At 62.5% G+C, this 96,839-nt stretch carries 93 protein-coding genes and 1 pseudogene; 52 read left to right on the forward strand and 42 right to left on the reverse strand.

Annotated elements, in window-relative coordinates; translation table 11 throughout:
• From VFB05_RS15940 to VFB05_RS15960, 5 genes are all read left to right on the forward strand, one after another.
• Positions 1–512: hypothetical protein (locus tag VFB05_RS15940; protein ID WP_325013694.1), on the forward strand; the 512-nt coding region annotated here is incomplete at its 5' end.
• Entirely contained in the window at positions 509–1,138 is a 630-nt protein-coding gene (locus VFB05_RS15945) for a hypothetical protein (protein ID WP_325013695.1), read from the forward strand. The genes VFB05_RS15940 and VFB05_RS15945, both read left to right, overlap by 4 nt.
• A 97-nt stretch (positions 1,139–1,235) precedes the next feature.
• On the forward strand, positions 1,236–1,976 hold the full coding sequence (locus VFB05_RS15950) for a metallophosphoesterase family protein (protein WP_325013696.1): 741 nt from the start codon (positions 1,236–1,238) through the stop codon (positions 1,974–1,976).
• 7 nt (positions 1,977–1,983) lie between these two features.
• Positions 1,984–3,441, forward strand: coding sequence for a bifunctional serine/threonine-protein kinase/universal stress protein (locus VFB05_RS15955; RefSeq protein ID WP_325013697.1), 1,458 nt, complete (start codon positions 1,984–1,986; stop codon positions 3,439–3,441).
• Positions 3,442–3,544: 103 nt separating this feature from the next.
• Positions 3,545–3,871, forward strand: a complete 327-nt coding sequence (locus tag VFB05_RS15960; RefSeq protein ID WP_325013698.1) for a cytochrome c — start codon at positions 3,545–3,547, stop codon at positions 3,869–3,871.
• A 114-nt stretch (positions 3,872–3,985) separates the two neighbouring features.
• Here the strand turns inward: VFB05_RS15960 and rpe are convergent, their stop codons facing one another.
• Positions 3,986–4,687: a ribulose-phosphate 3-epimerase gene (gene rpe, locus VFB05_RS15965; protein WP_325013699.1), complete on the reverse strand. Its 702-nt coding sequence runs from the start codon at positions 4,685–4,687 to the stop codon at positions 3,986–3,988.
• Positions 4,688–4,954: 267 nt separating this feature from the next.
• Between rpe and VFB05_RS15970 the strand changes: the two genes are divergently transcribed.
• Complete coding sequence (locus tag VFB05_RS15970) at positions 4,955–5,326, forward strand: hypothetical protein (RefSeq protein WP_325013700.1); 372 nt, start codon at positions 4,955–4,957, stop codon at positions 5,324–5,326.
• 10 nt (positions 5,327–5,336) lie between these two features.
• Here VFB05_RS15970 and VFB05_RS15975 read toward each other — a convergent pair whose 3' ends face one another.
• The 8 genes from VFB05_RS15975 to VFB05_RS16010 form a co-directional block, all read right to left on the reverse strand.
• Positions 5,337–6,332, reverse strand: a complete 996-nt coding sequence (locus VFB05_RS15975; protein WP_325013701.1) for a P1 family peptidase — start codon at positions 6,330–6,332, stop codon at positions 5,337–5,339.
• A gap of 173 nt (positions 6,333–6,505) precedes the next feature.
• Positions 6,506–9,286 (reverse strand): PAS domain S-box protein, encoded by a 2,781-nt coding sequence (locus tag VFB05_RS15980; protein WP_325013702.1) that lies wholly within the window; start codon positions 9,284–9,286, stop codon positions 6,506–6,508.
• Positions 9,287–9,377: 91 nt separating this feature from the next.
• Entirely contained in the window at positions 9,378–9,818 is a 441-nt protein-coding gene (locus VFB05_RS15985) for a response regulator (protein ID WP_325013703.1), read from the reverse strand.
• A gap of 256 nt (positions 9,819–10,074) precedes the next feature.
• Complete coding sequence (locus VFB05_RS15990; protein WP_325013704.1) at positions 10,075–11,193, reverse strand: branched-chain amino acid ABC transporter substrate-binding protein; 1,119 nt, start codon at positions 11,191–11,193, stop codon at positions 10,075–10,077.
• Between the two features lie 245 nt (positions 11,194–11,438).
• Positions 11,439–12,170: an ABC transporter ATP-binding protein gene (locus VFB05_RS15995; protein ID WP_325013705.1), complete on the reverse strand. Its 732-nt coding sequence runs from the start codon at positions 12,168–12,170 to the stop codon at positions 11,439–11,441.
• A complete protein-coding gene (locus tag VFB05_RS16000; protein WP_325013706.1) occupies positions 12,167–12,997 on the reverse strand; it encodes an ABC transporter ATP-binding protein in 831 nt (276 codons plus the stop codon). Before VFB05_RS16000 ends, VFB05_RS15995 begins: the two co-directional genes overlap by 4 nt.
• Positions 12,994–14,319: a high-affinity branched-chain amino acid ABC transporter permease LivM gene (livM, locus tag VFB05_RS16005; protein WP_325013707.1), complete on the reverse strand. Its 1,326-nt coding sequence runs from the start codon at positions 14,317–14,319 to the stop codon at positions 12,994–12,996. Before livM ends, VFB05_RS16000 begins: the two co-directional genes overlap by 4 nt.
• An 11-nt stretch (positions 14,320–14,330) precedes the next feature.
• Complete coding sequence (locus VFB05_RS16010) at positions 14,331–15,245, reverse strand: ABC transporter permease subunit (RefSeq protein WP_325013708.1); 915 nt, start codon at positions 15,243–15,245, stop codon at positions 14,331–14,333.
• Positions 15,246–15,575: 330 nt separating this feature from the next.
• Between VFB05_RS16010 and VFB05_RS16015 the strand changes: the two genes are divergently transcribed.
• From VFB05_RS16015 to VFB05_RS16025, 3 genes are all read left to right on the forward strand, one after another.
• The gene (locus tag VFB05_RS16015; RefSeq protein ID WP_325013709.1) at positions 15,576–15,728 is read left to right on the forward strand and encodes a hypothetical protein; all 153 of its coding nucleotides are present in this window, start codon (positions 15,576–15,578) and stop codon (positions 15,726–15,728) included.
• Positions 15,729–15,966: 238 nt separating this feature from the next.
• Entirely contained in the window at positions 15,967–17,007 is a 1,041-nt protein-coding gene (locus tag VFB05_RS16020; RefSeq protein WP_325013710.1) for an SMP-30/gluconolactonase/LRE family protein, read from the forward strand.
• A 214-nt stretch (positions 17,008–17,221) separates the two neighbouring features.
• Positions 17,222–17,740: a hypothetical protein gene (locus VFB05_RS16025; protein ID WP_325013711.1), complete on the forward strand. Its 519-nt coding sequence runs from the start codon at positions 17,222–17,224 to the stop codon at positions 17,738–17,740.
• On the opposite strand, the gene VFB05_RS16030 is transcribed toward VFB05_RS16025, so the two are convergent.
• The 3 genes from VFB05_RS16030 to VFB05_RS16040 form a co-directional block, all read right to left on the reverse strand.
• Positions 17,702–18,094, reverse strand: a complete 393-nt coding sequence (locus VFB05_RS16030) for a carboxymuconolactone decarboxylase family protein (RefSeq protein ID WP_325013712.1) — start codon at positions 18,092–18,094, stop codon at positions 17,702–17,704. The two genes, VFB05_RS16025 and VFB05_RS16030, sit on opposite strands and share 39 nt — an antisense overlap.
• A 99-nt stretch (positions 18,095–18,193) precedes the next feature.
• A complete protein-coding gene (pcaD, locus tag VFB05_RS16035; RefSeq protein WP_325013713.1) occupies positions 18,194–18,976 on the reverse strand; it encodes a 3-oxoadipate enol-lactonase in 783 nt (260 codons plus the stop codon).
• A 32-nt stretch (positions 18,977–19,008) separates the two neighbouring features.
• On the reverse strand, positions 19,009–20,364 hold the full coding sequence (locus VFB05_RS16040; RefSeq protein WP_325013714.1) for a 3-carboxy-cis,cis-muconate cycloisomerase: 1,356 nt from the start codon (positions 20,362–20,364) through the stop codon (positions 19,009–19,011).
• 151 nt (positions 20,365–20,515) lie between these two features.
• Here VFB05_RS16040 and VFB05_RS16045 point away from each other — a divergent pair, with 151 nt between their 5' ends.
• The 10 genes from VFB05_RS16045 (at position 20,516) to VFB05_RS16090 (ending at position 28,449) form a co-directional block, all read left to right on the forward strand.
• Complete coding sequence (locus tag VFB05_RS16045) at positions 20,516–20,962, forward strand: carbon monoxide dehydrogenase subunit G (RefSeq protein ID WP_325013715.1); 447 nt, start codon at positions 20,516–20,518, stop codon at positions 20,960–20,962.
• A gap of 167 nt (positions 20,963–21,129) precedes the next feature.
• Positions 21,130–21,615 carry a (2Fe-2S)-binding protein gene (locus VFB05_RS16050; RefSeq protein WP_325013716.1) on the forward strand — a complete coding sequence of 162 codons (486 nt, stop codon included), beginning with the start codon at positions 21,130–21,132 and terminating at the stop codon, positions 21,613–21,615.
• Positions 21,616–21,656: 41 nt separating this feature from the next.
• Positions 21,657–22,463, forward strand: a complete 807-nt coding sequence (locus tag VFB05_RS16055) for a xanthine dehydrogenase family protein subunit M (RefSeq protein ID WP_325013717.1) — start codon at positions 21,657–21,659, stop codon at positions 22,461–22,463.
• Positions 22,464–22,491: 28 nt separating this feature from the next.
• Positions 22,492–23,400 carry a MoxR family ATPase gene (locus VFB05_RS16060; RefSeq protein ID WP_325013718.1) on the forward strand — a complete coding sequence of 303 codons (909 nt, stop codon included), beginning with the start codon at positions 22,492–22,494 and terminating at the stop codon, positions 23,398–23,400.
• A gap of 178 nt (positions 23,401–23,578) precedes the next feature.
• On the forward strand, positions 23,579–24,775 hold the full coding sequence (locus VFB05_RS16065) for a VWA domain-containing protein (protein WP_325013719.1): 1,197 nt from the start codon (positions 23,579–23,581) through the stop codon (positions 24,773–24,775).
• Between the two features lie 27 nt (positions 24,776–24,802).
• Positions 24,803–25,126, forward strand: a complete 324-nt coding sequence (locus tag VFB05_RS16070; protein WP_325013720.1) for an XdhC family protein — start codon at positions 24,803–24,805, stop codon at positions 25,124–25,126.
• A gap of 6 nt (positions 25,127–25,132) precedes the next feature.
• Complete coding sequence (locus VFB05_RS16075) at positions 25,133–25,834, forward strand: XdhC family protein (RefSeq protein WP_325013721.1); 702 nt, start codon at positions 25,133–25,135, stop codon at positions 25,832–25,834.
• Entirely contained in the window at positions 25,831–27,435 is a 1,605-nt protein-coding gene (locus VFB05_RS16080; RefSeq protein ID WP_325013722.1) for a molybdopterin-binding/glycosyltransferase family 2 protein, read from the forward strand. Before VFB05_RS16075 ends, VFB05_RS16080 begins: the two co-directional genes overlap by 4 nt.
• A 108-nt stretch (positions 27,436–27,543) precedes the next feature.
• A complete protein-coding gene (locus VFB05_RS16085) occupies positions 27,544–27,933 on the forward strand; it encodes a DUF4189 domain-containing protein (RefSeq protein WP_325013786.1) in 390 nt (129 codons plus the stop codon).
• Positions 27,934–28,035: 102 nt separating this feature from the next.
• The gene (locus VFB05_RS16090) at positions 28,036–28,449 is read left to right on the forward strand and encodes a DUF2000 family protein (protein WP_325013723.1); all 414 of its coding nucleotides are present in this window, start codon (positions 28,036–28,038) and stop codon (positions 28,447–28,449) included.
• Between the two features lie 45 nt (positions 28,450–28,494).
• On the opposite strand, the gene VFB05_RS16095 is transcribed toward VFB05_RS16090, so the two are convergent.
• Positions 28,495–30,750 (reverse strand): outer membrane protein, encoded by a 2,256-nt coding sequence (locus VFB05_RS16095; RefSeq protein ID WP_325013724.1) that lies wholly within the window; start codon positions 30,748–30,750, stop codon positions 28,495–28,497.
• A 126-nt stretch (positions 30,751–30,876) separates the two neighbouring features.
• On the opposite strand from VFB05_RS16095, the gene VFB05_RS16100 reads away from it, so the two are divergent.
• The 6 genes and pseudogenes from VFB05_RS16100 to VFB05_RS16120 all read left to right on the forward strand — a co-directional run bounded on the left by VFB05_RS16100 (position 30,877) and on the right by VFB05_RS16120 (position 35,239).
• Entirely contained in the window at positions 30,877–31,494 is a 618-nt protein-coding gene (locus VFB05_RS16100) for a GNAT family protein (protein WP_325013725.1), read from the forward strand.
• A 19-nt stretch (positions 31,495–31,513) separates the two neighbouring features.
• Positions 31,514–31,609, forward strand: a pseudogene (locus VFB05_RS32195) (DUF2000 domain-containing protein); the annotation flags it as partial.
• Positions 31,610–31,729: 120 nt separating this feature from the next.
• Positions 31,730–32,353, forward strand: coding sequence for a TetR/AcrR family transcriptional regulator (locus VFB05_RS16105; protein ID WP_325013726.1), 624 nt, complete (start codon positions 31,730–31,732; stop codon positions 32,351–32,353).
• Complete coding sequence (locus VFB05_RS16110; RefSeq protein ID WP_325013727.1) at positions 32,350–33,138, forward strand: efflux RND transporter periplasmic adaptor subunit; 789 nt, start codon at positions 32,350–32,352, stop codon at positions 33,136–33,138. Before VFB05_RS16105 ends, VFB05_RS16110 begins: the two co-directional genes overlap by 4 nt.
• Positions 33,139–33,143: 5 nt before the next feature.
• Positions 33,144–34,076, forward strand: a complete 933-nt coding sequence (locus VFB05_RS16115; protein ID WP_325013728.1) for an ABC transporter ATP-binding protein — start codon at positions 33,144–33,146, stop codon at positions 34,074–34,076.
• A 2-nt stretch (positions 34,077–34,078) separates the two neighbouring features.
• Positions 34,079–35,239: an ABC transporter permease gene (locus tag VFB05_RS16120; RefSeq protein ID WP_414643207.1), complete on the forward strand. Its 1,161-nt coding sequence runs from the start codon at positions 34,079–34,081 to the stop codon at positions 35,237–35,239.
• 18 nt (positions 35,240–35,257) lie between these two features.
• On the opposite strand, the gene VFB05_RS16125 is transcribed toward VFB05_RS16120, so the two are convergent.
• Both VFB05_RS16125 and VFB05_RS16130 read right to left on the reverse strand, forming a co-directional pair.
• Positions 35,258–35,722 carry a DUF488 domain-containing protein gene (locus VFB05_RS16125; RefSeq protein WP_325013730.1) on the reverse strand — a complete coding sequence of 155 codons (465 nt, stop codon included), beginning with the start codon at positions 35,720–35,722 and terminating at the stop codon, positions 35,258–35,260.
• A gap of 166 nt (positions 35,723–35,888) precedes the next feature.
• Positions 35,889–36,719, reverse strand: coding sequence for a DUF72 domain-containing protein (locus tag VFB05_RS16130; protein ID WP_325013731.1), 831 nt, complete (start codon positions 36,717–36,719; stop codon positions 35,889–35,891).
• 311 nt (positions 36,720–37,030) lie between these two features.
• Here VFB05_RS16130 and VFB05_RS16135 point away from each other — a divergent pair, with 311 nt between their 5' ends.
• The 7 genes from VFB05_RS16135 to VFB05_RS16165 all read left to right on the forward strand — a co-directional run bounded on the left by VFB05_RS16135 (position 37,031) and on the right by VFB05_RS16165 (position 45,921).
• Positions 37,031–38,164, forward strand: coding sequence for a glycosyltransferase family 2 protein (locus VFB05_RS16135; protein WP_325013732.1), 1,134 nt, complete (start codon positions 37,031–37,033; stop codon positions 38,162–38,164).
• Between the two features lie 178 nt (positions 38,165–38,342).
• Positions 38,343–39,839: a glycosyltransferase family 39 protein gene (locus VFB05_RS16140; RefSeq protein WP_325013733.1), complete on the forward strand. Its 1,497-nt coding sequence runs from the start codon at positions 38,343–38,345 to the stop codon at positions 39,837–39,839.
• A gap of 315 nt (positions 39,840–40,154) precedes the next feature.
• The gene (locus tag VFB05_RS16145; protein ID WP_325013734.1) at positions 40,155–41,303 is read left to right on the forward strand and encodes a DUF2778 domain-containing protein; all 1,149 of its coding nucleotides are present in this window, start codon (positions 40,155–40,157) and stop codon (positions 41,301–41,303) included.
• Between the two features lie 51 nt (positions 41,304–41,354).
• On the forward strand, positions 41,355–41,906 hold the full coding sequence (locus tag VFB05_RS16150) for a GNAT family N-acetyltransferase (protein WP_325013735.1): 552 nt from the start codon (positions 41,355–41,357) through the stop codon (positions 41,904–41,906).
• 265 nt (positions 41,907–42,171) lie between these two features.
• A complete protein-coding gene (locus VFB05_RS16155; protein WP_325013736.1) occupies positions 42,172–43,944 on the forward strand; it encodes a CHAD domain-containing protein in 1,773 nt (590 codons plus the stop codon).
• 167 nt (positions 43,945–44,111) lie between these two features.
• Positions 44,112–45,308, forward strand: coding sequence for a signal peptidase I (gene lepB / locus VFB05_RS16160; protein ID WP_325013737.1), 1,197 nt, complete (start codon positions 44,112–44,114; stop codon positions 45,306–45,308).
• Between the two features lie 172 nt (positions 45,309–45,480).
• Positions 45,481–45,921: a response regulator gene (locus tag VFB05_RS16165; protein ID WP_325013738.1), complete on the forward strand. Its 441-nt coding sequence runs from the start codon at positions 45,481–45,483 to the stop codon at positions 45,919–45,921.
• Here VFB05_RS16165 and VFB05_RS16170 read toward each other — a convergent pair.
• From VFB05_RS16170 to VFB05_RS16185, 4 genes are all read right to left on the reverse strand, one after another.
• On the reverse strand, positions 45,913–47,964 hold the full coding sequence (locus VFB05_RS16170; RefSeq protein ID WP_325013739.1) for a hydantoinase/oxoprolinase family protein: 2,052 nt from the start codon (positions 47,962–47,964) through the stop codon (positions 45,913–45,915). The genes VFB05_RS16165 and VFB05_RS16170 overlap by 9 nt on opposite strands.
• Positions 47,964–49,637 (reverse strand): hydantoinase B/oxoprolinase family protein, encoded by a 1,674-nt coding sequence (locus VFB05_RS16175; protein WP_325013740.1) that lies wholly within the window; start codon positions 49,635–49,637, stop codon positions 47,964–47,966. Before VFB05_RS16175 ends, VFB05_RS16170 begins: the two co-directional genes overlap by 1 nt.
• Positions 49,638–50,491: 854 nt before the next feature.
• The gene (locus tag VFB05_RS16180; RefSeq protein ID WP_325013741.1) at positions 50,492–51,184 is read right to left on the reverse strand and encodes a glutathione S-transferase family protein; all 693 of its coding nucleotides are present in this window, start codon (positions 51,182–51,184) and stop codon (positions 50,492–50,494) included.
• Positions 51,185–51,339: 155 nt separating this feature from the next.
• A complete protein-coding gene (locus tag VFB05_RS16185; RefSeq protein WP_325013742.1) occupies positions 51,340–51,630 on the reverse strand; it encodes a hypothetical protein in 291 nt (96 codons plus the stop codon).
• A gap of 261 nt (positions 51,631–51,891) precedes the next feature.
• Between VFB05_RS16185 and VFB05_RS16190 the strand changes: the two genes are divergently transcribed.
• A complete protein-coding gene (locus VFB05_RS16190) occupies positions 51,892–53,124 on the forward strand; it encodes an ABC transporter substrate-binding protein (RefSeq protein ID WP_325013743.1) in 1,233 nt (410 codons plus the stop codon).
• Between the two features lie 591 nt (positions 53,125–53,715).
• Positions 53,716–54,048 (forward strand): septal ring lytic transglycosylase RlpA family protein, encoded by a 333-nt coding sequence (locus VFB05_RS16195; protein WP_325013744.1) that lies wholly within the window; start codon positions 53,716–53,718, stop codon positions 54,046–54,048.
• Positions 54,049–54,174: 126 nt separating this feature from the next.
• On the opposite strand, the gene groL is transcribed toward VFB05_RS16195, so the two are convergent.
• Together groL and groES are read right to left on the reverse strand one after the other, a co-directional pair.
• A complete protein-coding gene (gene groL / locus VFB05_RS16200) occupies positions 54,175–55,815 on the reverse strand; it encodes a chaperonin GroEL (RefSeq protein ID WP_325013745.1) in 1,641 nt (546 codons plus the stop codon).
• 40 nt (positions 55,816–55,855) lie between these two features.
• The gene (groES, locus tag VFB05_RS16205; protein ID WP_325013746.1) at positions 55,856–56,173 is read right to left on the reverse strand and encodes a co-chaperone GroES; all 318 of its coding nucleotides are present in this window, start codon (positions 56,171–56,173) and stop codon (positions 55,856–55,858) included.
• A 386-nt stretch (positions 56,174–56,559) separates the two neighbouring features.
• On the opposite strand from groES, the gene VFB05_RS16210 reads away from it, so the two are divergent.
• The 3 genes from VFB05_RS16210 (at position 56,560) to VFB05_RS16220 (ending at position 58,855) form a co-directional block, all read left to right on the forward strand.
• Complete coding sequence (locus VFB05_RS16210; RefSeq protein ID WP_325013747.1) at positions 56,560–56,844, forward strand: usg protein; 285 nt, start codon at positions 56,560–56,562, stop codon at positions 56,842–56,844.
• A 234-nt stretch (positions 56,845–57,078) separates the two neighbouring features.
• Positions 57,079–57,630, forward strand: a complete 552-nt coding sequence (locus VFB05_RS16215; protein WP_325013748.1) for a cupin — start codon at positions 57,079–57,081, stop codon at positions 57,628–57,630.
• Between the two features lie 352 nt (positions 57,631–57,982).
• Positions 57,983–58,855 carry a DUF3829 domain-containing protein gene (locus VFB05_RS16220; protein WP_325013749.1) on the forward strand — a complete coding sequence of 291 codons (873 nt, stop codon included), beginning with the start codon at positions 57,983–57,985 and terminating at the stop codon, positions 58,853–58,855.
• 67 nt (positions 58,856–58,922) lie between these two features.
• Here VFB05_RS16220 and VFB05_RS16225 read toward each other — a convergent pair whose 3' ends face one another.
• The gene (locus tag VFB05_RS16225) at positions 58,923–59,729 is read right to left on the reverse strand and encodes an adenylate/guanylate cyclase domain-containing protein (RefSeq protein ID WP_325013750.1); all 807 of its coding nucleotides are present in this window, start codon (positions 59,727–59,729) and stop codon (positions 58,923–58,925) included.
• A gap of 87 nt (positions 59,730–59,816) precedes the next feature.
• Positions 59,817–61,082 carry a NupC/NupG family nucleoside CNT transporter gene (locus tag VFB05_RS16230; protein WP_325013751.1) on the reverse strand — a complete coding sequence of 422 codons (1,266 nt, stop codon included), beginning with the start codon at positions 61,080–61,082 and terminating at the stop codon, positions 59,817–59,819.
• Positions 61,083–61,266: 184 nt separating this feature from the next.
• Here VFB05_RS16230 and VFB05_RS16235 point away from each other — a divergent pair, with 184 nt between their 5' ends.
• The 3 genes from VFB05_RS16235 (at position 61,267) to VFB05_RS16245 (ending at position 63,627) form a co-directional block, all read left to right on the forward strand.
• Complete coding sequence (locus tag VFB05_RS16235; RefSeq protein ID WP_325013752.1) at positions 61,267–62,490, forward strand: MFS transporter; 1,224 nt, start codon at positions 61,267–61,269, stop codon at positions 62,488–62,490.
• Positions 62,491–62,667: 177 nt separating this feature from the next.
• Positions 62,668–63,186: a Spy/CpxP family protein refolding chaperone gene (locus VFB05_RS16240; RefSeq protein ID WP_325013753.1), complete on the forward strand. Its 519-nt coding sequence runs from the start codon at positions 62,668–62,670 to the stop codon at positions 63,184–63,186.
• Between the two features lie 24 nt (positions 63,187–63,210).
• The gene (locus VFB05_RS16245) at positions 63,211–63,627 is read left to right on the forward strand and encodes a hypothetical protein (RefSeq protein ID WP_325013754.1); all 417 of its coding nucleotides are present in this window, start codon (positions 63,211–63,213) and stop codon (positions 63,625–63,627) included.
• Between the two features lie 47 nt (positions 63,628–63,674).
• Here VFB05_RS16245 and VFB05_RS16250 read toward each other — a convergent pair whose 3' ends face one another.
• The 6 genes from VFB05_RS16250 to VFB05_RS16275 all read right to left on the reverse strand — a co-directional run bounded on the left by VFB05_RS16250 (position 63,675) and on the right by VFB05_RS16275 (position 70,573).
• The gene (locus VFB05_RS16250; RefSeq protein ID WP_325013755.1) at positions 63,675–65,474 is read right to left on the reverse strand and encodes a hypothetical protein; all 1,800 of its coding nucleotides are present in this window, start codon (positions 65,472–65,474) and stop codon (positions 63,675–63,677) included.
• 64 nt (positions 65,475–65,538) lie between these two features.
• The gene (locus tag VFB05_RS16255) at positions 65,539–66,294 is read right to left on the reverse strand and encodes an SDR family oxidoreductase (RefSeq protein ID WP_325013756.1); all 756 of its coding nucleotides are present in this window, start codon (positions 66,292–66,294) and stop codon (positions 65,539–65,541) included.
• A gap of 30 nt (positions 66,295–66,324) precedes the next feature.
• The gene (locus VFB05_RS16260) at positions 66,325–67,080 is read right to left on the reverse strand and encodes a peptidase (RefSeq protein WP_325013757.1); all 756 of its coding nucleotides are present in this window, start codon (positions 67,078–67,080) and stop codon (positions 66,325–66,327) included.
• 147 nt (positions 67,081–67,227) lie between these two features.
• On the reverse strand, positions 67,228–68,484 hold the full coding sequence (oxlT, locus tag VFB05_RS16265) for an oxalate/formate MFS antiporter (RefSeq protein WP_325013758.1): 1,257 nt from the start codon (positions 68,482–68,484) through the stop codon (positions 67,228–67,230).
• A 179-nt stretch (positions 68,485–68,663) separates the two neighbouring features.
• Positions 68,664–69,740 (reverse strand): peptidyl-alpha-hydroxyglycine alpha-amidating lyase family protein, encoded by a 1,077-nt coding sequence (locus VFB05_RS16270; protein ID WP_325013759.1) that lies wholly within the window; start codon positions 69,738–69,740, stop codon positions 68,664–68,666.
• Positions 69,741–69,871: 131 nt separating this feature from the next.
• Positions 69,872–70,573 carry a DJ-1/PfpI family protein gene (locus tag VFB05_RS16275; RefSeq protein WP_325013760.1) on the reverse strand — a complete coding sequence of 234 codons (702 nt, stop codon included), beginning with the start codon at positions 70,571–70,573 and terminating at the stop codon, positions 69,872–69,874.
• 59 nt (positions 70,574–70,632) lie between these two features.
• Between VFB05_RS16275 and VFB05_RS16280 the strand changes: the two genes are divergently transcribed.
• Entirely contained in the window at positions 70,633–71,625 is a 993-nt protein-coding gene (locus VFB05_RS16280; RefSeq protein ID WP_325013761.1) for a GlxA family transcriptional regulator, read from the forward strand.
• An 80-nt stretch (positions 71,626–71,705) separates the two neighbouring features.
• Here VFB05_RS16280 and VFB05_RS16285 read toward each other — a convergent pair whose 3' ends face one another.
• The 4 genes from VFB05_RS16285 to VFB05_RS16300 form a co-directional block, all read right to left on the reverse strand.
• Positions 71,706–72,254 (reverse strand): carboxymuconolactone decarboxylase family protein, encoded by a 549-nt coding sequence (locus VFB05_RS16285; protein WP_325013762.1) that lies wholly within the window; start codon positions 72,252–72,254, stop codon positions 71,706–71,708.
• A 130-nt stretch (positions 72,255–72,384) separates the two neighbouring features.
• Positions 72,385–73,224 carry a transglutaminase family protein gene (locus tag VFB05_RS16290; RefSeq protein ID WP_325013763.1) on the reverse strand — a complete coding sequence of 280 codons (840 nt, stop codon included), beginning with the start codon at positions 73,222–73,224 and terminating at the stop codon, positions 72,385–72,387.
• 114 nt (positions 73,225–73,338) lie between these two features.
• Positions 73,339–74,283, reverse strand: coding sequence for an alpha-E domain-containing protein (locus VFB05_RS16295; protein ID WP_325013764.1), 945 nt, complete (start codon positions 74,281–74,283; stop codon positions 73,339–73,341).
• Positions 74,284–74,445: 162 nt separating this feature from the next.
• Positions 74,446–75,864, reverse strand: a complete 1,419-nt coding sequence (locus VFB05_RS16300; protein WP_325013765.1) for a circularly permuted type 2 ATP-grasp protein — start codon at positions 75,862–75,864, stop codon at positions 74,446–74,448.
• 256 nt (positions 75,865–76,120) lie between these two features.
• Here VFB05_RS16300 and VFB05_RS16305 point away from each other — a divergent pair, with 256 nt between their 5' ends.
• The 3 genes from VFB05_RS16305 to VFB05_RS16315 all read left to right on the forward strand — a co-directional run bounded on the left by VFB05_RS16305 (position 76,121) and on the right by VFB05_RS16315 (position 78,163).
• On the forward strand, positions 76,121–76,858 hold the full coding sequence (locus VFB05_RS16305) for a competence/damage-inducible protein A (protein ID WP_325013766.1): 738 nt from the start codon (positions 76,121–76,123) through the stop codon (positions 76,856–76,858).
• A gap of 39 nt (positions 76,859–76,897) precedes the next feature.
• On the forward strand, positions 76,898–77,422 hold the full coding sequence (gene gpt / locus VFB05_RS16310) for a xanthine phosphoribosyltransferase (RefSeq protein ID WP_325013767.1): 525 nt from the start codon (positions 76,898–76,900) through the stop codon (positions 77,420–77,422).
• A 117-nt stretch (positions 77,423–77,539) separates the two neighbouring features.
• The gene (locus tag VFB05_RS16315) at positions 77,540–78,163 is read left to right on the forward strand and encodes a hypothetical protein (RefSeq protein ID WP_325013768.1); all 624 of its coding nucleotides are present in this window, start codon (positions 77,540–77,542) and stop codon (positions 78,161–78,163) included.
• A gap of 97 nt (positions 78,164–78,260) precedes the next feature.
• Here the strand turns inward: VFB05_RS16315 and VFB05_RS16320 are convergent, their stop codons facing one another.
• Complete coding sequence (locus VFB05_RS16320; RefSeq protein ID WP_325013769.1) at positions 78,261–79,283, reverse strand: methionine synthase; 1,023 nt, start codon at positions 79,281–79,283, stop codon at positions 78,261–78,263.
• Between the two features lie 142 nt (positions 79,284–79,425).
• Between VFB05_RS16320 and VFB05_RS16325 the strand changes: the two genes are divergently transcribed.
• From VFB05_RS16325 to VFB05_RS16335, 3 genes are all read left to right on the forward strand, one after another.
• Positions 79,426–80,130: a glutathione S-transferase N-terminal domain-containing protein gene (locus tag VFB05_RS16325; RefSeq protein ID WP_325013770.1), complete on the forward strand. Its 705-nt coding sequence runs from the start codon at positions 79,426–79,428 to the stop codon at positions 80,128–80,130.
• Between the two features lie 138 nt (positions 80,131–80,268).
• Positions 80,269–80,877: a 2-hydroxychromene-2-carboxylate isomerase gene (locus VFB05_RS16330; RefSeq protein ID WP_325013771.1), complete on the forward strand. Its 609-nt coding sequence runs from the start codon at positions 80,269–80,271 to the stop codon at positions 80,875–80,877.
• On the forward strand, positions 80,877–81,851 hold the full coding sequence (locus VFB05_RS16335; protein WP_325013772.1) for an NADPH:quinone oxidoreductase family protein: 975 nt from the start codon (positions 80,877–80,879) through the stop codon (positions 81,849–81,851). Before VFB05_RS16330 ends, VFB05_RS16335 begins: the two co-directional genes overlap by 1 nt.
• A gap of 155 nt (positions 81,852–82,006) precedes the next feature.
• On the opposite strand, the gene VFB05_RS16340 is transcribed toward VFB05_RS16335, so the two are convergent.
• The 8 genes from VFB05_RS16340 to VFB05_RS16375 form a co-directional block, all read right to left on the reverse strand.
• Positions 82,007–82,897 carry a crotonase/enoyl-CoA hydratase family protein gene (locus VFB05_RS16340; RefSeq protein ID WP_325013773.1) on the reverse strand — a complete coding sequence of 297 codons (891 nt, stop codon included), beginning with the start codon at positions 82,895–82,897 and terminating at the stop codon, positions 82,007–82,009.
• A 126-nt stretch (positions 82,898–83,023) separates the two neighbouring features.
• Positions 83,024–84,445 carry an amidase gene (locus VFB05_RS16345; protein WP_325013774.1) on the reverse strand — a complete coding sequence of 474 codons (1,422 nt, stop codon included), beginning with the start codon at positions 84,443–84,445 and terminating at the stop codon, positions 83,024–83,026.
• Between the two features lie 20 nt (positions 84,446–84,465).
• Positions 84,466–85,632 carry a M20 aminoacylase family protein gene (locus tag VFB05_RS16350; protein WP_325013775.1) on the reverse strand — a complete coding sequence of 389 codons (1,167 nt, stop codon included), beginning with the start codon at positions 85,630–85,632 and terminating at the stop codon, positions 84,466–84,468.
• 138 nt (positions 85,633–85,770) lie between these two features.
• Positions 85,771–86,490, reverse strand: coding sequence for a DNA-3-methyladenine glycosylase I (locus tag VFB05_RS16355; RefSeq protein WP_325013776.1), 720 nt, complete (start codon positions 86,488–86,490; stop codon positions 85,771–85,773).
• A 14-nt stretch (positions 86,491–86,504) separates the two neighbouring features.
• Positions 86,505–87,635: a M20/M25/M40 family metallo-hydrolase gene (locus VFB05_RS16360; RefSeq protein WP_325013777.1), complete on the reverse strand. Its 1,131-nt coding sequence runs from the start codon at positions 87,633–87,635 to the stop codon at positions 86,505–86,507.
• Positions 87,636–87,816: 181 nt separating this feature from the next.
• Positions 87,817–88,404, reverse strand: coding sequence for a hypothetical protein (locus VFB05_RS16365; protein ID WP_325013778.1), 588 nt, complete (start codon positions 88,402–88,404; stop codon positions 87,817–87,819).
• 15 nt (positions 88,405–88,419) lie between these two features.
• Positions 88,420–89,883: a multicopper oxidase domain-containing protein gene (locus tag VFB05_RS16370; protein ID WP_325013779.1), complete on the reverse strand. Its 1,464-nt coding sequence runs from the start codon at positions 89,881–89,883 to the stop codon at positions 88,420–88,422.
• 28 nt (positions 89,884–89,911) lie between these two features.
• Positions 89,912–90,595: a DoxX family protein gene (locus VFB05_RS16375; RefSeq protein WP_325013780.1), complete on the reverse strand. Its 684-nt coding sequence runs from the start codon at positions 90,593–90,595 to the stop codon at positions 89,912–89,914.
• On the opposite strand from VFB05_RS16375, the gene VFB05_RS16380 reads away from it, so the two are divergent.
• The 5 genes from VFB05_RS16380 to VFB05_RS16400 form a co-directional block, all read left to right on the forward strand.
• Entirely contained in the window at positions 90,488–90,790 is a 303-nt protein-coding gene (locus VFB05_RS16380; protein ID WP_325013781.1) for a PadR family transcriptional regulator, read from the forward strand. The two genes, VFB05_RS16375 and VFB05_RS16380, sit on opposite strands and share 108 nt — an antisense overlap.
• Before the next feature lie 131 nt (positions 90,791–90,921).
• On the forward strand, positions 90,922–92,391 hold the full coding sequence (locus VFB05_RS16385) for a multicopper oxidase family protein (protein ID WP_325013782.1): 1,470 nt from the start codon (positions 90,922–90,924) through the stop codon (positions 92,389–92,391).
• Between the two features lie 25 nt (positions 92,392–92,416).
• Positions 92,417–93,601: an MFS transporter gene (locus VFB05_RS16390; protein WP_325013783.1), complete on the forward strand. Its 1,185-nt coding sequence runs from the start codon at positions 92,417–92,419 to the stop codon at positions 93,599–93,601.
• Between the two features lie 430 nt (positions 93,602–94,031).
• Positions 94,032–95,861: an alkaline phosphatase family protein gene (locus VFB05_RS16395; protein ID WP_325013784.1), complete on the forward strand. Its 1,830-nt coding sequence runs from the start codon at positions 94,032–94,034 to the stop codon at positions 95,859–95,861.
• 208 nt (positions 95,862–96,069) lie between these two features.
• On the forward strand, positions 96,070–96,839 hold a 770-nt coding region (locus tag VFB05_RS16400), incomplete at its 3' end, for an alkaline phosphatase family protein (RefSeq protein WP_325013785.1).

The following is a 96,839-nucleotide window of genomic DNA, read 5'->3' on the forward strand; positions in this document are numbered from 1 at the left end:
TCATCATCACCATGGACTGGCCCGACAACCATCCCGACGACCTCGACCTGTTCGTACAGGACCCGATCGGCAACATCGCCTGGTATCGGCATCGCGAGGCCGGCTTTCTGACGCTCGACCGCGATGATCGTGGCGGCGCCAACGATTTCATCGTCGTCAATGGCAACAGGATCCCGTCGCCGATCCGGGAGGAGATCGTGACGGTCCGTGGCGTCGTCGCCGGCGAATACACCGTCAACGTCTCGCACTTCCAGGCCAAGACGGGCCAGCCGGTCCCGGTGAATGTGAAGGTGCAGAAGCTCAATCCGACCGCGCAGGTGATCTTCGACGACAAGCTGTTCGTCGATCACACCGGCGCGGAAAAGACCGCGGTGCGGTTCACGGTCGACGCCGAAGGCAAGGTGATCGACGTCGAGCAGCGGCAGAAATCGCTGCTCGAGACGTTCCGCCGAACCTGGGCGAACGGCTCGGATCGCGATCCCAAGACAGGTGTCAGGATGAGAACGCCGTGAGCAGCCTGCAGTCCGTCATTCTCATCCTCTCCGTCGCATACGCGCTTGTCGGCGCACTTTTGCTGGTGGTGCTGGTCTATGTGAGGCTGCCCTGGCCGCTCAAGGCAACGGCGGTGGTCGTGACCAGCTCGTTCTACATCGCAAGCTTCCTTGGCATGCGCGGGCTGCTCGGCTGGGCGAGCGTCGACCAGCTGCCACCGTATTTCAAGCTGCTGCAGGCGCGCATCGTCGAGCCGCATTCGCTTGAGGGCGATCCGGGCGCGATCTACCTCTGGGTCGAGGCATTGGACGAGGATAATCGGCCGAGCGGCGTCCCGCGCGCTTTTCGCATTCCGTATAACGACAGGTTGGCTGACAAGACCGACAAGGCGCAAAGCGAAGTCGCGGCGGGCCGCGCTCAGGGCGGCCGCGCCGCCGATTACGGCAGCGGCGAGGGTGGGCTACTCGATTCCGTGCGCGCCTACATCACGCCAAATACCATCATCGAAACCTCGGGCGGCGATCCCTCCACCGGAGGCGGGCTGACCGCGGTGCCGCAGGCGGGGGATGAGGTCACCTTCACGCCGTTGTTGCCGCCGCGGATGCCGCCCAAGGACGTCATGGAGCCGCAGGAAAGCCGGCGGTAACCGAAGCCACGCGCGCCCTCAATCCTGTTGTTTGAGTTTTCTCAAACGGCTAGCGATATATCCTGCGCTAGAACGCGATCAGGCCGGGAGACAGCGCGTGCAGCTGGCATTGTTTGCGGACATTCACGCCAACCGGCAGGCTTTTGCGGCCTGCCTTGAGGCGGCGCGCGCACGCGGCGCCGAGCGTTTCATCTTTCTCGGCGATTATGTCGGCTACGGCGCCGATCCGGAATGGACGGTCGAAACGGTGATGTCGCTTGCGGAGCAGGGGGCGCTCGCCGTGCGCGGCAACCACGACAACGCGATTCACACGTCCTCCGAGAGCATGAATGCCGAGGCCCAGGCCGCCATCGAATGGACGCGCGGGCGCCTCAGCGCGGGCGAGCGAAAATTCCTCGCAGAGCTGCCGGTGACGCTTGAAGAGGACGACCGCCTCTACGTGCACTCCGAAGCAAGTCAGCCCGCCAAATGGCATTACGTCCGCTCCAACGCGGATGCCGGGCGAAGCCTGATTGCGACCGACGCTCACATCTCCTTTTGCGGCCATATCCATCGGCCGGCGCTTTATTCGATGTCGGTGACTGGCAAGATGACGCATTTTACGCCCGTGTCCGGCGTCGCCGTCCAGTTGCTGCCGGGCCGGCGATGGCTAGCGGTCCTGGGCTCGGTCGGCCAGCCGCGCGACGGCGATCCGGCGGCTGCGTTTGCCATGCTCGATACGACCACGCGTGAACTCACTTATTGCCGCATTCCCTATGACGTCGATGCCGCGGCTAGGCGCATTCGCGAGAACGGCTTGCCGTCACTGCTCGCCGACCGCCTCTTCGTCGGGAGGTAGGTGGCGAATGGCGAAATTCGTGATTGAACCCGGCGCTGTCATCGACGGCTTCACGCTTGGCGAATGCGTGCATCGCGGCGGCATGGCGACGCTGTGGAGCGTCACCCGCGATGATATCGCGGACGCCATGCTGATGAAGATCCCGCGGGTTTCGGAAGGCGAGGATCCCGCCGCCATCGTCTCCTTCGAAATGGAGCAGATGATCCTGCCAAAGCTTACGGGCATCCATGTGCCGCAATGCTATGGGACGGGCGATTTCGCGCGGCAGGCCTATGTCGTGATCGAACGCATTCCCGGCAAAACGCTGTACGCGCGACTGGACGAACTGCCGCTGCCTTACGAGGAAGCGCGGCTGATTGCGCTGAAAATCGCCGATGCGCTTAGCGACCTGCATCGGCAAAACGTCATTCATCACGACATCAAGCCGTCCAGCATCATGTTTCGCGCCTCCGGCGAAGCGGTGCTGATCGATTTCGGCCTGTCGCATCACAACCAGTTGCCGGATTTGTTGCAGGAGGAATTCCGCGTTCCCTACGGCACGGCGCCCTATACAGCGCCGGAGCGTCTGCTCGGGGTGCGCGATGATCCGCGCAGCGATCTGTTTTCGCTCGGCGTGCTGCTCTATTTCTTCACGACCGGCGTGCGGCCGTTCGGCGAGAGCGAGACGATGGCCGGCATGCGGCGGCGGCTTTGGCGCGATCCCTATCCGCCGCGCCAGTTGCGCAAGGACTATCCGCCCTGGTTGCAGGAAATTGTGCTGCGGTGCCTGGAGATCGAGCCGGCGTGGCGATATCCCACTGCCTCGCAACTGGCGTTCGAACTGGCGCATCCCGACCAGGTCAAGCTGACGGCGCGCTCCGAGCGGCTCAAGCGCGACCCGCTCACGACGGTCTGGCGCCGCCGCTTCAACGGCAACCTGGTCCAGCCGCGGCGTCCGGCGGCGGTTGCGGCGCAACTCGCCGCAAGTCCGATCGTTGCGGTTGCGATCGACGTGACGGAAGGATCGGATGAGCTGAACGGCGCGCTTCGCACGGCCGCCGAGCGGATCCTGAAAACCTCGCCTCTAGCGCGGCTTGCCTGCCTCAATGTGCTGAAGCTCGGCCGCGTCACCATCGACCGAACGCTCGACGAAGAGGGCAACAACAAGCATGTCGGGCGGCTGGTCACGCTGAGGCATTGGGCCACACCGCTCAAGCTGGACGAGAGCCGGCTGACCGTGCATGTGCTGGAGGCGGTCGATGCCGCCGGCGCGATTCTGGAATTCGTCAACGCCAATCACGTCGATCACATCGTGATCGGGGCAGGGCAAAACTCGCTGGTGCGAACGCTGCTGGGCAGCACCTCCGCCAAGGTCGCCTCAGAGGCTCCCTGCAGCGTCACGGTAGTGCGGCTGCCACGGCAGGGCCCGTCATCGAGCCCACGCCAAGAGCCGCCCGGCGACGACCGGTCGATGCCGGCGATCTAGGGCTTGCGCCATTTTCGGTTTGCGACAGATCAAGGCCGCAACTCGGCAATTGGCCGAGACAGGACGAGGCAGGACCCGGTCTCGTTCGATGAGAGAAGCCCAAATGCTGGAAAGCGCGCGAAAACTATTGCCAATCTGTCTTTTGCTGGCGGCTTCGTTGCTGATGCCGCAACGTGCGCTTGCCGCCGATTCCGGCCGAGGCAGAGCCATTGCGGAACGCTGGTGCTCCGAATGCCATGTCGTCGGCCCGGAGCAGAAAAGCGCGCCCAACGATCAGGCCCCGCCATTCGCGTCCATTGCCCGAAGACCGGATTTCGACGAGGCCAGGTTGGCCCTTCTGGTACTCTCACCCCACCCGAACATGCCGAAGTTGGTGCTCAGCCGGTTGGAGGTTGCCGATCTCGCTGCTTATATTCTGACACTTAAATAACTATTCTGACGCTTAAATAGCGCCGGGTTACGCCTGCCATCGCCCCAACTCTGGCGCTCCCTTCAGCACCGCCGCGACGTGATGAACGTCGGAACCGGGACACCGGCAAAGGCTCTAGATCGCTTCGCCGCGCGCGGCCATCGCTGCGTTTCGGATCGCCGAGATATTGGCCTTGTAGGCTTCCATCGTGCCGCCCTTGAACACCGCCGAGCCCGCCACGAAGGCGTTGGCGCCGGCGGCGGCGAGTTCGCCGGAGACATTGGGCGCAACGCCGCCGTCAACTTCAATGTCGATCGGCCGCCCCGCCGTCATCGCCCGCAAATCCCTGATCTTGCCGAGTGCAGACGGAATGAACGCCTGTCCGCCGAAACCGGGATTGACCGACATCACCAGCACGAGATCGATCATGTCGATCACATATTCGATCGCCGAAATCGGCGTCGCCGGATTGATCGAGACGCCGGCCTTCTTGCCGAGCGCGCGGATCGCCTGCAACGAGCGATGCAAATGCGGGCCGGCCTCGGCATGCACCGTGATGTGGTCGCATCCGGCTTTCGCAAAGGCCTCAAGATAGGGATCGCACGGCGAAATCATCAAATGCGCATCGAAGATCTTTTTGCTGTGCGGGCGCATCGCCTTGATGACGTCGGGTCCGTAGGAAATGTTCGGAACGAAATGCCCGTCCATCACGTCGAGATGGATCCAGTCGGCGCCCGCGGCATCGACCGCACGCACCTCCTCGCCAAGCTTCGAGAAATCCGAGGCCAGGATCGACGGCGCAATCACGAGGGGGCGGGGCGAGAGGGAAGCGGACATCGGCGCTGTCTTCCGAAGAGCTAGTGTTCCGGTTCTGGCGAGTCGCAAAGAGCTAATGCGCTTGTCCGCCTAACACGCATAGACTTTTCCGGCAATGCAGGCGGCGGCGAGGCGGAAAAATCTGCCGCAAGCGGCACCAATTGCCGATTTAAAGCCGTGTTCCCTGATCGCGAAAGCCATCATTTCATTGACTTTTTCGCCATGGCACGGCGCTTGCTGAAAGATTCCCGACGGGGGAGAGCCAACCCAGCCGTTCGGAGTTTGACCATGTTGCCTGCCATCGGTGCTTCAGTCGCGGTTGACGCCCTCCAGTCGATCATATCGCCGCAATCGTCGTCGTCACAGGCGGCCGGCGCGGGCGGCTTTGACCTCACCGGCAGTTCGGATGCGGCGTCGGCCGGCCCTGGCACCGTTTCCGGATCCAGCAGCGCGCAGATTTCGTCGGACAATCTCAACGCGCTGATCGACGCCCAGAGTCTTGCTTCGGGCGATCTTGCCTCGGCCCTCGGCTCCGGCAATTCGGCGTCCGATCCGTCGCAAGGCCAATCCACATCGGGCGCGGCCTCGTCGGTCTACAACACGATCAATCAGCTCGCCCAGACCACGGCGATCCCCGTCGGTCTCTCCGTCAGCGCCTGACCTTAAGAAACTAGCCGAAGCGATCCTTCCACGCCGGCAACGCGCCGGGCAGTGGCAGTGCTGTTGCCGCATGGACGCCGCGGGCTATGGCGCGCGCGATCGTGTTGGCCGCGACCATGCCAAGCTCGGTCAGACCGATCAACGGATCGATCGGCTGCGCGCCGGTTGCCGCCGCGAACACGACGTCGCCGTCCATCGGGGCATGCACCGGGTAGATCGCGCGCGCAAAACCGGTCTGCGCGATCATGGCGAGCCGTTTGGCCTGGGCCTTGGAAAGGTCGGCATCGGTCACGACGACGGCGAGCGTGGTGTTCTCGATCGCCGTTGCCGCGGGCCCGCCCTTGATGCGCATCCTCAGCATGTCCGGCGTAAAGGAGGCCGGCAACCCGCGGCCGCCATATTCGCCGTCGATCTCGAAAGGCGCGGCCCAGAACCACGGTCCGTCGCCGACCACGACAGTGCCGAGCGCGTTGACCACCGCGAGCGCGGCGACATTCACGCCATCATTGGTTTGGGCTGAGGCCGAGCCGAGACCGCCCTTGAGATTGGCGGTCAAGGCGCCGAGTCCCGCGCCGACGCTTCCCAAGGCGAAGCTGCTACTTGCGGTCGCAGCCGCTTCGAAGCCGAGATCGCGATAAGGCGCAAAGCGGCCCCAGTTCTTGTCGCCGCCGTTGAGCAGATCGAAGCAGATCGCGCCGGGCACGATCGGAATGACCGCGCCCCGAACATTGAAGCCGCGGCCTTGTTCGGCAAGCCACGCCTGCACGCCGCCTCCTGCCTCCAGTCCAAATGCCGAACCGCCCGACAACGCGATCGCGTCGATCTTCTCCACGGTGTTGGCGACATCGAGCAGGGCCCCCTCGCGGGTGCCGGGGCCGCCGCCGCGAACATCCATCGCGGCGACCACCGGCTGGTCGAAGACGACGGCGGTGACGCCGGAGGCGATGCGCGCGTCGCCGGCATGGCCGACGCGCACGCCTTCGATGTTGGTGAGGAGGTTCTTCATCGCCAGCCTCTAGCGGTCCGATTCCAACATTCGCATCCCTTCGCTGCAGGCACTTTTGCGAATGTTGGAATCATAGGACCACTAGCAAGTATAAATTTCTAGTGGAGTTTTGGATTTGACATTCGCTTTGTAAGTTCGCGGCCAGGCAGGTAGCGAATGTCAAATCCGCTCCACTAACTATCCAGAGCAAGCCTGATCATGCGCGCCAGATCGGACTTCCGGTACGGTTTGGCGAGTAGGAGAACGCCGGTGTCGAGGCGCCCATGATGAACGATGGCGTTCTCGGTATAGCCCGACGTGAACAGCGTCTTCAATTCGGGGCGCCGCACCAGCGCCTCGTCGACCAGCTGACGGCCGTTCATCGAGCCCGGCATGATGACGTCGGTGAAGAGAAGATCGATATCTTTCTGCGCGTCGATGATATCCAGGGCTTCCGACGCCCGGCTCGCCTCAAGCGTCTTGTAGCCCAGGCTCTCGATCTGGGTGATGACATAGCGGCGCACGAGGTGGTCATCCTCGACCACCAGGATCCTCTCGTGGCCTCCGGCGACGCGCATCGACGCCAGCGACGACTCCACCGGCGTGTCCGAAACTCCGGTCGCGCGCGGCAGATAGATCTTCACCGTGGTTCCGTGGCCGACCTCGCTGTAGATCTTGATGTGGCCGTTCGACTGCTTGACGAAGCCGAACACCATGGAGAGGCCGAGGCCGGTGCCCTTTCCGACCTCCTTGGTGGTGAAGAAGGGATCGAACACGCGTTCGAGATTGGCGGGCGAAATCCCCATACCGGTGTCGCTGACAGCGACCATCACATAGTTGCCGGCGGTCACGTCCCGGTTCATCGCGGCGTAGCCCTCGTCGAGATGGATATTGCCTGTCTCGACCACGAGCTTGCCGCCGGATGGCATGGCGTCGCGCGCATTCAGCGAGAGATTGAGGACCGCCGTGGTGAGCTGGTTCGGATCGACCAGAGCCGGCCAGGCGTTGGTGGCCAATTGGGGGTTGATCTGGATATGCTCGCCAAGCGTCGGCCGCAACAGCTTGATGGTCTCCAGTACGAGTGTGTTGATGTCGATCTCGCGCGGTTGCAGCGGCTGTTTACGCGCGAAAGCGAGCAGATGTTTCGTCAGGCTGGCGCCGCGCTCGGCGGCATCGTCGATCATCTTGGCGATGGCCGATAGTTGCGGATCGTCCACGACCGCGTCCGCCAGAATGCCGATCGTGCCCGTGATCACGGTGAGAATATTGTTGAAGTCATGGGCAACGCCGCCAGTGAGCTGGCCGACGGCGTCCATCTTTTGCGCCTGTCGCATCTGTGCTTCGGAGGCCTGCTTTTCGGTCAGGTCGCGGCCGACGAAGAAATGCCGCCGCACCGGCTCCGACCAGGTTCCCATCCAGAACAGGCTGACCGCATGACCCTCCCGGTGCATGTAGCGGGTTTCGAAGTTGCGCATCAGGTGTCCGCGCCGCGCCGCGCGCATTTCCTGGCGCGTGCTTTCGAGGTCATCGGGATGGATGAACTCCGTCGCGCTATGGCCGATCATCTCGTCCGGCCTTATTCCCAGTATCGCGTACGAGCTCGGGCTGACCTGTACGAACGTCCCCTTGGTATCGGTGACCAGGATCAGGTCCTGTGACGTCTCGAAGATGCGTTGTCGCTCCTCGATTTCCTGGGTCAGCGCCGCTTGCGTTCGTTTGCTCTCGGTGACGTCGCGCGCAATCTTCGAGGCGCCGATGATCTCGCCCGAACTGGAATGCAGCGGAGAGATCGAAAGCGCGACGATAACCCTTTGGCCGTCCTTGGTCACGCGCTGCGTCTCGAAATGGGCGATGGCCTCGCCCTGACCTATCCGCCGGAGGATGTCGTTTAATTCATCGATCCTCTCATCTGGTACGATCAGATCGATATGGCGGCCGATGGCTTCAGCGGCGGTATAGCCGAACAACCGTTCGGCGGCTGGATTCCAGCCGGTGATGGTGCCGTCGAGCTTCTTGGTGATGATGGCGTCGTTGGAGGATTCGACCACCGAGCTGAATAGGCGTTCGCGTTCCCGGTAACGCTGCTTTTCGGAAAAGCTCTCGCGACGAAGAGTGTGAAGCAGACGGGACAGCCGCGCCTGCAAACTAATGTTCTGCAGGAGTAATACGCCGAGTACGAAAGAGGCGGCGAACAACCCGTAGAGGCGGCTGACATAAAATCCCAGGTCGTAACGCCCCGTGAGCAGTGCCGAGGACGCCATGGCGAAAAGCCAGGCGCACAGCACGACCTGGAGCCAGAGATCGAGGATCGAGTGCGGACGCCGGAGCCACAGGACCACCAGCGCGGCGAAGCCGATACACCACACGGTCCAGGCGATGCCGAAATGCGCTGGCGCGTAGCCGTTCTCACCCACGAGCGCCGGCAGGAGGTGGTGCTTTTCCGTGACGATGAAAACGACGGCCGCAATGACGGTTAGAACTCCGGCCAAACTCCAAAGGATGGATCCGCGGGTCGACCCTTTGACCTGAGGACCGCCATCGCGATCCTTGAGAACGGCGTAGCCCAGCGCGAACAGCGGAAATCCGCCATGCCAGGCCATATAGAGCCACGCTGAGGTTTGCGGGCCACCGCTGAGGAGTCCGTTGGCGGTCAGGAGGTTCGGAAAAGTCAGGGCGTGAAGAACCGCCGCCACCGCCGTGAAAATATATCCGCTTGCCAGCACGAGCAGCGCGCGTGACCGCAGAAGCGCAAATTGCGACAGCAGCAGTATGGCTGTGATGACATCGCAAATGACCAGTGCCGACTGGTAGCTTGCGACAAAGGCGGGAACCGCCGGCAGCGGCACCCGAGCAAAGGGAAGGGCGGCGGCAAAGAAAATGGCCGAAGCAGCAACGACTCCGAAGGCAATCTTGCGGTCGCGGGCGGAGGCGGGCAGTGTCGAGAGAAAGATATTGCGGTCGTCGCCTGCTTCCACCGTCGTCTCCAGACCGCTTCGGTCTCAAGTATCCGACTGCCTTGCGCCGAAAGGCCTGCGCCGACGCAAGACAGTACTCGCCATATTGTCCTTAATGCTGTTCGGAGGGAATGCCTGCCGGCATATTTCGCTGCAAGCCGGGCGGCGACTGCGAACTCGACAGGATTCTGTTGACGGCGGTGAGGAGTTCGGAGGAGCGGAACGGCTTGTGCAGGCTGGACACCGCTCCCAGCCGGGTCGCCATGTGCAAGAAATCCGGCGGCCGCTCCGACGAAAGACTAAGCTGCTGCCCCGATATCACGATGATCGGCATGTCCGGCCGCGATTGATGAACGAGCTTCATCGTTTCGAAGCCATCCATCCCCGGCATGAAGATATCGACGATGAGCAGGTCAAAGCTGCGCGCTTCGATGAGTTGCAGGCCGTTCCGACTGTTGTCGACGGCTTCAACCGCATGGCCTGCGCGTTCAAGCAGGATTTTGATCGTGGCAAGAACTGCCCGATCGTCGTCGATGACGAGGATGCTCGCCATAGGGTTCCTTAACGGATTTCGCCCGTTCAACCCGAGGTTACATACTTTTTGAATCAGGCCAAGACTGATACGCGACCGACGCGGAGGCCCAAGCGTGGATGGTTGATACGAGCTTACTCCGTTGCCGCCAAACTTCCAGACCGATCTGAGCGGCGATCGCCTGTTTCCGTGATGGAACTTTCGACAGGCCGCAATGGCTGAAAACGAAAACGCCCCGGCGAACCGGGGCGTTGACTGCAGGACATCACTTAGAAGGTTAAGAACCCTTGGCGTTGATCTCGGTGTAGTTGCCCTTGGCATCCCACTTGTAGACCACATAGTCGATCTGCTTGATGTCGCCCTTGGCGTCGAACTCCATCTTGCCGATCACCGTATCCCAGGACCCGGCCTTGATCGTGTCCATGACCTTCTTCGGATCGGTCGTGCCGGCCTTCTTGACCGCCTGCGACCAGACCTGGAACGCCGCATAGGTGTAGAGGGTGTAGCCTTCGGGGTCGATGTTTTCCGCCTTGAATTTTTCGACGATCGCTTTCGCGGTCGGCTTGTTGCGCGGGTCGGGACCGAAGGTGAACAGCGTGCCTTCGCCGGCCGGCCCGGTGATGGAGGCGAATTCCTTGTCGGCGAGCGCATCGCCCGCCATCAGGACCGTCTGCATGCCCTGATCACGCATCTGGCGCACGATCAGGCCGGATTCCTGATGGTAGCCGCCGACATAGACGAGATCGATGTTTTCGCGCTTCATGCGCGAGACGATGGCGGTGAAGTCCTTGTCGCCCTTGTTGTAAGACTCAAACATCTTTTCCTGGAAACCGGCCTTGTTGAGCGCCTTCTTGGTCTCGTCGGCGAGGCCTTTGCCATAGGTGGTCTTGTCGTTGAGGATGGCGACGTTCTTGCCCTTGTAATTTTTCACGATGTAGTCGGCTGCGACCAGGCCCTGCTGATCGTCGCGGCCGCAGACGCGGGCGACGTTCCAGAGCTTGCGCTCGGTGAACAGCGGATTGGTCGAGGCCGGCGTGATTTGCAGCACGTTGCCGTCGGCATAGGCTTCCGATGCCGGGATCGACGACGACGAGCAGTAATGACCGGCGACGAACGGGATTTTTTCGCTGGCGAGCTTTTCGGCGACCGAGCGAGCCTGCTTCGGATCGCAGGCGTCGTCGCCGACCTCGAGCGCAAGTTTCTTGCCTAGCACGCCACCGGCGGCGTTCAGGTCCTTGACCGCCATGTCGGCGCCGTTCTTCATCTGGCGGCCAAACGCGGATTCACCGCCCGTCATCGGGCCTGCCACGGCGACGGTGACGTCCTGTGCAAACGCTGCCGTCGAGAGCGCAAGCGATGCGCCGATCGCCAGGCCAAAGAGCTTTACTGATTTCATGATGGGTCCTCTTGGGTGGTTCGCCATGGGTACTCCGGCAGGCGGCCGGGTTCGAGAAATCGTAACGCATTCTCGGCTGATTTTAGGGCGAAGTCATCGGGAAATTTCGGGCAAACGGGAGCTCGAGGGTGGTCATTCCGGGGCGCGAGTGGAGCGAGCGAACTCCGGTACGCCCTTGCTTACCTGAGAATCTCGAGATTCCGGGTCTGGTGCTAGCGCACCATCCCGGAATGACAGTGGAACGGTTAGTGCCGGCCGCCTTCGAGATAGGCAGAGCGGATTTCCGGCCGCTGCAATAGTTCCGCGCCGGTCCCCTGCAGCGTGATCAGGCCGTTGACCATGACGTAACCGCGATGGGCGAGCTTGAGCGCATGGTTGGCGTTCTGTTCGACGATCAGGACGGTCAGGCCATCCTGTCGGTTCAGCGTGCGGATGGCGTCGAAAATCTGGCGGACGATCAGGGGCGCAAGGCCCAGCGACGGTTCGTCGAGCAAAAGCAGACGGGGCCGGCTCATCAGCGCACGCGCAATCGCCAGCATTTGCTGCTCGCCGCCCGACAGCGTGCCGCCGCGCTGGGTCAGACGCTCTCTCAGCCGTGGAAACAGCGCCAACACGCGATCGAGGCTCGCGGTCCGATCGGTCTCGCTGGAGGAGGTCGCGTCGGCACCCATTTGCAGGTTTTCTGCGACGCTCATCCGCGGAAAAATCCGCCGGCCCTCGGGCGATTGCGCGATGCGCAGCCGCGCGATCTCGTGGGTGGCAACGCCCGTGATGTCGCGGCCGTCGAAGAGGATCTTTCCGGCCTTGGCTTTCGGCCGGCCGAAAATGCTCATCATCAGCGTCGATTTGCCGGCGCCGTTGGCGCCGATCAGGGCGACGATTTCGCCCGGACTGATGTCGAGATCGACGCCTTTCAGCGCCTCGATCTTGCCATAGGCTGCGCGAAGGCCTTGGATCGCAAGCAGGGGCGAGGTCACGGGTTGCTCTCCATGACGGCGGCGGCTTCCTCCTCATCGGCGCCGAGATAGGCGGCGACGACCTTGGGATCGTCGCGCACTGCCTGCGGCGCGCCTTCGGCGATTTTGACGCCGTAATCCATCACCACGATATGGTCGGAGATTTCCATCACCACGCTCATGTCGTGCTCGATCAAAAGGATCGAGGTGCCCTCATCGCGGATCGAGAGCAGGAGCTCACTCAAGCCGGCGCTTTCGCGGCTGTTGAGCCCGGCCGCCGGTTCGTCGAGGCAGAGCAGCGCTGGCTCGGTGCACATGGCCCGCGCAATTTCCAGACGGCGCTGATCGCCGTAAGCAAGATTGCCGGCGGCATCGTCGGCCCGCTCCAAAAGGCCAATGCGGTCGAGCCAGCGTTTTGCCTGATCAATCGCCTGGCGTTCGGCTGCACGATAGGACGGCGCGCCGATCAATCCGAGGAAGGTCAGGCCCGAGGCCAGCATCAGCGCATTGTGCTGGGCGACCATCAGGTTCTCCAGCGCCGTCATGCCGGGAAACAGGCGAATGTTCTGGAAGGTGCGCGCCACCTTCGCCTGCTTGGAAATCCGGAAATCATTCAGCCGTTCGAGCTGGATGGTCCGGCCATCGTCATGGGTCAGGCGCAATTGGCCGGAGGTCGGTTTGTAAAACCCGGTGATGCAGTTGAAGACGGTGGTCTTGCCGGCGCCGTTCGGTCCGATCAGTGCCGTGATCTTGCGCCGGTCGGCGGCAAAGGAGAGGCCGTTGACGGCGACCACCCCGCCGAAGCGCATGGTCAGGCCGTCGACACGAAGGATGAAGTCGCTGCTCATCCTCGTCCTTCCCTGGCAAGTTCGGAGGAGATGGCCGTGTTTTGCTTCAGGAAGACCGTCGGCGCGCGGTGGCCAACCAGGCCGCGCGGTCGCCAGATCATCAAGAGCACCATCGCCATGCCGAACACCAGCATGCGGTATTGGTCGAACCCACGAAACAGTTCGAAGCCGCCGATCAGCGTGAGGGCTGCGAGCGCAACGCCAAGCTGCGAACCCATGCCGCCAAGCACGACGATGGCGAGCACCAGCGCCGATTCCTGGAAGGTGAAGGACTCCGGGCTGATGAAACCCTGCCTGGTGGCGAAGAACGCGCCGGCAAAGCCGCCGAACATGGCCCCGATCGCGAAGGCAGTGAGTTTCGTCGTCGTGATGTTGATGCCGAGCGCACGGCTGGCGACTTCATCCTCGCGGAGCGCCTCCCAGGCCCGGCCGATCGGCAGGCTGCGCAGGCGGATCGTGACCCAGTTGGTGAGAAGCGCGAGCGCCAGGATCACGTAGAACAAAAATACGATGCGGTGGGTTGGCGAGAAATCGATGCCGAGCCTTGCCGCAAAGCCATCGTCGTCGCGCGTGAACGGGATGCCGAAGAACGAGGGTCTGGGAATCCCGCTGACCCCGTTGGGGCCGCCGGTCAGGCTTTGCCAGTTGACGAGAACGAGGCGGATGATTTCGCCGAATGCCAGCGTTACGATGGCGAGATAATCGCCACGCAGCCGCAGCACCGGAAAACCGAGCATGACACCCCAGCATGCCGCCAGAATGCCGGCGAGCGGCAGGCAGACCCAGAACGACAGCCCGAAATTGGTTGCCAGGAGCGCGTATGAATAAGAGCCGACCGCGTAGAAGGCGACGTAGCCGAGATCGAGCAGACCCGCGAGGCCGACGACGACGTTTAGTCCCCAGCCAAGCATGACGTAGGTGAGCACCTGGATGCCGGTGTCGATGACATAGCGCTGGTCATAGAAAACGATGGGCACCAGAAGTGCAAAGATCAACAGCACCGGCGGCAGCGCCTTGCCTGCAATACCGAGCGCCCTTTGAACCGATGGAGGAATTGCGGTTGCAATCGGCGCCGGTCCCCACCATTGCCGCAGCAGTTCGATGACAATGCTGCCGACAAAGACGACCGCAACGATGGTGGCGAGATCGTCGAACCTCGTCCAGTAGATCAACTGCCCGGTTGGACCCGCTTCCGTGCGGATGCCGATCATCAACGAGAACAGTAGAAGTGCGACGAGGGCGCTGATGACGGCTTTCTTGAGAATGAAGATGATGGCTTCGCGGCGCGAGGCTTGCGTGAGTTCGGGTGCAGCTACCGTCACGCGGCTGTCCATTAGACTTTTTCGACTTCGGGACGGCCAAGCAGGCCGGTCGGCAGGAAGATCAACACCACGATCAGGATCGAGAACGCGGCGACGTCTTTATATTCGACCGAGAAATAGGCCGACCACATGGTTTCGATCAGGCCGATCAGAAGGCCGCCGAGCATCGCGCCCGGCAGCGAGCCGATCCCGCCAAGAACGGCCGCCGTGAACGCCTTGATGCCTGCCACGAAGCCCATGTAGAAATCGACGAGCCCGTAATAGAGCAGGTACATCATGCCTGCGACCGCGGCGAGCGCAGCACCAATGACGAAGGTCATGGAGATGGTGCGGTCGACGTCGACCCCAAGCAGCGCCGCCATCGTCTGGTCCTGTTCGCAGGCCCGCATGTCACGCCCAAGCCGCGTGCGCGAGACCAGCCAGGTGAAGAGGCCAAGCAGCACGATCGTGGTGAGGACGACGATGATCTGGGCGTTGGAGAGGCGGACCACAAAGCCATTGCTTTCGAGCAGGCTGTGGCCGCCGGTGATCACAGGCGGTATCGGCTTCACCCGCGCGCCCTGGCTGATCTGGGAGAAGTTCGTCAGCACGAACGACATGCCGATCGCCGACAGCATCGGCGCAAGACGGAAGGAATGCCGCAGCGGCCGATAAGCGATGCGCTCCACCGTCCAGCCGTACAGCGCGGTGATCGCCATCGAGACCAGGAGCACGATCAGCAGAATGAGGGGGATTGCGGTGAGCCCGAATGAGACCAGGATCAGGAAGGTGATCAGCGCGATGAAGCCGCCGATCATGAAGATGTCGCCATGGGCAAAATTGATCATGCCGACGATGCCATAGACCATGGTGTAGCCGATGGCGATCAGGCCGTAGATCGAGCCTAGGACGATGCCGTTGATCAATTGCTGGGCGAAATAATCCATACGCTGCCGATTGTTGGCGCATTCGCAGGCAAGATGGAATCCGGTTTGCCGCCTTCGAAAATGCCGTTTTCAACTCTCTGACACAGCGAAGGCCCCGACCGCCGGACGTCGCGTCGCTTCATTTACTAACAGCGGGAACTCATCGCGGCAACACCGCCTGAGGTGGCACTAAAGGCTTGTGCAGAGATCATTTTCGCGCATGTCGCCGGGACGGCGGAGGAACCGCGACTTTCGCGGAGGCCGCAAATGCCGGGCAAAAAACAAGTTCCGCGCAACCAAGTCGGGGTTCCCCTGTTATCCCGCTGCGACTGAAAAACAAGGGAGATCCCGATGGCTAATCCGAACCAGAATCCCGGCCAGCAGAATCAGACCCCCGGACAGAAACCGGGTCAGCAGCAAGGCGGCGGCCAGAAGCCCGGACAGCAACAGCAGGATCCGAGCCGGCAGGGCCAAAAACCGGGACAGCAGGGTAAAGGCGAATGATCGGGTAAGGTTGGTCGACAGTAGCGTTCTCAGGGAAGGCCTCGCCGAAAACGGCGGGGCCTTTTTCTTTTTGATCTCTTTTTGACGGTTGCCTTGCTGCGACGTTTGCGACGCAACAGCATCTGGACCCGCCGTGGAACCTCAAATAGGTTCCCCCCTCCCAAGCGGCAACGCGAGGGGGCTGGCTTTGGCTATCCCCTGAAGGCGGAACGACCGCGCGACCTCAGGAGGAAAGCCGATGTCTCTCACCCGCCGGGATGTACTTGCAACCGCAGGCGCTGCTGCCGCGACGCTCGCCGCTGCGAAGAGCGCGAGCGCCCAGTCTTTCGAATTCAAGCCGAACCAGCGCTATCCCGACCCATCGGTCGAAATCCTCGATCCGAGCTTTGGCAAGCACCGGCTATTCTCGAGCACCGTCGAGCAAGTGGCGACTGGCTTGCGCTGGGCCGAAGGGCCGGTGTGGTTCGGCGACGGCAACTATCTGCTGGTCAGCGACATCCCGAACAACCGCATCATGCGCTACGACCAGTCCAACGGAAACTGGGGCGTGTTTCGTCAGCCTTCGAATTTCGCCAACGGCAATGCGCGCGATCGCCAGGGCCGTCTGATCACGTGCGAACATCTGACGCGCCGCGTCACGCGCACCGAATATGACGGCAAGATCACGGTGCTCGCCGACAGCTTCAACGGCAAGCGGCTCAATTCTCCGAACGACATCGTCTGCAAATCGGACGGCTCGATCTGGTTCACCGATCCGCCGTTCGGCATCGGCGGCGATTGGGAAGGCGACAAGGCGACGCCGGAACTGCCGCACTCGGTCTACCGGATCTCGCCCGACGGCAAGCTAAATCTGGTCACAGCAGAGCTTGCCGGTCCGAACGGGCTCGCTTTCTCGCCGGACGAAAAGAAGATCTACATCATCGAGTCGCGGGCGCAGCCGAACCGCCTGGTGTGGTCTTTCGACGTTGGCGCTGACGGTTTCACGCTGTCGAACAAGACCAAGTTCATCGATGGCGGAGCGACCGCGCTTGACGGTATGAAGGTCGATACCGATGGCAATGTCTGGTGCGGCTGGGGCTCGACCGGCGCGCCCAACAGCAAGGGCGAAGAACTCGACGGCGTGAAGGTCTTTAACTCCGAGGGCAAGGCGATCGGCTTCATCCGCTTGCCCGAGCGTTGTCCCAATCTGGTGTTTGGCGGTCCCAAAAAGAACCGCCTGTTCATGGCGAGCTCGCACTCGATTTACGCCCTCTACGTCGAGGCGCACGGCGCGGTCTAGGACGCTCACTTCCCCGTCATTGCGAGCGCAGCGAAGCAATCCAGTTTACCTTTTCAGGCCCTGGATTGCTTCGTCGCTTTCGCTCCTCGCAATGACGGGGGGCTCGATGGCCAGCCGGATTAAGGTAAATAAAGGGTTTAAATTGCCGATCGCAGTTTAAGGGCGTTACTTCCCGAACAAATCGCACGTAGCGCGAACAACAAAGGGAAGCGTCATGTCAAACTGGCGTATCAGCTCAATCAGCGGCGTTCTGCTCGCCGGCTATTTCATTCCGACCTGGGCGACCGTCGCCTGGCACATCGTGACCTCGCCGGTGCGCGGTCTGTTCGAGCGGCCAAGCGTTTCGGTCGCGCTCTATGCCACGGATCACCTGCAACTGCCGACCCTGACCGCGGTGCGCTTCGCCTGGCTGTTGGCGCTGGGCCGCATCACGGTCGTCGCCTTCTTTGCGCTGTTTCTCGTGCTCAGCGTGCGCAGTCTCATTCGCAAGCAGGGCAGCGGCAACGAGGCGCTGGCGATCGCGCTCACCATCGGCAGCGTAATCAGCTTTGCGAGCATGTTGATGGCATCGCAAGTCGGCGAGATCGAAGCGCTTCGGCTGCATGCCTCCGAACTGCTCGTGATGATCGGCACCGGCATCGTGATGCTGTTCGATACCCCCGAGAAGGCGCAGGTCGTCGCGGTGCCGTCCGAGTCAGCTCTTGAGCAGGCCGAGCTCGGCTACAATAGCTGAGGCTTCCTTCACGGCGTGATTGGCGGCGGGCACGCCGCAATAGATCGCCTGTTGCAACAGGATTTCCTTGATGTCGTCAGGCGTGAAGCCGCCTTCGCTAAGGGCGGCGCGCACGTGCAGGCGAAACTCGTCCCACTGGCCGAGCGCGACCATGGTGCCGATCACGAGCACGCGCCGCGTGCGGTGATCGAAATGCGGCCGGGTCCAGATCTCGCCCCAGGCGTGGCGGGTGATGAGATCGATGAAATCGGCGTTAAACGAATTCTTCCCCTTGATCGACTTGTCGACCCAGGCGTCGCCCAGCACCTTGCGGCGCTGCGCCATGCCGTCATCCCTGCGTTTTTGGTCGTCCATGGAATTTCCCTTCTGTCATTGCGAGGAGCAAAGCGACGAAGCAATCCAGTATTCTTGCTTCTGGATTGCTTCGCTTCGCTCGCAATGACGTTGATGAAGTTATTTCTGCGTCAGGAAGCCGATCACCGCATCCGTGAACGCGTGCGGCTGTTCGACGTTGGAAATATGCGCGGCATCCAGGATCGTCATCGATGCTCCGGGAATGTGGCTGCGGATCAATTCGCCGGCGGCGATCGGCGTTGATGTGTCGTGACGGCCGGCGATGACAAGCGTCGGGCTCTTGATCTTTGGCAATAGCGCGCGCTGGTCCAGCGTCGAGAGCGCCTCGCAGCAGGCGATGTAACCTGCGGCAGGTGAAGCGATCATCATCGCCTTCAGATTTTGAGTGATCTGCGGCTCGCGCTCGCGAAAATCCGCCGACAGCCACGCCGCGATAACGGTGTCGGCAACCGCAGCGACGCCGCCTTCCTTCACCGCCTTGATGCGGTTGTGCCAGTTGGTCGGGTCGGGGTAGTAGCAGGACGTGTTGGAGAGGACGAGCTTGCCGAAGCGCTCCGGTGCATTCGCGCCCAGCCATTGTCCGACCATGCCGCCCATCGACAGCCCGCACCAATGCGTCTTCTCGATATTGAGATCGTCGAGGATCGCGAGCACGTCGCGGCCAAAGCGCTCCATGGAGTAGGGGCCGGCCGGCACACCCGATTTGCCGTGACCGCGCCGGTCATAGCGGATGACGCGAAATACCTGCGTGAGCGCCTTCATCTGCGGCTCCCACATCGCCATCGTCGTTCCCAGCGAATTCGACAGCATCAGGGTCGGGCCACCGTCACGGCCCTCGACCGATACGTTGAGCAGGCATCCGTCGGCGTCGATCATCGGCATGGAATTTTCTCCAGTGTTCTTATTGCGGCGTCTTATTCATCTACAAGGGAAGCAAGCAGGCGGTCGATCATGGTTTGGGACGTGCCCTGATAAGCCATCGGTTCGAACAATTTTGTCAGCTGATCGGCGCCAAGCCGCGTGGTAACGTTCGAATCGGCGGCGAGAACATCGCGCAAATGCTTCTTCTCCGCCACGGCCCTCTTGCTGGCCGCCTCCACCAGATGATGCGCGTCCTGCTTGCCGACCTTTTCGGCCAGCGCGAACGCAACGGCCTCCGCCATGATCAGGCCGCCGGTCGAATCGAGGTTGACGCGCATGCGTGCGGCGTCGACTTCCAGGCCCTCGGCGATATCGACAATGGCGGCGAGCGCGCCCGAGGTGACGAGCATGAGACTGGGCAACGTCGGCCACTCCGCGTGCCACGGGCCGGCAGAGCGTTCGTGATCGCCGACCTGGGCCGCAAAGATCGTCGCCGCCAGATTCGGCGCCATGGTCGCGGCTGCGACTGCGCTGGCGGCGGCAACCGGATTGCGCTTGTGCGGCATGGTGGAGGAGCCGCCGCGGCCTTCGCCTGATGGCTCAAAGGCTTCCGCGACATCGGTCTGCATCATCAGTTGAACGTCGCGGGCGATCTTGCCACAGGTCCCTGCGATGATCGCAAACGTGGAAGCGGCTTCCGCGATACGGTCGCGGTGGGAATGCCAGGGCGCTTCCGGCAGCGGCAGTTCAAGAATCCCGGAGAGTTGCTCGGCGACCTTCAATCCGTTGTTGCCGAGCGCTGCCAGCGTGCCCGCAGCGCCGCCGAACTGAAGTGCAAGCGTGTCGCGCGTGAGGCGCTTCAATCGCCCGCGCGAGCGATGCAGCGCCGCGGCATACTCGGCGAGTTTTAGACCGAACGGCATCGGCAGTGCGTGCTGCAGCCACGTACGCGCCACGACTGCGGTGTTGCGGTGCTGCTGCGCGAGCCGCGCAAAGCCTTTCACGGCGCGATCGATGTCAGGCAGCAAAGCATCGATGCCGGCGCGCAAGGTCAGCATGGTCGCGGTATCGATCACATCCTGGCTGGTGGCGCCCCAGTGGACATAGCGGGCGGCCTCCTTGTCTTTCTTGGCGACCTCCGTTGTCAGCGCCTTGACGAGGGGTATTGCCAGATTGCCGGATCGCGTCGCGGCTTCCGCCAGCGCCGCAACGTCGAGGGCGTCCGCCTTGCAGGCCTTCGTGATCGCCGCGGCACTCTTGGCGGGGACTATGCCGACGGCGCTTTCGGCGCGCGCCAGCGCTGCCTCGAAGTCGAGCATGAATTGCAGGAAGGCCCGGTCGTCGCACACCGCGCGCATGGCGGCGCTTGAGAGCATGGGCGCAAGCAGGGGTGAGAGCGAGGTAGCCATTGAGCGGGGACCTAATCACCCCGGCGCGTCTCTGCCAATCCAAAAAGCTGGCGCAACCCAGCCGTGCCCGTGAATCGACAACTCCTGCCTTCCTTTCGGGGCATTCGTGCATTAGGTCATGGTGGAAAGATTGCAAAGAACGGAGACGCACATGGCCATGACGATGCATGGGGAGGTCCAGCTTCCCGCCTCGCGCGAGGCGATCTGGGCCAAGCTGAACGACCCCGAGGTGCTCAAGGCCTGCATCCCCGGCTGCGAGGAGTTGGAAAAGACCGAGGACAACGGCTTTCGTGCGGCGGCGAAAATGAAGGTCGGCCCGGTATCGGCCCGCTTCAAGGGCCGCGTAGCGCTGAGCGATCTCGACCCGCCGAACGGCTACAAGATATCGGGCGAAGGCGAGGGCGGGGTGGCCGGCTTCGCCAAGGGCGGGGCGACGGTGGCGCTTTCGGACAAGGACGGCGGCACGCTCCTGACCTATGACGTCGAGGCCCAGATCGGCGGCAAGCTCGCCCAGCTCGGGCAGCGACTGATCAACGGTGCAGCCAAGAAACTGGCCGATGAATTTTTCGCGAATTTTGCGAAGGCGGTAGAAGGTTGATTCTTGACGACGGCCTGAATAAGGACAGTCCGTCCGCGTCCGTTTGTCTAATCAAGCCATGCGGTCATGAGGTTGCTCATTGCCGCTGCGACCCATATTATACCCTTGAAACACCAGAAATTGACTGCGCCGCCGGGCAGCGCCGGCGCGGATAAAGAGAGCCCGGAATGGCGAAGATATCCCTGATCGTGAACGGCAATCCCGTCAATGCGAACGTCGACCCCCGCACGCTTCTCGTGCAATTTCTGCGCGAGAATCTGCGGCTGACCGGCACCCATGTCGGCTGTGACACCTCGCAATGCGGCGCCTGCGTCGTCCATCTCGACGGCAAGGCGGTCAAGTCCTGCACCACGCTTGCCGTCATGGCGGATGGACACGAAATCCGGACCATCGAGGGCTTAGCTGCCGACGGCGGGCCGCTGCATCCGATGCAGGAAGCCTTCCGCGAGCATCACGGCCTGCAATGTGGCTTCTGCACGCCGGGTATGATCATGACCGCGATCGATATCGTCCATCGCATGGGTCACGAGCTCTCCGACCACACCATCCGCGAAGAGCTCGAAGGCAATCTGTGCCGGTGCACCGGCTACCAGAACATCGTGACGTCGATCGCCGCCGGCGCCAAGGCGATGGCCAGATCCGATCTCGCTTAAAACGCGCTTCACCTCGATCAGAGATATTTCGGACAATACCCATGTACGAATTCAAATATCATCGTCCGGCGACTGTGCGGCAGGCCGCCAATTTGCTGGTCAAGAATGAGGATGCCAAGGTGATCGCGGGCGGGCATACGCTCGTGCCGGTCATGAAGCAGCGCCTCGCCAGTCCGCCGCATCTGGTGGATCTCTCCCATATCGAAGGGCTCGACGGCGTCGAGATGAAGGGCCGCTCGCTCGTCATCGGCGCCACCGCCACCCACCACGCGGTTGCGACCTCGGCAGTCGTCGGCGAAGCCATCCCGGCGCTGGCTCAGCTTGCCGGCATGATCGGCGATCCGGCGGTGCGTCATCGCGGCACCATCGGCGGTTCGCTCGCCAACAATGATCCGACGGCCGACTATCCGGCGGCGGTGCTGGCGACGGGCGCGACCATCGTCACCAACAAGCGCCGCCTCAAGGCGGAAGAATATTTCCAGGGCATGTTTGCAACTGCGCTGGAGAGCGATGAGATCATCACCAAAGTGATGTTCCCACTGCCGAAGAAGGCGGCTTACGTGAAATTCCGCAACCAGGCCTCGCGCTATGCGTTGGTCGGTGTGTTCGTTGCCAAGCGTCCGTCGGATGTGCGCGTTGCCGTCACCGGCGCGGGCAGTGATGGTGTGTTCCGCGTCGCGTCTTTCGAGGAAGCGCTGAAGAAGCGTTTTTCGCCGAAGGCGCTCGACGGCCTGACAGTGCCGGCCGAAGGATTGAACAGCGACCTGCATGGCAGCGCCGAATATCGCGCGCATCTGATCGCGGTGATGGCGCGGCGTGCGGTCGAGGCCGCAACCGCCAAATCCTGACGATCCGGCTACTTAACAAGGTTTGCTCATGACTGCGTCGGCGCTGCCCAAATCCGTCGATGCCATGCTGGAGCTATTGGCTTCGCGCGGCTATCTTGCCGAGCGCTCGCTCGCAACCGTCACCTATCTCTCGCTGCGCATGGGCCGGCCGCTGTTTCTCGAAGGCGAAGCCGGAGTCGGCAAGACCGAGATCGCCAAGGTGTTGTCGGCAGGCCTTGGACGCAAGCTGATCCGCCTGCAATGCTACGAGGGCCTGGATGCGGCGTCCGCCGTCTACGAATGGAACAGCGCGGCGCAGATGATCGCGATCCGCCTGGCGGAAGCCGCCGGCGATACCGACCGCGACCAGCTGTCGAGCGATATTTTCGCCGACCGCTTCCTGATCAAGCGGCCGCTGCTGCAGGCGCTCGAACCCGATGTCGCCGGTGCGCCGGTGCTTCTGATCGACGAACTCGATCGCGCGGACGAGGCGTTCGAGGCGTACTTGCTGGAGATCCTGTCGGACTTCCAGATCACGATTCCCGAATTCGGCACAGTAAAAGCGCCGCAGCCGCCGATCGTGATCATTACCTCGAACCGCACCCGCGAAATCCACGACGCGCTGAAGCGGCGCTGTCTTTATCACTGGGTCGATTACCCCAGTGCCGAGCGGGAGCTTGCGATCGTCAAATCGCGCGTGCCCGGCATTTCCGCGAAATTGTCGCAGCAGGTCGTGCGCTTCGTGCAAGCCCTGCGCGATCAGGATTTCTACAAGTCACCGGGCGTTGCCGAGACGCTTGATTGGGCGACCGCGCTCACCGAGCTTGACGCACGCTCGCTGACGCCCGAGGTGGTCGGCGACAGCCTCGGCGCGCTGCTCAAATACCAGGACGACATCGAGCGGATGCAGGGCGAGACGTTGCAAAAGGTTTTGAAAGAAGCGACGAGCGAGAACTGACGAGGTCGCCAGTGCGGCGAATTTGAAGTTCCTAGCAGTTTCGCCGCGAATTCATTATGGGAACTTCAAATTCGAAGCCGCACTAGAAACAATAGGTTGCTAGAGCTCCTTTGATTCCGAAGTTCGCATCAGAGGTTGCCGCAATATCGTGCGAACTTCGGAATCGGAGCTCTACCCGATGGCCATCGATCACCTCAATCCGCCGACCGGCCAGATGGCCGACAACGTCATCGGCTTTGCGCGTGCGCTGCGCGTCGCCGGGATTCCTGTCGGCCCCGGAGCGGTCATCGATGCCATGAACGCTTTGCAGCTGATCGAGATCGGCAACCGCAGCGAGGTCTTTACCGCGCTTGAGGCGATTTTCGTCAAGCGTCACGAGCACGCGTTGATTTTCGCCCAGGCTTTTGACCTGTTCTTCCGCGCTGCGGATGAATGGAAGCATATGCTGGATTCGGTCCCGCTTCCCGATCACGCCAAGAAGAAGCCGCCTGCCGCCGCGCGTCGCGTGCAGGAGGCGTTTTCGCAAACCAGGATGACGGAGACGCCGCAGACGCAGGCCGACGAGCTTCGCCTGTCGGTCTCCGACAAGGAGATCCTGCAGAAGAAGGATTTTGCGCAGATGACGGCGGCCGAGATCGCCGAAGTCACGCGCGCCATCGCCAACATGAAATTGCCGCAGGCTGAACTGCGCACCCGCCGCTACCGGCCGGATGCGCGGGGATTGAAGCTCGACATGCGGCGGACGCTGCGCGGATCGCTGCGCACCGGCGGCGATATCATCGACATCCGCAGGCTCGGGCGGATCGACAAGCCGGCGCCGATCGTGGCGCTGCTCGATATCTCCGGTTCGATGAGCGAATATACCCGCCTGTTCCTGCATTTTCTGCATGCGATCACCGATGCGCGCAAGCGCGTCTCGGTGTTTTTGTTCGGCACGCGGCTAACCAATGTGACGCGGTCGTTGCGGGCGCGCGATCCGGACGAGGCGCTGGCGAGTTGTTCCGCGGCTGTCGAGGACTGGGCCGGAGGCACCCGCATTGCCTCCTCGCTCCACGCCTTCAACAAGCGCTGGGGACGGCGGGTATTGGGTCAGGGCGCGATCGTGCTGCTCATTTCCGACGGGCTGGAGCGCGAGGCGGACGCTCGCCTTGCCTTCGAGATGGACCGGTTGCACCGGTCCTGCCGCCGCCTGATCTGGCTCAACCCGCTGCTCAGGTACGGCGGCTTTGAGCCGAAAGCGCAGGGCATCAAAATGATGCTGCCCCACGTTGACGAATTCCGCCCGGTGCATAATTTGAAGTCTATCGAGGGGCTGATCGAGGCACTGTCATCGATGGCCCAACCGCATCACAGCCTGCTACGATCCGTAGCCTGAACCCAAGAAAATACCGGCGAGGTTTTCATGCTTGATCGCGACGAAGACATTCTCAAGGCCGCTGAAGACTGGCAGAAGGCGGGCCACGGCGTGGCGCTCGCCACCGTCGTCGAAACCTGGGGCTCGGCGCCGCGGCCGGCCGGCTCCAATCTCGTGATCAACGATGACGGCACGTTCCTCGGCTCCGTCTCCGGCGGCTGCGTCGAAGGCGCGGTGGTGGCCGAGGCGCTGGATGTGATCGAAAGCGGCAAACCCAAGATGCTTGAATTTGGCGTCGCCGACGAGACCGCCTGGAATGTCGGCCTGTCCTGCGGCGGCACCATCCGCGTGTTCGTCGAGAAGGTTGGATAAAATAACGTGAAGCTTTCAACCCTGAAAGAGCTGAACACCGAGCGCGCCGCGCGGCGGCCGGTGATTGTCGTGACCGATACCGCTGACGGCGGGCAGCGCCTCGTCAAGGCCGCCGACTTCGCCGCCGATCCCCTTAGCGCGGAGTTGTCGAAGCAGCTGCGCATGGGCAAAAGCGGCAACGTCGAGGTCGGTGGCAAGAAGCTGTTTCTCAATGTCTATGCGCCGACCGCGCGCATGGTGATCGTCGGCGCCGTCCATATCAGTCAGGCGCTGGTGCCGCTGGCGCGCTCGCTCGGCTATGATGTGACGGTGGTCGATCCGCGCACGGCTTTCGCAAGCCCGGAGCGCTTTCCCGATGTGCCGCTGGTTGCCGAGTGGCCTGACGTAGCGCTGCCGCCGCTCAACGTCGATCACTACACGGCGTTCGTCGCGCTCACGCATGATCCCAAGATCGACGATCCGGCGCTGTTGCACGCGTTTGCGCGCGACTGTTTCTATATCGGCGCGCTCGGCTCGCGAAAGACCCATGCCAAGCGCGGCGAGCGGTTGAAAGCGCAAGGTGCGACCGACGCCGACATCGCTCGTATTCATGCGCCGATCGGCCTCGCAATCGGCGCGGTCTCGCCTTCCGAAATCGCTGTCGCAATCATGGCCCAGATCACGGCGACGCTGCGGTTGCCGAAAGAACACAAAGAAGCTGCGGAATGAAGTTCGGCCCTGCCAGTCCGGCGGATGCGCTCGGTGGCGTCACCGTCCACACCCTGCGCCAGGGGTCGCTGGTGCTCAAGAAGGGCACCACGATTGGGCCTGCGGAAATCGCCGCGCTCGACAAGGCGGGCGTCAAGGAAGTCGTCGTCGTGCGTCTGGAGGAGGGCGACGTCTCCGAAGACGTCGCGGCCGCCAGCATCGCGCAGGCCGTGGCAGGCGATGGCATCCATGTCGAACGCGCCTTCACCGGCCGCGCCAATCTGTTCGCCGCCCAAGGCGGCGTGCTCGTGGTGGATGAGACCGCAGTCGACCGCATCAACGGCGTCGACGAGGCCATCACTTTCGCGACGCTTTCGGCGTTCAAGCCGGTTGTCGAAGGCGAGATGGTCGCAACCGTCAAGCTGATCCCGTTCGGGGTCGAGGCAAAGCTGCGCGATGCCGCGGTCGCGGCAGCCAAGGGCAGCGCCTTGCGGATCGCGCCTTACGTGATCAAGCGCGTCGGTGTGATCTCGACCTTGTTGCCGGGGCTCGCACCGAAGGTGATCGACAAGACGCTCAAGGTGACGGAAGAGCGGCTGGCGCCGGCCGGCGCGAAAATCATCGCCGAGCGGCGCGTGCCGCATGACGAGACTGTGCTGAAGGCGGCGATGAAGGAACTGCTCGATCTTGGCGCTCAACTCGTGATCGTTTTCGGTGCGTCCGCGATTGCCGATCGCCGCGACGTCATTCCGGCGGCGCTTTCCGGCATCGGTGGCGAGATCGAGCATTTCGGCATGCCGGTCGATCCCGGCAATCTGCTCCTGATCGGCAAGGCCGGCGACATTCCGGTGTTGGGCGCGCCCGGTTGTGCGCGCTCGCCGGTGGAAAACGGTTTTGACTGGGTGCTGATGCGCTTGCTCGCGGGCCTTAAGGTCACGCGCGCCGAGCTGACACGGATGGGCGTCGGCGGACTCCTGATGGAGATCGTGACCCGGCCGCAACCGCGCGCGAGCCTCGAGGCCGACGGCAATCGCCATGTCAGCGCCGTTGTGCTGGCTGCCGGGCGCTCGACCCGCATGGGCGGGCCGAACAAGCTCCTGGCCGAGCTCGACGGTCAAAAGCTGGTCCGCATCGTGACCGAGCAGGCGCTCGCCTCGAAAGCGAAAGACGTGATTGTCGTCACCGGCCATCAGGCCGAGCTGGTCGAGAAGGCGCTCGCCGGCCTCAATGTCAAATTCGTCCGCAATGCGGATTTCGCACGTGGCCTCGCAAGCTCGGTGAAGGCGGGCATATCGGCCGTGCCCAAGTCTGCCGACGGCGCGGTGATCTGCCTCGGCGACATGCCGATGATCTCGGCCGGTCTGATCGATCACCTGATCGAGGCGTTCGCGCCGGATCGCGGCAACTTGATCACGGTGCCCGTCAGCAGCGGCCGCCGCGGCAATCCCGTGCTGTGGTCGCGCCGCTTTTTCAATGAGTTGATGGCGCTCGATGGCGATATCGGCGCCCGCCACCTGATTGCCAAGCACAATGAGGCGGTGGCGGAGGTCCCGGTCGAGGGCGACGGCGCATTTCTCGATATCGACACGCCGCAGGCGCTGGAAGCCGCGCGGCACGGCTAACGTCGGCTTGGTCCGTGCCAATTTTTTCGCCCGCTAATCTTCATTCACCAAGTGGAAACGTCCTCTCCCTTAAGTTGCCGCCCGCTAAAGTTGGGGGAGGGGTTCTTGATCGTTTCGACCGCTGTCGCGCGGCGCCGCGCGCTATTCGTTCTTGCATTCACGCTTGTTGTCGGCGCCTCCCGCCTGATCACGGAAAGCCGCGCGGCTGGCGCATTTGCGATCGGCAAATGCGGCGCCTATGGCCAGGCCTACGATTATGCGGCTGAAAGTGCCGCCGTTGCCGCAGCCCTCAAGCAATGCAATGGCGAGTGCAAGACAGTCACGATGAAGCGCTCTTGCGCCGCGTTTTCCGTTGACATGGCCAATCCCTGCGGCGCGCACGGCTATGCGGTCAAGCCGCATATTTCGAGCTCGCTCAATGAAGCGACCCGCGAATGCTACAAGTTTGGCGGCAAGGAATGCGTGATCCGCGCCTGGGCCTGCGACGCCAAGGGATGATGCGCGCGGTGATGTGATCGCATCGCCGTGAAAATCTTGCTCTAATGCTCCAGAAATTCGGATCCCCCGCGGGGACTTCGAACTCACATCCCTGGAGCCATCATGCAATTCGATACCAAGATCGCGGTCGTGATCCGGACCGATCTCGAAGCGTGGCAGAAGCTCAATGTCGCTTCGTTTCTGGCGGGCGGCATTGCTGCCACGTTTCCGGAATGCGTCGGCGAACCCTATGCCGACGGCTCGGGCACGCCCTACCTCGCGCTGATCGGCCAGCCGATCCTGATCTACGGCGCGCCGGACCGGGCAGCGATGTCACGGGCGCTCGAACGGGCGCTAGCGCGCAACGTGCGGCCCGCGGTCTATACCGAGGACATGTTCAAGACCACGCACGATGCCGCCAACCGCGAGGTGGTGAAGGCGGTCGCCCGCGCTGATCTCGACCTTGTCGGCATTGCCATGCGCGCCGAACGCAAGGTGATCGACAAGATCGTCGACGGCTTGAAGTTTCACAGCTAGGTTTGGCGAGCCTTCAGCTCGCCAAACCCGCTTCGAATCTCGATATCAATGGAATTGATAATCCACGCCGGCGCGAACGGTGTCGACGGTCAGGTGACGCGACGTCGTATCTACCGTGTACTCGAACAGCACGCCGTTTGTCAGGCCGCCGATAGTGCTGCCCGCATTGCCAAAGTCGTAGTGCAGATATTCGACGCGGCCGATCCAGTTGCTGTTCCAGAGCCGCATCTCGGCGCCAGCACCCGCTGCCCATCCGAAACGCCAACTCGGCGTTGTCGTCACAGTGGTGTCGAACGGATTCACAGCCGTGGCGGTCTGGGTGAGCCGGGTCCAAGCCAGGCCGCCCGTACCATAGAGCAGGGTATCGGGCGTTACGAGATAGCCGAGGCGGGCGCGTCCCGAACCGAGCCAATCGAACTTGTCGGTCTGCATTTGGGTGAAGGGAGTGCCAAACAGGACGCCCGCGACCGAGGAAGTCCCCTTGACGCTGCTACCCGACAGATCGATCTCCAGACCGCCGACCACCGACCGAGTCTGCCAGTTGGCGCCCGCCTGGAAGCCGCCGAGGAAACCCTGCGAATTCGGGCCTGACAGCGTAACCGGCTGAGCCGGAGGTATGAATTCCGTAAGAGCTTCGCTGAAGGGATCGCGGCCCCAGCCATAGCCGGCGTTTGCGCCGATATAAAAACCGGTCCAGTTGTACACGGCGACCGGCGGCACGGCGGCCATGGCGTTGTAGGCGGAGCGGCCGCCCGATCCAATTCCATCGAACTTGTAGCTGATGCCGGCCTGCACCACGTCGTTGGTGAGGTGACCCGAGGTCACTGCGGTGACAGCACCGCCCCCTGCGGGAATGGTCAGGCTCGAACTGCCCGAGCCGAAGTCATAGTGCAGATATTCGAGCCGGGCGAGCCAGTTGGTGTTGGCGAGTCGAGCCTCGACGCCGAGGCCCGCAACCCACCCGAACATCCAGCTTGGGGTTACAAGCGATGTCGTGGTGGTTGGGGCTCCAACAGCGGTGGTAACGCTTTCCTGGTCTGAGACCATGCGGGCCCATCCGGGACCGCCGGTGCCATAGAGCAGGACATCCGGCGTGACGAGATAGCCGAGGCGCGCGCGGGCCGAGCCGAACCAGTCAAGCTTGTCGGTCTGGCTCGCCTGCTCGACGAAGCCGGCGCCGCTCACCGAATTCGAGTTCGAGCCCTTGATGTTGGAGCCAGACAGGTCGATCTCCAATCCGCCAACGATGCGACCGGACTGCCAGTTCGCGCCGGCCTGGAAGCCGCCGACGAAACCGCTGGCGTCGATCCCGCCGAGCAATCGCACGGTGTCGTCCACGAGGACGTTGTTGAAGGGATCGCGCGCCCATCCGTATCCGGCGTGGGCGCCGAAATAGACACCGCTCCAGCTCCAGGGCGTGATTGCCGCCGCCTTGTAGGGGAGGGATGGATTGGATGCTGCGCTCGCCGCCGCAAATGGATCGGGATCGAACTTATAGGAGATACCGGCGCGGATCACATCGGCCGTCAGATTGCCGGTGCTTTGCGGCGAGGCGAACGGCGTTATCAAGTTTCCGCCGTTACCCGAATTGCCGAAGTCGTAGTGCAGATACTCAAGGCGCGCGAGCCAATTGGTGTCGAGCAAACGGGTTTCAACGCCAAGGCCGGCGACCCATCCGAAGCGCCAGGTCGGTACCGAGCCTGATCCGACGAGCGCAATAAACCCGGGCGGCGGAATGTTGGCCGAAACGAGGTTGATATCATTGTTGTCCACAAAACGCGTCCACGCCAGGCCGGCCGTGCCGTAAAGCAAGACGTTCGGCGTCACGAGATAACCGAGCCGGCCTCGCGCCGAGCCGAGCATGTCGAACGCGCCTGAGTTGGTCGCGGACGCCGTGTTGAGAGTGAAGGTCGTGGCAGTTGCCGTATTGACTGATGATCCCTTGATGTCAGTGAACGACAGGTCGCCTTCGAAACCGACGACAAAATCCCTGGCCTGCCAGTTGTAGCCAGCATGGATACCGCCCAGCGCCCCCTTGGGGTCAAACCCGGTGAAGCCGGCGAAGCCGGGAAGCTTGCCGTTGAAAAAGGGATCGTTGGGGTCAGCCTGGGCATCGTGACCCCAACCATAGCCGCCGTGAGCGCCCGCATAGAAGCCGCTCCAACTCCAGGCGGCAACGACGGGCGGCGGCGCCTTGAACGGAAGATCGGCGGCAAGCGCCGGGCTTGCGGCCGTCAATGCGAGAACGGCGACGCTTGTAAGCAAATGCCCCTTCAAAACCAGCCCCTTCGGAATCGACAATCAAAGCAATCGAACAGTATGTTTCCGAACATATCACTTTTGCTGTGTTGGGCTGTGGCGCGCCTACAACATTGGCGTGAAATTTCGGCGGCCAAAACTACGCAATTTCGGAGATGAGCTCTCTCGATGCCCCAATCGAAATTCCCCAAGAGAAAGATATGGGTAGACGGAGAAAAATACATCCTTCGAACCATCACGGTCGATGATGCTTCCGATCGCTGGGCCGGATGGATGGCCGACCCGGAAGCGAGCTTCATGCTGAACGCGGCGCCGGTGAAAATGACGAAACGGGACCTCGTCACTTACATCAAATCCTTCGACGAGCGATCGCGCTTTTTGATCGGAATTTTCGAGAAGGCGACGGAGAGGCACCTCGGCTTCCTTCGCGTCGACGTCAAGCACGAAACCGGCCAGTTTCTCGTCAGCATGCTGATCGGGGAGGCGGGCGATCGCAACGTCGGCGTCACCAACGCGATCACCATTCCATTCCGCGACTATTTCTTTGAAACGATGGGGCTGAAGGTGATGCTCGCGACGGCGCTCGCGCATAATCGCCCGATCATTCACTACCTCTACAGCACGGGGTGGACGCTCGACCGCACGATGGAGCGTTACGTCAAATCCAATCTGGACGACCGGATGTTCGATCTTTGCTTCTTCAGTCAGACACGCGAAGCCTGGCGCGCCTGGAAGGCGGCGAAGCTCGCTGGTCGCGAGACGGCTGCGCCACCCAAAGCGAATTGATCACGGCCTCGACCCCGATCGCATCGATCTCAACCTGGTCGGGATTGCCGTGCGCGCGACGCGCAGGGTGATCGACAAGGCCGATGACGGCCTGAAGCTTCATAGCCGAGCTTAGCCATGTAAATTTTGCCAATATTATCAGTATATTGGAATTTCATTTGACAATGACTGACCAGTCAGTCATTTCTATCGAATGCCACGTTCACCGGTTCGAAAACATCAGACCAAAAGAGAGTTGAGCGCCTCGGGGGCGCGCGCCGGACGCGCCGAGCGCGCCGCTGACCGGCGTCAGGCCATCATCGAAGCTGCGTTCGAAACCTTCATCGAACAGGGCTTTGCCGCGACCCGCCTCGACGATGTTGCCAAGCGAGCCGGAGTCGCCAAGGGCACGATCTACCTGCACTTCAAGGACAAGCAGGCGCTGTTCGAGGAGCTCGTTCGCAGCGCGATCGTACCGCTGGCTTCGAGGTTGATCGAACCGCCGCCGGCGACAGCGTCGGTCCGGGCGGTGATCGAAAACTTTGCCGGCAATTTCGTGCGCGAAGTCACGACGACGCGGCGAGGCGCGATCGTGCGGCTGGTCATCGCGGAGGGACCGCGCTTTCCGGCGATCGCCGATTTCTATTATCGCGAAGTCGTCTCGCGGGGGCTCGCCGGGATGCGCGCCCTGATCGAACTCGGCATTGCCAGGGGCGAGATCCGCGAATCCGGCCTGAAGGATTTTCCGCAGATCGTGGTGGCGCCGGCGATGGTCGCAGTGATCTGGCAAGGATTGTTCGGCCGCTTCGCACCGCTCGATGCCGCCGCGATGCTTCGCGTTCATCTCGATCTGATTTTCGGCGAAGGGAGCCGAGCATGATTTTGTCGCATGGGATACGGCGTAGCCTGGCGGCGCTGGCGCTGACGGCGCTGCTTGGTGGATGCAACGAGCCCCGCAATCCCGGCTATCAGGGTTGGGTCGAGGCCGACATGATTTTCGTCAGCCCCGACGAATCCGGCCGCGTGACCAAGCTCAACGTGCGCGAGGGCGATGTGGTCAAGCCCGGCGATCAGCTGTTTTCGGTCGACGATGATTTGCAACAGGCGAACCTCAATCAGAACAAGGCGACGCTCGCCAACGCCCAGCAGACTTACGATCGAGCAGCGTCGCTGGCGAAAACGGGATCGGGCACGCAGGCCTCATTGGACTCAGCCGTGTCGGCGCTGCGCGTCGCCGAAGCCCAGGTCGCAACGTCGGAGACGCGGCTTTCGCGACGCATCGGCTACGCGCCGATCGCAGGCGCCGTGCAGCAGGTCTATTTCCGTGTGGGCGAAACGGTCGGAGCGCAGCGGCCTGTGTTGTCGATCATGCCGCCAGGCAACATGAAGGTGCGCTTCTATCTGCCAGAGGCCGATTTGCCGAAGATTGCAATCGGCGACGAGGTGCATGTGTCCTGCGACAACTGCTCGCCCGACCTGACGGCGCGAATCTACTTTATCGCGACGAATGCGGAATACACCCCGCCGGTCATCTACAGTCTCGATGAACGCAACAAGCTGGTTTATCTTGTGCAGGCGCGCCCTTCGCATCCCGATGCCTTGCGAGTCGGACAACCGATCAGCGTTTTCCTCACTCCGAAGACGCCGGTCGCAGACAAGCGGTGACGGTCGTGGAATCTGCTCCTGACATCGCGATCGACGTTCGCGGGCTCTCCAAATCCTTCGAGGGCCGCGAGGTCGTGCATGACCTCAGCATGCAGGTGAAACGTGGCTCGATCTACGGCTTCCTTGGACCGAACGGCAGCGGCAAGACCACCACCATCCGCATGCTCTGCGGGTTGCTGACACCTGACAGCGGCGAGGGCAGTTGCCTCGGTTTCGATATCCGGCGCGACGCCGACAAGATCAAGCGCCGGGTCGGTTACATGACACAGCGCTTTTCGCTGTATCAGGACCTGTCGGTTAGGGAAAACCTTGAATTCGTCGCCCGGCTCTACGGCATGCAGGACCCGCCCGCAGCCGCGCGCGGCATGATCGAGCGTCTCGGCCTGAACGGCCGCGAGAGGCAACTCGCGGGCGAATTGTCCGGCGGCTGGAAGCAGCGCCTCGCGCTTGGCGCCTGCACCTTGCCGAGCCCGCAACTGCTGCTGCTGGACGAGCCGACCGCAGGCGTCGACCCCAAGGCGCGGCGCGACTTCTGGAACGAGATCCATGCGCTTGCCGCCGAAGGTCTCACCGTCCTGGTCTCGACCCATTACATGGACGAGGCCGAGCGTTGTCACGAGATCGCCTATATCGCCTACGGCCACCTGCTGACGCACGGCACCGTGCAGGACGTGATCGCGAAGTCGGCGCTCTCGACATACACGGTGACCGGCGACGATCTTCGCGAGGTGCAGGAACGCCTCGCAGGCCGGCCGGGTATCGACATGATTGCGCCATTTGGCAACAGCCTGCACGTGTCGGGGCGCGACCGCGCGGCGCTCGAGGCCAGCATCGCGCCATGGCGTGAGGGCAAGGGATTGCATTGGGAGGCCAGCGAGCCGTCGCTGGAGGATGTGTTCATCGAGCTGATGACGCGCAGCAAGGACAATTTCCAATGAGCATGGCGAGCGAAACTGGTCATCAAGGCGAGTTCCGGGAGCCGCGCTTCGGCTTCTGGCGTCGCTGCTATGCGATGATCGTCAAGGAGTTCATCCAGCTGCGGCGTGACCGCGTTTCGTTCGCGATGATCATCATGATCCCGGTGATGCAGCTCTTGCTGTTTGGGTATGCGATCAACACCACGCCGCACAACCTGCCGACCGCGGTGCTCCTGCAGGAAGACAGCGATCTCGGCCGCTCGATCCTGAAGGCGCTGCAAAACACGGCCTATTTTCATTTCGTGGAGGAAGTTCATGACGTCAAGGAGTTCGACGATCTCTTGACGTCCGGCAAGGTGCTGTTCGGCGTCGAGATCCCGCGCGGCTTCGAGCGCGCGGTGCGGCGCGGTGATTATCCTGCGCTTCTGGTCGCGGCCGATGCCACCGATCCGGTAGCGGCAAGTTCGGCGCTTTCCTCGCTTGGCGTCCTGGTCCAGACCGCGTTGTCGCACGACCTTTATGCCGGCGATCCGCCGGTATTGCCGTTCGAGATCAGGGCGCATGCTCGCTACAATCCGGCGGCGTCATCACGGCTGAATATCGTCCCGGGTCTCGTCGGCACCATCCTCACCATGACAATGCTGATCTTCACCGCGCTGTCGGTGACGCGCGAGGTCGAGCGCGGCACGATGGAGAGCTTGCTGTCGATGCCGATTACGCCGGTCGAGGTGATGCTCGGCAAGATCGTGCCTTATGTGCTGGTCGGTTTCCTGCAGGCCTTCCTGATCATCGCCATCGGTGTGTTCCTGTTCGGAGTGCCGGTGCGCGGCAGCCTGATCATGCTGGCGGTGCTCTCGACGCTGTTCATCACGACCAATCTTTCGATCGGCTACACCTTCTCGACCGTTGCCCAGAACCAGCTGCAGGCGATGCAGATGTCGCTGATGTTCTTTCTGCCGAGCTTGCTGTTGTCCGGCTTCCTGTTTCCATTTCTCGGCATGCCGGTGTGGGCGCAATATATCGGCGAGGCACTGCCACTGACCCATTATATGCGTATTGTCCGCGCCATCATGCTGAAAGGCGCCAGCCTGCAGAACCTGCAATACGACACGATCGCGCTGGTTCTGTTGATGTTGCTGGCGATGACGATCGCGGTTTTGCGCTTCCGCCGCACGCTGGACTGATGCTGACGGCGAGGGTGGCTAATCGACCTGTCGCGCCGCCAGGTTGTCGATCGCTACCCCGTCGCGCTCCTCGATGATTTCGGCAATCCACCGCCGATGACAATGACGGTGGTCGCGTTCGTAGCAGAGAATGCAGACCGGACCGGATTTCTTCACCAGCGCCGACAGCTCGTCGAGTTCTTCCATTGCCTGAGGCGTTTGCAGATGCTTTGCATAGATCGTCTGCAACGTGTCGTAGTCGCCGGCTCGCGCTGCGAGGCGGCCTTCTTTCGGCGTGCCGAGCCCGCGCAAATGGAGATAGGCAATACCGCGCTCGTCGAGGCCTGCGGCGAGCTGGCTCTTGGAAAATCCGGGGCGACGTGACGACGCCACCGCCCGCACGTCGACGAGCAGCTTCACGCCAGCCTGTTCGAGCTCGTCGAGCACGGCCTTTGCAGGCGTTTGTTCATAGCCGATGGTGAAGAATGTTTTGCGTCTCGCCATTAGTGTTCCGATTCCGAAGTTCGTATCATTTTGCGGGGCCACGTTTCGAACTTCGGAATCGAAGGAACACTAACAAATCTAATATCTCTAGTGTGGCTTTGGTTCGGAAGTCCGCATGACGAAACGGCGGCAGGACGATGCGGACTTTCGAACCGCCACACTAGGATCAGCTCACCCGCGCGATCAGTTCCATCGCGCCATGGGGAGCGCGGATTTTGCCTTCATGGATCACATAGGCAAAGACGTCGCGCGGCATCTTCTTTGGCTTGCTGTCGTCGACGCGCGGCAGATCGTCCGGCTCGCCGCCTTCCGCCCAGAGCTGGAAGCGCTTGGCCCAGGCGTCTAGCTGCTTCGGCGGATAGCAGGTCTTGATCTCGTCATCGCCCTTTTGCAGCCGCGCGTACACGAAGTCGCTCGCGACATCGGCGATCGCCGGATATTTGCCGTGCTCGGCGAACACGACGGGCGTTTCGAATTTCCGGATCAGCGCCACGAAGGCCGGCGTGCAAAAGCTGTCGTGACGAACCTCGACCACATGGCGCAGGCGCTTTCCTTCGAGTTCGCGCGGCAACAGCTCGAGGAACTTGCCGAAGTCGGCTTCATCGAACTTCTTGGTCGGCATGAATTGCCAGAGCACGGGGCCGAGGCGATCGCCGAGTTCGAGCACGCCGGAATCGTAAAACCGCTTCACGGAATCGCCCGCCTCCGCCAGCACGCGACGGTTGGTGGCAAAGCGGGGGCCCTTCAGCGAGAACACAAAGCCGTCCGGCACCTCGCGCGCCCATTTGCGAAAGCTCTCCGGTTTCTGCGAACCGTAATAGGTGCCGTTGATTTCGATCGAGGTGAGCTTGGAAGCTGCGTATTGCAGCTCTTTCGCCTGCGCGAGCTTTTCCGGATAAAACACGCCGCGCCAGGGCTCGAACGTCCAGCCGCCGACGCCGATGAGGATGCGGCCGGATTTTGCCGCTGTGGCTTTGGAGGCGGGGGCTTTGCTCACGGGAGGGTCTCGCTGACTTGCTGGGGGACATCAGCGTAGTCAAGCCGACCCGGATTGGCCAGTTTGCTTGGCGACGGACATTGAGCCTGCTGCCAGCCTGCTGCAATCCGCCCGTGCTCCCCTTGTATTGCGCCGGATCGTTCCTATTTAGCTCCTAACGGCGACGTCGATGCTTTCCCCCGAGCTCCGTCGCTGGAACGACCACTCAATAGCTCGGCTGCGCCGGATGTACGCGCGCCACCTGTTGGTGGTCGTTGGCATTTCCGGGTTCCCTTGGCATCTCCTTAAATCATCGGATATACGCTGGCGTCATGAACGACGCTCTGCAAATCGCGGCCAAGACTTCGGCCCAAGTCATTGGAACGCCACAGCTTTCGGTCGTTATCCCGACCTTCAACGAGCGGGATAATGTCGTTACGCTGTTCCGGCGGCTGGAAAAGACGCTGGCCGGAATTCCGTTCGAAGCGGTTTTTGTCGATGACAACTCGCCCGACGGGACCTGGCAGGTGCTGCGCGAGCTCGCCAGCCAGGATGGCCGGGTGCGGTGTATCCGGCGGATCGGACGGCGCGGCCTGTCCGGCGCCTGCATCGAGGGCATTCTGGCCTCGAGCGCGCCATGCGCGGCTGTCATCGACGCCGACTTGCAGCATGACGAGACGCAGCTGCCGAAGATGCTCGCTCTGATCCAGAGCGGCGAGTTCGATCTCGTGGTCGGCAGCCGTTACATCGAGGGCGGCAGCGCGAAAAGCTTCAACCGGCAGCGGGCGGGCGCCAGCGCGCTCGCCACCGAGGTGGCCAAGCGCCTGTTGCGGGTCGAGGTCGCCGATCCCATGAGCGGCTTCTTCATGATCCGCCGCGACCGCTTCGAGGCGCTGGCGCCGCAACTCTCCACGCAGGGTTTCAAGATTTTGCTCGACGTGGTGGCGACTGCCCATGGCGCGCTTCGCGTCAAGGAAATCCCCTACACCTTCGGTTCGCGGCTGCATGGCGAAAGCAAGCTCGATTCCATGGTCGCGCTGGATTTCCTGGGGCTCGTGCTGGCGAAGCTGACCCGCGATATCGTCTCGCTGCGGTTTCTTTTGTTTGCGATGGTCGGTTCGCTCGGCGTCGTCGTTCACTTCGCCGGGCTCTATGCGGCGCTGAAGGGGTTTCGCTTTCCATTCGCCGAGGCCCAGGCCTTTGGCGCGGTTTGCGCCATGACCAGCAACTTCATCCTCAACAACTTCCTGACTTATCGCGACCAGCGGCTGAAGGGCTTTGCAATCGTCCGCGGCCTGTTGCTGTTCTATCTCGTTTGCAGCGTCGGTCTCCTGGCCAATGTCGGCGTGGCCTTCTCGGTTTACGACCAACAGCCGATCTGGTGGCTTGCGGGCGCCGCCGGCGCCTTGATGGGCGTGGTCTGGAATTACGCGATGTCCGGACTGTTCGTCTGGCGCAAGCGATGAATTTTCCATGAGTCCGACTGACACTAGTGCCCACTTTCCGAAGTTCATGCTCCGCCTCGGCACGCACATTTCACGAACTTCGGAAAGTCATGGGCACTAGCGAAATTATGATTCGAGTGCCGCTTTCCCATTTGAAGTTCCTGGACGGAGTCCGCGGCTTGTGATGCAGGAACTTCAAATGGGCGGCACTCGGCTCGTCCGCAATACCTCGCTCACGGTCGCAGGTCTCGTGCTGCTGCGGCTCGTCGCTGCGGCCTGGACGCCGCTGACCTTCGACGAAGCGTATTACTGGATCTGGTCGAAGCATCTTGCCACCGGATACTACGATCATCCGCCGGGCGTCGCGCTCGTCATCCGTCTCGGCACCATGATTGCGGGCGATACCGAGCTTGGCGTACGGCTGGTGTCGATCCTGCTCGCGCTGCCGATGAGTTTTGCGGTGTTTCGCTCGGCCGAAATACTGTTCGGCGGCAAACGCGTAGCGGCGAACGCTACCATTCTGCTTAATGTCACCTTGATGGCGGCGGTCGGCACGCTGATCGTGACGCCGGATTCGCCGCTGCTGGTCACGTCCAGTTTTGTGCTGTTCTTTCTCGCCAAGGTGCAGGAAAGCGGGCGCGGGGCGTGGTGGCTCGCAGTCGGCGCGGCCACGGGCCTCGCGCTGGCGTCGAAATACACCGCGATGTTCTTCGGGCCAGCGATCGTGATCTGGCTGATCAGCGTTGCCAAATTGCGGAAATGGTTTTTCTCGCTGTGGCTTTATCTCGGCGGCCTCGTTGCGCTCGTGGTATTTTCGCCAGTCATTTTCTGGAACGCCGATCACCACTGGGTGTCCTTCATCAAGCAGCTCGGCCGTTCCGAGATCACGGAATTCCGCCTCGCCTTCATCGGCGAATTGATCCCGACCCAGATTGCTTTCGCCACGCCGCTCGTTTTTGTTCTCGGTGCGATGGGGCTTTACGCCTTGGCACGGCGCGAGGATGGGGCGCTCGCCTCGCGCGCGCTGATCAATGCGATGTTCTGGGTCATCACGCTCTATTTCCTCTGGCATTCGCTGCATGCGCGCGTCGAAGCGAACTGGTTCGCGCCGGTCTATCCGCCGCTCGCGATCGCGGCGGCCGCTGCCGCCAGCCTCACGCGTTGGGAACGATATTGGCGAGTAGTCGCGGATTTCTGCCTGCGCTGGGCTGCGCCGGTCGGCATCCTGATGTTCGCCGGCCTGATGGTGCAGGCCAACTCCGGCGCGCTCACCGGATTTCGCCGCGATGCCACCGTGCGCAGCGTCGGCGTCGGCTGGGAGACGCTCGCCGCCAACATCGAGGCGACGCGCGCGCGTGTTGGTGCGTCTTGCGTGCTTGCTCCGGATTACGGCACCGCGAGCTGGCTTACTTTCTATCTGCCAAGAGGCACGTGCGTGATACAGCCGACACAGCGCATCCGCTGGGTCAACATGGGCGAGCCCGATCCGGCAAAATTGTCAGGCAAGCTTCTTTGGGTCGATGAAGTGCGCGCCAGCATCCAGCCTTACGTTGCCGAGACCTTTGCGACGGTCGAACGCGTCGGCGAATTCAAGCGCATGCGCGGGCCGCTCGTGATCGAAACCTACGCGCTTGATCTGCTCGAACAGCCAAAGCGTCCGGTGCTCGACAATTCGCCGCCGCCCGAGTTGCAGTAGCGCAGCGCCGACCTGAATCGCCACGCTGGCAAACATGGCGAATTCAAGGAGATGAAATTGCGAACTGGTCCGGAAGGTTACGGGCTAAATCGCCGCAAATCCGTCTCAAAATGAGACTGCCTTACAAGCGCCCAGCACTTAATCCCCATTTAACGAAAACTTGCCTTAATGACGACGAGCGCCTCTGCGAGATGCTGCCCAGGTAATTCGGCGGGTGATCGCGCATTGGCCGCCGTTCGGAGGTGCCCACGCCATGCATCTCGCCGAACGGCGGCTAACGGGGAACGAGGGGAAATCAGTCCGGATGCTAGGCGGATGAGTACGAGTACAGTTGCGTGTTACCGGTTTACGGCACCCGTTCCTAAACAACCACAACGCAAAGCGACCCCGCAGAGTCTGCTCGTCACGGCGGCGGTGACTGGGCTCGTCATCGGCTGCGGCTGGACGCTCTACGTCAACATCTTTGCTGCCAGCCCTTATCCGGAGCTCGGCAGCGCCAGTTTCGATGCGCCGGTTATACGCCCCTTTGCCGACCGCTTTGCCGACGCCGCGGTTCGCACCGCGGCGCTGCCCCAGCCGCCTGTCATCTCCGTGCCCGAAACCGTGCCGGCGGACCCCGCGCTTTCTTTCGTCGATCGTTTCGCAGCCTCCTCGCCCGAGGGCGTCGCCCCGGCACCGGTGCCTGAAGCGCCCACGAGGATCGCCGTCGCGCCAAAGCCTGAGCCGCTGAAGCTTGCCGAGGCGCCCAAGGTCAAGGCGGAGCCTGCGAAGGGCGCCGATGCGACCAGGGCGAGAGAGACGGCAAAGGAAGCGCCGAAATTCCAGCTTGCGTCGGCTTCGCCTGCCGCGCAGCCGGACGATCAGCCGAAGTCCAAATTCAGCGAAATGGCCCAGCGCGCGAAGAACGCGATCCTGGGATTAGCCTCGAGCGACAGAAAGTCGATGGTCGAGAAGCTGTGGGGCAAGGATGGAGGCTCACGCAATCCGGTTCTGGCCTACGCTTCCGCCGACGCCGGCAGCGTGACCGGCAGCATCACCCCCCGCGAACAGAATCCGATGCTCGGCGGCGCGCCGCCTTACGATCGCGACACAGCCGTCTACGACATCGCCGCACACACCGTATATCTGCCCGACGGCACCAAGCTGGAGGCGCATTCCGGCCTTGGCTCCAACCTTGACGATCCGCACTCCGCGCGCATCCGCATGCGCGGCGTGACGCCGCCGCACATCTACACACTGAAACCGCGCGAGGCGCTGTTCCACGGCGTGGCGGCGTTGCGGCTGACGCCGATCGGCGGCGAGGACGCGATCTACGGCCGCGAAGGTTTGCTTGCGCATACCTTCATGCTCGGCGCGAATGGCGACTCCAACGGCTGTGTCTCGTTCCGCGACTACAGCGCCTTCCTCAGCGCCTATCACAACATGGGTATTCGCAAGCTCGCCGTCGTCGCGCACGTCGAGTGAGCGAAAGGATTTCCGCTTTCGATAGGCCGGGCGTGACGCTAAGCTTGCGCCATGTCGCAGCCCGATTTTCAGCCGACGCTTGTCGGTCCCACCATCACCATCCGTCCCATATCCGCAGACGATTGGACCGAGCTGTTTGCGGCTGGTTCTGATCCGAAGATTTGGGAAGTTCACCCCGCGCCGGATCGCTATACCGAGGCCGAATTTCGAAAATTCTTCGATGGCGCGGTCAAATCGAAAATGGGCTTCGTGTTTGTCGATCGCGCGACAAACAGGCTGGTCGGATCGAGCCGTTACTATGGCTATGCGCCGGAGATCGGCGAGCTCGAGATCGGCTGGACTTTTCTGTCACGCAGTCATTGGGGCGGGCCTGCGAACCGCGAAGTCAAGCGCCTGATGCTCGATCACGCCTTTACGTTCGTCGACACCGCCATCTTCTGGGTCGGTCACGAGAACTGGCGTTCGCAGGGCGCGATGACCAAGATTGGCGGGATCAAGCGCGCCGGGCTGTTCACGCGCGAGATCGCCGGTGACCGGCCGTACTATATTTTCGAGATCACCAGGCAACGCTACGAGAGTGGCGGGCGCACGCTACTGATATAATACTCCTCGGTCTGCGGCGGATTTCCTGTTCGAGCGGAAAGCGGCGTTACGGCATTGCGCGCCATTGTTTTGCAAAATGACGCGACTTCGCACCTTCCCGGCATAGCTGCGCCCAATGCATCGAACAAAATCTTCTGACGGAAGAGGGCGTTGCTGATGTCAAGCAAGCGCATGGGGATGCTCGCTCACGACAATCTTTGTTCGCTGTTCCTTTCGAACAGGCTACGTGTTATGAATCTGTCACCAATTCGTCACGCAGCCTCAGATGTTAGAATCCAGCGCGACAATTCCCCGCGAAGGCGCGGGTGCGATCCATGGCGATCGCGCTCCACGGCACAAGAAAAGGGCGGAAACCGCGCTCGCTTCTGACGGCCAGAACGCGACGGCGGAGTCCGGCCCGCAAGAGCCGTCGCCTCGTGAACCGGCGCCGCTTGCCGAGTCATCCCCAAGCGGCGAGGCCGCTGTACCAGAAGTCTCACCAGATCGCGGCGCGCCGCCCGGCGGAGAAATCGAACTCAAGCTTCTTGTCGACGCCGATCGCCTGGCCGGTTTCGACACCGCTCCCGTCATCGTCGCGAACGCCCGCAACAAGGGCAGTCGAAAGCATCTCAAGTCCGCCTACTTCGACACATCAGAGCGAATTCTGAGACGCAGCGGATTGTCGTTGCGGGTTCGCCAGAGCGGCGCGCGCTTCGTGCAGACTGTAAAGGCAGACTTCGCCGACGATCCGCTCCGGCGCGGCGAGTGGGAGACCGGCGTTTCGTCGATGACCCCCGACATCGCGCTTGCGATGCCGTTCATCCCGGCCAAACTCCGCGCTGATCTGATGCGTGACGGGCTTGAAGAGGTCTTTACGACCGACATTCGCCGGCATGCCCGTTTGGTCGACTTGCCGGCGGGGACGGTCGAGGTCGCCTTCGACCATGGCGTTCTCAAATCCGGCGACCGGTCCATGCCGGTGAGCGAGATCGAGCTCGAGCTCAAGAGCGGCAGTGCGGGCACGATCTACGAGCTGGCGCTTCGGCTCCTCGAGCATGGACCGCTCAAACCGTCCATTCGCAGCAAATCGGCGCGCGGCTTTGACCTTGCGGACGACACACCGCCTGCCGCGCGCAGGCCGCGAAAACTTCGCCTCGACTCGTCGATCTCGCTGGATGAGGCATTCGCGACGATCCTGCGCGGTTGCTTTCGCCATTTGCTTGAATCCTTGCCCGCGGCCGAAGACGGCCGCGATCCGGAGGGCGTTCATCAGCTTCGCGTCGCGCTGCGCCGCCTGCGATCGGCGCTAGGTCTGATGCGATCGGTCGGGCCCCTGAGCCAGCTCGACCTGTTGCGCGCGGAAGCACAATGGCTCGCGCAGAACCTTTCGGCCGCGCGCGACTGGGACATCTTTGAAGGCGAGACGCTGCCGACCGTCGCCAAGGCGTGCCCGACGGTCGCGGGCTTCGACTTGCTGAAGGAGGCCACCTCGAAGCGCCGGCAGGCAGCCTATCGCAAGGTCCACCTCGCGCTCGCGGATATCAGATGCGCGCGCTTCCTGATCGGCCTTGGCGGCTGGATCGAGGCGAGAGGCTGGCGCAGCGGCGAGGTCGCGCCCGAAAACCTCGGACGTCTCGCCGAGCCCGCGACCAGTTTCGCCGGAGAGGCGCTGTCGGCTCAGCATGCGAAGGTGCTCAAGCGCGGCCGCCATTTCAAGTCGCTCAGCGTTGACGAACTGCACCGGTTGAGGCTCGCTGCGAAAAAGCTGCGCTATGTCGCCGACTTCCTGCTGCCGCTGTACGAAGACCGAAAGGCAGTGAAGCAGTTCTCTCGCAAGCTCGCCGGTTTGCAGGAGGAGCTTGGTTGCTACAACGACATGGCGGTGACCGCCTCCCTGCTGGATGGGCTCACCGCCGATTCCTCCGAGAGCGGCACCGCCGGAGCCGTGATCGTCGGTTGGCAGGCTCATGCATCGATCGGCATTGCGCCGCGGCTCCGATCCGCGTGGCGGGATTTCACGAAAGCGAAGACTCCCTGGTCGCGGGCGTTAGAGGGGTGAGCGGCCCGCCCGCCGGCTGACTGGAAAAGCGGCGAAAGCCGTTCACCACTCATCAACTGTCCACTTCATTCAACCGTCCGCTTCGTTTGTCTGGCTTGCCAATTTGGCGTCATTGATTATCTCCGATGACGGCGGATGCCACGCCGTCGCGTGTGCGGGAGGGGATAATGTCAACCGAAGAGGGGGCCGTTCGATCGCCGTGGATCACCGTTTGGTTCAGTCCGCGCCGCACGATCGAGCGTCTGGTCGCGAACAGGCCGACCTATTTTGTCTGGCCGCTCGCCATCCTCGGCACCGTTGCGAGCATCTACAATCAGATTTCCGTCATCTACAATGCGAGCTATCTGTTCGACTGGCAGCTGGCGCTGTGCCTTGTGCTGTTTGGCGCGGTCGCGGGCATCATCTGGCTGTATCTTGCCGGCTTTGTGCTGAGCCGGATCGGAAGGCTGCTTGGCGGGCATGCGCGGGCGATTGACCTGCGCGCGGCCTTTGCGTGGAGCGCGCTGCCCACGATCGCAGGATTTGCCCTGATCCTTGTGATCGACGCCGTGACTGGCCGCGGCGACGCGCTCGATATCGTGCCGCTGTTGGTGGCGGGGTTTACGCTATGGTCGTTCGTCGTCTTCCTCCTGATGCTCGGGCGCGTCGAACGTTTCGGTGTCTTTCGCACGATCCTCACTTATCTCCTCAACCTGGCTTTGGGACTGGTGGCTGCGCTGTTCATCCGCAGCTTCCTGTTCCAGCCGTTCAACATCCCGTCAGGCTCGATGCGGCCTACGCTTTTCGTCGGCGACTACATCTTTGTGTCGAAATACGCCTACGGCTATGGTCGCTTCTCGCTGCCGTACGCGTCATCGACGGCTTCTGGACGAATATTCTCCAAAGAGCCTGCGCGCGGCGATGTCGTCGTGTTTCGCGTTCCGAAGGACCGGGTCGACTACGTGAAACGTGTCGTCGGGTTGCCAGGCGACCGCATTCAGATGAAAGGAGGCGAGCTCTTCGTCAACGATGTGCCCGTCAAGCGCGAACGGCTGGCCGATGTCGAGGGCCAGGACGCCTGCGGCAGCCCGACGCGCGGTCAAGTCAAGCGTTGGCGGGAGACGCTGCCGGACGGCGCAAGCTACGACACGCTTGATTGCCTCGATAACGGCCCAAACGACGACACCGGTGTCTTCACGGTCCCGCCCGGGCATTTCTTTGCGCTCGGCGACAACCGGGACAATTCGACCGACAGCCGGACGCAGAGCGTCGGCTATATTCCCTTTGACAATCTGATCGGTCGCGTCGGCCTGATCTTCTTTTCGCGGAAGGATGGCGCGCCCGCGCACGTCCGCTTCAAGCGCATCGGCACGGTCGTGCGCTGACGAGCGCCCGCTCCAATGTCCTATTCACATGTCAAACAGCGAAATGGTTAACGGTTTACTTTTTTATTGCTCAAACGATGCCGCATGTGTCGAGGACTAACGCAGGTTAGTGCGTGAGTTGCGCGAGACTCTAACCTTGCAACGTCGACGATCGCGATTCGGTTGGGGCAGCATGAGCAACTCATTGAATCCATGGTCAAAAGTGCTCGAGTCGGGCGCCGCCCAGCGTCCAAGTGATTCGCCGGCCGTCATGGTTGTCGAAGACGAGTTTCTCATCCGGATCATGATCGCCGATGAACTCCGCGCGGCGGGATACGAAGTCCTCGAGTGCGGCACGGCCGATGAAGCGATCGACGTCTTGCGCAGCGGGATCAGCGTCGGCGTGATCTTTACCGACATCCGCATGCCCGGTTCGATGGACGGCGCGTCGCTTGCGCGAACGGTTCGCCAGGAGTTTCCGGCATTGAAGGTCGTTGCAACATCCTGCGAACAGCAGCCGGTGACGCTGACCGGACAATTTGTGCCAAAACCCTATAATCCCCGCAGTGTCGTTCATCTGATTGACGCGCTGACGGGAGTGTCCGCGCGCTGCGCCCCGCAAGCCTCACGTTAGCCGTACCTCGATATCGAGCCAGCCGAGGTCGTTGACGGAAAGCTTGTCGCCCGCGTTGATCACGACCGTCGTGGTTTCGGCCTCGACGATGGCCGGACCGTCGATCGCATGGCCACCCTCGAGCGCCTCCAGCGCGTAGACCGGAACGTCGCGCCATGCGCCGAAGAAAGCCTTGCGCATCGCGCGCGGCGCACCGGGCGCAGGCGACGACGCAACAGACCGTCGCGGCTGCTCGCCCGGCGCCACGCGGCCGACGGCCGCGACGCGGGCATTGACGAACACCGCCTCCTGGTCGCGCGAGGCGTAGGTGTAAAGCTCTTCATGACGATCGTGAAAGCGTCGCTCGATCTCGTGCGCGAGGTTTGACGCCTGCCAGTCGACGCCGTCGAGCGGCACGTCGATTTCGTAGACTTGCGCGCCATAACGCATTTCCGCCAAACGCTCGATCGCGAGCGGGCCTTCGAACCATGATGTGAGACGGCCTGTCGCTTGCTTCTCAAGCTTGGCAAAGAGATCGCGCACCTCGTCGGCCGCGATGCCGGCGCGGGCACTGAGGTGAGTTTGGCTCGCCTCGTAGCGCAGGTCGCTTGTCAGCATGCCCCATGCCGACAGCACCGAGGCCATCGTCGGCACGATGATCCGCCCGATCTCGAGCTCGCGCGCAATTTCGACCGCGTGCAGTCCGGCCGCGCCGCCGAAACTCAACAAGGCAAACTTGCGCGGATCGACGCCGCGCCGGAGCGTCATCAGGCGGATGCCATCGGCCATCCGCAGGTTGACCAGCCGGTAGATGCCGGCGGCGGCCTCCAGGCGCGATAGGTTGAGCGACGTCGCAAGACGGTCGACGGCCGCCTCTGCCGCCGCGGAATCGAGCGGGCGCTTTCCGCCCATGAAGGCGGCCGCATCGAGATATCCGAGGACGACATTGGCGTCGGTCACGGTCGCGGTCGTGCCACCATTGCCGTAGCAGGCGGGTCCAGGCATGGCGCCCGCGCTTTCAGGTCCGACATGAAAGGTGCCGCCGGCGTCGACATGGGCGATCGATCCGCCGCCGGCCGCGATGCTTGCAATATCGAGACTGCGCAGCGCGATGCGCTCGCCGGCGAGACCGCCGCCGGCCGAGAGCGACGCACGGCCGGCCGAAATCAGCGAGATGTCCGTCGAGGTGCCACCCATGTCGAACGGGACGAGATCTGGAATTTTGAGCAGCTCGGCGCAGCGGCGGCTGCCGGAGACGCCGCCGGCCGGCCCCGACAGCACCGTCCCGGCCGCAAGCCGCACCGCTTCGTCGACCGGCGCCATGCCGCCATGCGACAGGATGATGAAGAGCGAGCCTTTGAATCCGGCTTCCGCGAGCCGTTGCTCCAGTTTCTTCAAATAGAGATGCACCAGCGGGCCGACATAGGCGTTGACGATGGTTGTCGAAACGCGCTCGTATTCCTTGATCTGCGGCAGCACGTCGCTCGACCGCGACACGTAGACGCCGGGCAGTTCGCGTTCGATGGCTTCGACCGCGGCTATTTCGTGCACCGGATTGCGATAGGCGTGCAGGAAGCAGACCGCGACCGAAGTCACGCCGGCCTTGCGGATGGTCTCGATGGCGCGCGCGAGCGAGGCGGCATCGAGCGGCGTCAGCACGTCGCCATTAGGGCGCAGCCGTTCGCGCACGCCAAGGCGCAACTCGCGCGGGACCAATGGTTCGGGCGGCGGCGAACGCAGATCATAGCGGTTGCCCTTGAGGCCCTCGCGCATTTCGACCACGTCGCGATGACCTTCGGTCGTCAATAGCGCCACCTTCGCGCCCTTGCGCTCCAGCAGCGCATTGGTTGCCACGGTCGTGCCGTGAATGAGCCGCTGCGTCTTCGCCAGCATGTCCGCGCGGGCGAGATCGAGCCGCCGCGCCAGCTCGTCGAGGCCTGCCATGACGCCGATGGATTGATCCTGCGGCGTCGACAGCGATTTGGCGAAGACGGTTCGCCCGCTCTCGTCGATCGCGACGAGGTCCGTGAACGTGCCCCCAACGTCAACACCGATGGTCAGCATCAGGAGCCTCGCGCCGTGTTGTTGCCGCTCACGAGGCCTTGCGCGAGATCGCGGTCGCGCGCGGACTGTTTCCGCTTTTCTGGCGGTCCCCAGCCGCCGCCGCCGGACGAGCGGATCTCAAGGCAGTCGCCAGGCAAAATTTCGATACCCGCTTCCTTGGTGCGCAGCGTGCGCGGCGGGCGCCCTTGCGAGACCAGGCGATAATCGTGCGGCGCGCCGTCCTTGCCGCCGAGCAGGCCACACGGGCCGTGCCGCGCGCCGTCACCGGCGGTGTTGCCGACCACGGGCTTTGCGGTTTCGATGACAAGGTCGAGCGCCACGCCGAGGCCGCCGCGATACTGGCCGTCGCCGCCGGAATCGGCGCGGAATTCGTGCTGGCGGAAGTGCAGGGGAAAGCGCGCCTCGTCGACCTCGATGCTGCCGAACTTGATGCCGCCGGCCGAATGCCATTCGCCGATCGACGAAAAGCCATCGCCGCCGGCGGATGCCCCGCCGCCCGGTCGCGCCTGGAACAGGTGCCAAATGAAATGCCGGCCGTTGCGCGGGTCTTCGCCCTGGATGGCAATGCGAAAGCGGCGGCTCCAGCCGGCCATGGCGCGCTCCGGACACGACGCCGACAGCGCCTTCACCACGGCCTCGACGATTTCGTTCGAGGGATGGCTGGTGCAGAGCGTGACCGGCAGGCCGTCGTCGGCGTGAACGATGGTGCCCTTTTTCGTGACGATGCTCAAAGGACGCAGCGCGCCGGAGTTTTTCGGAATCTCGGCGTCGATCAGATAGGCAAACGCCATCGAGACCGCGGCCTGCGTGTTGGCGTGCGAGGAATTGACGAAGCTTTTCGTTTGCGGATCGCAGTCCGAGAGATCGACCTCGATATTGCTGCCGCTCTTGGTGACTTTTGCAGCGATGCGGATGTCGTTGTTGCCGCGCCCATCGTCGTCGAGGAACGCCTCGCCGTAGAACACGCCGTCCTTCCAGGTCGCAACAACCGCGCGCGCCTGTTGCTCGGCGGCATCGAGGATCGTCTCGACGGCGGCGGCGACCGTCGGCGCGCCGAATTCCGCAAACAGCCGCGCCATGCGACGCTCGCCGAGATGCGCCGCGCCCACCATCGCCGCGAGGTCGCCGCGAAAATCGCGCGCGTTGCGGGTGTTCAGTGCCAGCATGTCCAAGAGGTCGTCGCGCAGCCGCCCGGCTTCGTAGAGCTTGATCGGCGGGATGCGCAGGCCTTCCTGCCAGATTTCGGTGGCGTCCGGGTTGTAGGCGCCGTGGGTTGCGCCGCCGATGTCGCTCTGATGCGCGCGCACGATGGTCCAGTACAGCCGCGTCTCGCCGTCGAAGATCGGCACGAAGGCGGTCACGTCAGGCAGATGGCTGCCGCCGTGATAGGGGTCGTTCAGCAGGATGACGTCGCCCGGCTTGATATCGCTGAAGCGCTTTTCGACGGCGAGCGTCGCCCAGGGCAGGGCGCCGACATGCACCGGGATATGATCGGCCTGCGCGATCAGACGGCCCTTGGTGTCGGTGATCGCGAGCGAGAAATCGCGGCTGGAATTGAGGATCTGCGAATAGGACGTGCGCAGCATGGCCTCGCCCATCTCGGCGACGATCGAGGAGAGCCGGTGCTGGACGACGGAGCGGGTGATGGGATCGATCGTGGCGGGAGAGGGCATGGGGGCCTTGGATGGGAAAGAGACGTTAGCTGAGGTTGCAGGAAATTCGGGCCGCGGCAATATCCGTTTGCGTTGGGCCGCCTTTCCCTTCCGTCATTGCCGGGCTTGACCCGGCAATCCATGTTCGAAAATCCTGTCATCGCGAGGAGCGGATGCGACGAAGCGATCCAGCCTTTGGCTATGCGCGTTGCTGGATTGCTTCGCTTCCGCTCGCAATGACGGGTGCAAGACAGACACACCTCCACATCCCCGCGACGTAATCACGCCCGAGCCGTTGAAAGTCACCCTCGAGAGGAGGGCGCAGGGAATGCCGGGTGCCAGGCCGCACCCGCAGCCTCATGCGCAAAGTAGAAAAGCACATGAGTTAGTCACCACAGGCAAGCCGAGCATTCCGGCATTCCCTGCACGATGGTTGATCGGCTTATTTCGTGCTCTCCCCGGTGATCGGGCTTTCTTGCCACCGTCATTGGCGTGATGCGCAGGCATCGTCACCAACTTGATCTCAGCGTCGAGAGATCAGGACCACACGACTTGGCCGTCCGCGCATCAAACCGTTCGTCTTGCGGCATGATGGCGGCCATCGCATCCCGCACCGGCAAATCGTGACGATCGCGAAGCGCCCCTCTCATCGGGCACGGGACGGCGCGAGGTTTAGAGATGATTTTCCCGACGGGCGAAACGAAATATTTTTAGCAAAGGGAGTGGACAGTAGAATCGGCGTTGATCGCGCTCGCAAAATTCGATCTTTCGCGCACTCGGTTCGCGCACATGCATGAACGGCGTCTCGTGCTGGAGCCGAAGCATTCGGATTTCAGGCCACCCGGAGCAGGCGCGCTGCCAGATCTAAATCAACCTCACATGCTGACCGCTTTATGAATAGCGCGGCAATGTCGTACCAGGCCGTCGTGGGCGACCACAAATTCCTTCAACGGCGTCTCGATGTCGTAGAAGTAGATGTTGGCGATGAAGCCATAAATGCCGCAGTCGATGGCCGTTGGCCTGTCGCCGTGCACGTAGTCCTGCCGGTGAACAAGGCTAGCGAGTGCGGCGAGATCGGCGATGCCGCGCGCCATCGCGGCGTCAGGCTCGAAGCGGCCGATGCCCTGGTAATAATAGCGCTGGGCGTTGAACTCCTTGGCCTTCATCAGCCCGTCATCGGTCAGGCTAGGATGCTCGCGCTTGAGCGCATCGCGGAACTGGGGCCAATAGCGCTCGTCCTTCCAGCGCGAATAGGACATCACCCAGTAGAGATCGTCGAGCGTACGCGTGATCAGGAGGTTGGTCGTGCGCTGCGCCGGCGTCAGCGCCTCATCCAGCGTGACGCGATATTTTTGTGTGACATAGGCCAGGATGGTCTCGCTGTCGCCGACGGTGTCATGGCCGTCGACAATATAGGGCAACTGTCCGCGCGGCGCCTTCGACGCATCGAAAATGTGCTCGTGCCGGAACGGCACGCCGGCGAGCTTCAGAAAGGCGAATACCTTCAGACCATAGCCGTTGTTGTCGGCGACGCCGAACAGCCGCGGGTAGGAATAGAGCGTGAGCATGGTCGTCCGTCACATCAGAGACGGATGCAGGTTACTTCAAGATTGATCGGCCGGAAACGACCGGTAGGACGATTCCGCAAGGCGTCTCATGCGCGCACCGCGCGCATCGGCCGGGTGTTGCGTTGAAGATTGCGGGAATCCAGCACCAAAACGGCTTAATGAGCTGCCGCGCGCTCGCCCTCCACTTCGCTGTCAGAAAATTCACGCAGCCTGTCGTCGAAATCTGTTATCTCGCCAGGCATCGATGAGTTCAGAAGCGTTCGCAGCCGCTCGCCGATTTCGTCGCAAATGGCGCGAGTGTGCGTATCGTCGATCGTTGGACTGTCCATCGTCAAACCGACCGTGAGTTGAACAGAACCGAGACCGTTGCCTTTGGCTATCTGTGCGTGCGCTTGTCCTTGAACAGCGGGTCCCACTCCGTCGGGACCTTTGGCTATCCGCTCCATGCGCCGTCGTTATAACGGCGGGCAACGGTCTCGCGGTTAAGAAGTCTGAAGCCGGCTTTCTGGTTCCGGCCTCAATCGCGAAAAGCGGCCATGCGTTTTCGCCGCCAGCTTCGACCGTGCTGTTCTGCTTAATGTCTAAGCACGGCGGCATCGATGAGAGTTCCCGGCGCTCTCAACTTCCAATAGACTTGCTTATGCGCGCGGCATACCGCGGCGCAGCAACAATGCAAAAGAACACGACAAACAAAAGGGAGAGAACGGATGCAGCCATCAGGCAGGACGGCCCTGCTCACGGGCGCGGTAGCGATTTTTGCCAGCGCTGCGGCCCACGCACAATCCGCAGACCCGATCAAGATCGGCGTCATCGCCGAGGTGCAATCGATTGCGGGCGCGGCGACGCCGGGCGGCGCGCAGATCGCCGCCGACGAGATCAACGCCAAGGGCGGCGTGCTCGGGCGCAAGATCGAGATCGTGACCTATGACAACAAGAGCTCGTCCGCGGATTCGGTCCGCGCCTTTCAGCGCGCGGTCAGCGAAGACAAGGTCTCGGCCGTCATCGCCAGCTACATCAGCGAGGTCGTGCTGGCGCTCGAGCCGTGGGCGGCGCGCCTGAAGATGCCGCTGATCACGCCGGGTGCTGCCTCGAACGAGATCACCAAGGCGATCCATAATGACTACGACAAGAACAAGTACACCTTTCACGGCTATCTGACCTCGGCGGCGCAGGCGCAGCTCGTCTGCGACGCGGCCAAGGATCTCCTGGTCAACAATCTGAAACTCAAGAGCGTCGCGATCATGAGCGAGGACGCCGCCTGGACCAAGCCGCTCGACGTCGGCTACGAGGCCTGCCTGCCGAAAGCCGGATTGAACGTCGTCGATCACATCCGCTTCTCGCCGGATACGACCGACTTCACGCCGATCTTCAACAATATCGAAAGCAAGAAACCCGACGTCATCGTCACCGGCATCTCCCATGTCGGCGTGCAGCCGACCGTGCAGTGGAAGAACCAGCAGGTGCCGGTGCCGATGTTCGGCATCAGCGCGCAGGCCTTCAGCCCGACCTTCTGGAACGACACCAACGGCGCCGCCGACGGCATCCCCACGCTCGCGGTCGCCACTTCCGACGTTGCGGTGACCTCGAAGACAAAACCGTTCGCGCAAGCCTTCAAGGCCAAATTCGGCGCGCCGCCGGCCTACACCGGCTATACCGCCTATGACGACGTCTACATCATCACTGAGGCGATCAAGCGCGCGGGTTCGACCGATCCCGACAAGATGGTCGCGGAGATGGAGAAGACAAAGTTCGAAGGCACGATCGGCAACATCGAGTTCTACGGCAAGGACGACGAGTTCACCCACGGCATCAAGTCAGGCCCCGGCTATGTCACGGGTCTCGTCTTCCAGTGGCAGAACGCCAGGCAGGTCACGGTCTGGCCGGCCAGGATCGCCGAAGGCAAGCTCGAGTTTCCGAAGTTCGTGAAACTGTCGCAGTAGCCGCATAGCGCCTGTCTCGCTTTCGTCATGGCCGGGCTCGACCCGGCCATCCATCGTCATCGCGAGCGGCAGCGAAGCGGTCCAGAATCCGCAACGCAATGCGGATGGAAGTCTGGATTGCTTCGTCGCTCACGCTCCTCGCAATGACGCGAAACCGCATTGCCGCGGCGTAATTGCGCACCTGAGACTCTGTTGATCCGAGATGCCGCGCGGCCAAAAAGCCGCCGTCGCCCTTGCGGCGTGCTGTGGCTCAATCAGCACACCCCGAATGAAATCGCCCGACAACGCCGGTGCCTGATCCCGTTCGGCCACGGTTCTGCCCTCATTGCGGGTCGGGCTTGGGCCGGGGGCGCGATTTGGGGATACAACATGTTTCCCAGCAATTGTGCCAAGCATTCGTTCGTCAAGCGTTCGTACGCGCGTATCCGACATATCGTTCGATTGCCTGTGGTCGTTCTCGCCGCCGCGTCGCTTGCGGCCTGCGCTCAATCCAGTGCGGTGCGACAGTCCGAAATTGCGAGCCCGCACGGGCAGGCGTCGTGGCAACACGAGCGAACGGCATCGTACTTCACCGCGAGGCGTGTCGCACATGTGAGAAAGCATACGCCGTTCGCGCGGCATAACAATGCGAGCCCGACACAGATCGCCTCGCAGGGTGTTGCCAGCTTCTATACGGAGGACCAGCCGACCGCGAGCGGCGAGAAATTCGATACGCACGCAATGACCGCCGCTCATCCGACCTTGCCGTTCGGCACAAAGTTGCGGGTGACGAACGTATCGACCGGAAAGTCCGTGACTGTCCGGATCAATGACCGCGGTCCCTACGTTCCCGGACGCGTTGTCGATCTCTCGGGTTCTGCCGCCAGCAAGCTTGGGATGGTGGAAAGCGGCATCGCGAAGGTCAAACTCGACGTCGTTCAATAGGGCAGATGTGGCCGCAAGCAAAAAGGGCGCGGTTTGCACCGCGCCCTTTCCTTAATTTGTGGAGCAAGATCCCGGATCAGCAGCGCATCACTTCGTGCTACGCCGCGTCCGGGACGACTTCGTCGCTTAGAAGTCCATGCCGCCCATGCCGCCGCCCGGAGGCATTGCGGGGCCAGCAGCCTGCTTCTTCGGCAGCTCGGCGACCATGGCTTCGGTCGTGATCAGAAGCGCGGCCACGGAGGCGGCGTTCTGGATCGCGGTACGAACCACCTTGGTCGGGTCGATGATGCCCTTGGAGACGAGGTTGCCGTATTCGCCGGTCTGGCTGTCGAAGCCGAACGCGTACTGATCCTTCTCGAGGATCTTGCCGACGATCACCGAGCCATCCTCGCCCGCGTTGATCGCGATCTGGCGAGCCGGCCAGGAGAGGGCCTTGCGCACGATCTCGACGCCGGTCTTCTGGTCGTCGTTCTTGGTGCGGATGCCCTTGAGCTGCTCGGAAGCACGGAGCAGGGCGACGCCGCCGCCCGGAACGATGCCTTCCTCGACAGCTGCGCGGGTCGCATGCATCGCGTCATCCACGCGATCCTTGCGCTCCTTCACCTCGACCTCGGTCGCGCCGCCGACGCGGATCACCGCGACGCCGCCTGCGAGCTTGGCCAGGCGCTCCTGCAGCTTCTCACGGTCGTAGTCCGAGGTGGTTTCCTCGATCTGCGCCTTGATCTGCGCCACGCGCGCCTCGATGTCGGCCTTCTTGCCGGCGCCGTTGACGATCGTGGTGTTCTCCTTGTCGATCATCACCTTCTTGGCGCGGCCAAGCATGTTGAGGGTGACGTTCTCGAGCTTGATGCCGAGATCTTCCGAGATCGCCTGGCCGCCGGTCAGGATCGCGATGTCCTGCAGCATGGCCTTGCGGCGATCGCCGAAGCCCGGAGCCTTGACGGCCGCGACCTTCAGACCACCGCGGAGGCGGTTCACCACGAGCGTGGCCAAAGCCTCGCCTTCGACGTCTTCCGCGACGATGACCAGCGGCTTGCCGGTCTGCACCACGGCCTCGAGCAGCGGCAGCAGCTCGTTGAGCGAGGAGAGCTTCTTCTCGTTGATGAGGATGTAGGCATCGTCCATCTCAACGCGCATCTTGTCGGCGTTGGTGACGAAGTAGGGCGAGATGTAGCCGCGGTCGAACTGCATGCCTTCGACGACATCGAGTTCGGTTTCGAGCGACTTGGCTTCCTCGACCGTGATCACGCCCTCATTGCCGACCTTCTTCATGGCGTCGGAGAGGAACTTGCCGATCTCGGCATCGCCGTTGGCCGAAATGGTGCCGACCTGGGCGATCTCCTCGTTCGATGTGACCTTCTTGGAGTTCTTCTCGAGGTCCGCAACGACGGCTTCGACCGCGAGATCGATACCGCGCTTCAGGTCCATCGGGTTCATGCCGGCGGCAACCGACTTCGCGCCTTCACGAACGATCGCAGCGGCGAGAACCGTCGCGGTGGTGGTGCCGTCGCCAGCGGCATCGGCCGACTTGGAGGCGACTTCGCGCACCATCTGGGCGCCCATGTTCTCGAACTTGTCGTCAAGCTCGATTTCCTTGGCGACGGTGACACCGTCCTTGGTGATGCGCGGCGCGCCGAACGACTTGTCGAGCACGACATTGCGGCCCTTCGGGCCGAGCGTCACCTTCACGGCGTTGGCGAGAATGTCGACGCCGCGCAGCATGCGGTCGCGAGCGTCTACGCCGAATTTTACTTCTTTGGCTGACATGGATTGTTTCCTTGAAATCTAGGGAAGGGGTGAGGTGCGCTTAAGCGGCCTTCTTCTTGCTGGAAGAGACGTCGGTGAGGACGCCCATGATGTCGCTCTCCTTCATGATCAGGAGATCTTCGCCATCGATCTTCACTTCAGTGCCCGACCACTTGCCGAACAGGACGCGGTCGCCAACCTTGATGTCGATCGGGATCAGCTTGCCGGCTTCGTCGCGGCCACCCGGGCCGACGGCGATCACTTCGCCCTGCGAGGGCTTTTCCTTGGCCGTATCGGGAATGATGATGCCGCCAGCGGTCTTCTCTTCGGCGTCGACACGCTTGACCACGACGCGGTCGTGAAGCGGACGGAATTTCATGCAGTCCTCCTAAGTTTCTGAAGATGTTTGCGAATTTTGCAAAATTGGCAGTCGCCGCCGACGAGTGCCAGCGGGCAAAACGGAGATAGTCCAGAGTATTGGAGGAGGCAAGGGGCGATAGCAGAAAAATTGGCAGTCGAACAAGGGCTTTGCCAGCTTCTCTCCGCGATGGTTAACGCCGGTTAGGCCAGCTTCGTGCATCGCTATTAGCAGCCGGCTTAAGTGGCTGCTAACGCTGACTTTTTCAACAGATCGTTAAACATTTGGACTTGTGATGGGTTGTTCGCGTGCGTCACATTTCTCTCATGTGAGTGCATCTCGACTCGAGGCCGCTCCCTAAGGCCGTCGCCAGCCGCACATGCACTCTCGCAAGTTGGAGGGTTGGCATGGTCTCGCGGGTTGGGGTTTCCGAAGACTTCCGGAAACAAGTGCTGGGTTACGGGCTGACGACGGCGGAAATTCTCTACCGCATGCCGGATCATCCCTCGCTCCTGCAAACTTACGTCTGGCAGAATTACGATCTGTTTCCGAAATTCCCGGCGCTGCGGGACTTCCTGCATTTCTGGGAGACCAAGCTCGAGGGACCGCTTTACTCGGTCCGCGTCGCGCACTCCAAGCTGATCAAGCCGGCCGACTTCCGCGCTGTCGACGGCGTGTTCCGGCTGCATTGATCCGCCTTCGCTCTTCGAGCTACGGCGATTCACCTCCATCCACTCGTCATCACCGGGCTTGTCCCGGTGATCCACGTCTTACCTTTGGTCGTTGAACAAAGACGTGGATGGCCGGGTCAAGCCCGGCCATGACGACGATAGGGTCCCACACTCGCTATCGCTTCGCTTGTCCGGGACGACGAACCCTCATTGTGATACCCTCCACCCTCCTGATTTGTCGGGAAGGGAGAGAACATGGCCAAAAAGAAATCGAGGAAGCCGGCCGCGCGCGCCGCCGCCAGAAGCGCGGCCCAGAAGAAATCGACCGCGCGCAAGGCGCCTGCGCGAAAGACGGCGGCAAAATCCCACGCGCGGCGCAAACTCAAGGGCAGGGCGGCTGCGCCGGTCAAGCGGGTGCGACCGAAGCAGCACGTCGCCATCAGCCATCACCGCGAAGAAGATTTCAAGGCCGACGGCCTGCGCACCTATGCGCAATACCGCGACCTCGGCATTGCCGACGCCAGCGGCGGCGTGGCGCGGGCGCATGTGATCCGCCTGATGGGACCGTGCGATCCGGATGTGGTGTCAAAACTGCATTTCCACGACGTCGATTTCCAGATGGTCTATGTGCTCAAGGGTTGGGTGAAGACCTACATGGAAGGCGTTGGCGAGACGATGTTCAGCGTGGGCAGCTCCTGGACCCAGCCGCCGCGCATCAAGCATCTGATCATGGATTATTCCGACGACGTCGAACTGCTGGAAGTGATTCTGCCGGCCGATTTCAAGACGGTGGAATTGACCGCGTGAAACGCGGTCATTCCGGGGCGGTCCGCAGGACCGAGCCCGGAATCTCGAGATTCCGGTCCAACCCTTCGGGTTGTCCCGGAATGACGTTTACGCGTCATGACCGCCACCCCCACCCCGCCGCTTGCGCGGCGACCTCGAGAGCGAGCTTCGCTCGCCACGGACCCCACGCTTCGCGGGGAGGGATCAAGTCACCCCTTTGAACCCGCGGACCGCGCCCCGCGACGAATAGCGCAGGAGACGTCCGTGCATCACGCACGGCCAGGTCTATTCTTGCTTATTCTTTGGGGGCGCTGCTTTGAAAATCTCATCTTTGGTCCTCGCCGCTGCATTTGTCCTGCACTGCGCGACCGCCTTGGCGCAGCAACAAGTGTCGCCGCCTCCCGATCTTGGCCTGCACGAGATCGCAGATGCGGACCTCGATCGCTACATCGCAAAATCAAACGGCGTCGTTGGTCTCCTGAACGCATCGCTGCGCGGCAAGGATTCCTGGGCCAGGTATCTTAGCTGGGTCGACGTGAAGCGCGGCCCAACCGGCAAGGAGCGCATCATCTATGGCCTGTATTCGGTCGGATCGTCGGCCAAGCGCGACATCGACACCGCGCGCAAGACGGCCGGCGACAAGCCCGCAATCCCTGCGCTTGACGACGCAACCAAACAGCTCGCCTCGACTTTTGAGGCGCTGATTCCGATCCTGAACGAGGCGGAAGCCTATTACGATCGCAAGGATTATCTTGCCGACAACATGGCCGGCGGCAAGGCGCTGCACGACAAGCTTGTTCCGGCGGCGATGGCGTTTCTCGCGGCGCGCGCCACGACCGAGGCATTGCAGAACCAGCTCAAGGATGCGCTCGATCGCGCGGAGCTGGCGAAGATCGAAAAGGCCGAAGGCAAGAGCGTGCGCTGGCACGTGCGCAACACCATGGTGCTGGCAAAGAGGGCGGTCGAACTGATGCCGTCGAGCCCGAAAGGCGGCGCAGATCTCCCGCAGTTCGATGCAACGCTTGCGGCGTTCGGCAGCGCGGTGCGTGATTTCGATACGGCGATCCGCGAGTCCGGAAAATCCACCTCGATCGATTCGTATCCGCGTGACATTCTCGGCAAATTGCGCGAGATGCGCGACAGCATCGCCAAGGGCCGCGCCGACAACGTGTCGTATTCGATGGATTATAACAGCGTCATCCAGCAGTATAATATGATGGTGACGATGTCGAACGCGTTCCGTTGAGGCGACGGGGGACGCTTTTCTTCTCCGCTTCTAAGTCAAATCCGTCGGTGCGCTTCGCACGAAGACGCTATGCCGACACGCGCGCGACATGCGCCTCGACCGGCCCGGCATAGCCTTTGAGTTCGAGGCTGCGGCGTTCGGTGGCAAGATGATCAGGCACTTCCTGCAGCATCGCGTGGCTGATGATCATCTCGCCACGGCCGGCCGCGGAGACCAGCCGTGCGCCGAAGTTCATGGCATCGCCAAGCGCGGTGAATTGATAATTGCCGCCCTCGACGCCGATCGACCCGACGAATGCCTTGCCGGCGTGCACGCCGACGCCGACCGGAAGCCACGGCCCTTGCCGGTCGGCGTGGCCGGTCGCGCGCAGCAATTCGAGTCCGGCATCGAGCGCGCGCTTGCGGTAGTTGGAACCGGCAAGGCCCGGCAGATAGAGGGCGATGACTTCGTCGCCTACCATCTTGTCGACGACGGCATCGCTGCGGTCGAACACGGCCGTGGCCGCGCGGAAGAAACGCTGCATCAGCGCCGCGAATTCCGCCGGCCTCATCTTGGCTGCGATCTGTGTCGAACCGCGCACATCGGCATAGAGCAGGGCGATTTCAAGCTCGGTGCCGCCGCGACGTTCGGCGAACACGCTCTCGCATTTCTCGCAGACGTGCGGATTGCGCCGCCAGCGGCCGCGGCCGATCAGGCGGAGCGCAGGAGCGGTAAAGCCATCGAAGCCGGCGTAGCAGAGACGGCAGCGGTCAGTGGCCGTGGGCGAGAGCGCGCGAAACAACTTGCGGCCGCGCCTCAGCGTGGGATGCTCGGTCGAGAGCATCTGGTGCCAGAACGGGCTAAAATTCTGCACCTCGTCGGCGGGCTCTGCCATCTGGCTTCCTGGCGTCGAAGGGTTGCCTGTCTCGTGGGGTTGGGCGCGGCCAAATTACGGAGCGGAAGCCGGCAAGTCCAGCGCTCGTCACGTCAGCACGCCGACGATCGCGCCCATCAGGCAGGTCGTCAGCGTGCCCGAGACGATCGATTTCAACCCGAGCGAATGGATCTCGTGGCGGCGCTCCGGCGCCATGGTGCCGAGGCCTGCGACCATGATGCCGAGGCTGCCGAAATTGGCAAAACCGCACATCGCATAGAGCATGATCAGCCGCGAGCGTGCATCCAGCGTACCCGCCGGGAGTTTTGAAAAATCGACATAAGCGATCAGTTCGTTGAGCACGGTTTTCGTGCCCATCAGGCTGCCGGCGGGAATGGCTTGCGACCACGGCAGCCCCATCAACCAGCACACTGGTGCCATTATGTAACCGAGCAGGCGTTGCAAGGTGATCGCGCCGCCGACGTCAGGCAGCAGGCTGAGGATGGAATTGGCAAGATGCACCAGCGCCACCAGCACGATCAGCATGGCGACGATGTTGAGCAGAAGTTCGAGACCCGCCGTCGTGCCCTTGACGATCGCGTCCATGGTCGAGGCCGCGTGCAGGTCGGGATCCTCGGTGAGGCGCGGGTCGCCCGCCGTGCCGCCGGCTTTGATATCGGCCACCTCCGGCACCATGATCAAGCTGACCAGAATGGCTGCGGGCGCGCCGAGCACGGACGCAATGACAAAATGCGCACCGGCATCGGAGATCAGCGGCGCCAGCAGCGTCGCGTAAAGCACGAGCACGGTGCCGGCGATGCCGGCCATGCCGCCGGTCATCACCAGGAACAATTCGCTGCGCGTGAGTTTTGCGAGATAAGGGCGGATGAACAGCGGCGCTTCCACCATGCCGAGAAAGATGTTGGCCGCAGTGGAGAGCCCGACCGCGCCGCCGATGCCAAGCGTACGCTCGAGCAGGAACGCCATGCCGCGCACGACCGGCGGCAGGATGCGCCAGTAGAACAGCAGCGTGGTCAGCACGCTCATCACGAGCACGATCGGCAGCGCCTGGAAAGCGAGGATGAAATCGGCACCGGGCGATTTGACGTCGAACGGCAGCGCGCCGCCGCCGAGATAGCCGAACACGAATGACGTGCCGGCGCGCGAGGCCGATGCAATCGCGCCCACCGCGTCGTTGATCGCGCCGAAGGCGCGCGCCGCGCCCGGCAGTTTGATCAGCACGACGGCGGTCGCAAGCGTCACCACGAGCCCGATCGCCGCCTGCCGCAGCGACACCGCGCGGCGGTTCTCGCCGAAGAGCCACGCCAGAGCGAGCAGCGCGATGATGCCGAACGTCGATTGCAGTTGAAGCATCTTTCCCCCAAAAGCTCCGCCGGCCTCACCCTTCGAGACGGCGCTTGCGCGGCTCCTCAGGATGAGGGGAGCGAGCAACTCGTGCCGAGTATGGCAGCGTTGCGGATTGAGAGGCAATGCCATGCACGACTTGTTCCAGTGCGAACGTTGACATTAGGGTCGTCATCGTTCACCGATCAGCATCATGTCTTTCATTGCGCCGGTGAGCGCCGGGACGCTCCTCAAACAACCTTCGTTTCTCTTCTTCCTGCTGTCGCGAAGCCTGACGCGATTTTCCAGCCAGATCGGCGCGGTGGCGATCGGCTGGCAGATCTACGACATCACCGGCAGCGCCTTCGATCTCGGCATGGTCGGGTTGGTGCAGTTCCTGCCCACGGCGCTCCTGGTGTTTGTCGCAGGTCACGCCGCCGACCGGTTCGAGCGCAAGCGCGTGGTGCAGCTCTGTCAGCTCGCGGAAGCCGCAACCGCGCTGTTTCTGTGCTGGGGCTCCTACGGCGGATGGCTCACCGAAGTTCACATCTTTATTGCGACCTTCGTGCTCGGCATGGCCGGCGCGTTCGAAAGCCCGACCATTGCGGCGCTGCTGCCATTGATCGCACCGCAGGGCTCGCTGCAACGCGCGACCGCACTGTCAAGCGCCGCCGCGCAAGTTGCGACCATCACGGGACCGGCGCTCGGCGGCTTTGCCTATGCGGTCGCGCCCGGTTTGCCCTATGGCATCATGCTGGTGTTCTGGCTGCTCTCCATGGTGTTGACCGGCGCGATCACGACCACCGAGCCTGAGCCCGCCAAGGATAGCGGGACGTCAGACGACATCTTCGCGGGCGTGCGCTTCATCCGCAGCAATCCCGCTATCCTCGGCACCATCTCGCTCGACCTGTTCGCGGTGTTGTTCGGCGGCGTCACCGCGCTGCTGCCGATCTATGCGCGTGACATTCTCGATGCCGGACCCTTCGGCCTCGGTATCCTGCGCGCAGCGCCCGCGGTCGGCGCGCTGATCATGACGACGATCCTGGCGCGCCACGCCATCAACCGCCGCGTGGGCATGCGCATGTTCCAGGCCGTGATCGTGTTTGGCATTGCCACTGTCGTGTTCGGCCTCTCGCACTGGATGTGGCTGTCGGTGCTGGCGCTCGCGGCCCTGGGCGCTGCCGACACCATCAGCGTAGTAATAAGGTTTTCGCTGGTGCAGCTCTCGACGCCGAACGAGATGCGTGGCCGGGTCGGCGCGGTGAATTTTCTGTTTATCAACGCCTCGAACTATCTCGGCCAGTTCGAGAGTGGCGTGGCGGCGGCGCTTTTGGGCACCGTGGCGTCGGCCGTGCTCGGCGGCGTCGCCACCGTTGCGATTGCGCTCCTCTGGATGAAGCTGTTTCCCTCGCTGCGCGAGGTGGAGAAGCTGGAGTAGGGGCGAGCGCGCCGTCCGCCGTCATTATTTGCCGTCGCGGGAACCGGATCACCGTCAGCGGCGCGCTGATTTGCTCCGGCCCGGCGTCATCGCCAACCCTTGACTTAGATCAACCCAACGTGGACCCGCGCGGGAGTGTCTGTTCGGGGGCGTACGATCCGAGATCAGGAGCTTGTGATGATCAAAAAAGCAGCCGTCGCGGCAATCGCACTTTTAATGACGACTTCGTCTCTCGCCTATGCGGCAGAGACGTCTTCCACCGTCGGAATGCGTGGCCCCAGCCCCGCCGACTTGAAAAGCTTGACGGATTTGCGTGTCAACCTTGTCAAGTCCGCCCTGCAGCTCACACCCGACCAGGAGAAATATTGGGCGCCGCTGGAGGAGGCCATCCGCGCCAGGGCAAAGAACCGGGCCGCCCGAATGGAGCATATCGCGGAATTGCGCGACAACGGCCCGCTGGAGAGCCTCGGGGACCGCAATCCGGTCGAGATGATGCAACGCCGAGCGGATCGACTCATTCAGCGCGGCAACGATCTCAAGAAAGTCGCCGACGCCTGGGAGCCGCTCTTCAAGACGTTGAGCCAGGATCAGAAGAAAAGAATGGCTTTCGTGACGATGGTCGGCGCGCGCGCCATGAGAGATGCGATCATCGAGCATCGTAACGGTAGCGATTCCGACGAAGATTCCGACGAGTAAAGACCAGGTCTGTGGAGGTGTACCATGTTCCGATACATTCTTGCTGCTCTAGCAGCGCTCGTTCTGATCACTGCCAGCCTCATTCCGGATGATGCGTTCGCCCGCGGTGGCCGCGGCGGCGGTGGATTCCGTGGCGGTGGTGGCGGTATGCGTGCGGGAGGTTATCACGGTGGTGGCATGCGGGCCGCTGGCGTGCGGGGTGGCGCATACCGGACTGCTGGCGTTGCCGGACGTGGATATGGATATCGTCCGATCCCCGGTCGTCCGGTCGCGCGCGCGGCTGTCCGCGGAGGCGTCTACCGCGGTGCCGCCTACGGCGCAGCCGTTGGCGCGGCGGCGTTGGGAGCCTATGGCTACTACAACGGCAACTACAACAGCGGCTGCGGCTACGACAGCTACGGCAACTACGTCTGCCCGAACCAGTATCAGTACCAGTATTGACGAGGTGAAGCGACGGCGGACGGCGACGGTTCGCCGTCCGCCGCCACTTACTTTCGCACGCGCCACACCGCGATTTTGTCAGCGGGATTGAGGTGAAGCCGTTCCAGGAAGTCAGGCACCTCGCCACGGGCCAGATGCGTCTCCAATCCATCCGGGGCGAGCTTGACGATATTCGCGTCGGAAAGTGCGGCGCAGGTGACGACGTAGTCGACGTGCCGGTCCGACAGGATCTGCTTCGCCTCGGATGGCGGGGCCAGCATGAGCCTGATCAGCGCGGCGTTGCCGTCATTGTTGCGATGATAGGGACCTGCAAAAACCTCGTGGTTGGTTTCGGCCAGGATCGCAGGTCCGAGATCGAGCGGCGCCATCACGCGGCCCTTCGGAAGCTGTTTCAGCGAAGCGACGTCCGACATGCTCCGGCACGGCGACTGATCGCCGGCGGCCGGCGGCGGTTTGACGATCGCATCCGTCAGCGGCGCCGCCATGACGCCGAGGGCGCCGAGGCTGACGGGCGATGCAATGACCGAGGCGAGAAGCAGGTTTCGCGCCGAAGCAAAGCCGGGCCACAGAATGACTAGGCTGGCGGCAAAGACGGGAGCCGCCACCATCGACGCACCGGCAGCGCCGCGCACTTCCCAGATGCTGACGCCGATCAGCGCCGCCAGCGCTGAGATGGCAACGATCCAGCGAAATCGTTCGGAAGGAGACGACCGCAGCAGCGCGGCCACGGCAAATCCGATCGCGAGAAGCGGAAATCCGTAGAAGCCGGGAATTCGGTCCGGAAAAAGATAAAGCATCCTCGGCAATGAGACCGCTTCGGCGACATTGTTGATCCAGAGCGTTACGACGATCGGATCGAGATGCGCGAAGGGCGAGGCGATGCACGCCGAAAACTGGATGAGGAATGCGCCGATCAAGGCCATGGCCAGCACCGCGCCGCTCACCAAGCGCATCGCCAACGTCGAGTGAACGCGATCGATGCCGATCATGATGAGAAGGCTGATGCCGCCGCCGGTGGTGAGCAGCAGCACGGGGCCGCCGAAGGTGTCGCAGACCGGCGCGCCAAGCGACGACATCGGAAGCAAGGCGAGCGCGAGCAGGAGTGAGGATACCGCGAGACCGCCCGCGAAGGCGCCAACCTGCCGCGCGACGGCGGCGCCGCGCCAGACAAACAGGCCGAATACCGCAACGCCGACGGCTGCGATGGCGGGCAGCATTTCGATTCCGACGGCGAGCGATAGCGTGGCCATCAAGCCGCCGAGCGCGCCCTTGACGGCGCTTCTTTCGAGCTGCGCCGTCATCAGGACGAGCGCGAGCAACAGATCGATCTGCGCGTTGTGATGATCGATCGCGCCTGGCCGGAAATGAACGAGGGCGGGAAGGCACAGCACACCCAGCAGCGCCGCTGCTATCATCGCCTTGTTGCTGCCAGCCAGTTGCCGGGCGATCGCTGCGATCAAGGCGATCGCGATGGCAAACAACAGCGCCGGCCAAAGAAAGAGCGTCACGGCTTCGGCGCCGTGCATCCCAAGCAGCGGCTTCAGCAGCAGGATCAGCCCGGCCAATGGCGCGTCAATCAGACGAGACCAGTGCATCGACAGGCCGCCGGGCGGATCCATCCGATGCTGGAACAGGTCGAACCAGCCTTGCCCGCCGATCAGGTCGCGCACCTCGACGAGCCGCATGGCATCGTCCGTAGACATCGCGTCGAAGACATTGCCCTTGAGCGCGGGCAACGCCGACATGATCCACGCCGCCAGGAACAGCAGCGCTATGACGATTTTTGGAGACGCGCCGCCTTGTTCTTTCTGCGGTGCGTGGTCCAAGGCCGGACTGAGGTCAGACATGGTTCCCATATCGCTCGGGCCGGCGAGGGGCGAGGTCGCGCCAGGGGACGACCTCGCATCAATGCTAGCCGCGTCCCACGAATGGCATCTTGCTTGCCATGACAGTCATGAACAGCACGTTAGCGTCGAGCGGCAGGCCCGCCATATAGGCGATCGCGTCGCCGACCGCTTTGGAATCCATGCGCGGCTCCGGCATCTTGCGGCCGTCCGGCTGCAACACACCGTCAACCATGCGGTCGGTCATGGGGGTCGCCGCATTGCCGATGTCGATCTGGCCGACCGCGATGTCATAGGCGCGGCCGTCCAGATTGGTGGCCTTCGTGAGGCCGGTGATGGCGTGCTTGGTGGATGTATAAGGCGCGGAGAACGGCCGCGGCGCATGCGCGGAAATCGAGCCGTTGTTGATGATGCGGCCGCCGCGCGGCGTCTGGTCTTTCATGATGCGGAAGGCGTGCTGCGTGCAAAGAAACGCGGCGGTGAAATTGGTCGAAACCACCGCCTGCCACTGCGCCAGCGTCAGGTCTTCAAACGGCATGGCAGGCGTTCCCATGCCGGCATTGTTGAAAAGCAGGTCGAGCCGGCCACAGGTCTGTTTGACCTTGGCGAACAGCGCGGCGATCGAGTCCGCATCGGTCATGTCGGCGGGAACGACGAGCGCCTTGCCCGCGGGGCCGAGGTGAGCGGTTTCCTCCAGCTTCTCCTTGCGCCGTCCGGCGAGTGCGACTGTGAAGCCTGCATGCATCAGCGCCAGCGAAGCCGCGCGTCCGACGCCAGTTCCGGCGCCGGTGACGATGGCGATCTTGTTTTTGGGCTCGGTCATTGTTTCCTGCCTTGTTGTGTTTTCGATTGCTTATGGTTTTGGAGTTTCGGTCTTGTAGGGCGGCGGGGGAATATTCCGGTGCGCCGCGCGCAACGCCGCCGACCAGCGCGAGCGCAGATCGTGAAAATAGGGCTCGCCCGCTTCGATGCGGTGGTTGAGGTCGGCATCGCAGACGTCTGTCCGCACCACCAATACGTCGATCGGAAGACCGACGCCGAGATTGGAGCGCATGGTCGAGTCCATCGAGATCAGGCTGGTCTTGAGCGCCTCGTAGAGCTCGACGTCATAATGCATGGCGCGGTCAAGCACTGGCTTGCCGTATTTGTGTTCGCCGATCTGCAAATAGGGCGTGTCGGTGGTGCATTCGATGAAGTTGCCGGCCGGATAGACCATGAAGAGCCGCATCCGCGCGCCCTTGATCTGGCCGCCGAACAGGAACGAGACGTCGAAATTGATGTCTTCCGACTTCAGCGCGGTGCCTTCGGTGGCGTGAACGGAGCGGATCGCCTTGCCGATGCGCTGCGCCGCCTGGAACATGGTCGGCGCATTCATCAGCGTTTCGACCTCGCCCGTGTCGGGGTCTTCCATGCCTTCGGTCAGGGTCGAGAGCACCGACTGGCTGATCGCGAGATTGCCGGCGCTGGCGATCGCGAGAATCCGCTCGCCGGGCTTCGAGAAGATATGCAGCTTGCGGAAGGTCGAGACGTTGTCAAGCCCGGCATTGGTGCGGGTGTCGGCGATCATGACGAGGCCGTCCCGTACCAGCACTCCGCAGCAATAGGTCATTTCCGGTCCTTGAACTGCCCACGACGATGGCGAAATTAGTAGCCAATTTCGTCTATCCGTCCAACCCCAATCCGGGATGGCCGCGGCACGAGAAAAAGCCCGCCCCGTCAGGGGGCGGGCTTGCCGGAATTGCCGCGGTCGGCAGGCCTACCGGGTGGCGTAAGCGTGCCTTATCGGTTTCAGCGCAACCAGCGCCAGAATGCCGGTCAGCGCGTCCATCGCGATGACGATCGCGAACACCGGAATCCAGCTGTCGGTCGCCTCGCGCAAGTAGGCCGCGAGCGGGCCGCCGAGGATCGAGCCGACGCCCTGAGCCATATAGAGCAGACCGTAATTCGTCGTCGCATGCTTGGCGCCGAACGAGTCGGTCAGGGTTGACGGGAACAGCGAGAAGATCTCGCCCCAGCCGAAGAACACGACGCCGGAGAGCAGCACGAAGAGCAGGGCGTTGTCGCGCAACAACAGCATCAGCGTAACGGCCGCGGCCTCCATCAGGAAGGCAATCGCCATGGTGTTTTCACGCCCGATCCGATCCGACAGCCAGCCGAAGAACGGGCGGGTCAATCCGTTGGTGATGCGATCGATGTTGAGCGCCAGCGGCAGCGCCGCCATTCCCATGACGGTGACGCTGGTGACGCCGAAGTCGCGCGAGAACGCGCCGAATTGCGAGATGATCATCAACCCGCCGGTCGACATCATCGTCATCATCACGAACATCAGCCAGAACACGTTGGTTTGCAGCATCTCGCCGGGCGGCGTTCCGACGCTCGATACCTCGACCGCCGGCTGCGGCAGCACGTCATTGGCGGTCGGCATGCGCAGCATCAGAGCGGCAGCAGCGCCGACGATACCGAGAATGATGCCGAACACGATCAGCGTTTGCTGATAGCCGCTCGACTCGATCATGTTGTAGATCGGCGTGTTGGTGAGCAGCGCGCCAAAGCCGTAACCCGCGGCGACCACGCCCGTCGCAAATCCGCGCCGGTCCGGGAACCAGCGCACCATCAGGCCGACCACGCCGACATAGACGATGCCGGTGCCGACGCCGCAGAACAGCCCGTAGGTGAGATAGAGGCCAGCGATGGTTGTGACATGGCCGGCCAGGATCCAGCCCAGGCCCGACAGCAGACAGCCGCTTGCAATCAACAGGCGCGCGCCGAACTTGTCGACCAAATAGCCCTGGATCGGCGACAGGAACGTCTGCAACACGATCAGGATCGTAAAGGTCCACTGCAGCGTCGATAGCTGGACACCAAGAGCATCCCGAAGCGGCTTGGTAAAGAACGCCCAGCCATATTGAGGGCTGGAGATCGACATCATCGCGATCAGTCCCAGCACGAGCTGGGTCCAGCGCGTCGATGTCGCGGATTTAGCCGACGAAGATACCCCGTTGAGTGTGGTCATATTGCCCCGACCTGTTTGGTTGCCCCGATTGTCTGCCGCGCAGCCTTTGATCGCTGCCTTTTTCCTTGTTTTGTTAGCAAAAACTGTACCACGCGCGGCCCCGAGCGCAACGCGGGCGGCATGATCCGATCGTATAAGACGCGGGTGCGAAAGCCCCGCCGAACCTCTTGGACGGGACTCTAGCGAAGGATCAGCTTCTGGACCCGCCAATTGGCGGTCTCTGCGGCATAGATCAGATTTTCCGACGGGCACGCGATGGCGTGGGCACCCGAAAATTCGCCGAGCTCGCGGCCGGATTTGCCGATCACCCCTAACACCTTGCCGTCGAGCGCGACCTTGAAAATGCGTCCCGGAAAGGTTGTCTCGCCGACGAACATCACTTGGCGAAGTCCCGGCGTAATGCAGATCGAATTGGGCGCACCGATCACTTGCGTCAGGCGGTCGCCGGTCGGCGTGTTGCCGTAGACTGCGCGTGTGCTCGTATCCGGCGGGACGTTGATCGAAAACATCCGCAGGAACTTGCCGTCGGTATCGAACACCTGGATGCGGTGGTTAGAGCGGTCGCCGACATAGACGTTGTCGTCCTTGTCGATGGCGATCGCATGCGGCAAATGGAACTGGCCCGGCTCGGTGCCGGGCTCGCCCCACGACTTCACCCATTGGCCATGCGCGTCGAACTTCGCGATCCGCGAATTGATATAGCCGTCGCTGATGTAGGTATTGCCGTGAGAGTCCCAGGCGACATCGGTCGGTTCGCGGAACAGGCCGTCGATCGGCGGCAGCGGCGGATTGACGTGCTCCCACGGCCGCGCATTGTCGGCGGATTCCTTGCGGCGGCCGAACACCCATTCGACGCGGCCGGCCGGATTGAACTTGACGACCATGTCCGAACCCTTGTCGATGGCCCAGATGTTGTCGTCCTTGTCGATGCGCACGCTGTGCGCAAAAGCCCAACCATAGAGCCCCTTGCCGATCTCACGGATGAAATCGCCTTCAGCGGTGAATTCGAGGAGCTGCGCTGCGGTCGGCCCGTAGGCCGGGCCACTCGCGCTGTTCGAGCGCGTGAACACGAAAACGTGTCCCTCCGAGTTGACGGCGACGCCGGGTACCTCGCCGAAATTCATGCCGTCCGGCAGTTTTGGAAAATCCTTCACGGACTCGAAGGCGATTTGCGGAACGCTCTCTTGAGCGAGGCTCTGCCGGACAAGACCAAGCGCTGCGAGCAGCACCAGGCCTGCTGATATCAGCGCTTTCACGGAAAATTCCTCCCTGTTTTTTGTTCTTGGCTCTTGCTGTTATCCTAGCACGTGACTTCGCATCTTCTGATGCTCGCGAAATGCAATGCGCCAGCGCATTTGAGCATCGAACCCTCGCGCCAGGGCGGAAGTCAGGCGACGCCGAGGCGCGCAGCAATCCGCCGTGCGGTCGCCTCGCGTCTTTCCGTCATGCCCCGCACGGACTGCCGCGCCTGTCGCAGGATCGCGGGAGGCGCCGTCTCCGGCGTGCCGCTGTTGAACGGCGGCTCCGGCGCATACGCCATATAGAGCTGGATCGCCTGCGCGACGTCGTCGCCGCGCAGCTCCGCGGCAAGGCGCAATGCGCCGTCGATTCCGGCGGTCACTCCGGCGGCAAAGACGTAGCTGCCATCGACGACGACGCGTTCGTTGACCGGAATGGCGCCGAAGGACGGCAGCAAATGAAACGACGCCCAGTGGGTCGTGGCCCGGCGTCCTTTCAAGAGGCCAGCCGCTCCGCAGAGCAATGCGCCCGTGCAGACCGAGAAGATGCTGCAAGCTCCCGAAGCCTGCTGGCGGATCCAGCCAAGCACGTCCTCGTCTTCCATCAGGGCTTCCTGACCAAATCCGCCCGGCACGTGCAGGACATCGAGCGGCGGTGCTTCTGCGAGGCTCGCATCGGGCGTCAGCTTCAATCCCTTGATATCGCGAACCGGGCGGGCCGTTTTGCCGTAGATGCGATACGTCGAATTCGGAATCCGTGACAGAACCTCGAACGGGCCGGTCAGGTCGATCTGGTCGATATCGTCGAACAGAAGTGAACCGATCTGCAGGTGAACGTCATGGGGGAACATTTGAGGCTTCCTTTTCCTGTATGGACAAAGGAAAGCTAGCGCGGCATTTTTTGGCGGTGATGCCAAAAGCCCCTCGTTTTCCGCCAACCAATCGCCGCGTTGTCGAAGTCCTCGCTTTTCCGTCCGTGAAGCTGCTCGATGTCACCGGACCGATCCAGGTGTTCGCATCGGCAAACGCTTTCATGGCGCAAGCCGGGCAAGAGACGCCCTATGCGATCCGCGTCGTGGCGCAAGCTGGTGACCTTGTCGAGGCGTCGGGTGGAGTCGAGCTTGCGGCGCATCCGCTTTCACCCACGGACGCGGTCATCGATACGCTGGTGATTGCGGGCGGCGAGGGCGTTGCCGCGGCGGCGGCGGATACGGCGTTGATCGATTGGGTGCACGAACGCGCCAAACAATCCCGTCGTACCGCGTCGGTATGTACGGGCGCATTTCTTCTCGCCGCATCGGGCATGCTGGATGGCCGGCGCGCGGTCACGCACTGGGCGTTCTGCGCCGAACTCGCTCACCGCTTTCCTTTGGTGAATGTGGAAAGCGATCCGATCTTCATTAGGGACGGCGACGTCTGGACCTCGGCCGGGGTGACGGCCGGCATCGACCTCGCACTCGCGCTTGTCGAGGAAGACCTCGGCCGCGCGGTGGCGCTGGCCGTCGCGCGTTATCTGGTCGTGTTCCTGAAGCGGCCGGGCGGACAGGCGCAGTTCAGCGAATTCCTCTCGCTTCAGGCGGCCGAAGACAGGTTCGGCGCGTTGCACGATTGGATCAGCAACCACCTGGCCGATGACCTGTCGTTACCGGTCCTCGCGACACAAGCCGGCATGAGCGAACGCAGCTTCAGCCGTCACTATGCGGAATCGACCGGGCTGACACCGGCACGCGCGATCGAAAAGTTGCGGGTGGAAGGGGCGCGGCATCTGCTGTCGGAAACGCGTCTGCCCGTCAAGCGCATTTCCCAGCGTTGCGGCTTTGGTTCGGAAGAGACGATGCGCCGTAGTTTCCTGCGCATTCTCGACACCACACCGCAGGATTATCGGGCGAGGTTCACCCGCTGACGCAGCCCTTCGTGATTTGAAGTCGATGGCGCGGCGGCCTTGCGGCCACCGCGCCATCCTTGCAAGTTTTGAAGCCGTGCTCAGGACTGCCACGCATTCGCCTGAAGCATCTCCTCCAGCGGCGGATTGGTGATGTTGCCGGTGTAGTTCGTGATGGTCGAGGCGGCGACGACGGTGATCACCTCGAGCAACAGATCCTTGGTAAAGCCTGCCGCCAGAAACGCTTCGATGTCCTGATCGTCAAGCCGGCCGCGCTTCTCGATCATGGTCCGCGCTACTGTCGAGAGCGCGCCGAGCTTCTTGTCCGACGGCGAACGTCCCTTGCGCATCGCTTCAACGTCGGCTGGATTAACACCAGCCTTTAGTCCGAGAACGGTGTGGAGGGCGACGGCCCAGGCGGAGCCGTTCGTCACGGCGTCGGTCAAGAGCACCGTCTGAATCTGTGGTTCGCTAAAGCTGCCGCCGTGGACCTTGTCGAAGATACCGAGAAAGCTCTCGATAAGGACGGGCGATGTCGCCATGGCGCCCGCAAGGTTGGGGATCATCCCGAACCTCGCCTGCACGCCACGCAGCGTGGATTTCGAGGCTTCGGGGGCGGAGTCGAGGTTATAGATGGGGAAACGTTCCATGTGAGTTGCCTTCTAGCTGTTGAGCGAACTCGACGGGGGTGAGCGAGTTCGATGACCGCTAACTAGTCGATCTCAACGGGAAGGCTTCGCCAAAGACCCCACATTCTACGCCAGCCGCGAGGCCGGACAGTCACGATTGCGATTGCCACTGGCTTTGGCGGCCGCCGGCCTGATCGACCTTTACCGCAACGGTGAGCGTCTCGGTGCCGCCGCCATAGCGGGTGCCGCGAACGGGAGCAGCGCCGAGATAATCGAGGCCAAGCGCCACGCGCGCATGGGCGTCGGTGGCGCAAATCGCATTCGCCGGATCGAAGGCGACCCAGCCGAGATCAGGCACGAAGGCTTCGGCCCAGGCGTGCCCGGCCGCCTGATGCACGATCCCGTCGGAGCGCAGGAAATGCCCGGAGATGAAGCGTGAAGGAATTCCGACCGCGCGCGCGCAGGCGATGAAGATGTGCGCGTAGTCCTGACAGACGCCGCGCTTGAGGCCGAAGGCTTCGACCGCCGACGTCCCGCTGTTGGTCGGATCTTCATCGAAGGTCATGTGGTCGTTGATCTGAAGCATCAACGCATGCAGGAAGCCAAGTACGTCCTTTTCCGACTCCGAACGCAGTTGCCGCGAAAACGCTTCCATCGCCGGATTGACCTGCGTCAGGGACGTGGCGCGCAGGAACAGGCTTGGCGGAAAGCGCTCGTCGGTTCCGCGCAACACGCCGCCGGTGTCGTGGGTTTCGATCAGGCCTTCGACCGTGATGGTGAGACCTGCGATCGCACCCTCGGTCAGCACGTGCATGGTGTTTCCGAACGCATCCTGGCGCACATGCAGGCGCGAGTCGGTAGACACGTCGATCTGCCATTCGGCGACATATTGCCCGTCATGACTGCCAGGCGTCATTCGCAGGATTTGCGTGATGCCGGTCGCCGGTGGTTCATAGCGATAGGTCGTGGAGTGAGCGATGCGCAGGCGCATGATTGACGTTTCCGATTTTCGGGGCAGTCATTCCGGGGCGATGCGCCTAGCATCGAACCCGGAATCTCGAGATTCCGGGTCTGTCGCTTGCGCGCCATCCCGGAATGACGTGGGTCAGATCAGATACTGCTTGGTGATGATTTCACCAAGCCTCGAATTGTCGGCGATGAATTCCTGAATGAACTCATGCACGCCGTGCTGGAAGATGTCGTCCATATTGCTGTGTTCCAGACGGTTGCGGACGCCGCGCGCGTGGCGTTGCGACGCGCCCTGACGGCCATAGGCGACACCGATCTGGTCGAGATTGCGCACGAGATTGCCGTAGCAACTTGCGAGCGACCGCGGCAGGGAATCGTTGAGGATCAAAAGATCCGCGATCAGCCAGGGCTTCAGTGTCTCGCGATAGACCCAGTGATAGGCGGTCAGCGCCGACACCGAACGCAGGATCGAGGTCCACTGATAGTAATCGAGCGGGCCGCCGACGTGTTCTTCTTCCGGCAGCAGCACATGGTATTTCACGTCGAGAATGCGCGCGGTGTTGTCGGCGCGCTCCACATGCACGCCAAGGCGCGAGAACCAGTAGGCGTCGTTGCGCAGCATGGTGCGGTAGGCCGAGCCGTCGAAGCGCAGCGACGTTTCCTGCACGAAGCGCAGGAAGCGCGCCAGTTCCTCGCGGGACTTGGTGCCCTTGCCCCAGACTTCCTGCAATTCGATCCAGGCCGAGTTGATGGTGTCCCACATCTCGCTGGTCAGCGCGGTGCGCACCGAGCGGGAATTCAGCCGCGCCGCCTCGATGCAGTTCTTGATCGAGGAGGGGTTTTGCGCATTGAACGACAGGTAGTCGACGACGTTCTGCTCGTTGGCTTCCTTATAGACCGTGAAAAAGCTTTCGCTGACGCCGGCGGTGAGCAGCGCCGATTCCCATTCATTGGTCTTGCCGACATAGGCGGCGGGCAGCGCGGTGACGCGCAGCGTCGCATCGATGGTGCGCGCGATATATTCGGCCCGTTCGACATAGCGGGCGAGCCAGTAAAGATTTTCGGCGGTACGCGACAGCATGACGAATTCTATTCGAACGTTGACGATAAACCTCCCCCTGAAAGGGGGAGGTCGACGCGAAGCGTCGGGAGGGGGTCATCTTTTGAGGCAGCCATTGACCCCCACCCCAACCCACCCCCTTGCAGGGGGAGGGAGAGCACCGAGCAAATGGCTAAGGCAATCTCACTCATCCAAAATCCAGGTGTCCTTGGTGCCGCCGCCCTGGCTCGAATTGACGACGAGCGAGCCTTCCTTCAGCGCCACGCGCGTCAGCCCGCCCGGCACGATGGTCGTGCGCTGGCTGCCGGTGAGCACGAACGGGCGCAGGTCGACATGGCGCGGCGCGAGCCCGGCCTCGGTGCAGGTCGGGCAGGTCGATAGTGCGAGGGTCGGCTGGGCGATGAAACCCTCCGGTTCGCGCTTGAGCTTGTCGCGAAATGCCTCGATCGTCGCCTTGGTCGCGGCGGGGCCGATCAGCATGCCGTAGCCGCCGGAACCGTGGACTTCCTTGACCACGAGCTGATCGAGATTGTCGAGCACGTAAGCGAGGTCCTTCGGCTCGCGGCAGCGCCAGGTCTGCACGTTCTTTAGGATCGGCTCTTCGCCGAGATAGAATTTCACGACATCAGGCATGTAGGAATAGATCGCCTTGTCGTCGGCAATGCCGGTGCCCACCGCATTCGCCAGCGTGATATTGCCGGCGGCATAGGCCGACATCAGTCCGGGCACGCCGAGCGCGGAATCGGGGCGGAAGGTCAGGGGGTCGAGGAAGTCGTCGTCGAGGCGGCGGTAGATGACGTCGACGCGTTTGAGGCCTTCGGTGGTGCGCATGTAGACCTCATCGTCCTTGACGATGAGGTCGCGCCCTTCGACGAGCTCGATGCCGAGCTTGTCGGCAAGGAACGAGTGTTCGTAATAGGCGGAGTTGTAGACGCCGGGCGTCATCAGCGCGACGGTCGGCTCGCCGGCGGCACTGTGCGGCGCCACCGAGCGCAGCGCGGTCAAAAGTTCGTCCGGATATCGTTCCACCGGCGCGATGCGGTGGCGCGCGAACAGGTCTGGAAATAACCGCATCATGATTTCGCGGTTTTCCAGCATGTAGGACACGCCCGACGGCGTGCGCGCATTGTCTTCCAGCACGATGAAGTTTTCTGCGTCGGTGCGGATGATGTCGATGCCGGCGACGTGGACATAGATGTCGTGCGGCACATCCTGGCCGTTCATCTCCGGGCGGAACACCGGGTTCTGGAAGATCAGGTCTTCCGGCACGATGTTGGCGCGCAGGATGTCGCGGCCGTGATAGATGTCGCGCAGGAACATGTTGAGCGCTTTCACGCGCTGCTTCAGCCCCTTTTCAAGGACTGTCCATTCCTTCGCCGACATGATTCTGGGAATGACGTCGAAGGGGATCAACCGTTCCTGGGCTTCGGCGTCGCCGTAGACGGCAAAGGTGATGCCGATCCGGCGAAACAGCAGTTCGGCTTCCTGGCGGCGATATTCCAGCGCGTCCGGCGGCGTCTCTTTCAGCCAGCGCGAGAGCTCATGATAGGCCGGGCGAAGGTCGCCGCCCATGCCGTTCATTTCATCGAAGGCAACTGCCATGAATCGTGGATCGCCCCTCAATCTATTCCACCAGTCACGCTACAGTGCATGACTTCACAGGATGGTAGCAAGGCTTACGCCAGCGCGATATGGATTGATGAAGGATCATTTGCCGGAACGGCGGGGCGGACTGCCAAAAAAACAGCTTGCGGCTGCTCAATTCGGCAGCAATATCCGCCCGCTATCCAAGGTCTTGGCCGGCCAAGGGAAATTCGGCTAAAGGGCAGGCGGGGCGCAAAGCCCGCGAGGAGAGATAATGAGTGAGATCGTCACGGCGGGAATCCTTGTCATCGGCGACGAAATCCTGTCCGGGCGGACCAAGGACAAGAACATCGGCTTCATCGCCGAGTACCTCACCAATATCGGCATCGACCTCAAGGAAGTGCGCATCGTTCCCGACGAGGAGGTAGAGATCATCGCCGCGTTGGATGCGCTGCGGCATCGCTACAATTACGTCTTTACCACCGGCGGCATCGGGCCGACCCACGACGACATCACGGCCGACAGCGTCGCGAAGGCATTCGGCGTCGGCATCGATCATCACCCCGAAGTGGTGGCGCGGTTTCGCGAGCGCTGGAGCGAGCAGGAACTCAACGAAGCGCGCCTGCGCATGGCGCGCATTCCCGACGGCGCCGAACTGATCCAGAGCGCGACCATCCTCGCGCCCGGCTTCAAGCTCGGCAACGTCATCGTGATGGCCGGCGTGCCGACCATCATGCAGGCGATGATGGACATCGTGGCGCCGAAGCTGAAATCCGGCGTGCGCATGCTGTCGGAGAGCGTTCGCGCCAATGCGAGGGAGGGCGACGTCGGTGGCCCCTTGCGCGCCATCGCGGAGGCCCATCCGGACACCATCATCGGCAGCTATCCCTTCATCGACGAGGACAAGAAGCCTAACACCAATCTGGTGGTGCGCTCGCGCGATCAGGACAAGCTGACGGCTGCAATGGACGCAGTGAAGGACATGCTGGCCGGGCTCAACGTGGCTCGCTAGGGGCTCTTTATCTTATTCGTAAACACAGGATCGACTTCAATGGCGGAGCACCCAGAACTCAGTGCGCAGGAGCGGGCGGGCAAGGCCTTTCCGGTCTCATGGGACCAGTTTCACAGGGATTGCCGGGCGCTCACCTGGCGGCTCAACGAAGTCGGCCCGTTTCATGCCGTCATCGCGATCACGCGCGGCGGGCTGGTGCCGGCCGCGATCGTGGCGCGCGAACTCGGCGTGCGCGTCATCGATACCGTCTGCATCGCAAGCTATTCGCACACCACGCAAGGCGACCTGAAGGTGCTCAAGGGCGTTTCGGCCGATACGGCCAAGCTCGGCGAGGGCACCGGCAAGGGGCTTCTGATCGTCGACGATCTCGTCGATACCGGCAAGACCGCAGCGCTGGTGCGCAAGATGCTCCCCGATGCGCATTTCGCCACCGTGTACGCCAAGCCGAAAGGCCGTCCGCTGGTCGACACCTTCATCACCGAGGTGTCGCAGGACACCTGGATCTTCTTTCCCTGGGACACCGCGCTGTCGTTCCAGCCGCCGATCCGCGACGGCGCGGCGTGAGTGGATTGTCGTCATTGCGAGCGGAGCGAGGCAATCCAGAACTGACGAAGAAGCTGGATTGCTTCGTCGCTAACGCTCGTCGCAATGACGGATGTAATAGCGGATTGGCATCTTGAGATGCCCCTGCAAAACCGCGTCAAGCCGACCGGCGAGATCGTTGCCATCCCTGAGCGCGGGATGTTCGTCGGCAATCGCGGAATCATCCACGATCCCGCGACGCGGACGATTTTGAAGCGGCGCTGGTCGACCAACGCCTGGATCGCCTGCGTGCTGGAATTTCGCGGTCGCCGCCGCAAGGTGTGGCAGCGGCGAAGCTGGACCGAATTGTTTTTTCTCGATGAAGCGACCTCGCTCGCGGCAGGCCATCGGCCGTGCTTCTATTGCCGGCGCGAGGACGCCAAGCGCTTCCGCGCCGCCTGGGAGAAGGGCAACCGCAAGCGTGATATCCTTGCGCCCGACATGGATAAGGTACTGCACGGGGAGCGTCTGGCCTCAAGCAAGACATTGCACCCGTTGCCGGTGCCGATCGAAAAGTTGCCCGACGGCGCGATGGTGCAAGCGGGCGAGCACAGCTTTCTGATCGCTGGCGGCAAGCCGCTGTTGTGGACGCCTGCAGGCTATCGTGCGGCGAGGGATCCTCTCAAGGACGCTAGACTTTTGACGCCGCCGTCAACGGTTCGCGCGATTGCAGCCGGGTATCGGGTGGTGCTGCATCCGAGTGCTGCGAAGGCATTAAGCTAACAGACCTCATCCTGAGGAGCGGCCGAAGGCCGCGTCTCGAAGGATGGCCTCATGGTTCAAGACGGCGCAAGTGCGCCTCCTCACCATGAGGAAGGCCTCACCCCAACCGCTGCCGCGCCAGTTTTGCGCCCGCACCGAGCGCCATCAGCTTGGCTTCGGCGATGTCGCGGCGCATCGGCGCCATGCCGCAATTGGTTGTGGGGATGATGTCGCTCTTGGCGACGAACTTCGAGACGGCGTCGATGACCGCCACCACGTCCTCGGCGGTCTCGACCGTGTCGCTCGCGACATCGATCACGCCGGCCTGGATCTTCTTGCCTTTGAGGAGGCCGAGGATTTCAAGCGGCACCTTGGAATTGCGGCATTCGATCGCGACTTGCTGAATCGTGCTTTTGGCGATCGACGGAAAGAATTCCTCATATTGCCGCCACTCGCTGCCGAGCGTCTGCTTCCAGTCGGTGTTGGCCTTGATGCCGTAGCCGTAGCAGATGTGGACCGCGGTGGCACAGGTCAGGCCTTCGGCGGCGCGCTCCAGCGCCTTGATGCCCCAGTCGTTGACTTCGTTCATGTAGACGTTGAAGGCAGGCTCGTCGAACTGGATCAGGTCGATGCCGTCGGCCTGCAACGCCTTGGCTTCCTCGTTGAGCAGTTCGGCAAAGGCGAACGCCATCTTGACGCGGTCGCCGTAATACTGGTCGGCGATGGTGTCGATGATGGTCATCGGGCCCGGCATGGTGAACTTCACCTTATGCGTGGTGTGGGCGCGGGCGACGCGAGCCTCATCGGCATGGACGCGCCCCTTGAGCTTCAGCGGTGCCACGACCTGAGGCACCATCGCCTTGTAGCGGTCATTGCGGATTCCCATTTCGACCTTGTGGGCGAAATCGATGCCGTCGACCTTTTCCAGAAAACCGTGGACGAAATGCTGGCGCGCCTGCTCGCCCTCGGTAACGATGTCGATGCCGGCGTCTTCCTGGAGTTTGACTGCCAGCATCGTCGCATCGCGCTTGGCGCGGGCGAGCTCGTCGCCCTGCGACTTCCAGGGTGCCCACAGCTTGTTCGGCTCGGCCAGCCATTCGGGCTTGGGCAGGGAGCCGGCGATCGTGGTCGGAAACAGCATTTGAGCGTGTCCTCTTAAGTTCTAAACTTTGTTGGACCGTGTAATGCCATGCCCTGAGCGCGAGGTACATCGGATTTCGGGTGGTGGCATGAGACCAAAGCAGGGGGTAGGATTGGGCCTTCGCCCATCGAACGGAATTCCCATGATCGACCTCTATTACGCGCCGACGCCGAACGGCTGGAAAATCTCGATCATGCTGGAAGAACTCGGCATTCCCTACACGGTCCGGCCCGTCAACATCCGCGCCGGCGACCAGTTCAAACCGGAATTCCTTGCAATAAGCCCGAACAACCGCATTCCGGCGATCGTCGATCATGAACCGCCCGACGGCGGCGGGCCGTTTTCGGTGTTCGAGACCGGCGCGATCCTGATCTATCTTGCCGACAAGACCGGGCGCTTCCTGCCGCAGGACATGCGCGCGCGCTCGGTCGTGATCCAGTGGGTGATGTGGCAGATGAGCGGGCTCGGACCGATGCTCGGCCAGCACGGCCATTTTGCGCTTTATGCGCCGGAGAAAATTCCTTACGCGATCGCGCGCTACCGTGACGAGGCGGCGCGGCTCTACCACGTGCTCGATGTGCAACTCGGCAAGACGGGCGCCTATGTTGCCGGACATGACTACTCGATCGCCGATATTGCGTGCTTTCCCTGGACCATGACCCACAAGGCGCAGGGCTTCACCCTCGACGACTATCCGAACGTCAAGCGCTGGTACGCCGACATTCGCGCCCGGCCGCAGGTGCAGGCGGGGCTCGCCATCGGCAAGTTCGTCAAGGAGCCGTTCGACGAGGAGGCGCGCAAGAACATGTTCGGCCAGCGCGCCAGGGAGATGACGGAGAGGAAGTGAGTGGTGGTCATTCCGGGATGCGCCGCAAGGCGCAGGCCCGGAATTAATTCCTCGGCACGGCCAGTTGTTAGATGGATTCCAGGCTCGCCGCTACGCGTCGCCCCGGAATGACAAAGAAAAAAGCAAAAGGAAACCCGCATGATCGAGTTCTTCTTCGACTGTTCGAGCCCCTGGACCTATCTCGCCTTTCACAACATCCAGCCGATGGCGCGGGAGTTCGAGCAAGACATCACATGGCGGCCGATCCTCGTCGGCGGCATCTTCAACACCATCAATCCGAGCGTTTACGCACGGCGCGAAAATCCGGTGGCGGCGAAGATTGCCTACGACAAGAAGGACATGGCGGACTGGGCGCGCATTGCGGGCCTGACCATCCTGATGCGGCCAAAGGTGTTTCCGGTGAACAGCGTGAAAGCGATGCGCGGCTGCATCTGGCTGGGGAAGGACATGCTGCCGTTTGCGCGCACCGTGTTCCAGATCTACTGGGGCGAGGATCAAGACATCTCGCAGGACGCGGTGCTGACGGAAGTGTGCCGGCGTTGCGGCATCGACGCGAAAGCGTTCTTCGACGGCATCAGCCAGCAAACGATCAAGGATCAACTCAAGGCGAACACCGACGAGGTGATGGCGCGCGGCGGCTTTGGCTCGCCGACGATCTTCCTCGACAAGACCGATATGTATTTCGGCAATGACCGTCTGCCGCTCTTGCGCGATGCCTTGACGCGGCGGCGGGCTAGCGCCGCGTAATGCCGAAACATGTCATCTGCCGGGAACTCGGGCCGCCCGAAAAATTGCGGCTGGAGAGCTTTGTCCCGCAGGCCTTGAAGCAAGGCGAGGTGCGCGTCGCCATCCGCGCCGCCGGGATCAACTTTCCGGATATCCTGATGGCAGCGGGCGAATATCAGCTCAAGCCGGACTTGCCGTTCACGCCGGGCGTCGAGGCGGCCGGCACGGTCACCGAGATCGCGGGCAGCGCCAGTGGTGTCGCCATCGGCGATCGCGTGATCGTCCGGATGCGGCATGGCGCATACGCAGACGAAGTTCTCGTGGCGCCCTCGCAGCTCACGCCATTGCCGCCGAATTTCGATTTCGCCGAAGGCGCAACGTTTCTGGCCGCGCATGGCACGGCCTATCACGGGCTGGTCGATCGCGGCATGCTCACGCGCGGCGAGGTGCTGCTGGTGCATGGCGCGGGCGGCGGCGTCGGTCTTGCGGCAGTTGAGGTCGGCAAGCTACTCGGCGCGACGGTGATCGCGGCGGCGTCATCGGAAGAGAAACTCGCCGTGGCGAAGGCGAAAGGCGCTGATCATCTTGTTCTTTATCCGCGCGAGCCGTTTTGCGACGCCGTGAAGCGCATCACCGACGGCCGCGGCGCCGATGTGGTGTTCGATCCCGTCGGTGGGGAAGTGTTCGAAAACAGCCTGCGCTGCATCGCCTTCGGCGCGCGCATCCTCGTGATCGGTTTCACCGGCGGCATCGGCTTGGCTCGCACCAATCTTCTGATGATCAAGGGCGCGAGCGTGCTCGGCGTCCGCGCGGGCGAAGCGGCGCGGAAAAATCCGGCGCTTGGCGAGGAGCGGCTGAAGACGCTGCTGGCGTGGGCGGCCGGAGGCCACGTGCGGCCGCATATCTCGCATCGTCTGCCGCTTGAAGATTACGCATCCGCGATGCGGCTTCTGATCGACCGCAAGGCGATCGGGAGGGTGGCGCTGATCTCTTAATCCCTCCGCCCTTGCGGGGAGGGTCGCGCCTCGCAAGCGAAGCGAGCGAGCTGACGGGTGGGGGCTTGGCGAAAATACCCCCACCCCGGTCTCGCTCCGCTCGACCGACCCTCCCCACAAGGGGGAGGGATCAAGGAAGGCCGGGACGACGAAAGTTATTTGTACTCCCGTTCGTCCCACCAAGGAAAAAAGTCCGGCATGTCGGACGAGACCTTGTCGTTGAAATGCGCCGGCCGTTTTTCTAGGAACGCCATCACGCCTTCCTTGACGTCGCCCGAGCGGCCGCGCGCATAGATGCCGCGGCTGTCGATCTTGTGCGCTTCCATCGGATCCTCTGTGGCCGACAGACGCCACATCATCTGCCGGATCAGCGCCACCGACACGGGCGCGGTCTTGGTCGCGATTTCGCGTGCGAGGCTACGGGCGGTTGCGAGCAGCTGATCCGGCGGAACGACCCTGCTGACGAGGCCGCCCGCGAGCGCTTCCTGCGCCGGAAAGACGCGGCCGGTGAAACACCATTCCAGCGCCTGGGCGATCCCGACGATGCGCGGCAGGAACCAGCTCGACGCCGCTTCAGGCACGATGCCGCGCTGGGAAAAGACGAAACCGAATTTGGCGTCTTCGGAAGCAATGCGGATATCCATGGCAAGCTGCATGGTGACGCCGATGCCGACCGCAGCGCCATTCACCGCCGCGATCACGGGTTTCAAGCATTTGAAGATGCGCAGCGTGACCTGGCCGCCGCCATCGCGCGCATTCGGATCGCTGTAGTCGACCCGGCCGTCGGGAAGGCGTTTGACCGGTCCGCGCTTGGCGTCGCGGTCGAAGGTGTCGGCGCCGGAGGACAGGTCGGCGCCGGCGCAGAACGCGCGGCCTGCGCCGGTGACGATGATCGCCCTGACATCGTCGTCCTTGTCCGCCGCGTCAAACGCCTCGACCAGCTCGCGCAGCATCGTCGCGTTGAAGGCATTGAGCTTGTCGGGACGATTGAGCGTGATGGTGAGGATGTTCTCGGCGACCTCATATTGAAGCGTTTCGTAGGCCACGATGATGCCTCCCGCATTTTCTCTCCGCCATGCCCGGACTTGGTCCGGGCATCCACGCCTTCCTTTGGCATTGTACACTTCAAGACGTGGATGGCCGGGACAAGCCCGGCCATGACGAGGAATCCATTATTTTCCCGGCGCGCTCGGCCAGGGACGCTGCGGCCCGCGCAAGGTCTCGAAGGCTTTCGCCATGGCGAGCACGCCGAGATCGTCGAAGCGGCGGCCGATGATCTGCACGCCGATCGGGAAGCCGCTCGCATCATAACCGCCATTGATCGAGATGGCGGGGTTCTCCGCCATGTTCCACGCCACGGTGTAGCAGATGTGCTCGAACGGCCGGTCCGGATCGTTCAGGGGAGCGGCAAGCTCGGCTGCGAATTTCACGACCGGCGAGACCGGCGAGATCACATAGTCGATATCGGCAAAGAGTTTGGCCGCGCCCGCGCGCATCGCCATCGTCGTGTTGAAGCCTCTGATGACATCGACGCCTGATAGCTTCGCGCCGGCCTCCGCCCAATTGAGAATGTAGGGCAGCGTCCTGTTGCGCTGCTCCGGCGGGAGCTTTGAGAGATCATCCCAGGCCCGTGCGCGCCAGAACTTGTCGAGGCCGTCGACCATCTCATGCGTCAGGATGCCCTTGACCTCGCTGACGACGGCGCCCGCGGTCTCAAAGGCTTTCGCCGCCTTGATCGCGACGTCGCGTACGTCTTTTTCCAGTGGCTGGCCTGCGCCGGCATCGAGCATCAGGCCGATACGCAATTTGCGTGAGGGCTTGTCGAGCGTCTTCCAGTGGATGTCGTTCGGCGGCAGGCTCATGCCGTCGCGGCGATCGGGTTTTGCGAGCACGCTCATCATCAGCGCGGCATCATCGACGGTGCGCGTCATCGGGCCGGCGACGCGGCCGACATAAGGCGGATCGATCGGCACGCGCCCCAGACTTGGCTTCAGTGCGACGAGGCCGCACCAGCATGCCGGCAGCCGCACCGAGCCGCCTATATCGGTGCCAAGATGCAGCGGACCGTAACCGGCCGCACCCGCCGCGCCGGCTCCGGCGCTCGATCCGCCCGGATTTTGCTTCAGGTCCCAGGGATTGCGGGTTAAGGGGTGAAAACTGGAGAGGCCCGACGACAACATGCCGAAATCCGGCATCGTGGTCTTGGAGAAGATGATGCTGCCAGCCTCGCGCAAGCGAGCGGCCGGCGGCGCGTCGGCCTCGGCCGGTACGAGCCTGGTCGCGGCGGTGCCGAGCGGCACGGGCGTGCCTTTGGTCGCGATGTTGTCCTTGATGGTGACGGGAACGCCATCGAGCAGCTTGGTCGAGTCGCCCTTTTGCCAGCGCTCGGTCGAAGCCCTGGCGGCTTCGCGCGCGCCGTCAGGATCGAAGGCGTACAGCGCCTTGATGTGGGGTTCCCACTGCCCGACATGGGCCAGCACCTCGTCGAGCACCTCGCTCGGCGAGAACTGCCGGGCGCGAAAGCCGGCGATCATATCGACTGCGCTGAGATCATGCAGCGCCGTGACGGTGTCCGAGACCTCTTCCTCGCTCATGGCAGCTCCTTTCGGAAAAACTAACGGCCAGCGGGCAGGCGGGTTTCAACGATGCGGGCAAAGACGCTCGCACCGATCGGCAATATCTTGTCGTCGAGGATATAGCCCGGATTATGCACCGGCACCGAACCGTCATGGCCGAGCCAGAAATAGGCGCCGGGGACGGCATGCAGCATGTCGGCAAAATCCTCGCTGCCCATCTTCGGCTTCGAGCGCGTCACGACCTTTGCGGGATCGACCACCGTGCGCGCGACATCTGCAACGAACTTGCAGTGCTCCGCGCTGTTCACCAGTACGCTGAAAATATCCCTTATGTCGGCCTTGATCTCGACCTCGAAGGCGGCAGCGAGCCCTGCGCAGAGGTTGCGCATCCGCTCGCGGATCAGCGCGCGGACTTCGTCGGAGAAAGCGCGCACGGTGCCGGCCAGTTTGGCCTCCCCCGGAATGACGTTATAGGCGGAGCCGGCGTGGATTTGCGTGATCGAGAGCACGGCAGCTTCGTTTGGCGAGACGTTGCGGCTGACGATGGTCTGCAGCGCCTGCGCCAGCGTCATCGCGATGACGACCGGATCTTTCGAACGCTCGGGCATCGCGCCGTGCGCGCCATAACCGTTGATCGTGATGTCGAAGAAATCCGCGCCGGCCATCGCCGGGCCCGGCAGCACGGCAAGTTCGCCGTGATCGAGGTCGGGCGCGTTGTGCAGCCCGTAGATTTCGTCGCACGGAAATTTCTCGAACAAGCCATCCTTGATCATGGCGCACGCACCGCCGAGTCCTTCCTCGGCGGGCTGAAAGATGAAATGCACGGTGCCGTCAAAGTCGCGGGTTTCGGCGAGATAACGCGCAGCGCCGAGCAAGATCGTGGTGTGACCGTCATGGCCGCAGCCGTGAAAGCGGCCGGGGACGGTCGAGCGCCATTTCAGATTGGTGTTCTCTTCCATCGGCAGCGCGTCCATGTCTGCGCGCAAACCGACGCGCCGCCCGCCATTGCCCTTGCCTTTGAGCACGCCGACGACGCCGGTGCCGCCGACGCCGCGATGAACCTTAACGCCCCATTGCGCGAGTTTTTCGGCAACGATGCCGGAGGTGCGGATCTCCTCGAAGCCGATTTCGGGATGGGCATGAAGGTCGCGCCTGATGGCGGTGAGTTCATCGGCAAAGCGCTCGATGCGGTCGATGGTCGGCATGATGTCATCCGGTCGCGTTGGCGAGTGACGTTAGACTCAAGCGAACGAGAGCCGCAAGACAAGGACGCACGCATATTATGCATGCTTGCTAGGCGGTCGCGCGACGGCGCGTCTTGACGAAAGTCTAGTTGCGCTCGGTCAATATCGTTCCGCGCGGTTTTCGCCGATCGACATGGCGCAGATCCGCGACAAATGCAGGTAGGGCAGGCCGGTCTCCTCCGCCCAGGCATTGAACTGCGCCTGCACCTTGGCGAGATCGCCTTTGGATTTGACCTCAGGCGCGATGTCGAGCCCGGCGTCGCGCAGACAGGCGACCACGTCCTGCGAGGTGACAAATCCATCCCAGCCCACGAAGCGCAAAAACATCTGGCCGGTGTTGCCGCCGAGCCGGCTGCCGCGTTTCGCAAGCAGATCAAGCAGGCCGATCTGGTCGGAGGAGGGCCAGCTCGCAAGGAATTTGCCGAAGCTGCCATGTTCTTTGGATATGTCCTGCACGAAGGCGGCGTTCTCGCGGACCGAGGCGATCTTGGCGCCGTTGCGCACGATGCGCGCATCCGACAACAACGCGTCCCAGAAATCGTCAGGTTGGAAAATCAGTTTGGCCGGCTTGAAGCCGAGAAAGGCTTTCTCGAAATCCGGCCATTTGTTTTCGATCACGCTCCAGGCGAAGCCTGCAGAGAATACGCGCTGGGTCATCTCGGCGAGAATGCGGTCGTCGCCGAGTTTGGCCAGCGCCTTCATGTCGGGCTTTTTTGGCAGGAGCTTCTCCAGCGCCTTGGCGCCGCCCTTGCGTTTTTCAGTCCGTGTCTGAATCGGCTTGAACGGAATGGTGCGGGTCCTGGTTGCGGTTTTCGCCATGAGAGTTGTCGCCTTTACGTCAGCGTAGCGAGCAAGCCCGCCATCAGGCGGCCGCGCTCGGCGAGGCTGTCGACCTCGATATGTTCATTGAGCGTGTGCGCGTCGGCGCCGCGGACGCCTAGACCATCCAACGTCGGAATGCCCATCGCGCCGGTGAAATTGCCGTCGGAGCCGCCGCCCACGCTCGCATGCGGCAGTTCGAGCCCCATCGACGCGGCGACGCTGCGCGCCTTCTCATAGAGCGCCATGGTGCCGGCATCCGGCTCCCATACCGGCCGCGTGACGCCGCGCGTCACCTTGAAGGTCACGTCGTTGGACGTGCCTGCTAAAGCCAGCATGCGCTCGACGCCGCGGTCGAGATCGGCCTGACGCTTGGCCATGCTGAGCGCTTCACCGGTGCAGGTGGTAGCGACGCAGTTGACCCATTGGCCGCCATGCACGATGCCGACCGAGAAGGTGCAATCATCCGAGGTCATGCCGTCGATGATCAGGATCTGGCGCGCCATCTCGCGGATGGCCGAACGGCCCGACGACAGTGTCGCGCCGGCATGGCTCGGTCGCCCCGTCGCTTCCAGATTGAACCGCGCGATCGCGTATCGCCCGGTGACGACGCCGTTGTTGGGCCGGCCAGGTTCGGGCACCAGCACATATTTGTTGCGCCTGGCTTCCGCCTCGACGAGGTCGCGCGCAGATGGCGTGCCGACTTCCTCGTCCGGCGTGAACAGCACGGTGACGGGCAGGGGCGTGGTGAGCGCGGCGCGCGCCAGTTGCCGGATCGCTTCCAGCGCGAGGTAATTGCCGCCCTTCATGTCGAAGATGCCGGGCCCGTAGCACTTGTTGCCCTCGCGCCGCCACGCAAGCGTGTTGATCGTGCCTGTCGGATGCACCGTGTCGAGATGGCCTGCGATCAGAATGCCGGGCTCGCCTTGCTTCGGGTGAGGGAACTTCGCCCGCACGCAGCCGCCAAAGCCCTGGCGTCCGGCGATGCGTTCGATCTGAGCCCCCATGATCGCCATCTCGCGCGCAGCGAGATCGAGCATTCGGTTCACCGCCGCGGCATCCCAGGTCGGGCTTTCGCATTCCACCCAGGCGCGCAGGCCTGAAAGCATAGTCTCTGAATCGAAGGGAAGGTTGGCGGGATTCATCGAACACTCCCGAACTTCAAGGGGATTATTTTGACAGGTGGGACCGCGGTCTTCGCCATGGCGCGCGACGTTAGACCTGTCCTCGCGCGCAGCGCAAGCGAGCAATTCCCTGCTTGCATGCTCGCGGTGGCACGTTCCCGCGACACGATTCCGCGCCCAGGCTGTTGCGGGCATTGCCCCCTTATAGAGGAGGGCGCAGGGAATGCCGGGCGCTCACTGCACCCACTGATGTCCCGGTTCTGACATTCGTGTCCGTCGCTATCGCTGGGCCTGCCGGGGTGTCACGGGGTTCTCGCGTCAAGCCGGTAAGTGACCATGTCACAGCAACGAAGGTCAGGACGACCGTGGCTCCACGAAGATAAAGGCCCCACAGGAAGAATTCGTCGAACGCGCGCTGCGTCGCAGCAGGCGATTGCGGCACGGCAAGGCCTAGCATGATTGGTGCGGCCTTTACGGTGAGGGCTAGGCCCGCGAGCGACAATACGACAGCGCAATAGAGCGGGATCGTCGCCGGCGAGTTAGCCCCGCGATCGAAATAATTGCTCACGGACGCGGCGATGATGAGCAACGCGCCTCCTATGGCTTCTATCGGGTAGGCAACGAGGCCGTTTCCGAGGTCAGCGTGACGGCTGTAGGTCGCCCACGCTTCTGCACCGAGTTCGTGCCAGGCGGGGCCGCCGATGATTACGCGATCGACAATGCTTCCGGCCAAAATGCCGCTTAGAAGCGTAGCCGCCGCAAGCAGGAGCCTAGTTCGCGTGCTGGACATCGATTACTCCATGCTTCACGTGCAGGTGTACTGCCCCATCATTCCAGCATCTTCGTGCTCGAGGATGTGGCAGTGATACATGAACGGGTGTTCTCGACTTGCCGGCTTCGTGAACTTGACCAGTAGCCGAGCCGTACCTTCGACCAGGACAACATCCTTCCAGCCGGCCAGATGATCGGGAGGCGGCTTGTCGTCGAGAGAGAGAACCCGGAACAGGGCGCCGTGCACATGGAACGGATGCGCCATTCCAACGGAGGTGACTTCCCATACTTCGCTTGTGCCCAGCCTTGTCTCGACGTCGATCCTGCTCGGATCGTGCGTGCGTCCGTTGATGCCAATGATCGCTGGCATGTTGGTCGGGCCGGACATCCCCATTCTTTGTCCGCACACGCCGTTGTTGAGAGCGAATTGCCTGTGCTCGACCGCGCTACTCGGGTCAATGGCTTCCGGATCGGCCAGGCGGGATGGGGCATGTCTTACCCTAGCGACAGCCGTGGTCGGCTCGAAGCGGATGACGGGAACGAAATCACCGGTGTGCTCCTCCGATATGGCGCCGAAGATCCCCACGACCTCATCTGGACCAGTCTCGAGCAAAGCGGGCTTGCCGTTGGAAAAATCGACGAGAATTTCGAAGCGTTCTGCAGGGGATATTCGAAGCCGCGTCATCGGCACCGGCCGGGCGAGCAGGCCGCCATCGGAAGCGATGACGTGGAAGACGCGCCGGTCGCGGAATCGGAGATCGAAATTTTGTGCGTTGGCGCCGTTCAAGAGGCGTAGCCGGACCCACCCCGCCGGCACGTTTGCAATGGGTTCTATCGCTCCGTTGACGATCACCGTGTCGCCGCGAACGCCGTAGATGACGCCGAGTTCGTCGACGTCGTAGTCGAGCGATCCGTCCGACCCGAAGGTTCTGTCCTGGATGATGACCGGCAGGTCGTCGACGCCATAGTCGTGCGGCAGTCCGAGGTGATCGCCATCATCCACAATGATGAGGCCCGAGAGACCGAGATAGGTCTGCCTCGCCGTGTCGTGGTGGGGATGTGGATGATACCAGAGCGTGGCGGCCGGCTGGTCGATGGGAAGCGTACCTCGCCATGTGGCGCCCGGCTCGATCTTGTTCTGCGGTCCACCATCTGCATCGCCTGGGACGAGCAGGCCGTGCCAATGGACCGTCGTCGGAGCCTCTAACGCGTTCTCAACGCTCATCTCGATACGGTCTCCGCGACGGAAGCGAAGGACGGGCCCGAGGATGGGCGCGGAGTAGCCCAGCGTCCGCGTGGGCTTGCCCCTGTAGAATTCGTGGGATGCAAGCGCAGCTCTGAGTTTGACGACGTTTCCCTGTCGGTTGGCGTCAATCAGTCGAGGAATGGGAAGTCGGCCGCCGCCATGAGTCCTTTCACCTCTAACGAACGTCGGGTCGAATATGGTCGCTGACGCGACGATGCCCGCACCGATCGTGAGCGCGCGACGTGTGATCATGACCCCTCTCGGCCGCCCCCACTTTGCCTCAACCTTGCGTCCGCGCGTCGAGCGACCAGCGTCCACCTCCGGCAATTAGCAGATACAGGGATCCCAGCAGCATGGTGAGATCGGCGCGCGATTCGTGCATCGCGCTCCAGAATCCGGTCCGCTTCATGTCCTGCGAGAGGTGGAACAGCCACACGTCGTGCCCGAGCAGGATCGGCAGCTTGGTCGAGACGAGCGCGACGATCATGATGATGATCAGCGGGATCGAAGCGAGCCGGGTGAAGAGACCGATGATGATGAGAAGGCCGCAAATCGTTTCGACGACGCCGACGAAAGGACCCATGAGATCGGGGTATGGAATCCCGATTTTGGCGAAGCGGCCCGCGCCCAGAATGTCAGGATGGATCAGTTTCTGGATGCCCTCCGGGAAAAACACGATCAGCCCGACCTGAAGCCGGATGAGAATGGTCCATGCGGATGCCGTGAGGTCGCGTGGCGTATTCCAGTTCATCGCTTTATCCTCGGTGCTTGCGGGGTTTGAGTGGTCATCGCTCGAACTTGACAGACTGATGACGGTTCGACTTTGTTTTCCTTCGGTCGATGAGGTCGCCTGCCGATGATGTTCAAGGACCTGCTCAGCGGATTCGTCCGCCTCCATGTTCTGCACCATGCTGCGGAACATGAGGTCTACGGTCAATGGATGATCGACGAATTGGCACGGCATGGCTACAGGCTCAGCCCCGGTACGCTTTATCCTATGCTCCATGCCATGGAACAAAAGGGATATCTGCGATCCCGAAAACAGCGCGACGGCCGCACCGTGAGGACCCTTTATCGGGCAACGGCGTTGGGAAAGCGGGCGCTCGCCCTCGCCAAAACACGTTTGCGCGAGTTCACTGGCGAAGTGATGAAGAAATAGCCGAGCTTGCATCGCGATCGAACGATTCCACTTGCGGTGTAGCACCGTGGTCGAATAACGATATCGAAACTCGATAGCGAAGGCCAACATTGGTTGTGCCGCCGCTGCTCAGGAAACCGGGAGATCTTGCCGTGCAGATCGATCGCCGCGCACTTCTGGCTTACGGCGCCACGCTTCCCCTCGCAGGCTCGGCCTCGCACCTCGTCCAAGCCGCCGAGCAGGCGCCCCAAGCGCAAGCCTCCCAAGAGAAGGCCGATTACACCTTGCGGATCGCGACGGGCCTCATAGAACTCGCGCCGGACCATATCGTCTCGACGACGCTCTACAACGGCCAGTTTCCGGGACCGCTGCTGCGCTTCAAGGAAGGACAGCGCGCGGTGGTGGACGTCTACAATGATACCGATACGCCCGAACTGGTGCACTGGCACGGCCAGATGATACCAAGCGAGGTGGACGGCTCCGCGGAGGAGGGCACGCCATTTATCCCGCAACACGGGATGCGCCGGATTGCCTTGACGCCGAGGCCAGCGGGCCTCCGCTTCTACCACACGCATGTGGTCGCGGGCAGCGATCTCAATCGCGGCACCTATACCGGCCAGGTCGGCCCGGTCTACATCGAACCAAAAAACGAGCCGGGGGCCTACGACCGCGAGGTCTTTCTGGTGCTCAAGGAGTTCGCGCCGTCTTTCAGCCGCGGCGGCGATATGGCGATGGACTTTCTCGCCGGCGAGCCGATCAAGGAGCTGCAGGCGATCGGCAAGAAGGCCGATGACGAAGCCGAGGAAAAGGCCAAGGGCTATGAGGTCGGCTACGACCTGTTCTCGATCAACGGCAAGATGCTCGCCCATGGCGAGCCGATCCGCGTGAAGCAGGGCGAGCGCGTTCTGTTTCATGTGCTTAACGCAAGCGCCGGCGAGATCCGCAGCCTCGCGCTGCCGGGCCACGCCTTCAAAATCGTTGCGCTCGACGGCAACCCTGTGCCGACGCCGCGGGATGTGCCGCTGCTCTGGCTAGGGACGGCGGAGCGTATTTCGGCGGTTGTCGAGATGAACCATCCGGGCGTCTGGGTCATGGGCGACCTTGCCGATGACGACCGCAAGCGGGGCATGGGCATCGTCGTCGAATACGCCGGCGCCAAGGGCAAGCCGCAGTGGACGAAGCCGAAGCCGTATCGCTGGGACTACACGTTGTTCGGCAATTCCGGCGCCGCGCCCGCCAAGCCTGACGAAACGATGGAGTTCACGGTTCTCAAGCACAACGCCGCGCTGGACGGATTCAACCAGTGGACGCTGAACGGCAAAGCGTTCTCCATGGAGACCATGAAGCCGACGTACACGGTCCATGAAGGCCGCCGCTATCGGCTGAAATTCCGCAACGCCAGCGACGATATCCATCCGCTGCATCTGCATCGGCACAGTTTTGAGCTGGTGCGTGTCGGCGGCAAGCCGACGGCGGGCGTGATCAAGGATGTGGTGATGCTCGGCGGCTTCCAGGAGGTCGAGTTCGACTTCGTGGCCGACAATCCCGGAATGACGCTGTTTCACTGTCACCAGCAGCTGCACATGGACTTCGGCTTCATGTTCCTTTTCGACTATGCGTAGGTCAGAACTTCGACAGGAGTGATCCATGTCGACGCAAGCACAATCCATCTGGTCGGCCAGATCGGGCCTTGCCTTCGTTCTCCTGTTCGGCGCGGTGAACCTGTTCGCCGACATGACGTATGAAGGCGCGCGCAGCGTGACCGGTCCTTATCTCGGCATGCTCGGCGCCAGTGGCTTCGTCGTCGGCGCCGTTACCGGGTTCGGCGAATTCCTCGGTTACGCGCTGCGTCTGGTATCGGGACGTTGGGCGGATGCCAGCCGGCTCTATTGGTCGATTACGATTCTCGGTTACATCGTGCAGATGGTCGCGGTACCGCTGCTTGCCCTGAGCGGAAGCTGGCCGGCCGCCGCCGTGCTCATCTTGCTTGAGCGCATCGGCCGCGCCACGCGCAACCCGCCCCGCGACGTCATGCTGGCAGAGGCCGGCGAGGAGATGGGGCGCGGCTGGGCGTTCGGCGTCAACGAGGCGATGGACCAGTGCGGAGCGTTGATCGGTCCCTTGGCCGTCGCCGGAATCATGGCGTGGAAGGGAAACTTCCAACTTGCATTCGCCTTCCTCGCGCTTCCCGCCATTGTCACGCTCCTCCTCGTTCTCGGCGCGCGTTTCACGTTTCCGGATGCCGGCCGCATTGAGAAGGAGCCGCAGTCCGCTCAGCTCGGGCGCTATCCAACTTCTTATTGGTGGTATTGCCTCGGTGCTGGCCTCGTTGGTTTCGGTTTCGCCGACTACTCGCTCATCGGCTTTCATTTGAGCAAGACGCATATCGTCACGAACGATTGGATACCGCTGTTCTATGCCTTTGCGATGGGAGCGGGCGGGCTTGGCTCGCTCATCATCGGCAAGCTTTTCGACCGGCTTGGCCTGTTCGTTTTGCTACCCGTTACGGTCGTCGTCGCCGTTTACGCGCCGCTCGCGTTCTTCGGCGGCTTCACGCTTTCGCTGATCGGCGCGCTCCTGTGGGGCATCGGACTTGGCGCCCACGAATCGGCGATGCAGGCGGCTGTGGCGCAGATGATCCCGCGCGAGCGGCTGGGCTCGGCCTATGGGGTCTTCGGCGCAATCTTCGGGGTCGCGTGGTTTATCGGCAGTGCCGCGCTCGGCGCACTCTACGACGTCTCCATCGGCGCGACCGTGGCGCTTGCGATCGCGGCCCAGCTGCTTGCCGTCGTGCCAATTGCGATTGCCGCGCGACGTTTGACGCCGTTCTGACGCAGGGCGGCGCGTTGCTACAGCGCAGAACGGCAGGCCGGGACCTGAGACGTCGCTGCAGCGAAGGAGTTTGATCTGGTTGTCACGTCTTCTTCGCAGAGGCGTGCTTATGTTCCACAACATTGTTGGCCAACATGAAAGCGCCGTGTCGATGCGAACAAAAAAATTTTGGAATTGAGTCCGGATGAACTGATCGGCTGCGGATGAGCGAATTGAAAATCTTTCGCAGTCAAAAAATAACTTTCCATCTCGTGGCTTAGCTGAAGACGCGATGAGGAAAGATTTGCGCCGCCGCCTATGCGCGGCGCACGACGGGTGTGCGAGAGCGCGCGAACCGGAAAGGTTTGACGCGAAACTTACACATGCCCGTCATTGATGCTGCCTATCTGTCCCCGCGCTTTTATCACTCCTTTTAAGCTCTGGGGAAAAGATGAAAAATCTGAAGCTCAAATCCGCTCTGCTGTCTTCGGCGGCGCTGATTGGCGTCGTCACCTTCACGTCGACCGGCTCGATCGCCGGCAACATCGAGAGCCAACTGGCTCCGGTCATGAACCTTGTCAACGACGTCGAGTCGAATGCAAAGAAGGGGGGCAACCCCAACTCGCTGCCGACCAAGACCCCGATCAAGCATCTTGTTGTGATTTTCGACGAGAACCGCGCGTTTGATCATTACTTTGGCACATATCCGAACGCTCTCAATCCGGAAGGCGAGCCCGTTTTTGAGCCTGCCAAAAATACCCCGCGCGACGTCAACAACCTGCTGTCAAGCCCGGCGCTGCTTGACAACAACCCGAACCTGAACCCCGCCAACGGCGCGGGCGCTGCCAACCCGTTCCGTCTCGATCGCTCGCAGGCCGACACCGCCGACCAGAGTCACAACTACACGGGCGAACAGAAGGCCTACGACAACGGCGCGAACGACCTCTTCCCGCTCGATGTCGGCAAGGGCGGCACGGGCGCTGGTCCCGGCGGCTCCGGCACGTTCGCGACCACGGGTCAGGTGATGGGCTATTTCGACGGCAACACCGTCACGGCGCTCTGGAATTACGCCCAGAATTTCGCGATGAGCGACAATGCCTATACCGACACCTACGGTCCATCGACACCGGGACTGCTCAACATGTGGGCCGGCCAGACCAACGGCGCGGTGTTCACTGCTCCGGCCGGCGCCACGTTCTTTGACGGCACGTCGGTTCCTGCCGTCGGCACGCCGGCTTTCACCGCTGCCATTTTGGCCGAGGGCGACGCCGTGCCGAATGCCGATGGCAGCCTGACGCTGATCCAGGACGTCGATCCGACCCTCGATGTCTGCTCCAATCCGGGCGCTGCCCTGACGGTCAAGATGACGAGCAAGAACATCGGCGACCTGCTCAATGCCGCAAACATTCCGTGGGGTTCGTTCGTCGGTGGTTTCAACCTGGAAACCATGAACGCGAACGGCAGCACCGGTTGCAAGGGAGTGAACAGCCAGGGCCAGCCAGCTGCCAATGCAGGCCGCAGCAACTTCAGCTCTGTGACGGGCCGGACCGTCAACGACTATATCCAGCACCACATGTGGTTCAATTACTTCCAGTCGACGTCGAATCCGAATCACGTGCCTCCGTCTTCCATCAAGGAGATCGGCCATAACGGCCCGGCCAACCACGCCTATGATCTCGAAGAGTTCGAGAAGGCGGTTGGTGCCGGCAACTTCCCGGCCGTTTCCTTCATCAAGCAGTCGGCGTTCCAGGATGGTCATCCGAAGAATTCCAACGCGCTCGACGAGCAGACCGGTCTGGTCATCCTGATCAACTTCCTGCAGGAGCAGCCGGACTGGGAGAGCACGGCCGTCATCTTCACATATGACGACTCGGATGGTCAGTACGACCACGTCGCGCCGGTGATCACCAGCTCGTCCTTCTCGCCTGCTGACGCCGCGAACGGCACCGGCAATTGCGGCACCCCCGGCGCAACTGAGCCGACCGGACTCAGTGGCCAGCAAGTCGCCGGACGCTGCGGTCCGGGATTCCGCATTCCTTTCCTGGTGATGTCGCCATTTGCCAAGAAGAACTTCGTCAGCCACACCAAGATCACGCAGGCTTCGGTGACGAAATTCATCGAGGACAACTGGCTGAACGGCGAGCGTCTCGGCGGTGGCTCCTTCGACGCCACGACCGGTTCGATTGCGGACATGTTCGACTTCAACCAGAAAAAATCGACGAAGCTGATCCTCGATCCGACCTTCGGCACCGTCGACAGCAAGGACAAGATCAAGAACTGAGCTAAGTTCTTACGCTCAATCGCACAATCGTGCCGTCATAGGCGCCGGCCCTAAAGGCCGGCGCCACCTCAAGGCCCGAGCTGACGCGCCCGTCGGCTGGGGACGAAGCCGTTTTGACGTCAAACCTACACATACGTGTCATTGAGCCTTTCTATCGGTCTCCTCCGCACGCCTCAAAAACTGTTTTGAGAGGCAAATGGGGAGAAAGATGAAAAATCTTAAACTCAAATCTGTTCTGCTTTCTTCGGCCGCGGCGATCGCCGTCGCCGCCACCTTCACGACATCAGGTTCGGTTGCGGGCAACATCGAGAGCCAGCTGGCTCCGGTCATGAACCTGATCAACGACGTCGAGTCGAACGCCAAGAAGGGCGTCAACCCGAACTCGCTGCCGACCAAGACGCCGATCAAGCATCTGGTGGTCATTTTCAACGAGAACATTTCGTTCGATCATTATTTTGGCACCTATCCGAACGCGATGAACGTGGACGGCGAGCCGGTGTTCGAGCCCGCCAGGAACACGCCGCGCGACATCAACAACGTCGATACCGAGGCGCTGCTGTTCAACAACCCGAACTTCACCAACGTGCTCAACGCCCCGAACCAGCAGAATCCGTTCCGCCTCGATCGCACCCAGGCTATCAGCGGCGATCAGGGCCATGCCTATACGCCCGAGCAACAAGCCTATGACGGCGGCAAGATGGACCTGTTCCCGCTGAACACGGGTGTCGGCACCAAGGGCGGCTCTGGCGCCTTCGGCACCCCGGCGCTGGTGATGGGCTACTACGACGGCAACACCGTCACCGCGCTCTGGAACTATGCCCAGAACTACGCGATGAGCGATAATTCCTGGTCCGACTCCTATGGTCCGTCGACGCCCGGCGCCGTCAACATGTTCGCCGGCACCAGCAACGGCGCGACAATTCCGGCTGGCTTCACCGCGAGCACGATTGCGGATGGTCAGGGCGGGCTCACGCTGAT

Source organism: Bradyrhizobium sp. (assembly GCF_035652035.1).
GTDB lineage: Bacteria > Pseudomonadota > Alphaproteobacteria > Rhizobiales > Xanthobacteraceae > Bradyrhizobium.

Bases quoted from the DNA above. Each gene is read 5' to 3' on its own strand.
- VFB05_RS15955 (WP_325013697.1), top strand. From the start codon at position 1,984: ATGGCGAAATTCGTGATTGAACCCGGCGCTGTCATCGACGGCTTCACG.
- VFB05_RS15960 (WP_325013698.1), top strand. From the start codon at position 3,545: ATGCTGGAAAGCGCGCGAAAACTATTGCCAATCTGTCTTTTGCTGGCG.
- rpe (WP_325013699.1), bottom strand. From the start codon at position 4,687: ATGTCCGCTTCCCTCTCGCCCCGCCCCCTCGTGATTGCGCCGTCGATC.
- VFB05_RS15970 (WP_325013700.1), top strand. From the start codon at position 4,955: ATGTTGCCTGCCATCGGTGCTTCAGTCGCGGTTGACGCCCTCCAGTCG.
- VFB05_RS15975 (WP_325013701.1), bottom strand. From the start codon at position 6,332: ATGAAGAACCTCCTCACCAACATCGAAGGCGTGCGCGTCGGCCATGCC.
- VFB05_RS15985 (WP_325013703.1), bottom strand. From the start codon at position 9,818: ATGGCGAGCATCCTCGTCATCGACGACGATCGGGCAGTTCTTGCCACG.
- VFB05_RS15990 (WP_325013704.1), bottom strand. From the start codon at position 11,193: ATGAAATCAGTAAAGCTCTTTGGCCTGGCGATCGGCGCATCGCTTGCG.
- VFB05_RS16000 (WP_325013706.1), bottom strand. From the start codon at position 12,997: ATGAGCAGCGACTTCATCCTTCGTGTCGACGGCCTGACCATGCGCTTC.
- VFB05_RS16010 (WP_325013708.1), bottom strand. From the start codon at position 15,245: ATGGATTATTTCGCCCAGCAATTGATCAACGGCATCGTCCTAGGCTCG.
- VFB05_RS16015 (WP_325013709.1), top strand. From the start codon at position 15,576: ATGGCTAATCCGAACCAGAATCCCGGCCAGCAGAATCAGACCCCCGGA.
- VFB05_RS16020 (WP_325013710.1), top strand. From the start codon at position 15,967: ATGTCTCTCACCCGCCGGGATGTACTTGCAACCGCAGGCGCTGCTGCC.
- VFB05_RS16025 (WP_325013711.1), top strand. From the start codon at position 17,222: ATGTCAAACTGGCGTATCAGCTCAATCAGCGGCGTTCTGCTCGCCGGC.
- VFB05_RS16030 (WP_325013712.1), bottom strand. From the start codon at position 18,094: ATGGACGACCAAAAACGCAGGGATGACGGCATGGCGCAGCGCCGCAAG.
- pcaD (WP_325013713.1), bottom strand. From the start codon at position 18,976: ATGCCGATGATCGACGCCGACGGATGCCTGCTCAACGTATCGGTCGAG.
- VFB05_RS16040 (WP_325013714.1), bottom strand. From the start codon at position 20,364: ATGGCTACCTCGCTCTCACCCCTGCTTGCGCCCATGCTCTCAAGCGCC.
- VFB05_RS16045 (WP_325013715.1), top strand. From the start codon at position 20,516: ATGGCCATGACGATGCATGGGGAGGTCCAGCTTCCCGCCTCGCGCGAG.
- VFB05_RS16050 (WP_325013716.1), top strand. From the start codon at position 21,130: ATGGCGAAGATATCCCTGATCGTGAACGGCAATCCCGTCAATGCGAAC.
- VFB05_RS16055 (WP_325013717.1), top strand. From the start codon at position 21,657: ATGTACGAATTCAAATATCATCGTCCGGCGACTGTGCGGCAGGCCGCC.
- VFB05_RS16060 (WP_325013718.1), top strand. From the start codon at position 22,492: ATGACTGCGTCGGCGCTGCCCAAATCCGTCGATGCCATGCTGGAGCTA.
- VFB05_RS16065 (WP_325013719.1), top strand. From the start codon at position 23,579: ATGGCCATCGATCACCTCAATCCGCCGACCGGCCAGATGGCCGACAAC.
- VFB05_RS16070 (WP_325013720.1), top strand. From the start codon at position 24,803: ATGCTTGATCGCGACGAAGACATTCTCAAGGCCGCTGAAGACTGGCAG.
- VFB05_RS16080 (WP_325013722.1), top strand. From the start codon at position 25,831: ATGAAGTTCGGCCCTGCCAGTCCGGCGGATGCGCTCGGTGGCGTCACC.
- VFB05_RS16090 (WP_325013723.1), top strand. From the start codon at position 28,036: ATGCAATTCGATACCAAGATCGCGGTCGTGATCCGGACCGATCTCGAA.
- VFB05_RS16100 (WP_325013725.1), top strand. From the start codon at position 30,877: ATGCCCCAATCGAAATTCCCCAAGAGAAAGATATGGGTAGACGGAGAA.
- VFB05_RS16110 (WP_325013727.1), top strand. From the start codon at position 32,350: ATGATTTTGTCGCATGGGATACGGCGTAGCCTGGCGGCGCTGGCGCTG.
- VFB05_RS16120 (WP_414643207.1), top strand. From the start codon at position 34,079: ATGGCGAGCGAAACTGGTCATCAAGGCGAGTTCCGGGAGCCGCGCTTC.
- VFB05_RS16125 (WP_325013730.1), bottom strand. From the start codon at position 35,722: ATGGCGAGACGCAAAACATTCTTCACCATCGGCTATGAACAAACGCCT.
- VFB05_RS16135 (WP_325013732.1), top strand. From the start codon at position 37,031: ATGAACGACGCTCTGCAAATCGCGGCCAAGACTTCGGCCCAAGTCATT.
- VFB05_RS16140 (WP_325013733.1), top strand. From the start codon at position 38,343: ATGGGCGGCACTCGGCTCGTCCGCAATACCTCGCTCACGGTCGCAGGT.
- VFB05_RS16145 (WP_325013734.1), top strand. From the start codon at position 40,155: ATGAGTACGAGTACAGTTGCGTGTTACCGGTTTACGGCACCCGTTCCT.
- VFB05_RS16150 (WP_325013735.1), top strand. From the start codon at position 41,355: ATGTCGCAGCCCGATTTTCAGCCGACGCTTGTCGGTCCCACCATCACC.
- VFB05_RS16155 (WP_325013736.1), top strand. From the start codon at position 42,172: ATGTTAGAATCCAGCGCGACAATTCCCCGCGAAGGCGCGGGTGCGATC.
- lepB (WP_325013737.1), top strand. From the start codon at position 44,112: ATGTCAACCGAAGAGGGGGCCGTTCGATCGCCGTGGATCACCGTTTGG.
- VFB05_RS16165 (WP_325013738.1), top strand. From the start codon at position 45,481: ATGAGCAACTCATTGAATCCATGGTCAAAAGTGCTCGAGTCGGGCGCC.
- VFB05_RS16170 (WP_325013739.1), bottom strand. From the start codon at position 47,964: ATGCTGACCATCGGTGTTGACGTTGGGGGCACGTTCACGGACCTCGTC.
- VFB05_RS16175 (WP_325013740.1), bottom strand. From the start codon at position 49,637: ATGCCCTCTCCCGCCACGATCGATCCCATCACCCGCTCCGTCGTCCAG.
- VFB05_RS16180 (WP_325013741.1), bottom strand. From the start codon at position 51,184: ATGCTCACGCTCTATTCCTACCCGCGGCTGTTCGGCGTCGCCGACAAC.
- VFB05_RS16185 (WP_325013742.1), bottom strand. From the start codon at position 51,630: ATGGAGCGGATAGCCAAAGGTCCCGACGGAGTGGGACCCGCTGTTCAA.
- VFB05_RS16190 (WP_325013743.1), top strand. From the start codon at position 51,892: ATGCAGCCATCAGGCAGGACGGCCCTGCTCACGGGCGCGGTAGCGATT.
- groL (WP_325013745.1), bottom strand. From the start codon at position 55,815: ATGTCAGCCAAAGAAGTAAAATTCGGCGTAGACGCTCGCGACCGCATG.
- groES (WP_325013746.1), bottom strand. From the start codon at position 56,173: ATGAAATTCCGTCCGCTTCACGACCGCGTCGTGGTCAAGCGTGTCGAC.
- VFB05_RS16210 (WP_325013747.1), top strand. From the start codon at position 56,560: ATGGTCTCGCGGGTTGGGGTTTCCGAAGACTTCCGGAAACAAGTGCTG.
- VFB05_RS16215 (WP_325013748.1), top strand. From the start codon at position 57,079: ATGGCCAAAAAGAAATCGAGGAAGCCGGCCGCGCGCGCCGCCGCCAGA.
- VFB05_RS16225 (WP_325013750.1), bottom strand. From the start codon at position 59,729: ATGGCAGAGCCCGCCGACGAGGTGCAGAATTTTAGCCCGTTCTGGCAC.
- VFB05_RS16230 (WP_325013751.1), bottom strand. From the start codon at position 61,082: ATGCTTCAACTGCAATCGACGTTCGGCATCATCGCGCTGCTCGCTCTG.
- VFB05_RS16235 (WP_325013752.1), top strand. From the start codon at position 61,267: ATGTCTTTCATTGCGCCGGTGAGCGCCGGGACGCTCCTCAAACAACCT.
- VFB05_RS16240 (WP_325013753.1), top strand. From the start codon at position 62,668: ATGATCAAAAAAGCAGCCGTCGCGGCAATCGCACTTTTAATGACGACT.
- VFB05_RS16245 (WP_325013754.1), top strand. From the start codon at position 63,211: ATGTTCCGATACATTCTTGCTGCTCTAGCAGCGCTCGTTCTGATCACT.
- VFB05_RS16250 (WP_325013755.1), bottom strand. From the start codon at position 65,474: ATGTCTGACCTCAGTCCGGCCTTGGACCACGCACCGCAGAAAGAACAA.
- VFB05_RS16255 (WP_325013756.1), bottom strand. From the start codon at position 66,294: ATGACCGAGCCCAAAAACAAGATCGCCATCGTCACCGGCGCCGGAACT.
- VFB05_RS16260 (WP_325013757.1), bottom strand. From the start codon at position 67,080: ATGACCTATTGCTGCGGAGTGCTGGTACGGGACGGCCTCGTCATGATC.
- oxlT (WP_325013758.1), bottom strand. From the start codon at position 68,484: ATGACCACACTCAACGGGGTATCTTCGTCGGCTAAATCCGCGACATCG.
- VFB05_RS16275 (WP_325013760.1), bottom strand. From the start codon at position 70,573: ATGTTCCCCCATGACGTTCACCTGCAGATCGGTTCACTTCTGTTCGAC.
- VFB05_RS16280 (WP_325013761.1), top strand. From the start codon at position 70,633: ATGCCAAAAGCCCCTCGTTTTCCGCCAACCAATCGCCGCGTTGTCGAA.
- VFB05_RS16285 (WP_325013762.1), bottom strand. From the start codon at position 72,254: ATGGAACGTTTCCCCATCTATAACCTCGACTCCGCCCCCGAAGCCTCG.
- VFB05_RS16290 (WP_325013763.1), bottom strand. From the start codon at position 73,224: ATGCGCCTGCGCATCGCTCACTCCACGACCTATCGCTATGAACCACCG.
- VFB05_RS16295 (WP_325013764.1), bottom strand. From the start codon at position 74,283: ATGCTGTCGCGTACCGCCGAAAATCTTTACTGGCTCGCCCGCTATGTC.
- VFB05_RS16300 (WP_325013765.1), bottom strand. From the start codon at position 75,864: ATGGCAGTTGCCTTCGATGAAATGAACGGCATGGGCGGCGACCTTCGC.
- VFB05_RS16305 (WP_325013766.1), top strand. From the start codon at position 76,121: ATGAGTGAGATCGTCACGGCGGGAATCCTTGTCATCGGCGACGAAATC.
- gpt (WP_325013767.1), top strand. From the start codon at position 76,898: ATGGCGGAGCACCCAGAACTCAGTGCGCAGGAGCGGGCGGGCAAGGCC.
- VFB05_RS16315 (WP_325013768.1), top strand. From the start codon at position 77,540: ATGCCCCTGCAAAACCGCGTCAAGCCGACCGGCGAGATCGTTGCCATC.
- VFB05_RS16320 (WP_325013769.1), bottom strand. From the start codon at position 79,283: ATGCTGTTTCCGACCACGATCGCCGGCTCCCTGCCCAAGCCCGAATGG.
- VFB05_RS16325 (WP_325013770.1), top strand. From the start codon at position 79,426: ATGATCGACCTCTATTACGCGCCGACGCCGAACGGCTGGAAAATCTCG.
- VFB05_RS16330 (WP_325013771.1), top strand. From the start codon at position 80,269: ATGATCGAGTTCTTCTTCGACTGTTCGAGCCCCTGGACCTATCTCGCC.
- VFB05_RS16335 (WP_325013772.1), top strand. From the start codon at position 80,877: ATGCCGAAACATGTCATCTGCCGGGAACTCGGGCCGCCCGAAAAATTG.
- VFB05_RS16345 (WP_325013774.1), bottom strand. From the start codon at position 84,445: ATGAGCGAGGAAGAGGTCTCGGACACCGTCACGGCGCTGCATGATCTC.
- VFB05_RS16350 (WP_325013775.1), bottom strand. From the start codon at position 85,632: ATGCCGACCATCGACCGCATCGAGCGCTTTGCCGATGAACTCACCGCC.
- VFB05_RS16355 (WP_325013776.1), bottom strand. From the start codon at position 86,490: ATGGCGAAAACCGCAACCAGGACCCGCACCATTCCGTTCAAGCCGATT.
- VFB05_RS16360 (WP_325013777.1), bottom strand. From the start codon at position 87,635: ATGAATCCCGCCAACCTTCCCTTCGATTCAGAGACTATGCTTTCAGGC.
- VFB05_RS16365 (WP_325013778.1), bottom strand. From the start codon at position 88,404: ATGTCCAGCACGCGAACTAGGCTCCTGCTTGCGGCGGCTACGCTTCTA.
- VFB05_RS16370 (WP_325013779.1), bottom strand. From the start codon at position 89,883: ATGATCACACGTCGCGCGCTCACGATCGGTGCGGGCATCGTCGCGTCA.
- VFB05_RS16380 (WP_325013781.1), top strand. From the start codon at position 90,488: ATGATGTTCAAGGACCTGCTCAGCGGATTCGTCCGCCTCCATGTTCTG.
- VFB05_RS16375 (WP_325013780.1), bottom strand. From the start codon at position 90,595: ATGCCGTGCCAATTCGTCGATCATCCATTGACCGTAGACCTCATGTTC.
- VFB05_RS16390 (WP_325013783.1), top strand. From the start codon at position 92,417: ATGTCGACGCAAGCACAATCCATCTGGTCGGCCAGATCGGGCCTTGCC.
- VFB05_RS16395 (WP_325013784.1), top strand. From the start codon at position 94,032: ATGAAAAATCTGAAGCTCAAATCCGCTCTGCTGTCTTCGGCGGCGCTG.